Source organism: Sporomusa sp. KB1 (assembly GCF_007830295.1).
Lineage (GTDB): Bacteria > Bacillota > Negativicutes > Sporomusales > Sporomusaceae > Sporomusa.
Genome location: NZ_VLKC01000002.1, coordinates 1459740 through 1575082 on the forward strand (window position 1 = coordinate 1459740; position 115343 = coordinate 1575082).

Here is a 115343-nt window from a genome sequence, read left to right on the forward strand (position 1 = left end):
AGCGTGCCGTTCCGACCAATTACTGCGTAAATTAACGATTGCAAAACGTTCATCCAAAAGGGGGGCCAGCGCATGATGCCCAGCTTTTTAAACCAGTTCGACAATAAACCGGCGTAAAGCCATATTGAGTATCTCCCCTTCCCATCGCCCATAAAGCCATTCTGTAGCCGTTTTTCCTTGAATCCGGTTTGCCTCGCGAATCCTTTGTGTATATGGTAGAAAGTAGACAATAACAGACTTGGCACCTGATAGCCATTCAGTAGGATTCATGTGGTGAAGTCCGATAATATCCGGCTGTTTAAATGTTTCCCATAATGCATCGGTAGCGCTGGCAACCCCGATCAACGGCAACTCCCAGATCTGCATCCTGTCAGAGGAAGTGGGCGGAGTCGAAATCATTTCCGGATTTTCCACTATATTTTTCGGGTTGGTTAAAACGAAATCGTTGACTTTTTCCTGGATATCCTGTAATAGCATAACAGCTCCTCCTTTCCAATTATAGCAACGGTTTATTCCTCCATGCAGCCAATTTTATCTATTATTACTGCATACCTGGCTGCAATCTCCGTAACGTTAATTCCCGGGTTTCTGCCAATCATGTCCACCATGTGAATTTCAGAGGTGTGTAACACCTCTGAAATTCCAAAATCGCGCGGTTCCGTCATAAGAGAAGACACTTTATTAATAATGCGTATCATAATTTCATGAACAGTTTTGCTTTGGCTGTGCATTGTAATTCCTTCTTTCTGTGTAAGGATTGAGACCGTTTTTCGTCATTATCAATCATCCGCTTCTCTCGATCATTTTACCGCATATAACGATTTGGGGACATTTTACAAAATCATTGTTAAGATAAATCATCCTATCTCAGCTCAGCAATGGAAACCAGTTCCTCATAAAGTTCCACTTGGGGTTTTTCACTAATTAAGCCATCCATTTTGCTGAATACATCCTGTAGGTATGGAGTATTCGAGTGCTGGTCTAACGTCTGCCGGTCTCTATATTTTTCATAAAAGAAAAATTTCCCCGGAACGGACTGAGCAGAGTGTAATTTATATTCAATTACTCCAACCTCTTGGCTTACCTTGGGAAACAACGACATGAGAAGATTTTTTAATTCCTGTTCCTTCCCCGGTTTCGCCTGAATCACCGCTGTCAATACGATCATCTTCATCCTCCTTTTTATTCATTTTTAATATAACCCATAATTAAAAACTCTAGGTTTAATTATATTGTATACCAGGTAAACAACATGTGTCAAATAATTATTTTGCCCCGCCACCCCCTGCCGTTTTTTGCCGCCTGGCGCGTTCGCTGTCCACCTTGGTGTCAAGGCTGAGCGGCGCGCCTTTGGCCCGGGGGCAGTCCCGCTGCGCCTCCCTAGCAGACTGCGAACCAGGCTCTTAGCCAGAAAAAAATAGTATTACCATCAGTAACACTTTGCTCTCTTCCCCATATCCTATAGCAGAGGGTTAAAAATTAGATGTTAGCTGACGCTAACCGTTTTTTTCACACTGGATGTTAGCTGCTGCTAACCTTTTCTTATCCACTCGTGTTAGTCGAAACTAACCTATTAAGCACAGTACTTATTTCAGCAAATAGCAAGGAGGTTATTGTATGCATGTCCCTGATAAATTATCTTCTTTGGCAGACCTTACGGTAGGCACTACCGGTAGAATATCGTCAGTAGAACTGGATGGGTTACTCAGAAGACGAGTGCTGGACTTAGGCCTGGTACCAGGAACGCAAGTAGAATGTATCCGCAAAAGTCCGGTTGGTGACCCCATTGCGTTTCGCGTGCGGAATACGACCATTGCACTACGCAGTGATGACGCTAGCTTGATTAAAGTATACCCGATGGAATAGTGGAGGCGAATAACATTGAATATGCAAGTGAAAAACCGCGGCCGAGTACTGCGTGAACATTTTGGTATAGCCGCTGCGCCAGGGCAATATGTAATCGCTCTGGCCGGCAACCCCAATGTTGGCAAAAGCACCGTCTTTAACGCATTAACAGGTCTGCGCCAGCACACCGGCAACTGGCCGGGCAAGACGGTAGATAACGCCCAGGGTACTTTTACTTATCAGAAAAAACCTTTCCTACTGGTTGACCTGCCGGGAACCTATTCAATACTGGCCCACACAGTGGAAGAACAAGTAGCCCGTGATTTTATCTGCTTTGGTCAGCCGGACGTAACCCTTGTAGTGCTGGATGCCACCTGCCTGGAACGTAATTTAAACCTGGCTCTGCAAGTGATGGAAATTACCCCCCATGTTGTGGTCTGTGTCAATCTCATGGATGAAGCCAGAAAGAAGAAGATTGCAATTGACGTTTCATCCTTGGAAAAGGAACTCGGCGTTCCTGTCGTGGCCACGGCTGCACGTAAAGGGGAGGGATTAGCTGCACTCAGGGAAACGCTCAATCAGGTCAGCACCGGGGTACGAAAAAGCAAACCACGGCAACTTGTCTATTCACCAGCCGTAGAAGAAGCCGTTGAGCAGCTGATGCCTACAGTTCAGCGCCTTATTGACCACAAACTCAATCCCCGCTGGGTGGCTCTCCGCTTATTGGATGGAGATAAGGCCTTTATTGAAAGTATCAGCCGTCATTTAGAGCTCCAACTACAACCAAAAACATTGCAGGAGGTAGCAGCTCTATGAGCGGAACAGTCAAACCCATGACAACGCTAGCTAATATCTGTGCTGAGGCGGATAAAATTCGCCTCAGTTCGGATAATACCCTGGGAGACACTATTGTATCTGACATTTACGCCAACGCGGAGCAGATTGCGCGCAAAGTGGTTACTCATAAGAAACAGGAGCAATCCTCCTGGGATACCCGGCTAGATGACATACTCACCTCTCGCCTGTTTGGTTACCCGATTATGCTGGCCCTATTAGGTACCATCTTCTGGCTAACCATCGAAGGAGCCAATGTGCCTTCCGGCATGATCGCCGATGTACTGTTCGTTTTTCAAGATCAGCTCACCGAATGGTTTACACTGGCAGGGGCTCCTGCTTGGCTGCATGGAGTTCTCGTTTTAGGGCTTTATCGGTCTCTGGCCTGGGTTGTATCGGTTATGCTGCCGCCTATGGCCATCTTCTTTCCGCTATTTACCCTGCTGGAAGACCTCGGTTATTTGCCGCGAGTGGCCTTTAACATGGATAGTCTCTTCAAAAGCTGCAGGGCTTGCGGCAAGCAAGCATTGACGATGTGTATGGGGTTTGGCTGCAACGCTGCCGGTATCGTGTCCTGCCGAATTATTGATTCGCCGCGTGAACGGCTCATCGCCATGCTTACCAACAACTTTGTTCCCTGTAATGGGCGTTTTCCCACCCTGATCGCGATTGCTAGCATTTTTGTCGGCGGAGCATTCGCGGCTGAATATGAGACAGTTGTTGCCTCACTGGTCATCACTACCATTGTCTTACTCGGCATCGCCACTACCTTCGCAGTATCCTGGCTGCTATCTCATACCATCTTGAAGGGCGAACCCTCTTCTCTGGTATTAGAACTGCCGCCTTACCGTCCGCCGCAGATTGGCGCAATTATCTATCGCTCGCTGATTGACCGCACGCTCTTTGTATTAAAGCGGGCCGTAATCATGGCAGCTCCCGCTGGTGCCATCACCTGGATACTTGGTAATGTTTACATAGGAGACATGAGTATCCTTGGCCATCTTGCCGGCTGGCTACAGCCGCTTGGCTATGCAATCGGACTGGATGGGTTCATTCTTCTAGCCTTTATTCTCGGCCTGCCCGCTAACGAGATTGTTGTCCCCATCCTGCTTATGAGTTATATGTCCACAGGTCAAATGATTGAGCTTGATAGCTTGGATGAACTCCGGCAAGTGTTACTTGATCACGGCTGGACCTGGCTCACTGCCGTCTGTTCGATGCTCTTTTGCCTGCTGCATTGGCCATGTACGACCACACTGCTTTCCGCATACAAGGAATCAGGAAGCATTAAATGGACTTTCCTCTCTTTCCTCATCCCGACCCTTATCGCTTTTGCTGTCTGTTTTGTCGTAGCGCAAACGGCCAGATGCCTCGGCCTTGCCTAAAAGCTAACAGGGGCTACCCGCCCTTGTTTATCTCTCCTTATCTTTTTTTTTACTTTGCTGTACGTAATCAACAAACTGCTGGTAGGTTGTCGGATGTTCTTTCATGAAGACCATCAAATGTTGTATCGAAACGATGGTGGTTTTTGATAGGTAATGCTCCATAGCTTCAGCTTCTGCATCAACATCACAATCAGCACAGATTGTCCTGAGAAACTCTTGCAAAAGGGTATTTCTCTCTACCAGATATCCCCCTGTCTGTCTGCCCTTATCGGTCAGTCCGATCACGCCATACTTCTGATAGGTAATATAGCCGCCGGCGCGCAGTTTCCCCACCGCTTTTGTTACCGAGGGCAACTTTACATTTAGCTTGTGACTAATGTCCGTAACCCGCACTATATCGTGACTGACTGAAAACCTGTAGATTTCCTCTAAATAATCTTCCAGGCTAGGCGACAGCATAGGTTCACCCCCTAACCATCATTGACGCTTGTGAATATCATTCTCAGTTATTTTTAAAGCCTATTACATTCTATGCGGGCACATCGCGTGTTGTGTCTAGTAAAGGGAAAAAAATGTACGGACGGTCTTTTGGCTTCCCTTCGCTTTCACCTTAAAATAATACTCCCTCCCCCAAAAAACAGTGTCTAAGGGTACCGACGAACGCCCTGCTAAAGTAGTAAAAGTTGTCTGTTTCGCAGACACAATACAGCGCAGACGCATATGAGGCTTTAAAAGACAAATTTTAAAGACCTTCCGCTCTGGAAGGTCTTATTTTTGTTGGCTTTATTGGATTAGAACAAGTATTTCGTCACGGTCGGCTAGCAGTTGGTAATTATAGGTTCTATGTATATTATCTATGTCTCATTTCCATTATTTCATGGATTGCTCTTTTATGGCGCTCATTTTCATTTTTCTGACGTTCACGCCAATGCTTCTTTGACTCAAACGGGTACCGCTTCATTTCTTTTTCATGGCGCTTGTTTTCTTCTTGTATTTTGTGGGCTCTTTCTCTTTCCCTGTCTCGTTGATGTTGGTCATTTCGCTGTTCGAAACGAGGAGGATCCTCATGTCTTGGTGACGCGGCTGCTACCGATGAGAACATTCCAACTTGCATTAAGCCAAGCATGGAGTATATGATTACTTTTTTCGCTGCAATTTTCATATGTACACTTCCTTTACAGTTTGGATGTCTAATCCATAATCTAATAATAGCCGCCATTATTTAGAATTCATTTAGAAACCATTGGATAAAAATAATAAACCGCCTACCCGAAGGTAGACGGCTACCGCACAACAAATTTGAACGGGCCGCACTTTAAATTAGTTGTGGGTTTACTACGAGCAAACTATGTTAGCAAACCGTGCTACATTCATTATTGCAGCAGAAAAATAGTAAAAGTATTATAATGATGATTATAATACAGCTACTACTACCTCCGAAATTACCAAATCCCATAAAGAATGCCTCCTTCATTACATAGTAGGGACATTACATACTATGCTATACAGGATAGGTTTGCTCCGGGAACATTATAATAAAAAAATCGCACCCCGTAGGATGCGGTAATGTATATTCTCGTACTAGCTACTTGACTATCCTTAATATATGTTTTTTGTTTTCTAAGAGATAATCTCGCTCCAAAGCACATAAATCTTTGGACTGGTATGTTATCAGCTAAAACCAAAGAATACACCTCCAATTAAAAAGTCCGTCGGATTAATCGCCCCTACATATACACCAAAGAAGTAGCTGTCGCGTAATACTTTGCACAGCATGTTTGCAGACAAAAAAGACTAGCAGCCATTCAATTGATATATTATTCCGTTGGAAAAGTGATCTGCCATCATCAATGCTTCCTTCTCAATCCGGCCAAAAGTAGAAATACTTTCGTCGTACTCGCTATTAAGTATCTCTACTGCTTCCTGTTTTGTTAGCGCTAGATGCTCATACCACATAGCCCGCATTTTTTTGACTTTCCAGTAAGGATTGACACACCTTAGAAAGCGCACGATCTCATCCGCGTTTTCATACCATCTTTTTTCTGCATTCGCTGCTGCCTTTGCATTACCAGCCTTCGCTGCCTTAACTAGTTCTGCAGCGATAACTAAGTGATCCCTTACTAAATCCTCAAATTCAGTTGCAATTTCTTTACCATAAAATCTGCAAAATTCCTTTCCGAAATCTGTTGCGTTCCGAAGTAGTCTATTCGTGGTCGCATTCAAATCAGGTGAATTGAATGCAATACCCAAGATTACCATCCTCGTCCAATACACGTGCTGTACCCATAGCAGGCGAAAACAATCTCTTATACGCATTTCCTCTTCGCTAGACAGATACCCTTCGCAACAATCTCCGGGACCTTCCCAATAATTCATGAATATATATCCCCCCTTTACTTATATTACATAGTATTCATCTATTTAAGTTGGAGTGACATATCGTACAAAAAAGAGCCTAATCCATAGGCTTCATATCGTCTAAATAAACCCATGCGGCAGGCCCGCCGGAAAAACGCTCAATTTTTACTTAGCGTTGTTATATTAATCACTTACTATCACTAAAAAATCAAGGAGTTTGTTACTTAATTAGCTCTATTCGGTTAGACCTGTACTTGCCGCCACCATCCTTGTGACAATTAGGACTTTCCTTCCCCATTAGCTCCCTGTAGTTCTCTCCCCTCGGTTGCCGCTTAATGTGATGCACCGCCTGCCAACCAGATAGGCTTCCGTCTGGCAGAGCAGCTTTGCTTCATCGCAAAAACGGCAGCCTTTTTGGTTGCAGTGAAGCATGTTGTCACCTCCTGGATTGTGGCATGAAAAAAGAGCCCGAAGGCTCAATCATTTTTACGTTCATCCAAATATATAAGCGCATAACCCGTTATTGTGATTACTGTAAGCAACACTAATGCAACTATTGTAAAATAATACAGCATGTCAGCGCTCCTTGCATATTTTTTATATTAAATATTATCAACTAATTATTAGAATTATATTATAATGTTTCTGGTAATTACCGCCAATGGCTTGGACATAACGCCGTTCGTGCCTTTCTTATACTCTATACATTCATCGCGTCGCCTATATTCAATGAACGTCCTGACCTTTTGAACAAAAATAAAAACAGATCACCCAATTAAGGATGACCGTTTGTGTATGATTTCAACTATTTTCGAAAGAAGAAACGGGACGTTCTTTCTGCTCCCCTTCGCTTACACCTTAAAATAATACTTTGATGAATCCCGATTACTCTGGTTATTTCGTTGTGTTACTCCTACGATTTCTTTGATTTGTTTGATAATTTTATTACGTTATTCAATATCCAGACTTTGCAAAATTCCAATCGGTTGCCATTCAATATCCATGATACTCACCACCCAGTATTATTTCAAAGCCTGTTTTTTTGTTCATCATGCTGCCGCGTCTCCACTCCATAGGAGGGACAGCCGACTTCATACTGTCTCTACTCCAGGCTATACTTTGGCACTTGCCGTCTACAATACTAACCTTGCCAGCATTGCTTAACCCGCCTATTTGATCCAGGCATGACCGGAAGTTACACTTGATTCGCTGCATTTTCTCCCTCCTTTGGGCATAAAGAAACCGCCCTATTCGGACGGTTTCTTTATCTCTTACCTTGTCTTAAACATTTTGTGATACTTATTGAGAACTTCGTCAAGTTGCTTACTAATTTGCATTACTTCTAAATCTGAAATGCCTTTTTCAAGAACTAACTTATTTAGCACTTGGCGAAGATTCTCAATTTGACTTAATACTTCGTCATAATCTCCCATGTTTTTCCCCTCCTTCCCTGATAAAGAATAATTTACCAGGGAAAAATTGATAATTGGTGAAAAATTAATTGGGGGACATGAAAAAAGAGCCCGAAGGCTCTATCACTCCCTTTACCATTTTTATACACACTTTGGCAAAAGGAAATTAGTTCCTGCAAAAAAAGCCGCCCAGTTATGGACGGCTTTAATCAACAACAACTGCAACAACCTTTATTACATTCCGGTGATAATTCTTTTTGATACCCACATTCCTTACATTTCTCAAATGCAATCTGTCCATCACGATATGTAACTAGTGCTGGCTTTTTACATTCTGGGCACTCTTCTGGAATAAGACTATATTTCATATAATCAACCCCTTTAGCGTTTTGATTATATTTTATAATAAATAATAATTATTGTCTAGTAATTATTTTATGTTTATCTGCCAATCTTTCGCGTACTGTATGCGAATAGCCGCTCTATAACCAGAACGGCTAAAGTACATTTACTTTACACTATCATATTACCACGGAAAAACCGCAATGGAGTGCTTCCCTACTTAAATATTTTAAAAACATCCTCTTTTTAGAGCTACTAACCGCACCAAATCTACAACTTCTTTCCACCAGGTAGTGAGCGACCGATCAGATAACCAGAACTTCTCCGGTACCCCATTATACTGCCGCGCCATCTCATCCGCAAACTGCTCCTGCACATAACTACGCCAAACCTCGCACCCGTTCACTGTCTTATTCCGGCTGGCAGCTTAACGCCTAAGGTCTAAGAATAGTCTTTTAATCTTACTCAACCAGGGTTTATACCCTACTTTAGCCTGCTCATTGGTCTCTCTATGGTTTCGCAGGCTATTTGGCTATCGGTTTCTTCATGTTTTTACTCCCTTATTTTCTCATATCAGAAAGAGGATATGAGAAAATCGCAACGACGTTTACATATTATGGTGACAATCACATATAAAAAGGAGTTTTAATCATGTTCAAAAAATTAGTCTTAGCTACGCTTCTAACCATTGTTTCTTTCTTGGGTTTCCCAGCCTCTACTCATGCAAGTAATTTAAGTACGGACTTGGATATCAAACAACTGATAAATATCATCCCTATGTAATTGAGGTTGTACGCCAGTAATTTGACAGCTATTAATGCTAATAACTAGTGTTAATAGCTTTTTTTATATGCCTCTCCGGCCCAGCAAGGGCTCTATTTACAGTACAGTAACTTTCGTACTGATATGGATCAAGGTAATGCCTTTTTTCTATAATACAAACTTGTTACGATAGACATCCTATAATTAGCAAACTCGTAAAGGAGATCTTTATGCAGAACTTAATAGCTATTGTCCAAAACAACCCCGGACTACTTATTTTAATTGTCGCTTGGAGCACAGTCTGGAAGGCTATCGCCACTTGGCATGCCGCCCGGAATAGTCAATTGGGATGGTTTATCGCACTATTCATTATTAACACTGTTGGCGTGCTAGAGATTATCTATCTTTCCTTCTTCGCAAAAAGAAAACCATAAAGCAGGTGTGGGGCAGCTTTCACGGCTCAATACCCCCGCTCGTCCTTAAGCTCGTCGATTAAATCCCGTACCTGCTCAAAAGTCATATTATTGAAGTCGTATTCATCGGGTCATAGCCAAGCTCATCAAGTAACTGCTCTGCATAGCTAATCATCCTGTCTGTCGGCTTACCCATGTAAATCCCTCCTCATTCCACTCCCAAAGTCGCTGTCTTCCTTTCGCTGGTACCGGTTCGATCAGACGAACATTGTCCAATATCCAGGCATAGCGGCCAGGAGTCCAATCACCAAAGGCAATCTCTTGCTCAGATGGTACAATGTACTTACTAAAATCAGGGTGACGCTTATCTAATGTCATTGACTCTGCGCCTACGCTGATATGTTTAGCAATATCAACGTTTGTGCCAGGATTATTGACGATGTAATAGCAGTCAACCAACCCGGCTACGGCAATTACCGAACCTACGGGTAAATCTCGTGTCATAGCAATGCCGGACTTGTGCAATGCTTCCGCTATTGTTCTTCTCTCAGCTGATCTGTTATTAACCTAGCCCAGCATGAATAGCAATTGGCCCCCGGTACTTAGTCGGCCAGCTCCGTGTCTCTATGCACTTAGCGCCGCAGGCAATGAGACTTGCCCACGGCTGCAGGATTGCTATGGCTTTCATTCTAATCTCATCTTTATGAAATAACTCTGTAACTAAAACTATCCTGTTCTCATATTATGTAATATAGTTGCCCTTAAGCTATGTAGGAGGTGTAGTGTGTCACAGAGATATAGTAATATGGATTGGGAAACTCCGGAAATATTTGATTTTGATGATGATTACTCAGAAGAAGTTCCCCGTCAGTTATGCGCTCCAAAGCATTTTTGCAACCCGCAAGTTTCATGTATGCCCCACTGCTTCCCTCGTCGTATATGCGCCCCAAGGCAGTTTTGTAACCCCCGCGTTTCGTGTATGCCTCTCTGCTTCCCTCGTAGAAGGTGTTTCCCTCGACCTTGCTTACCTGTCTAAAACATCCTCATATGAACCTTACCCGGTCATTCTGGCCGGGTATTGATTTTCTCCCCGCTCTGCAAATACTTCAAAGCCGCCTCTGTCGCTTCTTTCAGGACCTTAAAATCCTCTACGCTGCCGCCGGCATCCGGGTGGCGCTGCTTGGCTAAAGACCAGTATCGTTTTTGCACGTCCTCGGCCCCGGCCGGTATCTGATCAAAACCAAGCTCCTTGAAGCATACTGGCACTTCCACCGTTGGCGGAAGAAACCATAATCCTGCTACCCAGGTACTTAGGTCATATATCCCGCGCTCGACCATCCGTGCGAGATCCTCCAGCGCCAGCACAACCTGGGCGAACGCATCGCTGCCATATGGAAGCAACGGGACGTTCTGAAATCACTGAAAAACCCTTGCTTTTACGCAGTAGCTCTCTCTTGAAACCTCACATCTACCCCTTTTGATAAAAACGAACAAAGTTGCATAAATAAAGAGAGAAGTAGGCTTGCTATCTCTTTAGATTTACCGCCAATGCCGTCAACTTTCCTTGCAACATTACGCTTTTTAGACTACCCTCGGGCACGGTCTAATCCATGGAAGCGTTGTCTGGCCACCGCAACGCCATCAGTGCCTGCACGTGCGTCAGCCTACTCAAATATTTTTTTCAACGTATCCAAAGCCCATCGCTTTAAAGAAATACTGGCACTGGACTTGGCGTCCACCGGCGCAGCCTGGTTGAGCGCCTTTTTCACTGCTTCGCTAAACTGCTGATACGAAACGGTAGCCCCTGATACCGCGTCAATAGCCTTCACGTTTTGCGTCTCCACCAGCTTGGTCGGATAGTCCGTCGAAGCTTTCAGTGCGTGTTGTGCTTTTTTGTAAAATTCCTGATTTTCAATTTTACCGTTGGTTTTGCCGTAATCTTCATCCTTGATTGTGCCGTCTTTTTTAATTCCTCTGTAATCAGCCTTGATGATCCGCCCTTTTTCGATGACCAGCGTGATCTCACCCACTGCGCCCCGTTCATCAGGACTGCTCCGGGCCGTGTAGGTGCCATCTTTATAGCTTTTTGCCGCTGGCCCCGTTTCCTTGGCTCCGCCGCAACCGGCCAACAGACTGACCGTCAAAATACACGCCGCTAAACCGGCTAGCCATTTGCGCATGTGCAGGCCACCTCCCCTGTTCGGCAGTCGTTTTGCCGCTGATCGGCAATCCGGCCATGCCCCAGCACGATGCACCGTTCCGCCTGCTCTGCCACTTCCGGGTCATGGGTCACAGTAATAATTGTATGCCCTTCCCGGTGCAGCGCCTGGAAAATTCCCAACACCAGGTCTTGATTGGCTTCGTCGAGATTGCCGGTCGGTTCGTCAGCCAGGATAAGTGCCGGGTAATTGATCAGCGCCCGGGCAATACATACCCGCTGCTGTTCTCCGCCGGAAAGCTGGCTTGGCAAATGCCGGGCCCTTTCTTTGAGGCCCACCCGTTCTAAAGCAGCCAGGGCCTCGGCTTCGTCCGGCATACTGTGATAGTATTGCGCCACCATTACATTCTCCAAAGCGGTCAAATACGGCACCAGATGAAACTGCTGAAACACCAGTCCAATTTTATCCCGGCGAATGGCAGTCAAGCCTTTGGCCGGCAAAGTTGACAAGTCCACTCCGTCTAAAACGACCGCCCCGCCGGAAGGTTTATCCATACAACCAATAATATTCATCAGCGTAGTCTTCCCCGAGCCGGACGGGCCCATAATCGCCAGCCATTCACCCTGCTTGACCGTCAATTGAATGTTGTCCAGGGCCTTGACCGTCCCGTAATCCATGGTAATACCGCGTAATTCCAATATATTCATCATAGCCCTCCTTTACTCGCCCCGGAGTACAATCGCCGGTTCCACATGGGTCGCTATCCTGACCGGAATAAGACAGGCCAGACCAGCCACCGCTACCGCCACAATAAAAGCGGCCAGCGCTACGAGCGGTTGAAACGATATGGACCGGGCAAAAACCTGGATACTGACGGCCTGAGCAAAAAAGAACCCGCAGCCGGTGCCCAGCAGACCGCCCAGCCCGCCGAGCGCTAATCCTTCTCCCAGAAACTCCAGGACAATGCTGCGGTTCTCCGCCCCCAGCGCCTTTTTCAGTCCGATTTCCTTACGCCGCTCGGTCACTACCGCCATCATGGTGGTAGCCACGCAGATCAGGGTTAACAACAGGACAATCAGCGTAACCAGATACACCAGCGCCTGCAATTTACCCAGCACCAGCCCCTCCGACTGGGTCAGTTGTTTGACCAGCCGCGGTGTGACGCCAGGCACTGCGTCGGTCACTTGCTGCAACCAGGCCGTCAATTCGGTTTCGCCAGCTTGCACGCTCACCTGGGCCACACTAACCTGGCCGGGTTTGCTCAGCCACTGCTGCAGCAAGGGCAGTTCCATAAAAATAAAGTCCTCTTCATTGCCCCCGGTGTGGACAATACCCGCCACCGGCAGCTTTTTCTCTTCATCAGACCCCGGCACCGCCACCGTCACCGTCTGGCCAGGTTCCAGGCGCAGCCGTTCCGCCACCTCTGCGCCGACGACTACCCCACCGGAGCCGGGTGCCGGCCACTGGCCTGCAAGCTGCCAGTAGGGGCTGACTTTTTGCACGGCGGCAAAATCCGTGCCCGCTGCCATGACCGGTTGGGCATTGACTTTTACCCGATCATACAAATACGGGGCTAGGCCAATTACTTTCCCCTGCGGCAGCGAATCCACTGCCTGCTGCATGGTCTGTTCCTGTAAGACCTGCTTGTCCCCCGCCGGTAACAATAAGAGATTGGCCCCGTAGGAGCGAAATTCCCGGCCCATTTGCCGGGGCACATCGTAATACAGCGTCACCAGTCCTGACAGTACGGTCGCACCAATCGCTACCGCCAGCAAAGCGACGATCATGCGCGACCGGCGGCGCAACAAGGCATATAACACCATTTTTCCGTATAAAGAGTATTTTGTCATACTATTCTATCACCTGCCATGAAGTACTTCAGCCGGTCGTAGCGTAAGCAGCATCCGCATAGCCGGCAGGCTGCCCGCCAGCGTCACCAGCGCGACCAACACCATGACCAAAGGGACGACCATGCCCTTGGCCGCCACAGCGGACCCAAACACGCTCCAGCCGATAATCTGGGCAAAACCCAAACCGGCGAAATAGCCGACAAGCCCGCCGCCAGCCCCGGCCAACAAGATTTCCACCAGCACTAAAAGTGCCACCGCGCCGTCGGTCGCCCCCAACGCCTTCAGCAGCCCGATTTCCTTACTGCGTTCCATAACACTGGCGCTCAACAAATTGGAAATGCCCAATGCCGACCCAGCCAGACTGAGAACGGTAATCAGCAGCATCAACAACTGTGTTTTCTGCAAGATTGCTCCTTCTGATTCCGCTACCTGCCGCACCGGTTTAGCGCGAGCTCCATTTATCACTTCCTCGATTTGATATGAAATAGAGCTGACATAAGCGGTACAATACCAGGTTTCCCATTCTTTAAGTGATAGGCTCTTCGGGTCCTGAGCCGCCTTGCGGGCCAGCTCGTTTTCCGGGGTAGTGATGGCGCTTACCTCTACTTTGCTGATTTTCCCGTCCAAGTGCAACGCCTGTTGCACCTTGCGGAGAGGCACAAAAATCTGTTCGTCCTCGTTTCCGCCACTGTTAAATACCCCGGTTACATTGAAACGCTCGGCCTGCTGTCCGCCCGCCAACCGGAGGGCGATTGTATCTCCCGGCCGCAGCCCGAGTTTTGCGGCCAGCAGACTTCCCACCATTGCGCCTTGATTATCGGTGTCCGTAACCCAGCTTCCCTGAACGTCCCACCAGGATTTCAATGCCTTAATGCCCGTAGCGGCCGTATCACCGGTCGGCAACGGGAGCTCGTGGTCAAACCAGGTGCCCACGACCGGGATGGTTTGTCCGTCCGGGCCCACGGCATCAGTGAACAGACTGGGCGCAAAAGTCACAATGTTGTTCGCCCAAAAGATCGTCTTAATTTTGCCCAAATCGGCTTCTTGCAGGTACTGGCCACTCCCTTCGGCTGTCTCCACGCCGTAGAGATCTTTCACTACCGACGTCGCACGGGGCGTAACCGTGATATTGGCCCCGTACGCTTTGAGCTCCCGGTTGACCTTGTCACCAACATCCAGCATCACGTTGAGCATGGCTGTCGTCAGGGAAACTCCCAGCGCAATGGTCAGCGCTACCATGAACAGCCGCCGCCGTTGTCTGGCCAACGCGCCTTGCAGCATCCGCCAAAACATAGTCCTTCCTCCCCGCTAAAATCGTTCTTTTTCCTTTTCCAGGGACGCCACCGATACGATCAGGTTGCCTCCGTCCACCTTATGGGCCAGCGGCACCGGATTGCAACCGCCCGTAAACCCGATGGTCGCCGTATTCATCACCACATCGCACAGCTTGCACACCACCTGGCCTTCGCGTTCGTAATACCCGGTCGGTCCGCAAATATCACAGGCGTCCAATCCCACCCCGTAGGCCGAACCACTTTTCTTAATGATGATAAACCGAACTGGCTTTCCATTGGACGCCGTGTAGACAAAACGGTGCAGATGCCCGTCACCCGCTGTTGTCAGCGGCACCCGGACTTCATCCTGCTCGACCGTCACCGGCACAGCCGGCGACAATTCCACCTTCTGATCCACATAGGCCTTACCCACGCTGGTCAACAGCAAAATACACAGCAAGTTTGTACCAACCACCGCCCCCCAGCGCCGCCGATTGCGTTCGGTGGCACGGATTTTGCGCTGCTTGGCCGGATTGAGGTCCGGACCCACCGCCGCTGACCGCCGGAGTAATAGCGCTACTGATAATACCAAAGTGCTAACCAACAGCGCATAAAAAAACCAATCCAGACCATTAATCAGCGGCACCATGGCCGCCAACAACCACTGCTTCATCGGCACCAGTCCGCGAACCAGCATGACCTGCACCACGCTGACCGTCTGTTGGGCCATCACCGTTAAAAAGCCGGCCGTAGCCACACCAAGCACCGTGACGGGCGGTAAGGGGAACGCTACCCTCAGTACAGCCACCGCCGCCAGTACCGCCAGGCCCATGCCTAGCAAATAGCCGGCGATCTGCAGCCACAGTTCGCTGCTGGCCCAGGTGGTGGCCATTACCAATCCATTAGCTGGCACCAGCAATATATCCGGTCCCCGGTAGAATAGCAGTGCCGCCGGCACGAGAAACGCCACGCCGCTTGGCAGCCAGCCGCCCGTTTGCAACTTCCTCCGCCGATAGCCCAGCCAGCCATAGAGCAGCAACAATACTTCGCCGACCAACGCCACTCCTTGTATCCCCAGCTCGTATAATTCACGATTAATCCATACCGTATACCATTCCATCAGCGCCACAGCCAGTGCGCCTGCGCTGCCAAGCACTACGCCCCGCCAAAACCATTTCGTCACCCTTTCCCCTGGTCGCTGGCCGGTCAGAGCCAAGAACAAAGCCAGGGGAATACAGATTGCTCCCAGATTTTGCAGCACCGGTATCAAGTATTGAAGCATACGCTGCCCCCTTTTCACTTAATTCCCACGATGTGAAAAGGTCCGGGAACGGATTCCCGGACCACTTGTTTTTTCTACCCTTGTTCAGGAATACGATTAAGCGCCCCATTTTCTTGGAATGAAATCAAATTCCCATTTAACTTCCAGCGGCTTAGTCCAAAACCGGCCCGGCACCCCGGTTTCCTTGTCGGTATGCAGCATGAAACCCTGTTTTTCCGGACTTTCGATAATAAACACCACTTCATATTTGCCGGCACCCAGCATTTTTACATTAGCGCCATAGTGGGGTCCGTCTGTGGCATTCATCGGCATAAAATTGCCTTCAATGACTTGCCCGTTATCCAGTTTTTTTAGTTTGTATTTTACTGTCAGATTCGGCACCCAATCCCCTACACCGAAGCCGGTTTTGTTGTCCGCGGTTGCGGAAATATCGGCTTCGAGATGCAAGTCGGCTTTATCGGGCGGCAGGCTCATGCCGGCCGGCTCCATTTGCACTGGCTGGAAGTACACGGCAGCAACCTTCAGCCCCTCCATCTCCTTTTCCTCGCCAATCGGGAACTCCTCAAATCCCTTAGCTTCATGCGGCGCGGCCGCTTTATCAGTCTTGGCATCGGTTTTGGTCTCCGTTTTTGGCGTTTCGCTCGGTTTCGTGGTCTGGCTGCTGCCGCAACCGGACGCAAATACTGCCAAAGCACTAACCAGTACAATCGTTAGGACAAAATACATTTTCTTCTTCACCTATGTAACCTCCCTTTTCTCTTCCACCTTATTGTTTGTAGCATTATCCAGTATAAATACACAATAGCATCAATCAGCTTTCCCTATCGCCAATGTCAAATTCCGGCCGAAAGCTGGCTTTTGTTTTTGCGCCGTTGATATAGTACCCCGCCGATTGCCAGGAGCATCAAGACAAACTGGGGCACCAGCGTCTCCCAAGTAGGATAAATGCCCAATAAGTCGATGGTTCCCACGCCCGGAGCCGGCGTTACGCCCACTACACCGGCCTCCTGCAATTCTTTTACGCCACCGCCGGCAAAGCTGATAGACAAAAGGTACATGAGCACACTGGTGCCCAAAAAGAACGGTTTCAACGGAATTCGCACGCTGCCGAAGCGAATAAGAGCAAAAATGACCACCAGCGCCACGCAGCCTACAGCAAATCCGCCCCAGATCATGCCCTGCTGACCGTCGGCATCAGCAAACAATGCCTGATAAAAAAGTACCGTTTCCGCCCCTTCCCGGTAGACCGCCAGAAATGCGGCCGCCCCCAGAGACCAGGTATTACCACCGCTCAAGGACTCCTGCACCTTGCCCTCAATATAGTTTTGCCAGGCCCGTGTTTCGGCCTTGCCCACCATCCAGTGGCTGACGGAAAACAGCACCACTACTGCCAGCAGCATGGTCGCACCTTCCAGAATTTCCTGATTGGCGCCACTAATGCTGAACAGTTGCTGAAACGCGACGGCGGTTGCAAAACTGGCCAAAATCGCAGCCAGGGAGCTATAGTAGACAATACGGGTTTTCGCGGCGTTACCGGATTTGATCAAATAGGCAATAATTGCACCAATAACCAGAATGGCTTCAAACCCTTCGCGTACCAGAATCAGTAAGGATGCCAGGAAGATCTCCGTCGGATTCTGCTGTTTGCCATCCAGTTGGACCGCATCCTCACGTAACATGACAACCAGATCCTTGACTTCCTTTTCCACTTGGGCCACCGGGGCTTGGTTGGCCATCAGCTTGCGAATTGCGCTGATTTTATATTCCTCGATACTGGCCCGCTTGCCGGAAATATTGGACATGACTGCCCGTTCCATGCCGTCTTTTTCAAACACACCGAAGTAGGCATCGTTCACCAGTTCCCTGGCTTTCTCGTCGTCCCCCTGTTTATACACAGTCAGTGACTGATTCAAGACCTTCTCCATATCGCTGACCACATGCCCCCAGGTCTTGGTTGCCAGGACAGTGTTGGTACTAAAGGCGAACAATAGAGGCACCAGCAAAATCAGCAACCATTTACGCATACTTTCACCTCCTTTCACTGTCCTTATCTTCACAAGAACCAATTTTATATTCAAGGGAATAATAATCATTATCAATTGTTAAGGTAAAAAAAATTGCTCTGCCTGCTTCGCGCAGAACCCAAGGCCCAGCATCGCCCGCGTTGTTAGCGGGCGACGCTGGCAGGTCCTAGTCTTTGGCCTGTACGTTAAGCAGCCGAAGACTGTTTAACGTCACCAGAATAGATGCTCCCATATCGGCCAGGATAGCCAGCCATAATGTCAGCCAGCCGGGAAATACGGCCAGCACGGCAACGGCTTTTATGAAAAGAGAAAAACCAATGTTCTGCCGAATGATGGCTAGCGACTGACGGCTAAGCCGGATAGTAAAGGGCAATTTGGCCAAATCGTCCCCCATCAGGGCAATATCTGCCGTTTCCAAGGCTGTATCCGTACCCGCGCCGCCCATAGCGATACCGACGGTCGACAGCGCCAGCGCCGGTGCATCATTAATGCCATCGCCGGTCATTGCCACTTTGCCGTATTGGGTAAGCAGGGATTCCACCGCCGCTACCTTATCCTGAGGCAGAAGGTCGGCCCGGTAATCATCCACCCCGACCTGTGCCGCCATGGCCTTGGCTGTAGCGGCATTATCACCGGTCAGCATGATGGTATGACGGATACCGACTCGCTTCAGGGCGGCCAAGGCGGCAGCACTGGTCGCCCGCACTTCGTCGGCCACGGCGATCAGGCCGAGAAATGCCGTTTTAGTACCCACAATCATGGCTGTCTTGCCTTGTCCTTGGAGCCGCTCTACCTCCTGGGCCACCGGCGTCAAGGCGATATCCAGCTCGGCAAACAAACGCGGATTGCCGATATAGACCATTTGACCGTCCAGCGTACCTTGCGCCCCCCGGCCAGGCAGCGCCATAAAGTCGTCCACCGGCTTGACTGCTTGGCCTCGCTCTTTTGCCGCTTTGACAATGGCCACCGCCAGCGGATGCTCCGAACGAGCCTCCAGGTCAGCCGCCATAGCCAGCAATTTTTCCGAGGCAAGAGACCCAAGTGGCACCACATCAGTCACTACCGGTTCGCCTTTGGTCAGCGTGCCGGTTTTGTCAAAGGCAATTGCCGTTAAAGCTCCCATTTCTTCCAGATAAATGCCGCCTTTAATCAGCACCCCGTTTTTAGCGGCCGTACTGATGGCACTGACAATCGCCACCGGGGTGGACACTACCAACGCACACGGACAAGCTACTACCAGAAGTGCCAGGGCCCGGTAAATCCAAGGTGCCCAGTCATACCCGAGAAATATGGGTGGAATTATGACCAGTCCAGCTGCCAACGCCAGTACAATCGGAGTATATACAGCCGCAAACTTTTCTACAAAGGCTTGGGACGGCGCGCGCTTGCCCTGCGCCTCCTCCACCATATGAATAATTTTAGCAATCGTTGTATCCTGCACCAGCTTGGTTACCCGAACCTCAAGCGAACCGTGGGTATTGAGCGTCCCGGCATATACCTCTGCGCCAGGCCCTTTCTCCGCCGGCACCGATTCACCGGTGATGGCCGCCTGATTGATTGCCGATTCCCCTTTGGCAATGACGCCGTCCATGGCGATCTTTTCCCCCGGCCGAACAATCATAATATCATTCAGGACAATGTCTTCGACCGACACTTCCTCTTCCATGGCTTCGCGCCGTACCCGGGCCGTCTTGGGAGCAATATCCATCAACTGCCGGATCGAACGGCGGGCTTTTTCCATTGTCCACGCTTCCAGCATTTCCGAAATGGCGTACAGGAAAGCAACCGACGCACCTTCTTCGTATTGGCCGATGGCCAAAGCACCGATGACGGCCACGCTCATCAGTACGCTCATATTGAAATTCATCCGCGGCAAAGCATATGCCGCTTTTTTGAAATTGCCCCAGCCGCCCAGTACCATTGCCACAATATACAGAGGCAGAAAGACTAATGCCGGACCGCCGAATTTTTCTACCCCATAGGCTACCGCCAGACTAACCCCGGACAACGCGGCCCGGCGCAGCTCCCAGTTCACCTTGGGTTTAGATTTCGCTTGATCCGTTACTTCCCTAGCCAGCTCTATCGTATAATTCTCTTCCTGGCCCAGCCGCTGGATGGCTGCCAAATCGGCCGCCCCTTCCACCGTCAATTTGCCTGTCATGGTATTGAGCGACGCCGCTGTTACGCCCGACAGTTCACCCACTGCCTGTTCAAACTTCTGCGCACAATCCAGGCAGGTAATGCCCTCCACCTGGTAAACGGCTGTTTTCTTCGGACTGGTCACGACCGGTGCCACTGTATAATTTTCTTCCTGGCCCAGCCGCTGGATGGCTGCCAGATCGGCCGCCCCTTCCACCGTCAGTTTGCCTGTCATGGTATTGAGCGATGCCGCTGTTACGCCCGGCAGTTCACCCACTGCCTTTTCAAACTTTTGCGCACAATCCAGGCAGGTAATGCCCTCTACCTGGTAAACGGCTGTTTTCTTCGGGCTGGTCACGACCGGTGCCACTGTATAATTTTCTTCCTGGCCCAGCCGCTGGATGGCTGCCAAATCGGCCGTCCCTTCCACCGTCAGCTTGCCGGTCATGGTATTGAGCGACGTCGCTGTTACGCCCGGCAGTTCACCCACTGCCTGTTCAAACTTCTGCGCACAATCCAGGCAGGTAATGCCCTCTATTTTGTAAAATGTCTTGCCTATTGCTTTCCGTTCCTCGGTTAATGTCATCAAGCAGACACCACCTCCAACCTTTATTTCTGCCGAATGTGTTCAACCCCATACTGCAGCAAGGTAGCAACGTTCTGGTCATTTAACGAATACCAAGCCATCGTGCCTTCCTTGCGATATTTAACCAGCCGAGCTCCGCGCAGCAAGCGAAGCTGATGGGAAACCGCCGACTGGCCCATTTGTACCACGGCGGCAATATCACAAACACATAACTCCCGCTTGGACAATGCCTGCAGAATTTTAAACCGGGTTGTATCCCCCAGCAGCCTGAACATATCTGTTATCTGCTGCACCTCGATCTCCGGCACCATCTCAGCTCTAGCCAGACATATCGTTTGGGGATGCTCACATAATTCTTCACATACATCGTTATTACAATCGCACTTTTTCATCACACACCACCTAAGAATATGAATATGTATTCATGTAAAATATAGCTTTTCTTGTCTGTAGTGTCAAGAAAACGGTAGGTGGCTGATGAGAAACACATTGCCTATGAGAAAAATATACTGATCTCTCTCGTTATCACTCTGCTTTCCCTTGAAGAATCGAGCGTACATTATTAATATACAATATGTGAATACCTTTTCATATAGACAATATACTCCTTACGGTGATGGTTGTCAAGAAAATAAATGACTATCTGTGGACATTTAGAAACCATATGTAACCATCAAATGATTGCTGGTCGCCGAGCCAGCTCACAACCCGTACCAGAGCCTCCTGCAGCTTCTCGTCATTGAGCGTCGGCATGCTGCAGGCTTTTTTTCCATCCTCGGTTCGAGTCCGGAATATCCAGATCGGCTTCTTATATTTGCCAGTACCCCAGTGTTTTCTGGTAAACTTTCTTGCTGCATTCACTGCAAATTATTTTCCCGGAAAAAGGATACCTGTTTGTATACCGGCTGCGGACTTTATCCCCCTAAGCTGGCTGCGGCGTTCCATCTCCCGCTGAGCCGCCTGATAGGTCTCCTTAAAAATAATGGCCGGGTGGCTGTTCTCGACAAAGAACTGCGGCACCTGGCCTTCATTTTTACTCGCTTATAGGTGAGAAAATCTACTGTAATTTGACCCGTAGACTCGCGGGGACGGTTCTATTGATGCATTTACTATTTACCTTTACGCCCTGGTAATTACACTCTGACTTATCCCCGTAAGTCTAGCTATTTGACGTGTTGTAATACCCTGTATTTTTTTTATTTCTCTTAGTATTGCATTTCTTTCTGACCTTTTCATTGTTTGTAATTCCTGTGATGTACTCACGTTTGCATTTTTCTGAATAAGCACCCTTACTTCTTCATCTTTTAGCGTTACTTGTTCTTTATACTCCAGACAATCATCATTATCTGATGTCTCGTTCATAAACCGCGCATAATCTTCACGTGCCAGTTCGCTATCTAACGAAAACATCCCTAGGATAAAATTAACGTCGACTATTTGATCGGTATTAATAAATTCACAATAACTACTAAATCGAAAATCATATAAACTTTGTACTAAGCCCAGCTTTTAAAGGATTCTGGTGGATATACCGTAGTACAACCAGTAGATATGCGTCATCTTCTATGACCTCACTTTTAAAGCGGTCTTGAAATAGATGTCCACATCGATCATATTTGCGATTATACCACGATACGTAGCATACACCAATTCTTTTCATAATTGATGCAATCTCTTCTTCACTTTCCTTTATCAGTAAATGGACATGGTTATCCATAAGACAATATCCGTAAACCGTATAGTCGCAAACATTCCTGTAATAACACAAGCATTCTAAAAATTTTAATTTATCCTCATCATCCTCAAAAATTACCTGCCTATTGATGCCTCGTAATATTATATGGTATATTCCACTTTTGCTTTTTAGACGGGCCTGTCTTGCCATGTTTGTCACCTCAGATATATTCTAACACTCTCTCATATCTGAATCAATAGAACCGTCCCCTTGAGTCTTCGAACCGTCCCTTTGAGTCTTTCAACAGCTCCCTTTTATTACTGCTATTTAGCTTTGCTCTTGCTACTTCATCTCAAAGCTCAATGATCTTAGTTGCAATGTTGCGGCAGAACTCACTGTCATGCTCGACAAATAAAATGGTAGGATCATATTCGAGCAGCAGTTCTTCGATTTGCAGTCGCGAGATGACATCAATATAATTAAGCGGTTCATCCCACACATGCAAATGGGCTCTTTCGCACAGGCTGCGCGCAATGAGCACCTTCTTCTTTTGTCCGGCGCTGAAATCGGCCATATCCTTCTCAAATTGCAGCCGCGAAAAATCCAGTTTGCGCAGGTTGGCCTTAAAGATACTTTCATCAATGCCATGCTCCTGGGCATAGTCGCTTAAATTGCCTTTCAGATGAGCGGTATTCTGCGGCACATAGGATATGATCAGCTGGCTGGCTTTCCTCAAGGTGCCGGTATAGGACAGCTCCTCACCGGTCAGCAGTTTGAGCAGGCTCGATTTTCCTGACCCGTTTTTGCCGTATAACGCCACCCGATCTCCCTGCTTGATGGTGAAGCTGACATCCTTGCAAGTCTGCTTCTCTCCATAGAAAATCGAAACCTGCTGCAGCTCCACCAGCCGTCCGGTGTAGAAATCCGCTTGAGCGATTTTCAGCTTATCGGCGCTCTCAATATTCTTGAGCAGCTTGGATTTCTCCTCAATCGCCGTCTGCTGCCGCGTCTCGATGGACTTGGAACGCTGCATCATCTTCGCCGCTTTATGGCCGATATATCCCCTGTCCGGCCGTAAGCCCGAATCCCGTGTGCCAAACTTGGTCTTTTCCACTTGCTCGGACCAGGCAGAAGTACGTTTGGCTGCCGCTTGCAAACGGGCAATGTCTTTATGGAGCTTTTCATTTTCCGCCAATTCAAAGTGGTCCTGCATTTGCTTGTTGGCCCACCAGGAGGAAAAGCTGCCTTTTTGAATCTCAATATTGGTTTTATTAATAGAGAGAATGTGATCAATGCAGTTATCTAAAAACGCCCGGTCATGGGAGACCAGAATAAAGCCACGCTTGCTCTTCAGATAATCACTGACCACTTTTCTTGCTTTCATATCGAGATGATTCGTCGGCTCATCAATCAGCAAGAAGCTATTCTCTTTCAGGAACAAGGCAGCCAGCAGCACTTTGGTCTGCTCACCGTTGGACAGTGTCGCGAAGGGACGGTACAGCACATCCTCGTTTACCTGCAGCAGCGACAGCTCACGCATCACCTGCCACAGCTCGTAATCCGGGTAAACGCTTTCGATGATATCAATCGTATGATTCTCCGGCCCGGTTACCGCAAAAGGGAAATACTCAAAGTTGGTTTTCGCGACAATAGAGCCACGGTATTCGTATTTGCCAAGCAGCAGGTTAAGAAAGGTCGTTTTTCCTCTGCCATTTCTGCCTGCAAAGCCCAGCTTCCAGTCTGTATCGATTTGAAAACTCACGTTTTCAAAGATGTTATCATAACTGCCATCATAACCAAAGGTCAGATTTGTAACGTTTATTAAAGACATGATATACCCTCCTGTATAAAAAGAATGAGCTGCAAGAAAGCAATTCTTGCAGCTCATAAATACAGCAAAGCCAAGCCCCTACCGGGCATGACAAGGATATATTCCGTGAGTGAAAAGAATGTGTCTTTCTTGCATAGGCATAATAAAGCAAGAGGGGGTTTGCCACTCTAATCTATTATGCTCCAAAATTAGCAAGAAAGAATAATCATCTTTTCAACTCCAATCGTTTATTTGCAATTATTATATCATTCCTTATTTAAATATTCAATAAACACAACCTGGAAATACAGCAGTACTTTACCTACTGCGGCTCCTTTTTTCCGCTATTCTTTTGCCTCCTGAACAGCCTTATACGCTAAAGCGGCTTCTCTGGCCTGCATCGCCATCCGGCTGTGAGAAGCCAGCGACCAATGTCATAAAGCTTAACTTACATAATTTTACACGGAACGTTTTTTGTCAATCGGATATTTATTTTTTCTTGAAGGTTCTCTTCGAGGAAAGCTCCTGTCCGGTCGTACGGGGACAAGATTCTTGGTTATGTTACTCATTGCTTTATCAAATAAAATTGTTCGTTTTTTGGATCGTCCTCATAGAAACGTACAGTCATTCACCTACCGTTTTATATCATAATAAAATTCATCTGAACACTTTCGATTTCTACCGTTATGATAGGCAAAAAGTATTTGCGGTTTTATTACGAAGACCCAATCACCAAACATATCAAATTTTCTACTGGAAGTTGTGATATGTGCTTTGGTAATTGTACCGTAGGTTTTCCCCAACGCCTTACCATGTTCCTTTAGACGGAGAGCAAAATCAGCATCTTCTGCCATAATCCGATTTTCGTCAAATCCTTGTATAGCGTCAAAATCTTTTTTAAAACACCACAACAGTCCTAAAGAAATAAATCCATGTTTAATAAATGTTGGTATAGCTGTCAGCAACAAGGCTAATGTTGATGCCATTATCCCTAATGACATCCTCTCTGGTTTCATCATAACCCCGCCACCGATATATTCGCCTGACATAAGATGTTTTTCAATTTCTGTCAGCATTGTATCGCTCATCCAGCTATCCGCATCTATGGTAACTAATATCTCTCCTTTTGCTATCTTTGCTCCAGCATTTCTAATCTTCGAAAGATTTTTAGCGTCTTCCCTTACTATAACGCAGCCATACAATAACGCTATTTCTTCAGTTCGGTCAGTGCATCGATTCAACACTACTATTATTTCAACTCGATCTTTATAAGGTACTGACGCCTTGAGAATAGAATCCAAGCATTTTGTTATATATTTTTCTTCATTATAAGCTGGTATTACAACAGAAAGCTTTACTTTTTTCTCTGTTGCCCCTTGAATTGTCATTGTGTTCCGCCTCTTTCCTTTGAGCATTTTGAATATCATGGAGATAAAATGCCCAACGAGGCAGGAAATACCTTGAGTTCCAAGGCTGGTTTAGAATTAGAAGAATTAATAGTATTAGTAAATATACTAAAAATATAGCATCAGATATTATATAATGTCCCGATAATGAAAAAAAATTATCTGTTAGGTGGTGTAAGCTTTTATCAATAGTTTGTCGGATTAATATCGATATTAGTACAATCGGAAAAAATAAACCTAATAGTTTTCGTAGATCACCAATTCTCATAGGGCCTAATTTACATAAGAAAACTCCAAAGACATATCCTGTAATTCTAATTGGTACTATGATATATATTGCCATTAAGAGGCTTAGAACAAACGTCATATAAGTCTCCTTTTCATATAAACTTTAAGTTCCACTTATATTATAACGCTTTTTGCACGCGAATGGATAATTAAAGCCGCTGATCCTAAACCTATAAATTACGCTTTGTTACATATAATTTTTATTACTCCTTCAAGTTATAAAATGATGAAGATACCTTTATACCTAGACCCTATTTAGGCTCATCAATTGATGTATAATATACTTTCTTATATCTGACACCCCAATCGTTACCTTTAATTTCATTTCCTTGTTCATTTCTTCTTATAAGATACATTTTATATTGATTATTCTCCAAGGCAACACGACATACAATATTATTAGTTGTCCAAGATCCATCAGGTTTTTTTAACGAAACAACAATCGATGATTCTCCCATCGGATTAACATTCTCAGCGCGAAGAATTTTAAGGTTATTTTCATTAAACGAATATCTAACCTCAGTGCCAACTAGCGTAGTCCAATTTCCATAAAGTAATTCTTTTGCCATTTGATAATTGCTTTTTTCAGCATACACAGTTGCTCCAGTAAAAAAACTTGAGAAAAATAAGGCTATCATTAAAGCTACAGCAACTCGTTGCCCCTTCGACCAAATTCTAAATTCCTTTTTAATATAATTTCCCCACATTTTCAACACTCCTTGTTTTTTAATTAATACGTCCTTGTTTTAAAATAATGCAGCTCTACATTTGAGTAATTCTATTCTTTACATAATTATCCTTCATCTTCACCTTTATGAATTCGATATTCTAAATTTAATTTCCATCGACAATTTCATAAATAAATAATCTACTTTTTTGTTGTAAGATCATTGCACTACTTATTTTCGAGAAAATACTGTTATATCTAACATCTTCAATTATTGAATTTTGAAGTCATTTAATACCATACTCTACGGGAATAGTGATCAGATTTATTCTTTCATTCTTACAGCACTGAACATAATCACCGAGTGCTTTCTTACTCCCTTGTACCCATGCTTCAGGTTCATCGTCAAGATATGTACCAACAATAAACATATATAGTGGATAGCCCAGTCTGTCGAAAAAAACAGATGGGCTACTCTTTTGTTATCAAAATGCTATCAACTGTATTTTTCACCTAAAATAAAAAAACCAAAAGTCTTAACTGCAGCAGTTACAACTTTTGGTATAATTGACTTCATGGCGGAGAGGGTGGAATTCGAACCCACGGTCCCTTTGACAGGACACTTGATTTCGAGTCTTGTTCGAACCGTATTATGTTATCTTTGCATGTTTATAATGAACTGATGACCTACGCTTTACGAAAGCGTCCGAAAGTGTGTTTCTGTTATTTTCAGTGCTATTAATTTAGGAAAATCAATGGTTTCGGTTTTTAATTATCTTTAAACACCATCGTTTTAGGACAACTTTTAGGACAAAAAAATTCCCGGCACACGCCAGGGGTGTATTCGTTTAGCTCAGTTTTGTGTTGTGGCATTTCATAGCAAATTGAATATAGCCTTCAAGATTCTCGATTATTTCCTGTTTGTCTTTCTGTGAGATAGTTTCTAGTTTAGTCGTACCTGCAATTTCTCTTATCATTTGTTGAACTTGATAAGAGAAATACCCTAAATTCTCAAGTTGGATAACTAGTTCGTTAATTTTGTCATTGTTTCTCAAGTCAATCCCCCCCTCAAAGTTGTCTATATATTAATATGGGCGCTTTTATAAAAAAATAACCAGATTGCTTTTATGCAACCTGGTTATAGTAGATTATCAAATTTTTAGATCCATGGCTTTACAACTCTTCCTTTCAGAGGGTTGCGTGTATTATTTTATAACACTGAAGTATTAGTAATGTGTTAATTTCCAAATTCATTATTACATGTAAAAATATTTCATATCATATTTGTTTTCTTCTCTAAAACCATTTCCCATCCGAATCATCATGAAACAGGTTAACCTGCTTATTACGAATCTTGCAAACATACCGCATACCGTGACCGCCGCCGATCAGCGACGGCATGCGAACGTCCATGATACGGTCGATTTCAAATTTGCGGCCGTCTGGCCAGTGCATTATTAGTGGATGGATGTTGCCGGATTTATCGTGTTGGGCTGTTTCTCGTTTTGCTACTCTTTAATGATTCAATGTGAGGATTATTATCGCAAATTTCTTTATAAGTCCATAGGGGTGAAACTAAAACGATATCAATTTTGCACTGCTCAAGATCGCGAGATTGGCTAAGAGCAATTACATTATATTCCTCAACGTTTGCTTCTATGGTACCTGATATTTTGCTATGAGTCGGAATAATTATTCTTTTAAATTGGTGTCGATATATGGGGGAGTTGTTTTGCAATAAAATCAGATAATCCCCGAATGGCGAATTATTCGCTGTCCGATGGTTATTTCTTAATAACTGTGTTCATCTGCTTCGGCCTCTGCCTTTGTTAGATGTACGGTTCCTTTCGGATGTTGGGGTGGCGCATAAATTGAATATAGTTTCAACGGGATTTCCCCCGTATTAATTAGGTTATGCCAAGTACATGCTGGAATAACAAAGGCATAGCCATCACAGACATCTCTTTGGAAACACAAATCATTTTTGCAAGCACCCATTTTAACAATCCCCAACCCTTTTTCAATATGGATGAACTGGTCAACATGATGGTGAATTTCCAGCCCAATTTCACCGCCAACAGGGATACACATTAGGGTTAGCTGCATAAAATCTCCCGTCCATATAGTGGTGCGGAATGCCTTATTTCGTTTTGTTGCCTGCGCTATATTTATGACAAAAGGGTTTGGACCATGGTCAATTGTCTGATAAGCGCTTGGCGCTTTGTTCATGTAAAATTTAGGGCAGTAGCCATTCATACTATTCTCCTTTTCTGTATGTTTGTTACCATTATATGACGCTATGCAGAATTAGGTGATATGTATATTCGTTATGTCTAACTGTTGCGTGAAATACTCTCTAAGTTAAAAAACCATCCTCCAACAATTGATATACTCCCCTTAAAGTCCCTCAAGGTAGACAGGTTAAATAATAAAAACTGCCCCATCCCGAAGGACAGAGCGACTAAATCAAGAAATTATGGCATCCAATTAAAAGCATAAATCAAAGAGCACAATGTAATAGCCCCAACGGAAACAAATCCGCAAATAAAATCCCAAAACATTACTAATCCCTCCCTTTAAAAACAAGAACATTTACAGTATATGAGGGAGGTTTTATTTTGATTCCTGGAAAACATGCCAAATAGAAATGAAAAAAGCCGCCCACCAGGCGAACCCGGCAGGCGGCGGTGGTCAGTGCGTATTATGCTACTGGAATCACTTCAAAGCTGCTGATTTTATCATATACTAAGTAATCTTTACTATTCGTCATTACCTTATTCAACTGATATACGGAAGTACCTGTGCCAACGGTGCGAGTAAACCAGCCAATAAAGCCATCAATCTCAGTCTTGGGCAGCTTGTATTCCTACTCGCTGGAGTCGATCATGGTTACCCGTAACAAAGCATTCTCTGTAGTAGGCGGCGTTACCACTGCCTTGGGGGTTGCGGAAGCTTCATTGGAATTAGCGCTTTCCCCCTCAGCAGTTACGGCCGTTACCACATAGTAATAGGTAGTGCCATTGACTACGGAATTATCAATATAGCTTGTGCCAAATACGTTAGTAGCAATTGTTTCGTATGGGCCGCCTGCAGTTGCTGAACGTTTTACGTTGTATCCGGTCGCTCCAGTAATAGCAGTCCAAGAGAGAGATACTTTAGTGTCGCCTGCTGTTGCGGTTAGGTTGGTTGGTGATGGTATAGACACCTGGTTTGGATTATATGGTTTAAGTTCTCCGTTTTCATCAATGTCCATAGCATCTAATAAATAATTTGTTGTAAAACTACTGTCATTCACAGCAATTTTGACATGATGATCACTATCGCTTAGATTTTGAATATCCGCATCAAGCCTTTGTTCAATATGAGTTCCAACTTGGCTAAATGATGCAAGTTTTACATCATCAATAAATACATCAATTGATGATGCTCTTGCAGACTCGCAGACCAGCTAAGTGAAGTCAAGCCCTTAACTACAATTTTTGTTTATGGAAAAATAAGTATAGCAAACAAGCCTCTATCAATATCGAACGATATTGATAGAGGTATAATGTAATGTTTTGTTTTTCGTCTTCGTTAAGCCGCCTTTTGCAGGTGTTTTTGATACAGTTCAACCTGCTGATCAGGGGTAATCAAACGAAATGGCTGCTTATTCTTTAATACCGAGAATATGATACGTAGTAGCTTGTTCATAACAGCGCCTAAGGCTTGTTTCTTGGTTTTCGTTTCGATTTTCCGTTGGTAATACTCATAAATCACCGAGTTAACCTGCGAACCTTTAGATTCCTTACGGATAGACGTCGTAGCAGCTATATAGAGTGCATGTCGGAGAAATGGTGATCCCCGTTTGGTTACTTTATTCTTTGTCCCTACAAAATTCCCCGATTGTTTAACCGAAGGGTCGATACCGCTAAAAGCCACTAATTGCTTAGCGTTCGCAAACCGTTCAATATCACCAATTTCGCCCAAAATGATAGCTGCTAATGTATCACCTATGCCCGGAATGCTTTTTAGGAAAGTGATTGCCGGTAACTGTTCAGCAAGTGCTTTAATCTGGTCATCGAGTAAACTAATTTGTGCGTCTAAAGATTGCACAATGCTAGCATAGCATTGTATTGTGGCGGCATAGGCCGACAAGGATATGCCAGTAACTTGGGCATCATCGGCGCAAGATAACAAATCAGCATATTTTTGCTGAGCATATAATCTACCCTTACGGGATACCGTTTGCAGCATGTCCAGTATGACATGCTGATTGGCTTTCTTGCTCCATTCACAAGGTGTGGGAAACTTATTTACTAGAGTCAATGCCGTAAGCGATCCCGGGTTAAGGATAGTAGGAAAAAGAGGAGCAATTTGTTCAATAGCACACTGTAACTTATTGAGCAAATTGGCTCGTTGTTCTACCAACTGCCCCCTTGTTCTTGCTAAGACCTTCAAATTGGCCAGCTGTTCTTTAGGCATAGTTGTAGGATAAAAAGCATGAACAAATAACAGTCTGGCCAATTCAAGTGCATCAACCCGATCTGTCTTAACTTTCCTTACAACAGAATTTTTGATAGAATGGGAGATAAGGGGATTGATGTGGTAGACTTCAAAACCCTGTTTCAAGAAAAAGTGGACGATGCGCTGAGAGTAGTGACCCGTGGATTCTAGGGCGATGAGCGGTTTACTACTAAATGCTTCTTCCACTTTTCTTATTTGCCCTAGAACAAATAAAAGCCCTTGCTTAGTATTTAACGCTTTAAAAGGTTTCAAAAAGGTAGTACAAGTTGGAGATACTGCTGCATAAGAACAAAAATTTTTGGCTACATCAATGCCAATAACCGGACGATTAGTCAACACCGCTGACCTCCTATAAGATAAATTGAAGGGTTATCCATTCCAAGCTCAAAGATTACCGCCTTGCACGTGAAACGGGAATAAGCTCCCAACCAGCTAAAACGTAAATGCTTTGGAAATGGATGAATTGTCTGTAGGCATGGGTATAGAAAAATCTTCCCTGGGACGGGGCCATTCATATCCTTCTTCCTCATTATACCTAGAAACTGATTGTTCGGAGTTTTTCTATCCCAAAATGGATAACCCTTCTGTACTATATCTTACAGGGGACGGTTCTATTGATGCATTTACTATTTACCTTTACGCCCTGGTAATTACACTCTGACTTATCCCCGTAAGTCTAGCTATTTGGCGTGTTGTAATACCCTGTATTTTTTTTATTTCTTTTAGTATTGCATTTCTTTCTGACCTTTTCATTGTTTGTAATTCCTGTGATGTACTCACGTTCGCATTTTTCTGAATAAGCACCTTTACTTCTTCATCTTTTAGCGTTACTTGTTCTTTATACTCCAGACAATCATCATTATCTGATGTCTCGTTCATAAACCGCACATAATCTTCACGTGCCAGTTCGCTATCTAACGAAAACATCCCTAGGATAAAATTAATGTCGACTATTTGATCGGTATTAATAAATTCACAATAACTACTAAATCGAAAATCATATAAACTTTGTACTAAGCCAGCTTTTAAAGGATTCTGATGGATATACCGTAATACAACCAGTAGATATGCGTCATCTTCTATGACCTCACTTTTAAAGCGGTCTTGAAATAGGTGTCCACATCGATCATATTTGCGATTATACCACGATACGTAGCATACACCAATTCTTTTCATAATTGATGCAATCTCTTCTTCACTTTCCTTTATCAGTAAATGGACATGGTTATCCATAAGACAATATCCGTAAACCGTATAGTCGCAAACATTCCTGTAATAACACAAGCATTCTAAAAATTTTAATTTATCCTCATCATCCTCAAAAATTACCTGCCTATTGATGCCTCGTAATATTATATGGTATATTCCACTTTTGCTTTTTAGACGGGCCTGTCTTGCCATGTTTGTCACCTCAGATATATTCTAACACTCTCTCATATCTGAATCAACAGAACCGTCCCTTTGAGTCTAAACTTGATATCGTGCAGATCTTCATTCGCTGCATTCTCTACTACTTCCAAGCAGCGCGGCCCTGAAAGCTGATATATGAAAATCTTTCCAGTCAAGTTTTCACCAATGACATCATACTTGTCACTATATTTTTCATAGAGCAGTCCTATGTAAGGATAAAGCCATGTTGCAAGAATCTCATCCTCATCAATACGTAAGCAAAGGCCATCTTTTACAATATACCCATCATCGTTACACATGATAGCGTGTTTTCCCTTACCAACGGGAAAATTCTGAAAGCTGTTTGTACAAAAATCTGACATGAACTTAATTGCATCAGGTCCCTTTAGACGAAAAGCGGTAACAGGATTTAGGCCGGCATGGATACTGCATCCATCGTGATAAGCCAACATCTCGTTCCACCAGCCGTTATACTCAAAGGGATGCAATCCACAGTATTCCGTTGGTATATTTGCCTGGCCCTCGCTATGGCAAAGGGTGTAAATTCCGGGGTCATAAGGTACGAACAGACTCGGTTTCAAAACTTTTTTCATGGTCATTATCCTTCCTTTAAGTGTTTTTGGGGTTTTCGATGTTTTTCTACGCGTAGAATTGTGATACTTTTAAGATTATTTCTAAAATAATTATAAGCGTGTATATTCAAAAACGGAAATAGAAGAAAAAAATTTGGTAATTACGATATGGAATAATTCGCTAAGATTGACAGATATGTTACTCAATAGGTATTATAATAACGTAATTATAATAAAGAGATAGAGGGATGGTATGAAAATTAGCTACCTGCGGGAATTTATTGTACTAGCCAAGTGCCTTAATTTCACAAAAGCTTCCGATCAGCTCTTTATTGCGCAGCCTACTCTCAGTAAGCATATTGCTTTAATGGAAGAAGAATTAGGTTTCCGATTGCTAACCCGTACAAAACATACTGTGAATTTAACGGTTTCAGGGCATACTTTCCTTGAAGCAAGTCAAAAAATCATTGCCACCTATGATGAAATGCTCTCAGACATTTCGAGATTGTCCACTGGTCAGATTGGGGAAATCAGATTGGGTATGCTTTATTATGGCATCGATGAATTTATTATGCCTGCAGTAGCTAGTCTAGCAAATAAAATACCGAATTTGAAACTTTCTCTTGCTTCCTATCAACCCAAAGCCTTAATGGAAGATTTATGGTCTGATAAGCTTGATGTGGTAGAATATTTTAATATTGACCAACCTGGATATGATCAACTTGAATTTTTTGATATTGGCTGGCAATATTTTTCTGTAGCGCTTCCCAAAAATCATCATTTAGCAGGACGGAGTGAGATAAAGCTATCCGAGCTTGACGGAGAGAATTTTATTTTTCAGGAGCAATGCCCTTCCTTAGGAAATTACATCAAACAAATACTTACAAGAAAAAACGTAAAAATAGGAAAGGTTATCTTGACTGAGCACGTCGACACTGTATCCCTAACTATATGCGCAACGCATGCGGTTTCAATCGTCACACGTCACACAAAAGCTATGCACAGCACCAATATTTCTTTTGTTGATATAATAGACCCTAATGTACGAATCATGATGGCTTTTGCATATAAGAAAAATACGCTCAATCCTTGTATTACCCCATTTCTCGACGTCGTAAAAAACTGTTTTCCTACCATTAATTATGCTCCTGTATAAAATATTACTGATCGAAAACACACCTCCGACTTTTTACAGTGTCATTGAAAAAACTTTCCCTAGATAGAGGTTTAGGCAAATTACTACCAGCCACAGGCTGCTCTCATCGTAAAAATCTATTTTAAGCTCTGTTATCGCCGCAGCCTCCGATATGATATTTATAAATTGCCTTATATCAATGGAGATATAAAGAAGGGGCCGTGTAAGCACGTTCTGGCTGTAGATGAAAATGTTGCCCACAACGTAGTTAGGATATTTGAGATGTTTTTAAGCGGAAAAACCGCGCGGTCTATAGCTGATGTGTTCAACCACGAAAATATACTGACAGCGAATGACTATTTCTACAACACCATCGGCAAGCCTAATCCGTACAAGAATAACAAAAACAAGTGGGGAAGCACAACCATAATACAAATCATTAAAAACCCCGCTTATTATGGAGCTATGGCCAATGGCAAACGCGCAGTTAAATCTTTCAAGAACAAGAGCATTGTTCGGAAGGATGTTGACGAATGGATTATCATCGAGAATACCCATAAACCGCTAATCAGTAAAGAATTGTGGCTCGAAGCGCAACAGATCAGCAAGCGGAACAACAAGCAAACCGTAAGGCGCAGCTCAAACGGAGAAGTATCTATATTTGCAGGAATCATAAAATGCGCTGACTGCGGCGGCAATCTTGTTTTTAACCGGCGAGTCTTGAAATCCGGCACCAAAGAAATTTTCCGTTGCGGTACGTATACCCAAAAAGGGAAAGATGTTTGCCCTATGCATTGTATTGATTATGCCACTTTGTACCAAGCCGTATTAGCAAGTGTTCAAGAGTACGCTGTCTTAGCCGTCGAATACGAAAAGAAACTGATTAACAAGATTCTTAAAACCAACGATGAATTTAAGAATAAAAACATGCAACGGTACGAAAAAAACATCCGTGAATCCAAGAACAGGATTAAGGAGATTGACGGACTTTTGCAAAATTTATATGAAGATAAAATTTCCGGGGAAGTCACCGTTGCTCTCTTCAAACGTATGTCGAAAAAGTATGGTGATGAACAAGAGCGGCTAATTACGGATGTCGAACAGCTTGAAGCCGAATTGAATGAATACAAGCGTGTCGAACAGGATTTAACGGGCTGGGTAAACCGCGTTAAGGAATGTTTAACCATTGATAGTTGACGAGGGCTATTGTAGTCGAACTGATTGACCGCATAGAGGTCTCGGAAACCTACGACATGAACGGAGAGAAATTTCTGGACATAAATATTTCCTATAAATTCAGCCTGAAAAATTCGAACCGTGAGCCGCAAAAAATAAATAGAGCCGTTTGAAGTCATCCCGCAAAGATAAACCTTCAAACAAGCTCTATGGGTAATATTAAAAAGTATATTTTAAAAAAGATATTAGTGAAATGGCGGAGAGGGTGGGATTCGAACCCACGGTCCCTTTGACAGGACACTTGATTTCGAGTCAAGCACCATCGACCACTCGGACACCTCTCCATATTTATTTCCTACGCATACGGAAAAATTCTTTCATAATACGGGAACATTCTTCGGCTCGTACTCCAGCTGTTACTTCCAACTGATGATTGAGTGCAGAATGTTGTACAATATTAAAAAGAGATTCCACTGCCCCCGCCTTGTAATCCGGGCTGCCATATACCAACTTGTCAACCCGACTCATGACCAACGCACCAGCGCACATGGGACACGGTTCTATCGTAACATAAAGTGTTGCTCCCGTCAACCGCCAGCGACTCAGCTTTTGACAAGCTTCCCGGATGACTATTACCTCTGCATGTGCAGTAGAGTCATGCCAATTTTCACGCATATTGTGTCCACTGGCAATAACCTGGTCGTCCATAACCAGAACAGCCCCAATCGGCACTTCTCCAAGATCGAAGGCTTTTTGGGCTTCAGCCAGCGCTAGACCCATATAGTAGTTGTTATCCATTATTCTCACCATCGCAAGAGCCTTTTACACTTACTTTTGCTATTATATCCTGCACACTGAAAAAAATCAATATCCTACACCCGGGATAAGTTTAATTAAGCGTTAGCGGGAATTCCCAGCTAACGCTTACCATATTATTTAAAAATTTTTATACGTTCTGCCAGCGGCTGAAACTCTTTGTCACCCGGTGCTGCCGTAGGTTTACCAAATGGCATCTGCGCGATTAGCTTCCATGCCGCCGGAATACTCCACTCTTGCTTGACGGCTTCGTCAATAAGAGGATTGTAATGCTGCAATGATACACCGAAACCTTCGATCTCCAATGCAACCCAAATAACATGTTGCAGCATGCCGGAAGCTTGATTGGACCAGATGGGGAAATTGTCACTATACGCGGGAAATTGCTTTTGCATATTTTCAACAACTGCCATATCTTCAAAGAAAAGCACCGAACCATATCCATTAGCAAAACCATTAATTTTTTCTTCTGTCGGAGCAAATCGTTCGGCCGGAACTATTTTTTTAAGCTCATTTTTGGTAATGTTCCATAGTTCATCGTGGTGTTTTCCTAAGAGAATAGCCACTCTGGCACTTTGCGAATTAAACGATGAGGGGGTATACTTGACAGCCTCCTGGATAACCTGGTGAATATGTTCATCAGTAGTAATAGTGTCCTTACTAATACTGTAAAAGGTCCTTCTGTCTTTCACTGCCGCCAAATACGTTTTTTCCATGTTCTTAGCCTCCATTCATATTTCCTATTCATTGAAAATTTATATTTATTATTTAATATACTTCGCCATACTATCCTACTTACCTTGTTGCTTGTTGCTTCTGAGGTTAAAATTATTATTGCATTATTCGACATAAATTTTCATCATTATTGTTTTATCGACTTATTACTACTTATGTGAAAATAATAATTATATTCCAATACAGGATTTACCGTATTCAACTAGAATATTATAATTAATTAGAAAATTCGGTACCTTACCAACAACATATAAAGGGGGAATTTACATGAGCCAGCAGGGACCGCAAAACGGAGCTATTAGTTATAAAGTGAATTTAGACACTCTTAAGCTAACCGATGTAATCGATATTGAGTTTCTACAAAAATTTCAGGATGATTTTGCTAAAGGCGTTGGTGTTGCCAGTGTCACAGTTGACCAGGACGGCAAGCCAGTAACAAATCCCAGTATGTATACCAGATTCTGTATAGACTATACCCATTCGACAGAATGTGGTGACAAACGCTGTGCGGAATCACATCGCAAAGGCGGCGAAGAAGCCGTACGCACCGGTAAACCTTTTGTGTTCGAATGCCATGCAGGGTTGATTGACTTTGCTGCACCGATAGTAATCGAAGGAAAGTTGCTGGGAACAATCTTAGGCGGTCAAGTTCTCACGTCAAGTCCTGACGAACAAAAATACAGAAGAATCGCTGGCGAAATTGGCGTTGACGCCGACGGTTATGTCGAAGCTACCAAGGAAGTACGCATTCTGTCAAGAGAGAGTATCGAATCAGCCGCCAATGTACTTTTCACGGTTGCTAACAATATGTCCAAGAGTGCCTTTCAGCATCAAAAACTTAAAGCAGTAGCCATGGTATTAGATGACAGCCTGCATCAAATTTCAGCCACCATGGAAGAATTAGCCGCTTCGGCTGGCACGGTAAGTGACAATCAGGCTAATTTAAATTCTGAAATTGGTAATGTTAGCTCTGTTACCGGTGAAATCAATAGTGTTATGGATCTTATCAAAGAAATCGCCGATGAAACCCGACTGTTAGGTTTAAATGCAGCTATCGAGGCGGCCCGGGCAGGCGAGGCCGGTCTGGGCTTTGGCGTTGTGGCGCAAGAGATTAGAAAGCTATCAGCAGACTCCAAAGCAACGGTTGGTAAAATTAAGGAATTTACAACCCTAATAAGAAATTCTGTTGATCGCACCGTTACTATGGGCAGTGAAACTGCACTAACTGTTGAACAACAAGCAGCAGCTATTCAAGAGGTAACTGCCAGTGTACAAGAAATTACCAGCATCACTGAACAATTAACAGCTTTGGCTAATGAGACCTGATCTAGCAAGAAAGGAGAATTGAGCTTATGGCAAGCATCCAGTTAGTCATCTTTGAGATCGATGGCAGTGAATACGGTATTGATGCCTTAACTGTTAATGGTATTCTACGCGCCCAAAAATATAAAATACAGAAAATACCTGGACTTCCCCGCGAGATTGAGGGCATGATCAATCTCCGCGGACAAGTAAACTATATCTATAACTTACGCAAGAAATTCGGACTAAGCGAAATATCTGACGCAGAAGAAACCAAATTTATCATGCTAAATATTAATGAGCAGGTCGTCGGTTGTATTGTCGACGAAGTAACAGATATTGTCCACTTTAATGAAGAAGATTTACAACCAGCGCCCACCCTGGGTAGTAATCTTACCCTAACCTACATAAAAGGAATCGGCAAAGTGGATGAGCGTATGATTATTATTCTTGATCCTATACAACTGCTATCTACAAAAGAGAGTTTAGATTTAGAAACCCCGTTGGTAAAACTATCTGATTTAGCCATTCCTTCTTAATCCGGAAAATCCAATGGGACTTTCTTACTGCTGCTTAGGCAAGTGTTAATCCGTCAAATAAAATGAGCACCCCTGCGACCGCTAAAGGGATGCTCATTTTTTACTGGCTCAAACCAAAACCTATAGCTCGTTTTCGATCACTGCAGCTTGCTTACTTGCTCACACAATTCCGCCCCTTCTCCTTAGCACGATAAAGGGCGGTATCTGCAGCTTTAATTACTGCTTCGGTTTCTTTATTCTTCTCACTGCGTTCTGCTAACCCGATACTAATGGTTACGGACAGTTTTTTAACAGCTGGTTTTCGCTTGGTCTTTTTCGTTTGTCGCTTCTGGTACGCATAAGGAGTTTTCTCCACTGCCATTCGCAATTTTTCTAGGTGGGGTATAGCGTCTGCGCTGGTAGTGTAAGGGAATAGTATCGTAAACTCCTCACCGCCGTAACGAAATGCCTTACCACCTCCTCCGACCTTTTTGAGCACAGAGGCCACAAGGCGCAGTACCTCATCGCCGGTATCATGTCCATATGTATCATTAAATTTTTTAAAAAAGTCAATATCCACCATTGCAATCGTATATTCGCCCCTCAATTTCATTAGTTCTTCTTTAAGGGCACGCCGGGCAGGCAAACCTGTTAGCTCATCCAGGTAAGCCATTGAATACGAATCCTGGATCACAGCCATAATAAGTAGTATTCCAGCTGTACCAAAGAAAATAGGGATTGCTAACGGTGCGGCTTTTAAATGCAGCGCCAGCATGGAAGCAACCAGCACAACGCTAAAAGTATTATTCATATACGAGTAATGCTGTAACTGCGTTCTTATAACTAATAAGAACGCAACACTATACACCAAAATAGCTGGTTGAGGAATTGTTGTAATAACAAACATATCTACCGTCAACGGAGGCTCTTGGTAAAAGGAATTAAGCAATGTATCATCATTCGATGTAACTGCCAGTGCAATATAAAACATCTGGGAAGCAATAATACCAAAACGCCCTAATCCCCAAAAATTAAATATACCCCGTTCTTTTACTAAAGAAAAGATAAGTATGTTTATCGGCAGTAAAAGACAAATAACAGAATAAATTATTTTTGAAAAAGCGGGGATAGCAATAGCTGCTGCCAAATCACTGAGAGCAACCTGCGAAATTGCAAGCACTGTAATCATGAAAAAGACTCGACTGCGGTTAAACCACCAACTCAACACCAGGCCAATACCATATATGCCATAAGAAAAGGTTTCGATAGTAGCAGGCAACCAGTAGTTATTCATAATTAAGTGCGAATAGGCTATACTCATGACAATGAGTAGCCCCAAAGGAATTGTTGTAAAGAGCGACATTATTTTGTCCATTGGTTTTTATTAAAGTTCCCCTCATGTATTTATTAACTTTCTCATTATACCAATAAAATAGGCATTTGTAGACAAATACGTCTACAAATGCCTATTTTTTTACCTATTCCGCAAGTTCAGAATGTAGCTGAGAGACATTCCATTGTTACCGTTTCCCGCCTAACAGCCTGACGCCTGCGGCGCCAGCTTGATCAGCCTTTTGGCAAGATATTCTCCCAAAGCAATAATGCTTTCGATATGCAAAAAATACTCAATTGAAGGGTCAAAAAGCATAGTAGCATTAGCTGATATTTCCCCGTCGCCCTCCCACAGAGTCACACGCAACGGCGTTTTCGGGAAGACGGGAAAATATGCGGCTGCATCGCCAGCTTTGACCGGATGCCCGCCAAGAATAGCAGCACAATCAAGAAATGCCCCAGTCTGATGTCCAAAGGCCTTAATCAAACCACAAATTGCATCTTTATGAAAAGCGGGATAAAACAACATGCCCCCATTGGGTATCTCTTTCAAACTTACCCATTTACCTGTTACCTCTGCGGCTGATTGAAAGAAGGATAAATAGTGCAATACCAGTATAGCTGCACTAATTTCGGGCATCTCACCATCGTTTTCGCGCACCAATGTTTCCTTCGCCAAATCAACTACATAGTTCTCATTAAGAAAAGGTACGATAAGTTGCTGCTTTTGTGGTAAATATTGTACCTGCATATTTCGGGCAATATCTGCCGGCTCTTTTCGTTTTAGATCCTGCCACCCCTTATCATAGGCCACACGGTAGTTGCTTTTCATCCTACGCCTCCCTCCACATCAACATTGGACGTTTTCTTATTTTTTCAATTGATTCTCCCACAGCCGCGGGTCATCTACCTTTACTTCCAGTGGTACCAACGAGCCCTTGAGGATTATGTAGGCACCTTCGTCAACAAAAGGATTTTTGACAACTTTTGCCGGTGCCCACAAGGCATCCTTCTGCTCAACCGTATCGCCAATCTTCGGAATGGGTTTATTTGTTTTTATATTGTACAAATATTGTACAGCAAGTTCGGCGGAATCCTTAGCAGGCTGCTCTACTATTGCCAGTACTTTTTTATTCTTTATCAAATCTATGCCTTCTGGTCCAATGCAGATACCGGCAATACCAAAGTCCTGGGCCTGAAGGCCAGCAGCTTCAATGGCTGATACGACTCCAATACCCATAATATCTGGTGTTTGTACATAGATTCCCCGAATTTCTTTACCATATCTCGTTAATAAATCACTTGTGCGGTCATTGGAATCAGTATTATTCCATTTACCTTCCCCTTGCACAATTGTTAATTGGGGATATTGATCAATAACTGACTTAAATCCACTGGAGCATTCCTTGGTAAACATATCTCGCAGATCACCAGTTATTTCTACAACAATCCCTTGGGGAACATTGCCGCCATTTCTGTCTTTGATGCCTTGCACAAAGGCTTCGGCCGCTTTTTTACTGGCATCTTTAATATCAAATGATATAAATAAATCTACCTTACCGCCTTCAGGAGAAGTATCAAGCGCCATAACAGGTATCTTAGCCTCATTTAACCGCTTAACCCCTGGAACAATTGCTTTTAAATCGACAGCACCGGCCATGATAAAGCCATCGACATTCTGCGTAATAAAGTTATCCATTATGGACATAATTTTATCACTGTCACCTTGACCGTCTTTAATTACTATTTCAACACCCAACTCTTGTGCCTTTTTCTCAGCACCTTGAATAAAAGCCTGAATGTATGGTGTGCTTATATCCTTAACAATCATACCAAATACCAATTTTTTCTGTCCATCTGCCGGCTTTGTTTGCTGTGAGCCGCAACCTACTAGCAGCAATGACAGCGTAAGTACGGCGATAATTACCTTTACCAACGACATTTTCAATATAATCCACCCCTCATTTCGTTCACTGATCTGACGATAGTATCGTGTTATTTTTATGCTCTAATACCTCCTTCATCTTGGCCTGATGCAGTATGTTGTTTTTAACCCTTACCTTTACTCTGTCTAATAAGATTGCCAGGAAAATTAATGCTCCTTCTGTTGCATAAACAAGGCTTACATTAACGCCCAACAGATTAAGTGAGTTGGTTATCATGGCCAGCAGAATGGCTCCGCCGAACATACCAATAATCGTACCCTTGCCACCATCAAGACTTGTTCCACCTAATATGGCACCAGCAAAGGCCACCATCAGCAAATTTTGCCCCATGGCATTAGAAATAGAGTCCTGCTTGCCTGCAGCCAACAGTCCGGCAAAAGCAGCCAAAACACCGCTTATTATGAAACCCATAATAATGATACGGTTAGTATCGATGCCGGAGATAAAGCTGGCCCGGGGATTGCCGCCTGTTGCCATGAATTGCCTGCCGAAAGTAGTATATTTCATCACAAATTGAAACGCTGCAAAAACCAAAATAACCATAGGAATAGCCACAGGCAGCATACCGTCAAATAGTCTTGCTTTACCGGCAAACGTATAGATTTCGTTTAATGGATGAATTGAAAAGGGTAGTAAAAATAGGACAAAACCCCTGAGCATAATATTAAGCGACAATGTCTGTAAAAATGGATTAATCCCCACTTTGGTTACACAATAGCCGTTGAACAACCCAACCAAGCCGCCAACTGCCAAAGTTAACACAACACACAATACCGGGTTAAGACCACCTGGTATTAGCTTAGTGGCCATAATCATGGTAACGCCTGGCGCAAATACAAGTATTCCTTCCAGAGATAAATCCATCTTGCCGATGATCAAAATAATACCCTCAGCCAATACTAGCATACTCATGATTGCGGAATGGTAAAAAATATTAACAATATTTTTTACCGAAAAAAACTGTGGAGTTATAAACACGTTCAGTAAAAAGAACAGTGCTACAATTACCCAGATTAAATTATCCAACAAAAAAATTTTCCATTTCTGGGGCATCTACGACCTTCCTCTCTCCCTGCTGTGCATGATAGATTACTTTTTCATCAAATTCTTCCGCTGTAAATTCAGCGATTATATTCCCTTGATAAAGTACTAAAATGCGATCACATATTTCGACCAGATCTTCAATCCCAGGCGAGGTTATGATCACACTGGAGTATTTACTCATTCTATTTTTGATAATCGACAAAATACCTTCCTTGGCGGCAATGTCCACGCCGCGAGTTGGCTCATCTAAGATGCATACCAGTGGCTCAGCAGCCATGATTTTGCCGACAATAACCTTTTGTTTGTTACCGCCACTTAGCTCATTAACCTCCTGCTCCGGCGAGAATGTCTTGATATCCAGCATGTCAATAAGCCCGGCTACACAGTCATTTTCACTAGCCGGCTTAATGACTGTATTATGACTAATGCGAGGTAATATATTAAGCGTTAGGTTTTCCCGCACACTTAAGCAATTAATCAGACCCTCTTTATCTCTGTCCTCAGGCAAATATAAGACACGGCTTTTAAAAGCCTCAGCTGGACTTTTAAATCTTCTTGTTTCATTCTTAATGGTTATTGACCCATCATCTGCCGGATCTATCCCCACAATTCCCTTAAAGATTTCGGTCCGGCCACTGCCTCGAAGCCCGGCAAACCCTAAGATTTCGCCTTTTTTTAACGAAAAGCTAATGTCCTGATATTGTCCGTACTTGGTAAGGTTATTGACCTTAAATACAACCTCTTCTGATTTCCCCTGTGCTACCGGCAAATCATTGGTAACCGCAGTACTGGTATAACCATCACCGACAATCAGATGTGATAATTCCTTTTTGCTCAATTGAGCACATTCCTTGGTTGTAACCGCTTTGCCGTCGCGGATAACTGTCACCCTGTCGCAAACGTTTAGCAGTTCGTCTGTCCGGTGAGAAATATAGATAATGGTACAGCCTTCGCTTTTCCTTTTCTGGATAATCTCATACAGCAATTTTTCATCATCCTGGGTAAGGGACGCCGACACCTCATCCAGAATGATAATCTGGGACTTTTCCACATAGCAGGCCTTGACTACTAGCAAAAGCTGCTGCTCGCTTATCGATAAATCGCCGGCATTCATACTGGCATCTATGTTCAGACCCGCTTTACTGATGATGGTCTGCGCCATAGAATTGATCTTGTTCCAATTGATAAAAAAACCTTTACTGGCATAATCAGGCATAAACAGATTTTCAGCTATTGTACAATCCCGAATAACCTGTGGCTCCTGGGTGACAATCGAAATAAGCTGATCTCTGGCATTATTTCTTGACAAGGTTTTGAAGCTCTTGTCACCAATTACGATATCACCTGTTGTCGGTGCTATAATCCCTGCGATTATACTAACAAGTGTTGACTTGCCTGCGCCATTTTTACCGATAATTCCATGGACTTCCCCTTTGCGCACAGCAAGATTTACGCTTTCCAGCGCAATCGTGCCAGGATAAACTTTGGAAATATCTTTTAATTGTAAGATACTGCTTTGCATGCGATCCCTCCTTGAACGGCTGTTATCCAGAGACTTAGCTTCAGACAGGGTTAAAACCCACCTGAAGCTGAGTCTCTCTTTATTCCACTCTGAGGGCCACAGATTTCTGATGAGCGCATAAGCCCTCGACACTGGCTAAATGCATGCAGGCTGCGGAAAGGTTCTTAGCACCCTCTGCTGAGACCTTTTGGTAAAATGATGTTTTGATAAAGGTCCCCACCCATACCCCATTGGAATATTTGGCCGTCCCCGCTGTAGGCAGGATATGATTTGTGCCGGAAACATAATCGCCAAAAGATACTGGTGTATATTTGCCGATAAATAACGAGCCATAGTTTGTTAAGGCCTTGCTTACTTCGTCATCTTTGCTTGTCTGCACTTCAAGATGCTCAGGCGCCAGTTCATTGGCTACTGCAATCGCTTCCTCTAAATCATCGACAAGCAGAATATGACCATTGTCTTCCCAGGCCTTCGCTGCTGTCTGACCTGTTGGCAGCATGTCAACATATTGTTTTAATAAAGCTTCCACTTCAGCCACCAGTTTTTCACTTGTTGTAACAAGTATTCCTCTGGCTGATGGGTCATGCTCACACTGTGCCAGCAAATCGATAGCCACATATTCCGGTACCGCACTCTCATCAGCGATAATCAGCACTTCGCTGGGGCCTGCCAGACTGTCAATGCCAACAGCTCCCATAACCTGACGTTTGGCTTCATTAACAAATTTATTGCCAGGACCGACAATTAAATCCACCTTATCAATAGTTTGCGTACCATACGTATAAGCAGCAATAGCCTGAGCCCCACCCATAAGATACACTTCATCAGCGCCAGCGATATCCATCGCAACCAGCACAGCCGGATGGATAGCCTGGTGCTCCCGTGAAGGTGGGCAACAAGCCGCAACCCGCTTAACGCCGGCAACCTTAGCGGTGATGATTGACATCAGGGCCGAGCTAGGCAAAGGATAACGGCCGCCAGGTATGTACGCGCCACAGGATTTCACCGGAATCAGCCGATGCCCCAGGGTTACTCCGGCCACATTGGATGCTACTTCGACAGATTTAAGACACTCTAACTGTTTTTCGGCAAAGAATTTAATCTGCGCAGCCGCATATTGCAAATGCTCAATAGTTGCTTTTTCTACCAAATTATACGCATTCTTAATCTCTTGACTACTGACCCTAATGCTGCCAGTATCAATACCATCAAATTTCTTCGTAAGCTCCATAACAGCCTGATCGCCTTCAAGCTGCACCTGTTTCACAATGCCTGCTACTGTTTCTATCAACTCGTGATCCTGTTGTATACTGCTGCTTTTCGGTGTTTTAAGTGCTTTCAATTCCAATCATCCTTTTCTTAACTATTTTCGCTGACTAACCCGCGCTAACGACTCCCTTCTTCATAAGTAAGCGGTAACAGCGGCTAAGTCAACTGTATGATATTCCTTTCACTAACTTGCTAACCAGCCACCATCGACATAGATAATCTGGCCTGTAATATAATCGGAAGCTGGACTTGCTAAAAATATGACAGCACCGGCAAGATCGTCAGTGGTGCCGATCCGCCCGGCAGGTATCCTGTTTGCAATCCATTTGTTATGTTCTTCATCCTGGAAAAAGCTCTCTGTCATCTGGGTGCGGAAATAGCCTGGACCAATAGCATTTACTTGAATATTATGTGCTGCCATTTCCACCGCCAGGGCTTTGGTAAACTGCAGTACGCCGCCCTTAGAAGCACTGTATACTGTGGCCTCAGCAAGTCCAATCTGACTGGCCAGGGAACCGGCATTGATAATCTTTCCTTGTCTCGTGGGAATCATATATTTTACAGCCGCTTGCGAAGCAAAATACAAGCCTTTTAAGTTTACCGCCATGATGGTGTCATAATCCTCAGGTGTTACCTCAACAATTCCCTTGGGAATTTCTGTCCCGGCATTATTGACAAGGATGTCCAAACGGCCAAATTCATCAACAACCGCTTGCATTGTTGACTGGATATCATCAAGCCTCGCTATATCTGCGGTTAGTGCTATTGCATTACCGCCGGATTTTTTTATCTGCTCAACTGTCTCACGAAGCTTGTCCGAACTTCGGCCCACACAGGCAACCACTGCTCCGGCTCCGGCCAAAGCAAGCGCATACCCCTTGCCAAGACCATGCCCAGCACCAGTAACCACGGCGACTTTGCCTGACAAGCTAAAAAGCTGTGGATAATCCATTTTAAAATCACCTCATAATTACTTGCATTAAGAAAACAAACGTATATAGATAATTTTATGTTCTGCAAAGTTCGCGGAATTCCTCTAATTCATTCCACTATTTCCGTATTATTGTTTTAACGCGGTAAAGCTTTTAGGTGGAATTATACTCACAATAAAAGATTTTTACAGACACAGGCGGGTGGTGTATTGCCAGTACACCACCCGCCTGCAAAACATTATATTAAAGTAATCTCCAGACTTATTTATTGACGATACTCCCAATTTTCTTCAATGCGATCGACAAAGTACCATCCGGATTATTAATAAACTCGATATATTCATTGTTTTGAAAATAGTCTACAGGAAAAGTAATTTCAATGCCTGTATCGGTTTTAATCTTATGGCTTTTCCCTGCTTTGATGGCCAAATCTTTATCAATTTTCACTGTTGCGGGAATCCCAGCCTTTTCTACTTCCTGAATATACTCTTGCTGCATGAGCGGCGAGGAAGGAAACACGGCCTTGCCTAACTCCACTGGATCCAGGTATTCAGATACCTCTGTGTTCTCAACAATATAACTCTTGCTTTTCAAGGCAGCTGTAACAGTACTTTCTCCATGATTTTCGGCTACTGTCCGGGCAATCGAATTTACCAATTCGAGCGTACTCTTGGGAGAAATGAGGGAACTGCATTCCAGTATGTGGTCAGCAATTATATATGTCTCTATGCCGTTAACTGACCGCTTTTTCTCAATAAACTTAATGTCCAGCGAATCCACATCGATAAAGGCATATTCTTCAATCTTTTGCGAAAGGCTGGGTAAAATCGCATAATGGTTGATAATATCATTTTTGAGCTGGTCATTCTCCTGAACGACTTGATGAATAAAGCCAACCCGATTCGTGCATTTTAAGAGGCCAATTACCCGGTTATCATCGATAGTAAAATCGCAGAGCAGCACATCGGTAGAGTCTAGCGTATCAGACTGAGCGATTGCTGTATACATTAATTCTGCTACATATACCGAGAAACTGATAAAATCTAACGTACCGGCAATATACTCTGACATTTGACTTTTAAACTTGCTATTGGGATAAAACGTACCTGATTTCGCATTTTGCCCGGTATACGATTTTTCAATATGCTTGGTTAAAAAGCTTATAACACTGTTGCTTTCCTTATCTAATTCCTGCTGTGAAAAAACAGTTACCCCGGAATTAAAGTCTAATATGTGCAGTATTGCTCTGTTTATTGTGATCAACATTGGCATCGTCCTCTTCTCTTCATGGTTGCTGACTATATCTTTCTTGCTGCTATAGCAATCCAGTCATTATCACACGCCTAATTTGCTCCTGTCAAGTCGCCCCAGACTTTCACCTTTAGCCAGTGTAAGCCGATCAATCCTGAACAAGCAGCGTTCTCCCACATATTTACCGATTTTTTCTAATTTTAATAACAAAAAAGCCCCTCCTTTTAATAAAGAGGGGCTGATGTACAGACAAAAGAGCACAAAAAACAAACCTACCTCAACCAGGCTGTCTCTCTCCACGCTCTTTTGGGGTTACTAAAGAATGATTAGCGCATGTCCGTTGTACCTTTTTCCCTTTCTGACTTAAATATGCCCTATTATTTTATATTATACCTAACCAGAGCAGTCTTTTTAAGTTGTTGTAAAAAATTACTAATACTTACTCCTTCTTCTGCTGCTTTTCTACAAAGGCAAAGCACTCCTGGCCGGATGATTCCTTAACAACAGTCGACGGCATTCGATAACTCTTAAACCCCATCGCCTTGCAGCCATAAGGGAAAACTTTTTCCCAGGTAATATAATAATACTGGCATTTTATACATCTTGGTTTAACACTCATTTTTAATACCCATACAAATTATTATTGAGAATCTGAATTGCCTAGCAACTTCCTATTTTACATTTTACCCTATAGAAAATCATTGTGCAATTCCTATTCAAACTAAGCAGACATAGCAATCATGCCTGCTTGCTGAATGCGGGCATAGTACCAGACTCGTTTTAGCTTGAATTAACTAAGGCCCCGTAGACCAGCTTGTCTACGGAGCCTTTTTTACGTACGCCCTACGATTTTGATTTCAATTTGTAGGCAATATACAAACACAGCAGCCAAACTGGTGCAACATACAGCGAATAACGCATATCTGGCATAAACGCCATAATAATGACAACCAACACTAAAAAAGCCAAACAAAAATAAGACCCCAGTGGATAAAATGGCATTTTAAACACCAGCGGTTCCTTGGCCTGCACCCGCTGGTTGCGGAACTTCAACTGGACAATTAAAATGATCGCCCAATTGATGATAACAGATATCGTTGCCAGAGCCATAAAATATAAGAAAACCTTTTCCGGGTCTAAATAGCTTACCAACACAGTGATTAAGGTAAACGCCGATGAAACCAGCACTGCATTTACCGGCGCGCCAGCCGAATTGAGCTTACCAAAAAACTTCGGAGCATTTTTTTGCTGGGCCAGGCCAAACAACATTCTGCCATTGCTATATAAGGCACTATTATACGCCGATAGGGCGGCCGTCAGAACTACAAAATTCAACAGATTAGCCGCAGCGGAGATACCTACATGGGAAAATATCTGGACAAACGGGCTGCCTGTTGTCTCCATTTCATTCCAAGGGAATATTGCCAGAATAACCGTCATTGCACCTACATAAAATAGCAATATTCTCCAAACCACCTGATTAATGGCGTGCGGAATGGTTTTCTTAGGATTTTCCGCCTCACCGGCAGTAATACCCACAAGCTCGACACCGCCAAAGGAAAACATAACTAAAACCAATGACATAACAACACCATGTAGTCCCATAGGAAAAAAACCGCCATGGCTCCACAAATTACTAAGGCCAACAGGCTGGCCGCCATTGCCAATCCCGAAAACAATCATAGCAATACCAAAAACAATCATCCCAATAATTGCCAATACCTTGATAATAGCAAACCAAAATTCAAACTCGCCATAGGCTTTTACATTAATCACATTAATCAAAGTAACAAGCACCAGGCACACCAGTGCCGAAACCCAGGTGGGGATATCAGGCAGCCAATAATTAATATATGTGCCGATAACCGATAATTCGGCCATCCCAACAACGACATAATTGAACCAATAGTTCCAGCCGGCAACAAAACCTGGCAGTTCTCCCCAGTATTGATAGGCATACTGGCTAAAAGAACCAGATACCGGATGGGCTACGGCCATTTCACCTAGCGCCCGCATAATAAAAAAGATAACAATACCGCCAATCAAATACGATAACGTAATGGCCGGTCCGGCCATCTTTACCACAGTAGCCGAACCGTAAAACAATCCTGTACCAATAGCGCCCCCTAGTGCAATCATCTGGATATGACGATTTTTGAGGCCACGTCGGATGTGTTGCTCCGTATTTCTCGTTTTCAAGTTGCTCCCCCTTTTTACTTACCTGTCTCCCTCTGCTTTGCCTGGCGGTTGTACCTTAAACCATACCGCATACATTGTCGGCAATGCAAGTAGTGTCAGCACCGTTGCGCCAAGCAAGCCGCCGCTGATAGCCACTGCCATCGGCCCCCAAAAGGTGCTGGGGACCAACGGCAGCATGCCAAGTATGGCCGCCGCTGCTGTTAACATAATGGGACGAAACCGCAGCACAGCTGAATCGATGATCGCATCCCATGGTGTCTCCCCTGCTTTAATATGTTGTTCAATTTGGTCAATGAGAATAACCGAGTTACGGATAATCATGCCGCTAAGGGCTAAGATACCAAGTTCGGCAACAAATCCCATTGGCCGCAGGGTTACTAACATGGCGAGACTAACTCCAATAATCCCGAGTGGTGCCGTAAGAATGGTCAGAATCATTAAGGATACCTTTTGCAGCTGCAGCATCAGCAGTATCATAATAACCAGGAGCATTATCGGCACTGTTTTAAGCAAAAAGCCCATAGAAGTATTGCTTTTTTCTGACGCCCCGGCAACCTCAATACTATAACCGGCCGGCAGGCTGTCCCGCAACTGCTTCAGATTCTCATAAACCTTCTTGGTGGCATCATTACCAGTTACCCCGTCAATAACCTTTGCTTGTACAGTAATTGTTGGCTTTAGGTCATAACGCCAGATTAATCCCTCCTCACCCTCATAGCTTATTTTGGCGATTTGTTCTAAAGGTACAAATTTGCCATTACCAATATGTACTGGCAAATCTTTAATACTAACTAAATTTTTCCGGTTTTGAGCATCAATGCGAAATACAATCCCCACAGTTTTGTCTTGTTCATAATATTCGGCGATAGCTGCCCCCGATAATTGGTTCTGTAAATCCTGAGCCAAACCTTGGCTGCTGATTCCTAGCATTCTAGCCTTATCCTGGTCAATTGCCAAATGCATGACTTTACTTTTTTCATTCCAGTCAAAGTTAATATCCTTCACAGTCGGATTGCCTGCCATACTATCGCTAACCTGTTTCGCAAACTCGCGTACCTGCTCATGGTCATAGCCGGAAACGCGCAGCATCACAGGATACGGCGAAGGCGGGCCTGTCTGAATTAAAGTAACATTTCCCCGCACATTCTCAAAATTGTCGGTAAATAGCTGCGTGACTTTTTTCTGCAAGGCTTCCCGGGCTTTCAAATCTTTAGCAACAATAATAAACTGCGCATAATTATTTGCCGGCAGCTTGGGCTCGATCGTAAGGATAAAGCGTGGTGATCCCTTGCCAACATAATAGCTGTAAGCCTCAATATCCGGATCATCAGTAAGATTTGCTGCCAATTTTTGTGCTTCTAGCTCAGTAGCCGCTATGGCGGCGCCTTCCGGCAAGGTCATCTCAACAATAAGCTCAGGCCGAACTGAGGGTGGAAAAAACTCCTGTTGTACATATTTTAACAAAAATATCGAACCAATAAAACAGCCTATTGTTATGCCCAGCACTAGCTTCTTGTTATCCAAGCACCAAGTGAGTGTCTGCCGAAACAATCGGTAAAATCTGGTATCATATAGATCATGACCTTCAGCCGTTATTTGTTTGGGGTGAATTAATTTATAGCCTAAGAGTGGGGTCACCATAACCGATACCAACCAGGAAATCAACAGCGCAATAGTCATAACTGGAAACAAACTACTGGTAAATTCAGCTGCCGACCCTTTGGAAAAACCGATGGGTATAAAACCGGCGCAAGTGATCAGGGTGCCTGTAAGCATGGGGAAGGCGGTAGCCTTATAGGCATAGCAAGCGGCCTCAAAGCGACCCCACCCCTGCTCTAATTTTACTGTCATCATCTCAATAGAAATAATAGCATCATCGACTAATAAGCCCAACGCCATGATTAGCGCTCCCAGCGATACCTTATGCAAATCTATTCCGCCCATCTTCATACAGGCAAAAATACCGGCAATGACCAGGGGAATACATAAAGCAACAACTATACCGGAGCGAAAACCAAGGCTGAGAAAACTAACTACTAATACAATAATAATAGCTTCCCATAGCGATTTAACAAAATCGGCAATTGATTCTTTAACCACTTTGGGTTGATTGGATACTTGACCGATTTCCATGCCCAGCGGCAAATCTTTTTTGATTAAGGAAATCGTTTTCTCCAGGTCTGTTCCCAGGGTAAGAATATTGCCCCCCTTTTCCATCGAAAGCGCCATACCGATGGCCGGCAGCCCATTAAAATACATTTTAGGCTCCATGGGGTCAACATAACTGCGCTCTATCTTGGCAATATCGCCCAAACGGAAGGTGCGCTCATTGACGCGAATAGGCAGGTTGCGCAGGCCTTCTACATTTTCAAACAACCCAGACACCCGCAAATATACATTATCGGAAACTGTTTCAACCATACCGGAAGCAGTCATCGCGTTTTGCGCTTTTACGGCAGCAATAATAATAGCAGGATCGATTCCCAGACTGGCCAGTTTACTGCTTTCCATCTCAACATAAATTTTTTCCGGTTGAACACCGATAAGCTCAACCTTGCTCACATTGCTTACCCCGAGTAAGCTTCTACGAATTTTCTCGGCTTTTTCCCGCATCTCTTCATAGCTATAACCATCTGCTGTGAGGGCATAAATATTGCCAAAAACATCATCAAACCGGTCATTGAACGCAGGTCCAACTACCCCTTGGGGCAAGGTGCTTTTGATATCATTGACCATATTACGCACTTCCACCCAAGTAGGCCGGACATCTTTTTCATTTACCGTATCTTTTAGATTCACATAGATCACAGCCTGGCCTGGCCGTGAATAACTTTTTAGATAATCCAGCCCCGGTGTATCCTGCAGCTTCTTTTCAATTTTGTCGGTTACCTGTTCTTCCACCTGCCTGGCACTTGCCCCCGGCCAGGAGACAGACACGATCATCTGGCGGATTACAAAATCGGGGTCTTCCATTCTCCCTAACTGCTGGTAAGACAATATTCCTGACAGGAATGTCAGAAACACAAAAAAATACACAAGTTGCTTATGGTTAAGAGCCCATTCGGTCAAATTAAGTTTATTCATAGCCGTACCTTCTGCCCTTCCCGCAGTTTCTGTACTCCGCCGGTAGCAATGACTTCACCATCCTGAAGTCCTTCCAGAACTTGCACCTTGCCATCACCAAAAGCCCCGACTTTTATGGGACGCAAATTGACTATGCCATCTTGAATAACCCATACATTCGGGGTATCGCCAGTCTGGTAAATGGCTGCCAGCGGAATATACACTGTTTGCCGGCTAGTAGAACTCCCCACAGTGACACTGGCAGTCATGCCTAAGTTCACGGCTGCCGGTGGGTTGATTAAACTAATTCTGACTTTATAAGTTCGGGCGACTTTATCAGCCACCGGGGAAATTTCCCGGACTTTTCCCGCTGTGGTAACGTCAGGCAGAGCCCAAAAGCTAATATTGACTTGCTGGGCATTACGCATTTCGTCAATACGATTTTCCGGAACATTAATTTCAATTTCCCGTTCGCTGCCCTTTACCAGGGTCATAACCGCCTGGCCGGCACTGACTACTTGTCCGGCTTCGACATTGACACTGGAAATGACGCCATCACTATCTGCCACCAGCGAGGTATAGCCTAGCTGGTTAGCACCTTGCGCATACTGGGCTGTTGACTGGTTGACGGTGGCCAGCGCGACTTCATACGTGTTCTCATATTGATCTAGCTGGGCACGGCTAATCGCATTTTGCTCATACAACTTACGATAGCGATCCAGATTACTCCGAGCTAAACCCAATTGCGACTGAGCTGAAGCTACCTGAGCTGAGGAAATGTTTACCGTTTGCTGAACATCCTTGGCATCGATTTCCATAAGGACATCCCCGGAATTAACTACGCTGCCAAGCTCAATGTTACGTCTGATAACTTTGCCGCTAACCTGAAATGCCAGTTGAGTCTCATACCGCCCCCGTACTTCTCCGGAATAGCTTGCCGTTTGCCCCATAGCATCCATTTTTATTGCTTGAGAACGAACAAGCGGCGCTTCTTCCTGGACTGTTTCGGTCTTTGAGCAGCCGGCAAAACTCAAAGACAGAATCATAATAGTCAGTGCCATGCAACCAGCAATAGCCTTTTGCATAAGAAAGACCTCCCTCACATTCATTTCTTCACAAGCGCGTTAACGATGAAATCAACAAGCACCTCTGTATAATCCTCTTCTTCGTGCAGCGGCCTTGTACGTGCATAGCTGAAGGCTTGGAATAACTTAAACCCAGCATAAGCTACGACTTTTTCATCAACCTCCCGAAACTTCCCCTGCTGTTTACCTTCGCGAATAATCCCGGCAATAATTGCGATAATCTCTTCATCAATAATTTCATGATATTTTCTGGTTGCCAAAGCCACAAATAGATCATCGTCTTTTAGTATTCTTGTAATAAAGTGGTCCTGGTTAAAATACGCGATTGCATTCCTAATGAGGAGAACTAGCCTTTCAAGCGGGTCAGATACCTCACCCATCTGTGAAAATAGTATCTCGATCGTTTTATGACATTCCCGTAAGAGAAGACATCTGAACATATCATCTTTATCTATGAAGTGTTCATAGATTGTCTTTTTTGAAATTTTACAGTCTTTACTAATTTCATCCATCGTTGTCTTTTTAAAACCAAAGCGATCCATTCGTTCAGTTGCTTTGTCGAGAATAAGGCTTTTTACATCATCCATTGTATCTCCCTCTTCTATAAAGCCAATCATTGAGTGGTGTAAATTTCCCCACCCATAAACTATTATAGTATTTTAGTTTCCGAAAATCAACAGAAAACCCGCCCGTTATTTGCCTGCTTCTTGTCCCCAACAAAACCTTATTTTAAGCGGTTATCCTTAGTGAAAAAGGTCTTATAACCAAGCATTACAAACAAAATAGTAGTTAATGCTGTGCTGCCTAAAATCGCCAGCATAATGCCAAGCTGATATTTAATGGCAGTAAGCGGAAATGTACCCGAAAGAATCTGGCCAGTCATCATACCTGGAATAGAAACAATGCCCATGGTAAGCATATTGTTCATTGTCGGCAAAAGAGCGCTGTCAAAGGCGTCATTGACAATTTCTTTAGTAGCGTGGGCCGGTGTTGCCCCCAGCATAAGTGAATTTTCAATAATAACCCGCTTTTCTTCCATGTCACTGCACAGTTTATTGGCACCTAAGGCAATACCTGTCATACAATTGCCCACAATCATTCCGGTAATCGGAATAATGTATTGCGGATTAAACCACGGCTCAACTTGTAATACAACCATGACAAAAAATGCGGCGGTAACTAAAGCTCCGCCTACCATAGATACCGCAACCATTCGCTGCAGCTCTGTTGACATGGTGTTTTTTACCCGTTTAACAGCATTGAAAATAGCAAACGCCAGCATGATGACAATCATTATTGCAGTTAGCCACCAACTAGCATTGTCAAATACAAACATCAGCACATACCCCATAAGGGTAAGCTGCACGGTCATCCGTACTGACGCAATCAAAATTTGCCTTTCGCGCTTAATTCCTCTGGCTTTAAAGATCACCAATAAAACAAGAATAAAGATATAGGCAATCGATAGCTGTAAAACAGATAGGTTCATAATGGAACTATTCATGATCGGCCTCCACGACACGCCCATTTTCCATACGGATAATCGCATTATTAAAGGTTTGAGCGATTTGTTCCGAGTGGGTAATCATCACAAGTTGCTTGTTTTCCTCCAGCACAAACTTTGCCAGATTATCAATGATAAAGCGCTCGGTATTTTTATCTAAGGCCGCTGAGGGCTCATCCAAAAGATAAACTTCTGCACCCATGAGCATTACCCGGGCAAGACACAAACGTTGCTTTTCGCCGCCGGATAAAGTATGACAGCTGCTAGTTAGCTCTTTGTCCAATTCCACTCTTGCAAGGCTTTTCTTCATAGCTGCGGCAGTCGCCGGCGGCTTTTGTGAAAACTGCAGCCCAATTTGCAAATTATCCTCCACTGTACCGCTGTAAATCACGGGAGTCTGGCCCAGCATAACCACCTCACGACGCAATTGCACCGTATCCATGCAAGCAATATCCTGCCCCTGATAAAAAATCTGCCCCTCATCAGGTGTGTTCAGACAGTTCAACATTCGTAACAGAGTGGTCTTACCACTGCCTGAGGGGCCTACAATACAACTAATAGAGTTACTGATACGCAAGAACGGAATATCCAGTATTCCTTTAAATTTTAAATTCTTCACCTCAAACATGGCAGCTCTCCTTCCTTTTCTACTTATTGGAAATATCTCATCTTCCCAGCGGTCTTTTATTTGCTCCCGATATTGCGGATTATTGCGGCAGATAAGGACGCCACATTCAAAAATATCAGCATGTACCGACTGTGACTTTTTTAATAGTTACTCAGTACCTCTTTATAATTACTGCACTTTAGCTTTTTTCCAAACGAATATACTCATTAGGATTGCAGCAAGCAACGCCGTGGCTGAACCGAAGTAAAAGGGTGCTTGATTGTCAATCTTGTCATATAATACACCCGCAATAACACTTGCCGGCAATAAAGTGATACCGATGAGGCAATTGTATAGACCAAGTCCTGTCCCGCGCTTGTCCCGGTCAATAAGATCAGCAACCAATGCCTTCTGCACACCATCTGTTGCTGCACTATAAAGTCCGTATAATGCAAATAACAAAATCACGATGACTTTATCGTTTGCGCTGCCAAAGCCTAAGTATATGATAGAATAGAGTAAATATCCGAAGATGATAAGTCTCTCCCTGCCAAACTTATCGGAAAGCATACCCATAGGAACCGCGAAAATTACCGAAACCGAATTGAATATTAAGTAAACAAGCGGTATGAACACCGCTTTTATCCCAATATCGTTTGCCTTTATCAGCAACAAGGCATCTGTTGAATTACCCAAGGCAAATAAGAAAGCGATCCCCAAAAACAGATAGTATCTACTAGAAAAATCGTTCAATGAAATTTTCCTAACCAGTTCTGCTTTATGCCTTTTCGCTTCTTTGACAAAGAAAACAATTGTCAGCACGCCTAGTATACCCGGTACTACGGAAAACAAGAATACCTTGCGATAATCACCTGGAAACACTGACAAAATGGCGAAAGCCAGCAGCGGTCCCACTATGGCACCGCTATTATCCATCGCTTTATGGAAGCCAAACCCTTTCCCTCTTTCACCTTCACCTGCCGTTCCGGCGATCAGGCTGTCTCTGGGTGCAGTTCTTATTCCCTTACCAATCCTTTCACTAAAGCGTAATGCCAGCACCTGCAGCGGCGAAGTTACTACAGAAAATAGCGGAGATATAACTGCCGTAAAAGCATAGCCTACAACCATAAAAGGTTTATTTTTGCCAATCTTATCACTCCAAAAGCCAGATAATGCTTTAATAATTGATGCCGTACTTTCGGCAATTCCTTCAATGAGCGACAATTCGGTCTTTGTTGCGCCTAGCGATAGTAAAAAGAGCGGCATAACAGCATAGATCATTTTGGTTGTCGTATCAGTAAAAAAACTAGTTATCCCGGTAAAAAATATATTTCGTTCAAGTCCTAAAACCTTTTTCTCCATCTTGTTCTCAATACTCATACCTGCCTCCTGCTGCCTGCCCATTGCTAGTAGTGTTATGCTTATCCTTTTCGCTAACATAGTATTTATTGTACTACAACAGCCTTCTTACTGCGATAGAGGTATCTGCATTTATCTCCTGCCCTATAGAAACCGCTTCGCAGTTTCCCGCGCAAGGGAAAAAAAAAGCCGCGAAATTCGCGGCTTTTAAAAAACTAATCGTCCTCTTCTTCTTCATTCTCAACAATATCAATCGTATCCTCAAAAGTATCAAGAATGTTTTCATGATGCTCTTCCACTGCATCATTAATCAGTCTTAGCGCCGCATTGGTCTGCTCTTCCGGCAAGCCCATTGCAATTATAATGTCCATCAAACGGTCTCCAAGGAGTTCAACATCATCGGTAAAGAGTACCGGGATTTCATCCGTCATTTCAGGCTCTAGCTCATCGCACATAATATACACTCCTCGTCACTGTTTATTTTTTCTGGCGAACAACCTCGATATGTAATCCAACTATGATACTGCTTGATACACTATTATTGTAACACACATTTGCGCAAATAATTATTAAATCTATAATAATTTATGGACAAGCTATTTTTTTGTAATTTTCCATCAATTAATAGTATACGACAAAATATAAGCCCGACAGCTGAAGCCGCCGGACTTTTCCTATGGATTATCTACTAAGCTGAATCTGAGCCACTTCGTATCTTGTAACTTCAATCTCCTTATTTCTACAGGAAATGTTATAGATACGGCGAAGATATGCTGAAATATTTATCACATATCGTATGGATTTCACGGCATTTTCCCTTTCCAGTAATAATTAATATTACTATTATAAAAGAAATAGACCATTTAGTCGACTGGAATATCTAGGGAAAAATTTGCCGTCCAAAGGCAGCAGACGACTACGTTGTTTTTAATCATTTGACGCGCTGCCAACTGCAATCCCAATCAAAAAGGCTGCAATATCACGCAAATGACGGTCATGACGGTCATTTTCACGCCTTTGCCGCTCACGCCACGCTCGTTCGCTCTCGTGATGGCGCCGCCTCATTTCTCTTTCGTGCCGCTCATTTTCTCGGCGCATCCGCTCGTCATGCTGCCGTCGCCGGGCATCGTCCCGGTTGTAACGACGATCATGACGATCAAAACGATCCAGCTGCACTATTTGTTGCGAGTCACCGTTAAGCAGGGGACCTGGTGCTGCGGCAGCTACCGATGATACCATGCCAACTTGCATTATACCAAGCATTGAATATATAACTATTTTTTTGGATACGATTTTCATAGGAACACTTCCTTTACTTTTGATCCCGAATCCATACTTTAATAATAATCGCCAATTTTTAGAATTTGTTTAGAATTTATTGGATATCTTCAACAACTCCCAATTTTAGCTCTTAAGACTATAGGTAAAGGGCTGTAGATTACTTATCTCTAAGTTTTACACAGCCCCTTTGTTCAATATATCACTAGCCTGTTGGCAAATAGATCTTACCCTTCATCATTACTTTTTATAATCAGGGTTGGGCAAGACGCGTGATGAAGAACATGATTACTGACGCTACCAAGCAATAACCCTTTGACATCACTTAAACCCCTGCGTCCCATGACGATTAAGGAATAGTCTCTTTCTTCTGTGACATCAACAATTCTTATACCAGGATGTCCGTACTCCACCAACGTATTAACCCTACCGTCAAAATCATCAAAAACTTCCAAAGCCTTATCCAAAATACGTTTGCCACTTGCCTCTAAATCCTTTAAGAGCAACGAAGGGATTATGGTATCTGGCATGATGTAGGCCGGGTTTTGGATAATATGTATCAAGGTGACCGAGCTGTCAAACTTTTCGGCTAAAATTCGCGCATATTTAGCAGCCAATAGTGCTCTATTCGAACCATCAATAGGAACCAAAATTTTTTTGAACATATCCGTCGCCTCCGATAATAATAATTTAGAATCTTGTATGATAGACTAGCTTTCTATTCTAGTTTATTCTTTTTTTCTTTATGTTGCAATAAACTTTGCATGTTGCACTATTGTTTCAGCTTATTTTCTGACTGGGCAGCTCATCCAGGATACTACATCTGCCGACAACAAAAGAAAAACAGAGGCTTACACCCTGCTGCTATTATGTCGTACTCTTTGACGTGCTTATAGAATATCGCAAATAATCTAGTTAATTAACTTATATTTTACCAACTCAGCAAAATTCCATATTGACACATCTTCCCAATAATAGCATAGTAGTACTAAGAATATGATCTACGAGGTAAAGTCATATGTCAATTGATATTATTGCTCCTAATAATGCCTTATCCCAACTTAATCAAGTGAATAATAAGCGAGAGTTATCAAATTATATCGTTCAAGATACCATCGATAATGAAGCTGACTTTAGTCCTGCCTACATTGTCGAACTATCAGATAAGGGTAAACAATTACAACGGGATCATCCAGTAAAAATAGTTCGATTATAAATTCTGGATTGTCAACGCTTACTCTAGAATTGCAAACCAGTTTTATATTCGGCATAAGAAACCACCACTACTAATGTTTAATCCAGATTACAACCTTTAATCGTAGCAAATATTCGTACTAATGCGGGATCAAATTGAGTGCCAGCACACCGCTTCAACTCTTCACTGGCGGCTTCATGGCTTATGCCTTTTCGATAAGGCCGGTCACTAACCATCGCATCATAGGCATCGGCTATGGCCACAATACGGCATTCTAGGGGAATTGTCTCACCCTTGATCCCTAGTGGGTAGCCCTCACCATTCCACCACTCGTGATGTTTTAATATCCAATCTGCAATCGGCAGGAGATCACTGGATGCCTGAGCAATGCGATAACCAATTTCACAGTGCCGTTGAATCTGCGCTCTCTCTTCTTGGGCTAACGGTCCGGGCTTATGAAGAATGCGGTCAGGAATACCAATTTCCCCAACGTCATGAAACTCGGCAAATAGTTGAATATCAGCAATCGCCGATCCGGGTATACCTGCAGCGATTGCAAAACTTGCTATTAAGTTTTGCAATCTATTGCCATGAACCCCGGTGTCATAGTCTCGCGCCGATAACATATTTTTAACAGTTTGTATTATCGAACCCTCCGTGCCGGCCTTACGGTAAAGTTTTTCCCGATACATTTTATTATCGGCTTCACGTAACAGATCGCGTTTTGACTTATCAATACCTATAGAATATGCGTAACCAATCGACATTGCTAAAGGAATAGCAATCTCAACAGATTTTTTATTTTCAGTCTGAAGGTTATCGTGAATACGTTTATACATAGCCTCCATACCATTCCTAGTGACCCCTCGAACTATAATAGCGAATTCGTCTCCGCCAATTCTTGCAATAGTACTATTTTCATCAAATGACGCTCGAAGGACTTTTGCCGCATAAACCAGTGTTGCATCACCTTGCTCATGGCCTAATGTATCATTAATGAACTTTAATCTGTCTATATCTATCGCAAATACGCCAATGCCACTTTCTCTCTGATGCCCAAAATCGGTTACTTCTTTTTCAAAATACGTTCGATTATAAAGTCCAGTCAAGGCATCATGGTAGCTAAAATACAATAAGCTTTCCTGTGCTTCCTGGCTTTGAGCTAAATATTTTTTGGCTCTTTCATGTTCTTTGTTGTAATGCTTTAGAATGATCACAAATACTACGGTATTGGCAATTAAAATAGTTGCTAATCCAATAAAAATGTCAATATATCTTTCGACATTACTGGAATAGCCAACAATTATAAATGGATATTTATATTCCAAAAATAGAAGCACGCTCGATATGATTACAAAATAAGCGATTACCACAATTCTTTTAAAACCGGAAAATACAGTCGCCGCCACCGAGGAAAACAATATTATGTAAAATGGGATACTCCCTGACACTCCCCCATTTAAAATCCATGAAACCGGGGTAATAATAAAGACTGCACTTATCAAAAGAAAAACAGAAACTGCATACTTTTTTCGCACAAAAGATAAATAGTAAAGGCCTGCCATAATAACACCACTAATTATGCAGGTCAACACTAATACGGAATCTAAGTCAAGCAAATAATTAGTGACACCACTCCACACGGCTATAATAAAGCCAAAAATTAGTACTATATTAAGCAACCTATGCTCAATTGAGAATTGAGCTTCATCGCCGATGAGCTTATGCCATTCAACTCCCACCTTGTAAGCAACACCTTCCTGCTATTTACTTTTTCGCCTGAGCTAGAGACAATTACGAGAACTGCCTCTACTTACGCCATACATATGACTGAGGGGATGCTCCCAATAGGCGTCATTCGACAAGCCTATACTTTTTCCTGCTGCTTAGCCTTCTCGTCGATAATAGCATTATTTAAGCTAAGCCCCTTTAACATGCAAAAAAATCCATAGACGAAATCATCTACGGATGCATATTCCAGTTTACTATTTTTGATTTTTTCATAAATTCTACAGCATTTTATATAATTCTTCCTATCTTTATAATTTGCCAGGTACCGCCAGAGCAAGCTGTGGATGGAAAAAGCAGAGTGCTGTCACTGAGTTTGCAGTTTGATTTCACGACGAAAAAAATTTCTCAAACACCTGAAAATATAGAAAAAGAAACTCTGCTATCCTACGCTGCTCTGCCTATCTCAAGTTCGACAGTAATTATTTGCTTAATTGGCTGGCAAATTGTATCATACAATTACTTGATGCGTCGTGCTGCCAGATAAACCAGATTCTTAAAAAAGAGGTTTTGCTATGCGGTTAACCCCGTCTCCTTGACACTTTATGTTCATTTTAGGGTTCTACATTGGACACATCTCGTTCTAATTCTTCGATAATATTGGGCAATTGAGCCAACAGTTCCTCTATTTCTTTTAGTTCTTCTTTACTTAATTCCTTATTTTCGCTGACGAATACACTGTCCAATACAAACACCCCACTTGTCATTATGAAATAGAAAAATTGCCAAATTACACTTTAAGTGCAACCTGGCAATCATAGATTTAACCCTCTTTAGACCCATGGCTTTGCGTCCCTTCCTTTCAGAAGGTTTGCTTATATTTATTATTCATTTTGATAGTATTAATTTGGATATCAGACATACAAAGTCCTGCATAAGTAATCTAAAAATTTTAACATTTCCCATAACCTTTGCACCACCATTTCCATAGGCTGCTTAATTCCAGTCCTGAAAAGATGCTTTATGTTGTCTCATCGCTCAGTTCCTTAATGGCTTCTTTAATATCATCGACCGTAACATCATCAACCGTACTATCAAAACCAGCTTCCTTCGCGAACGTCATCCAAGCCTTTGCGTCTCTGCACTCAGTAGCTTTTTGGGCAAATTCTTCATCAGTTTTCATTCTTCTAATAAATGCCTTGGCTGACTCAATGCTCATAGGGACACCTCCTAAATTTGGATTGTTGCATTCATTATAGCATATTTGTCCAGGAAAAAAGTTAAAGATTGCTAAAGAAGCGGGAATCATAACAACCGTTACAGTGACCTGCCGATGATTGAAAAATTGTATGAATTTCCAGTAAGCAATGATTTTTACAAGCAGTTGCAAAACAAAAAAGCCCACCAGGACAAACCCGGTAAGCGGCTAACTAATGACCATTACTCCTGTTTTCTTTCCAAAGCGCTCGCAATCCGTTGCAGCGCTTTATTTATACCGGTCAGTTGCATCAGTGCATAGACAACTACAACACCGTATAAAATCACAAATATCATCCCGAACGGGGAAAAACCGCCATATCCATAACCCATCATGTCCAACCACTCCTTTTAAGATAGCTTTAACTATAAGTAGTTGATGTATGCATAAAAAAGGTCCACTCTCAACTGTCATGCTAAGAATGGACCTCGAAAATTCATTCCGAGCAACGGAGCTCCTCCAAATCAATAAGGCCTTCCACAAACCTTATTAACCCCCACCACTCCGTTGCAACGGTTTAATTATACCACAAATCAGGGCAAAAAGAACAGCTTATTAATTTTGGGGTATATTTAACTTCAAGGCCAGCTTCCCAAATTCTGCATAACTGCAAATGCTGACCGGCTTATTCAATATTATCCGTCGCTTTTTTGCACAGTAAAATTATCATTAGGAGGCTAATGATTCACTATTTTCCATATCACGTTCTTTTTCAAGTTCCTGCAAAAGCTTCGGTAGCTCATCAAGCAGTTTCTGAAATTCTTTCTCAGTCATATCAAATTCAATTTTATCAGCACTTTTCATGATTACACCTACCTAAAATAAAATTAGCGAGGTGCATTTTCTGCAACCTCGCATTTATTAACTTCATTATATAACAACAGCATAAACTTGTCTATATTAATTATTATTTAACAATTTTATTTTTCTTCTATAAATCACGAAATCCGGCTTTTTTGCCTGCAGCGAATTTTTGCGTGTTACGATATAGGTAAACTAATACAGAGGCCTAAAGAAAAAAACATAATCATTGATGCTAAAAGACAGAGACAGAAGCAAGTGGGGATAATTTTCCTGTTTTACTGGGTTTCCTCCAAAGCGTTCACTTTTCAATTCCAGTTTTGTTATAAGTTATTTATAAATTTCATTTATCTCTAAATTAACAATTAAACGTCTTGCAAACAATGATGGCTGGATTCTTTTCAACGAAATTATATCGGTCAATACTTTCCATTAAGTAAGGTATTTTAATCATCGCTGGCTTGTTCTCCGTGATCTGATATTGCTTTTCCGATCTCTTCATTAATAGTATGTGTTACCACTGTTCCAACGGCAGATGTAGCAGTTCCATAAACTCCTTTAATTATCTTTTCACCGTCAGCTTCAATTACCCCTTCAACAGCCTTTAATATGCCTTTTCCCATTCCTATAATGCTCACATTATTTCTCCCCTTTCAAATCAGAAATTTAACTTATTGATTGCGAAAGGAATCATTTATTAAACTCACCACCCCCTAAAACAAAACCGACCACAAAGCTATAACAGCCTCATGGTCGGTTGCGTCACATGCTCATTTTGGGATTCGACGCCCAATTTTATCCCAAAACTCATAGCATCCTTGAGTTGCTTTAATTGTAGACCGCAAACCCATTTTTGTCAATGTTTGGGATATGTTTTCCCATTTATTAGTATATTTTTTCCGGCCAGTGCCGGGGTCTTTTTAATGCTCCAAAAAAAATCATCATGAAACAAATTAACCGGCTTATTCCTGATCCGACAGCTATACTCATACCATGCCCGCCGCCGATCTGCGACGGTGCCATGCGAACGTCTAGTATTTTGTCGATCTCGAATTTGCGGCCATCTGGCCAGTGCATAATTGAAGGGTTGATGTAAAGAAGGGATGAATGCTATAAATCGCCCATCCCTAAGGATAGGCGATATTTATAGCACAACCGATATCTAAGCGGGCCGCACTTTAGATTTAGTTGTGGATTTGGCTACGATCAAACTATGTTAGCAAACCGTGCTGCAGTCATCATTGCAGCAGAAAAATAGTAAAAGTATTATAATGATGATTATAATACAACTACTACCACTACCTCCGAAATTACCAAATCCCATAAAGACTGCCTCCTTCATTACATATTCGGGACATTACATACTATGCTATACAGGATGAGTTTGCTCCAGGAACATTATAATAAAATAGCCACACCCCGAAGGATGCGGATAGGTTCTTAATAAAACAGTACTTATTAACCAGATTTCTTAATTTAGCGCGAATATTGATTTTTACGTACATGCTCTTCATTAAGTTTTTCAGCTTCGACTTGTGCTTCTTCTAAAGTGGAGCATGTTTTATATACTTTGCCCGTTATGCTGCGCACAACATATTTATTATCACTTATCTTCCTTACTGCATATTTCATCTGATCCTCTCCTATCCCGACTACTTATTAACCTTCTTCTCTTTCTAGTTTAATACAAAAAATAATTCCAATTATTTGCGTTCCCTAAGAATGCGACACGGAAATACTGTTTTTAGTTGCTATAAACTAAAAGAAGCCGCCTACCAATACCCGGCAGGCGGCGTAAACCTCAAATATCATCCTTGTTTTATTATAACGCTTGAATGAGTAGTCTAAAACTGGGGTATCCCACTGCATTCGGATCTTCTTTCCGGGTATTATTGTTATATTTAAACATACCTAAACGATATATATACTTTTGCGTTTCATAAAATTTGACACCTTTATAGCGATTATCAAAGTATACCGTATCTACATTTTCAGTTGGTTCACCGTATCGACCAGCAAGTGCGGTAAGTACATCATCAAAATCTCTGTTATAGAAGTCTATATCCCTATAAATACCATTGCCAAAAGGTTTTAATAAAGAGCCTACAATTTCAATTTGTACAATCTTTTTAGTTTTTGCATCGATTAATATACCCGTTGGGAGACTATCCATCTTATATGGTTCTGGAGAAACAGAATAATAAATAATGCCTTTATTTAAATCAGAAGTTGAAAGGTTGTATTCATTACCATTGGAGCTTGTAAATTTTGTTTTGTAGGTGTAATGTCCCCACCCATCATCACTTCTTTCAAACTGTGTCGTGTCTAGATCAAAAGCTGTTTTTAAAGGAAAATCGTCCAATATAGTGGCTACCTGATTACCTAACTCTCTTCCCGAAGCAAAACTAGCCCCACTCATTACCGTGAGTAATAAAAACAACGAAATTATCAATACCTTTCTCACTAACACAACTCCTCTCCAGAGTTTAAATATTGGCTTTAGTATACTTTCCTGTTTTTGGAGTGTCAATAATAAAGTTGGTATCACGATGATTCGCATCTATCTGCCCAAAATAAAAAAGCCTATCTCCCAGCCAATGGCTGAGAGATAGGCTTCGCTTTCAAAGCACATCATGAAAGTAAAATGACACTTTTGCTTAAAAACGCAAGTAAACAAAAAAATCCGCCCACCAGGCAACTGGCAGGCGGCAAATAAAAACTACTTAAATTGTACCGCTTCCCACCGGAGGCGGTATTCTCTGTGTCTTTGCTTTTATAAATTTTTCCTCTATCCAAGCCTATCCATTCATGCGGATACCTACACCAGCGTCCTTGTTCCCGGCGTAAAAATCAATGATAATTTCAAAATACATCAATATAATTTACCTCTATCAATAGTTTTTGAAAAGAACAATATAACGTGGCATGTTCCAACCGATGTGTTAAAATAATGGATACAAGTAGCTACCATGTAAGATTTAGAGTAATAGTAATGTTCAAAAGCAATACGTTGTGATTGGCTTTATGACAATATAGGAGTGTGCATTATGCGGAAAATAGATTGGCGTGCCGATCTGAATCAACTCGCTGACGAGTTGCCGAAGTTACATAAAAACCTATTTTTCAATCAGGAAGCAGACCAATTTTATTCAAGAATAAGAAACCTAAAAAACCGTGTAGATTATATGAATATCTACACAATCGTTATGGAAATTGCCAAAATTGTTGCCGCCATCGGGGATGCGCATACCGCTGTGGCACTGCCACGCCACAGTCGGCTGCCTTTTGAATGCTATTGGTTTCAAGAGGGAATTTATATTACACTTACCACGCCAGAATTCGAAGATTTACTTTTTCATAAAGTAGTTAATGTTGATGGAAATCCAATTGAAGACGTGATTAAGCGTTTATCTAAAATCGTATCTCATGAAAACCAAAGCTTCTTAAAGTCCCAAATTCCGGATCATCTTATCTGTGCAGACATGCTTTTCGGCCTGAATATATCGAACAAGATCGAAAATGTGAGGATCACAATAGAAGACCAGTATCATGAGCAATGGGATGTCATCCTACCAATAATAAAATACGATGAATGGAAACCTGACGCTTTATATGATAGGGCGACGGCGTATGAGGAACTACCACTCTATAGAAAAAACAAAGGTAACTATTTCTGGAGTGAATTCGAACGTGAGAAAAAGTTATTATATATCAACTACAATAAGTGTAAAGACATGCCAACGCTCATGGTCAGAGACTTTTCAAATCAGCTCATAAATGATATTAAAAGCAATGCCGATATACAAAGGTTAGTCATCGATCTCAGGAATAATGGCGGGGGAAATTCCGAACTTTTTAAAGATTTTATGAAGTGGCTCAGCACCTTTGACAGGCTAAATCGCCGGGACAAGCTATTTGTAATTGTGGGAAGAGACACGTTTTCTTCTGCTTTGCTAAATACCTACTATTTAAAAATGAATACACATGCGTTCTTCTTGGGTGAGCCAACTGGCGGCATGCCCAATCATTATGGCGAAGTGAAATATTTATCCCTTAGCAGTTCCGGACTTTATATAAGATATTCTACTAAGTATTATGCACTTGATGATGATAAAACTCTTCCTTCGTTTATACCGGATGTTGAATTTCCCGTGAAGTTTAAGGATTATATTCAAAATATAGATCCCTGCTTGGCTTGGATCATTGAGGAAGACTAATTAGTAAGCATCCTTACCGCAAGCTATGGACATTCATATGAAAACTCAGGGAAAACTAAAGGGACGAGTCGGATAAAAACGACTCAATAGTACCGTCCCTTTGATGCATTCCAAAGTTTGTTCAAAAAACAACTCAGGTTTTTCATCTGAGTTGTTTAACATTTCGTATAGAATTTCTTTTCCACAAAATAGCTGTGATAATCATTAATAAAACTACAATAATACTAATCTGATGTCCGTACGTATTGATTAGTTTCCAGTTTTCTCCCAGAATTACTCCCAAGTATGTCAATGCAATTGTCCATGGAATAGAGCCCAGAATTGTATATATCACAAATTTAGTGAAATCAACCTGTGCAAAACCTGCTGGTAATGATATAAATGTACGAATAACGGGTAGTAGTCTACCAATAAAGACCGCCATCAATCCATAACGGTCAAACCACCGTTGAGCTAATCCCACTTTATCGCGTGTTACAAAAAAGTATTTACCATACTCTAACACAAAAGGGCGACCGCCATAATAACCAATTGCATAAGATACGATTGAACCAATAAGTCCACCTAATACACCATAGGTCGTTACTAACCAAAAGTTTAGTTTTCCTAGATATACGAGATAACCTGCAAATCCAAAAATCAGTTCACTTGGTATAGGAATATTAGCACTCTCTAACGCCATACCTACTGAGATAGCCCAATATCCCCATACCTCTATATAATGTGTTACAGACGCGAATAGATTTTCCATTTGTATCCTCTCCTAACTATTATCTGCCGTCACCTTTTTTGTGAATAATTTCAGTAGTACACCGCCAAATCCAACTGACACAACTAAACAAAGTACTAATAAACCAATTAAAGGGATATTGAACAACAAAGCAATAAGTAGGCTCCCGCTGAGAATACCCAAGTATTTTTTTTGTCCTTTCACATTAAGGTAGCTTGAAATATTATCTCCGATACTGGAGCAAATCGCACCAAGCCCCAAAGCCATCACTACCAGCATCAGGAAAACTAATACCAATGCCATAGGTATGCCTATTACGCTTAGTGAAAAAATTGCTATGATAACTAACCCAGCTATGATACCCAATATTCCTAAAAATAGAGTTTTAATTTTATGGTCTTTTACTATTTGGCTAATTTCCCCAATGAGACTTTGCCGTAACCATATTGTTAAAATCGGAACAATCAGCAAAGCCACCGTAACTATAAATTGAGCAAACCATATTATTGTTACGATTAACCCCGCTGTTAACAAGCTACTGATAGCGAAGAAACCTCCTCCGTATTGGAAATAACCTTCACGTACAACTGCACCATCTTCCGCCGATATTTTACCACCTAATACAATAACATGGCCTTTTATATTAGCGGTGGAGGAAAGAAACACATTCCCGTTAATTACTACAACTTCATCCCCTACATAGCCTGCTATATTGGCATTTCCTCCAACAACGAGAATTGATTTAACGTGTTCATCTGGTTTAACATTAACATCAGAAAAACTGATTATGTTTCCTTCAGTTAAGGGCGAAGCAACGGCTGGTACTGAAATACAAAGGATAAAAAGTATTGCCAGTACCAATTTATATCTTCTCAAGTAGCTCATACCTGACCCTCCTCCATAGTGATAACGCTCCTCATTGCCATTGCGATAAATAATAGTACTATTGAAAATACGATTAACAATATATTATTGAATGGTAAGACGGAAACAACCCCATACCACAGCGTAAAAAATTGGACAGTATATTTCATGACAATTTGCAACACGGGATACAGGAGAACAATGGAGACTGTTAAACCCGCCGCAATACTTCCTAAAATCCCAACAATTGCATACGATAAAAAATTTGATGCTTCTTGTTTTTCTATCTCTAATATAACCTTTTGAGAAAAGTCGTCGCTTACTTTAACAGTAGTCAGGTCTGTTTTAAAAACCGACAAAGCTTGCTGTATATCAAGATATTTACTATTGCAACTTGAACATTTACTAAAATGAGCTTTTATCTGTTCGGCTGTGTTGAAATCTAATTCATTATCAAGGTAATCATAAATAAGGTCTTCACATTCAGAGCATTTCATCTTTATCACCTCTTACTTAATTCTTCCCGAAGTTTTTCCCTTGCGTGGTTAATTCTTGACTTCACCGTTCCTAATGGGATTTCAAATAAATTAGCTATTTCATCATAAGCTAAACCTTCTATTTCGCGTAGAACAAGAATTGCTCTATGCTCCGGGGTTAGTTCCGCTAAAACCAACCCCAGAGTTTTAATATTTTCCTTTTTATCTACATATTCTTCGGGAGTTTCCCCTTGGTAAGCGGGTTCAGCAACGTCATCAATCGGAACACACTTTACATTTGTAAGACTTTTTTTATAGCTAATACTTGTATTTATAGCTATTCGTAAAAGCCACTTATAAAAACCCTCAGTATTATTTAGTTTAATAATGCCTTTATAGGCTTTAATAAATGTCTCTTGGGCTATATCTTCAGCATCCTGCTGATTTCCTATAACACCGTAAGCAACGGAAAACACGCGATTTTGGAACCTTTGCACTAAGGATGCAAAGGCGTTTTTATCTCCTAATCGTGATTTTTCTATCAATTCAAGTAAACTTTCATCCACATCGTCTCACCATATCCTTATATTGAAGAGTTAGGCTTTTTTCTCAATAGCTAAAACTGGGATTGCCTTCTCTAATTTTACCCATATTGAAAAAATCCAGGCGATTGGTTTATCCATCACGTCTTTATAACGTTCCACCAACCAGCTACTCATTATTCCTACCAACATACCACCGATTACGTCAGTTGGATAGTGAATACCGACATAAATTCTAGAAAAAGCGACTAAAGTAGCAAATCCTAACATTAATTTCCCGCCGAAAGTATTATTAATTACTAAACTGCTTGCAAGTGAGAAGCTTCCCGTCGCGTGGTCGCTCGGGAAAGAAGCATCAGGATTAACTGGGAGTAATAAATGAACGGGATGGTCTACATATGGACGGTTGCGGAACCAGGCAAACCCAACAATTTGACTAATCCCTAACCCAATCAACGCAGAGGTGAAGGCGTATAGTGCATATCTTCGATTATTCTCTAATTGCGTTTTATTGGTTCCTGAAAACCATAAAGCTACTAAATACAATCCGAATATAGCTGGACCATATTCAGAAACGTACATCATCAGCTTATCCAACCAAACAAGATGTCCAGAAAGATTATTGATTGAAGTCAACAGCATCATATCGTAATTCATTTTTATTTCCTCCTTAACTATGTCCCATTTATAAAAGACACGCAAACAACAAAAAAGTTCACTACTTTTTACTGGAAAATTGCATAAGAAAATCTCCCTTATTGGGGAGATAACAATATACGCTATTGCTGCTAACCAAATTGAAATAGAGAAATCTCGTAGGTACGCCCTGCTATGTCTTGAATTTTAAATTGAGATAACTTTTTCATACTACCTGTTTATCCGTTCATACATTACTAACCAATAAAATTTTGGCTGCCATTTCCAACTAGAATGTTGTAACCCTTTATAAATTATTCCACCAACAGCCAATATCTCGCCCGTAACTATATTACAGGTAAGACACATAAGCTTCCTCCAAAATAGTCTTCTTACTAGTCATGACCACCACTTCAAGTGGTGCTTTGTTGTTAGCCCTGTAAGGGCTGATTACTTGCTACGCCTAAAAGGCGGGTATCGCAAGCACTGTTACCATCGGCCTCTGAAAGAGGCTCTTTAGTTCATTTCTTCTTTCTTAGCTTCTTCCTGTTGTTCTTGTATATATCTCTTAATTGCTTCCTCCGTGATATTTCCCACTGTTGCTACATAATAGCCTCGTGCCCAAAATGCTCTGTTCCACTTACTCCCCTGATCTGGATGTACATCGTATATCATTAACGCACTCTTCCCTTTTAAATATCCCATAAATTCTGCTACACTCAATTTTGACGGAATACTTACGCATAAATGTACATGATCAGCACATACTGCTCCTTCAATTCTGTTCAAGCAATGATGATAACTGATCTCGAATCGCCAATTTTCCTCTTCCTACTCTCGCAAGAAAGCGCCGTTACATACAAATTGCATATAAACCACAAAAAAAGCACACAAAAAAGCAAGGCTCAGAACTCCTAAAGCCTTGCTATCATTGTATTTAGATGGTGCGCCCGGAGGGACTCGAACCCCCGCAAGACGCGGTTTAGGAAACCACCGCTCTATCCACCTGAGCTACGGGCGCGCATGTTACAAGCTATTGATTTACCTGTATTTTAGCTACTTTTCCACCTGCATATTATACCATATTTTCTACCGAAAAATCACCTTTTTAATACCAACGGCATCAGAATGGAATCCAAATGGCATTTTCAAAAGCAACGTCAAATCGGCATAATTGGCAGGTTCGGCAGTTATGGCACTAGTTAAGATAACGATAATTAGTATAGCATTTCGAGTGCAAGGTGTCAATTGTGACTAAGTGGAAAACGCCAATACTACAACAGTTCAATTCTTATAGTGGTCAGCTTGCTTCTACCTTCTTTTCTTTTGCTTATCTTCGTACATGAGCTTATCGCTATGACGAATAAACTCATATACATTATCAAATGAATCATCAAATATTGCTCTACCGCAACTAAATTGGATGCGGTAAGGCATATCACTACTTTCATTATATGCATCAATCTTATCATTTAGTGTTTTAATATACTGCTCTAGTCTTCTTTCGCTTCTCTCATTCAGCATAATAATAAACTCATCACCACCCAAACGAATGGCAACCCCTATCCCTTCAAACACCTCTTCCAATTGTCTGGCAAAGAATTTCAATACTCTGTCGCCTTCCTGATGACCAAAAGCATCATTAATACTTTTAAAGCTATCCATATCGATATTAACCACCGATAAAACGTTATTGCCTTTTCTGTTCCAACTTGCAAGGTATTCATCATAAGCCATGCGATTACCTAATCCCGTTAGTGGGTCACGCTTCGCTTGTTCGTGCATAATAGAAATATAGTTAATAACGACAGCAATCCCTACACTATTCCAAATTGTTAAATAAATGAAGTAATACAATTGAAAAATTGACAGCATAGCGGGAATTAGCGAAAGAGAACTAATCACGATTAGTTCTTCTTTATTGACATTCTTACGATTATCATATAAAACCAGTAAGTGTATTATGTAATAAAAAAAGCTTATCATCGGCGAAACAAAAAACAGCGGACCCCTTACATATAGATTCTCATCGGTTATACTAAAAATCCAATTAAAATGATAGCTACCAAACGATAAAATACCATTAACAATAAATGGTACTACTAACCAGCTAAACTTACTTATAGATATTTTTTTATATTTGTTTGTTCTTTTATAAGCATATAGCGTTGCAACAATTGGCACTGCTGGCGTTAAGGCGAATCCTAATGTGTCAACCACCTTCTGTGTAGCAATGAAATCAATATAATCACTGGAATTTAATACCACACTGAAGATTTCCAATATCAATATAATTATCGTTAAACATATTAATGTTAGAAACAACCTGTGAACTTCTTCTTTTATATTTAGCCTAAATCTAGCATGCACAGCAACACTGAGCAATAATATCACCATAAAAATATTCATCTGAATTGCAAGCATTGTATTAATCTTCATCACTTCTTTCAGCAAATACAACTATACGCATATCAACAAAGTACTATTAAAATAGCGTCATCTGGTTTGTATGGGGCAAAATGGTTCATCATCACTCTCTTATATATTTTCTGGATTTGCCTTGTTACAATATATTTCCTTTATAATTAGAAAAACAGCACAACTCTATCAATTGTACCGTTTGGATTAGGTGCTAGTCTTCCTGACAGGTGCCAAAACTGATATGGTAATTTTATGTCTGTTTCTAATCTGGTGCAATTGGCACTTCCTGTAGTAATTCAGATTTAATAATATCTCCCTTATAGATATGTTGTGCAGAAATCCAAGGGACAGTCCACCGGTTACCACTATGACGAAATACTAATCGGCTGTCTAATGATAGTTTTCCAGTTTTGCGGATCGCCACGTCTGGTATCACTAAGGTAAATTTCATGGTGCGTTCCGTTCATTTGATAGCCATTGTCTGTAATAAAAGTATGTAGCCTCTCAACCGTTGGACCTTCTTCCGAAAAAGGTCCGATATGTAAGATCTGAGCTACCATCCCCTCATCATAGGTATTAAAACGTATTTTATCTAAGGTAGATAAACCTTTGTCTTGACGAACTTTTTCTATCGCAGTAGTTACTAGTGCTGAAGTGATATATTGGGGTTGCATAATCATAAGCGTCCATTTCCAATTATCTTTATTCTCACTGCTAAAATTGTTCATATCATCACTCCACCATAGCCCTTCCAGTGGCATCACTCCATAATCAATTTCTAATGTTTTCTTAACCATGAACTTTAATGTATAAGATACGCTAAACAATGCTTCGACAGCGTTTTGAAATTCAATGGAATTGTTGGGATTTCCGCTCCCATCAATCATTAAATGCTGCAGAGGTGGAACTGTTACTATTGAAAGCTTTTTTGCTGACGCTTTATACAACTCTTTCAATTCTTTTTTATAGTCAACCTTATCCATAAATACATTTCTCCTTCAAAACCATAACACATCTACAATTTAATTTTTTAAACCTTTTGTGCTTTTACGATAAGAAAAGGGGGTCTTCTTCGTTCCTCTTTCAAAACTTCATTTAATAATTCTGCTTCTTCTGTTGCTATTGGCTCTAAAACCCTGACAATATTAAACCCTGTTTCAATCAATGTATTAATAATGCTTGACGTTGTTCGATGATATTTAATTACACCATCAATGAACCATTTTTGTTTTCTAATACCTTCATCATTATAATTATCTAATTTCCAATACAATTTTTCGCCATTTTCTCCTTTCGCCCATCCATTAGAAGCTTTTTTAGCAGTCACAATTGGATGTTCTTGTGAGAAAATCAGTAATCCATTGTTTTTTAAGCAGTGATAAATTTCTTGCAAAACATTTTTAAAATCAGCAATATAATGGAATGCTAACGAACTGAGAACTAAGTCAAACTGGTCTTTATGGAAGCTTATGTCTTCGATGGGAAGGCATCTATATTCTATTTTATCATGTTGATAGAGTTGCTTTGCCCTAGAAATCATTTTTTCCGAAATGTCTATACCTATAACCCGCTCAGCGCCCTGGGACACATACCAGTTGCTAGATTCTCCAAAACCACACCCTAAATCCAATATCTTCTTATGAGTCAAATCATCAGGCAAGAGTGTTCTAAACGCAGGAATTTCAAGAACATCATTAAGACCAGTAGAATCTACCCTTAGTTTAATATAAGAATTATAAAAAATCTCATTGTCGTAGATGTTCTGTTTCAATTTAAATACCTTCTTACAACTTTAATATAATATTGATTTAAAAACTTAGTCCAAATTATTCAAAAGATTTGTCTAAAATTTGTATTGCTGTTTTAAGCAAATCATCTTTCGTTAAATCATTTGTTATTTTTATGTACTCTCCTGTGGTTCTAACATCATTAAATATCTTCTCATTCTGCCACATACTCCTCTGTAGATATTTGGGTATCATCAATTTTTCGTTAGATGCACCTTGATAAAATGCTGTTTCATTAATTAACCTCCGCCTCAATACATCCAAGTCGCCAATTAGCCATATTTTCCTTAATATCTTGATGCTAATGTAGTTGCTAAAGTAGTTTTGCCACTCATAGGGCTACCGCCAATTAGAATTACTTTTATGTTACTGTACAGTTACATCGCCCCTTTCCTTCATCCACATTTCAGCCTTCTCTAGCACCTCATTAATAAACGGTCCTTTACCTTTAGTATATTTTCCCCTATCATCTGAATATTTTAGAACAAGCCTTTTCTTAAGTCTTCCATATTCTTCTGCTACTTTGGGAAAAGCTCTTAGATAGTTCCGAAAAAGTAGATGTTCTAACCAAAAATCACTTTTATATTTGACAACATGCAAATGATGGGTACGTGGCATCCCTTTACGGAAAAACTGCCTATTTGGTATTCCTGCTTCCCCTCTATATTTATAACCATTTAGCTCTAACATGTTTATTTGTTTTTTATCTACTAATGTACGTTCAGAGACACCAAGCATTATATCAATTATTGGTTTTGCCTCTAATCCGTATATTGAAGTACTACCTATATGTTGAATGTCAATAAAATCTTCAAAAATTGTCTTAAGCAAGATACGTTCTTTCTCAAAAAGAATTACCCAGTCGGGATTATAATCAACAATTGTGATGGTATCGTCCATAAAACCTCCAAAACATATAACGGTTAGTTTATCCATTTATAATAATTAACAAACTCGTCATCCGAACATTTACTTCCCTTAAAAGATTGATCGACATTCAAAACTAGCTAATGTAATGTTATTGGTTCGCCTCATTACCATAAAATTCCTATGTAATTAGCAAAAATTCAACTTCGGTGATATAAAACTTTAATAGATACTATCACACCAATATTGCAAAGAAACTGGCACTCTGAAAATGGCATATTCAACACCAATGAAATTCAAACGGAAATAAAAAAAGCTCCGAGGAAAATCCCCAGAACAATTTGATTTATATGTATTTATTGATACAATTATTAGTTGATGTCCCTTAAGGAACCACCGCTCTATCTACCTGAGCTACGGGCGCACATGTTAAAAAGGCAATAGGGTTATTGTTTCGGTCTTCCCCTCTAACTTCATTCCTTCCAATTCCACCATTTTAATAGTTTGGCATCGTATTCATCATTAGACGCATAGTACACCGCACACCTAATTAGCTAATTGCTCATCACTATTCATTATTTCATCACTCGTCATCAAATGCGTTTAATGCTATAGGTAATGCTTGAATTACTATATTTCCCACAGCAGGTAACCCCACCAGAACGGCACTAATGATTTCATCTCTTGTAGCTCCAAGAGACTTGGCATGTTTTACATGAAAGGGCAGTCCACCTTCAAGTCTGGCTGAAGCTAAAACAGCTATGTACGCTAATTCTTCGGTTTTAGCGTCCAGTCTACTGGCTGTTCCTAACTTTTGCACTGTGTCCAACCATATCTCCTGATGCTCAGGAGCTTCTTTTATAAATGTTTGAAATGCATTACTAACCGAAAAATTTTCGTCCATTGTGACCTCCATTTTTATCAACTTATTTTATATCAGGGTATCAACATAATTTTGCAATTTTGAAAAATAAATACCGATATGTATACCATCCACAAATGCATGATGTACTTGTACGGAAAACGGCAATAAGACTTTATTATTGTCTGAAAAATATTTACCCCAAGAAATTCTTGGTACAGAATCATTTTTGTTTAATGAAATAGTATGTGACAGATGCGTAAAAGATACCCAGGGAATACAAGTTATATATATTAAGTCATCTCTTCCGGCAACATCCGTTAAGTTGAAATAATTGTTTTGATTTTCCGCCTTTCTCTTAGCATATTCAGTAAATGCAAAAATATCATTGCTCATTTCTGCTGTAACAAATTTGAATAAATCATCTTCGCCAGCTTTTAAATAAGTAAATGAAGGATGAAGTCTATCATGTAAAATTACTTGATTCTCTCTTATTCTATATCGAAAATTAATTACTTCATTTGCAATATGAGTAGAAGCATAAATCATTGCAAAGTTAAACGAAATCTCCTTTGCTCTTACAAAGCTTAGAAATTTGGTAATATCAATATTTGCACAAATATTATATTGAGGATAATCCATCCTGCGGAAAAAGTTAAAATGTTCTTTTCGTTTCCAGTTATCTAAATCTATATATTTCAAAATTCTCCCTCCAATCTATAATAATACTCTCTAATTCCGATAAAATTTATGGATATTAAACATACTTAATCTGCATTCGCCAATATTCCATTAAATTCCTCTAAAATACAATAATAACGGCACACTCCATCATTGCACCGTTTTTTTGCTAAACCCCTATTTTTTCTTAAAGTTCTTACGAAACAGATGCAATTCTATACTTTATTATCATATTTTTAATAGCCTCGAGATATTCCCTCCTAGCACTTGCTCCATAACATGACGGTCTTTTACTAATTGTTCAATAATAGTTCTTGCTGTTAATGGAGAGCAGTAGGGTGCATCCGAACTGAAAAATGTGCGTTCAGGATATTCCTTTATCGCAAAAGAGGGTGCCATAGTAGTGAAGATTGCTGACAAATCTAAATACGCATTAGGTATATCCTTAACTGCCTTCAAAGTATTTAGCCAATTTACTCCGCCAAGATGTCCTAGTATTAAGGGAACAGTAGGATACATTTTAGCTAGCAGTAGTAGCTCTTTAATATCCTCATAGTTCAAAGGCATGAACGTATGCACCCACAACGGTAGATTGCCAAATTCCTGCGAGGCACGAAACAGCGGTTCAATTTCAGCTATCTTCCCCGAACCTGGAGTCAACTCTCCAATTCCCCGAAAGCCGTTCGCTACTATATATTTATCGATCCACTCAAGATTGTTCATTATAAGATAAACCGAATGGAATTGAACCAAAACCAATATATTTTTCTGGATTTCCCTCAATTACTGTTGTTAGTTCTTTGATAGCACGTATTCGTTCATTAAGCGGGTTTGTTACACCATTCAAGATATCATACAACTTATTAAGTTCTGCTTCAAAACTTTCTAAACTAGTTGCTGCTTCTGGGTGTATAGTTGAAGTAAAAAGGATAGTACAATCAACTTCTGCCTCTGCCATTAATTGAATTTGTCGCTCTGGCGGAAATATTACATGGGCATGACTATCAATAACCATAATGTCTCCTCTTCTCCACAATTATTTATGTTTACTAATAATCCTGCCTTTCAAATTCCCTAATTCGTTCTCTTAATCGCAATTGCACTGTCTGCAATATAGCAAGCTGTTTGTTTACTTCATTTAACTTTGTTTTATATAACTCATAAGCAGCCTTGCATAATGGTCGGTCTTTTTGTATTGAAATCGGGCACTCAATAATTTTAGCAATATCGTCCGTATTGATCCCTAAGCTTAAATAAAATTGTATTGTATTAATTCTTTCAATGGCGTCATCATCATAATCCCGATACCCGTTTTCCATACGCCTGGAATTTATGATATTCTTTGTTTCATAATATCTTATTGACCGTACACTCACACCTGTCCTACGCGACAATTCTTTAATTAGCATTATAATCGCCTCTCAGCTTTCATTTGACTATATTATAAAGTATGACATTGATGTTAAGGTCAAGGATAAATTATTTTATAGTTGTTATCGCACAGTTAAGATTCTGCTTCCAATTACTTTATTTAGCCCGATTCATTATTTCCAAAAAAGGAAGTGTTCTTCATCATCAAATCCCTGCTGCCTGAATAAAAAAAATTCTTCCAATACCTCCTCAAATCTTTGGATAGTATCGGTTGTATCTTTTCCCTCTTTATACAGCCGATCAAGCTCTTCAGATAGTTCCCAAATTTCATCATATAACTCCGTCTCTTGTTTCTTAAAATCCAGGTATCTGCTATTCATAAGTCAGTTAAACCCACCCCTCCTTATTTTATCTGGAGGCTTCTATGCCCTCCTGTAATCACCCATGAATGGGAATTTTACAGGAGGAAATTAAAAAGGATCACATATGCAGGATTATTTCTACCCTACACATGCGATCCAAATCGATCTTTGCAACAGTATCAAGACACAGGAAGCAACCCAAATAACAGAACCCGTCAGCGTGTCCTGCCAAACCTGTATCAAGATATGATACCATCGAATATTACATGCAGTCGCACAGCCATCTGCCTTGCGCGCCAATCATTACACCCCGATTGTCAAAACTTGTAATTCAGCTAGCAACCGGGTATAATAAGATTGTCGTCGTTGGACAGTTCGCTGTTACGTGTAGGTGTCTGTGCACCTGCTCGTGCCTATAGGTGCTCTAACACCTATAGGACACGGCGACTTTACTTTTTAATTTCCACCTATTACTAATATTAGTACTCTTTTACATGAATTGCAAGTGTATGAAGATAAAAAGATTGGTTTCCTATCAAAAAACTTACACCCGTCCCTTGTAAGTAAAAAAGCAGCCGGTTAGACGGAATTAATTCCCGTAACCGGCTGCTTCCAAGAAAAGACGGGATGGTGGTTGTATCTTTATTAATTCTGTCAATCTAACGCACTCTCCTAAGAATTGCCCCTGAAGAATATTTTGTTTTCTGCTATATTACAATATATTATTTTTGTATAAATAAATTTCGAATAGACTCAATTACAGCTAAAATATTAATCTGCTTCATACGGTCTGGCACCGTTTTATAATGTTTTCTACAAAAGCTAAATAATTTTGCTCCATCTACTTTATTGTCAGTATATATATTTTCGGATAAATCATTTAGCATCCATTTATATCTCGGAAAGATATGCATATGAAAGTGCGTTGTTTCCTCCCCAAAATTAGCTATATATACCTTCTCAACATCGTCCATCTTTTCCAAAGCCGTTACTCCAAACTTCATAATAATTCCCATACGTTGTATTTCCAGTTGATTCAAATCACTATATGACTCGACATGCCTCAACGGTGAAATAATCAAATATCCTGGGATATTTATATCAATACAATGATGTAAAACAACATGCTCATCTTTAAAAATTATTCCGCCAACTGGCAATATATCAGCCTTAACTATACTACAGGTGAGACACATATGGTTCCTCCAAATTATATTATCTTATTTAGCAAGCCTTCCCCTGATTGAGAGTATGTTCAAACTCTTTTGTACAATATTGTTAGATTTGCTATATTGCCATTAATTTCCTGCAAAAAAAACAGCACAAATCGGCACATTGGCAGCAAACACGGCAGCATACCAAAAAACTGTATACTTTCTATTTCGGCACAACAACATAAAAAATCTTCCCTCTGACTTGAATAGTTTTATTCCTATTCTGGCCATTTAGGAAGATTTTTCATTATTTACACAAATTTTGCATCATCTGATTTTTTTAAAAAACTCAAACCTTAGTATCCCAATTAGATATCAAGTGCGGCATGATATCCCTGATAAATTGCTGTCGTTATGGTAGAGGCAGATACACAATCACCGATCGTTATAACATACGGTGCACAATCAATTAACTCATCTACTACATTTCTTCTTGCTCGCTGTCCAAGTGCACAGATTACTGTAGTACCTGGAACAAGATGTTCCCCATAAGCGTCAGCACAGACAACACCTTCTTCTGTTACCCGCAAGCCCTTATATCCTGTGTGAACATGAATCTTATTCATTTCGATTTCCTTTAACAAAATCGGACGGTGTCTGATATTCGCATCCGGAGCCAGTTCCGATCTCATCTCTACCAGTTGTACCACTTTGCCTTCCTTAGCAAGATGGATGGCTATTTCACAGCCTGCCAATCCGCCTCCCAAAACTACAACTTTGTCGCTGACCTTATCTTGCTTGAGATAATAGTCGTTAACGACAACTACATGTTCTCCATCAAGTCCATAAATTGGTGGTACCAATGGTTCAGAACCAACGGCAATAATTAAAGCATCCACGTTTTCTTTCTCTACATAATCTTTAGTGACGGTCGTATTTAAGCGAATCTCCACACCGGCGTCCTCGGCCAGCTTGCCAAGTGTAACACCTAGTTGATACATTTCATACTTAAAGGGTATTGCCTGTTCTCCCTTTAAGATACCACCTAACTCGTCAGTTTTCTCGCAGAGAATGACCTTATGCCCGCGTTTGGCCGCGGTAATGGCAGCTTCCAAACCTCCAGGGCCGCCGCCTGCTACCAGAACTTTGCAGGGATGAGCAGAAGGAATCACTTCTGTTCCATCCAGTTCACGGCCGATGAGAGGATTAACCGTACAGCGTCTTGTGGAGGTAACAGCACGTTCCGCCATGCAGGTAAAGCATCGTAAGCATTTTACAATATCCTCATCACGGTTGCTCATAACCTTTCTCGGAAGTTCATGATCAGCAAGCAACGCGCGAGCCATTTCAACTATATCTGCCTGCCCACTGGCAATAATTTCTTCCATCATAGCCGGGTCATTTAAACCGCCGAGTGTTGCCACAGGAATGCTTACATGTTTTTTTATTTCAGCTGCAAGGTAGACATTGCAGCCATGAGGTACAAACATAGAGGGATGTGTAATACTAAATCCTCTCTGATAAGTGCCTGCCGATACATGTAATAAATCGATCCTTGATTCCAGCAGTTTGGCAATTTCGACACCCTCGGCAAGATCATAGCCGCCCTCAAGCAATTCGGAACCGCTCATTCTAAACTCAATTGGAAAACCAGGGCCAACTGCCTCACGGACACTGTCAATAACTTCCTGAGCAAGCCGCACTCTGTTTTCCAAACTACCGCCGTATTTATCGGTTCTATGATTGAAATAAGGAGATAAGAACTGATTAATCAGCCAGCCATGGCCGCCATGAATCATAATCATCTCAAAACCGGCTCTCTTGGCGATTCCAGCACATTTACCATATGCGGCTACGATATCAGCAATCAATTCTTCGGTAAGTTCCTTTACCCTAAGACCATCCGGACGGACTCCGTCACTTGGCCCCCACTGGGAAAGTCCGCCTTTCTTATCCTTATCTGTAAGATAAGTTCCGGCATACTGCCCGGAGTGAGACAATTCGACACTGGGGATTGCACCATGACGACGAATAGCATCTGCCGTGTAAGTAAAGCTGGCTAGAGATCCTACGGTCTTCAGATCCAGATGAAACATATGCGAACCTTCTGTTTCTGGATGAACCACCACTTCACTGACGGTAACTGCGGCAGCGCCGCCTTTGGCCCTTAACTCGTAAAAAGCAGTAGATGCGCGACCAATAGTACAGTCAGCAGTAATATCTGTTCCTCCCATAGGGGCGGAAAACATGCGATTGCGGAAATGGACATTTCCAATTTTAATGGATTTACATAGGTTTGGATATTTTCTTTGCATAGTTTCATTCTCCTTTCTATGTTTGGATTTAATAAATCTCTAATATATTCAATTTTGTATAATGCTCCTTTCTTGTGAATTTATATACACATTACTATATAGCAAACTTCATGCCAATGTTTTACTATCAGCAAATACACTATCAGCAATCAATACCATCATTTTGATGTACCTTTTTGTTCACTTTTTTCTCCAACACAAAAGCGGCGATGTACCATTTTAGGTACATCGCCGCTATCTTACAGCTTTGTCATCACTTTATTATTCCCCATCCTGTTGACGTTCTATTTCTTTTAATTTGCGGTAAAGAACCGTACGGTAAATTCCGAGACGTTCGGCTGCCTTACCAATTTTTCCACCACACTCTTTTACTATATGCTGGATATATTTTCGTTCCACCGTTTTGACAACCTCACGTAAGGTGCCATTTAGCCCTAATAAGCTAAAAATATTGTGCTTGTATTCATTTTCTTGAGAAATTGCATCAAAGGCCAGTAAATCAGGTTGACCGGCCTGCATACTACTAATGACTTTGCGTTCGACAGTACTGCGCAATTCACGTACATTGCCCGGCCACTTATAACTTTGCAAAGCCGTAAAGGTCTCGGCATCAAATTCAACTTCCAATCCATATTTCTTATTAAAGTAATCCAAGAAGCGTAAGGCCAGAGTCGCAACATCTTCCGGCCGCTCTCTTAGTGGCGGTATCACTATGGGTATAACGTTGAGACGATAATATAAGTCACTGCGGAACTTCCCCTCCGCAACCATCTTTCCCAGATCCTTATTTGTAGCGGCAATAAGCCTAAAATCCATCTTCCGGTCCATATTGCTGCCGATACGCCGAACTTCGTAAGTTTCTAACACTCTCAACAATTTTGCCTGCAACAAAAAAGGAAGCTCGGCAATCTCATCTAAAAACAATGTACCCTGATGAGCAGCCTCAAACAATCCCACTTTTCCTTCTGCACGTGCTCCTGTGAAAGCTCCTTTTTCATAGCCGAACAGCTCAGATTCAACCAGATTTTCTGGCAGGTTGGCACAATTCACCGCAATAAAGGCTTTCTCGGATCTTTTACTATGCCGATGTATATATTTAGCTAATATCTCTTTGCCTGTTCCCGATTCACCTAATAGCAAGACTGTACTATCAACCTGCGCCACGTTATGAGTCTCCAGTAATACTTGCTTCATTTCCTTACTTTCCGCCACAATTGTTTCGGTTTCTAAAACATACCTTCTTAAATACTCAATTTCTCGCGTACGCCGGCTATTTTGTTCTTGTTCCTCGTGGCTAACAGGTAATGCCTGCGCAGCAGGAGGTATACCGTACGTTACGACTAAAATAACTTCACCTTTATCGTCAAATACCGGCGTACTTCTCGAATAATGGACAATGCCAAGTTTAGTTCTTAACATGCCGCTCTGTTCACACTTTTTTTCTACAGCCTCAAGCGCGTAGGATTTATTATAAAATTCGTTGTTTACTAAATCCCTAACATTGGATGTAAGCAATCGATCAATTGACATATCAAGTGTCAGGGCTGTCGTTGTATTCGAAAGCAATATATTACCGTACTTATCAGTTACAAAAATTGTATGGGGCAGATTATTAAATATCTGTTTCAAATTTTCTTGAGCAAGTTCATAGCTTGCGCTCACTTTTTTTGCACCTTTCACTAATCCGTCACCCCTAATTCAAAAATTATAAATCAGCTGAATAAGTTCGACAAAATTTCTTTTAAACAAAATGAGAATACTAATGCAGTTTAAAAGTACTAAAGAGTACACCTGAAATCATTGGTATTAACCATATTAGCCATACGAAAATACTTAACTTATGAAAATTAACTTTTAAATAGTTATTCTCTGAGTATAATACCCATGTTGCCCATATGGTATGAATAAACATAAGAAGTATAGCAAACATCCCTGTCAAGCCATGAAAATCAGCCTGAAATCTCCCTGCAATTTGGCTCATTGCAGTAGTACCGATACTATCAAATACTAGTCCTAACCAAAAAACTACTACGTGCCACCAATTCAAATTGTTTTGAGCCTTTTCTGCTAATACAGCCAGAGTATAAAAAAGGCCAGCCAAGCTAATGAAACCAATGGCGATAATCATCATATATACTGCATCCTCCAATTAACCCGTGTCTTGCTATATCATATCAAATCATCCGCATCACCACAATAAACTCTAGCTAGTTGGTTTCTGTTAACAAAATATGAACCTTTAGAAAGACAGAGGGAATTAACGCTTTATGGAGAAATTAGCAAATGGAAAGAGATCTCACGCCAAGGTCTATGCCTTAAAATGATTTGAAACGACGGGAGGAATTACATTTGAAAGTATTAGCATTTCTCGGTAGTCCACGAAATGGCAATACAACCGCCATGGTCAATGCCGTCTGTAAAGGAGCTGCTAGCGCAGGCCACGAGACAGAGGTAATCAACCTCGCTAGCCTAAAAATTTCCGATTGTACTGCTTGCTGCGCTTGTAAAAGCGGCAAGGTCGAGTACTGTGCTGTCAAAGATGACATGCAAAAACTATATACCAAAATTATCGAAGCTGACTGCCTTGTGTTTGGAACGCCGGTATATATGGGACAAATGACCGGGCAAATGAAAAACTTTTTTGACCGGTGGTACCCATTCCTAAGTGAGAATTACCACATTTATCATTTGCCAGGGAAAAAATATATCACTGTAACCGCCAGTGGCGCACCGGCGGCAGTATTTCAATCATTAACAGATTACTTCAATCATTGGCTTGGCAGCTTTTTCAAGATGGAGCTAGTCCAAAATATAGTAGGCGGTGAATTGGGACCAGCAGATGCTATAAACAGCCAACCTCAACTCCTGACTATGGCCGAGAATGCCGGTCGTACCTTGAAGTAACGTACTCTCGTATAAGAAGCAGGCTAACGTAAAAGACAAAGTACCTAATTCGACTTATACTGAAATTAGGTACTTTGTCTTTTTATATACAGCCTGTTACTTTGGCGCGTTCCCTACCTCTTAAGCCAAAACATCTTTGCCTTATCCGCAATAGTAGTAACACTTTTGGCATTTACTGCCCCCCGCCATTCTGGTGGAAATAGGCGTCTATACCTCGGCTGCGAAAACCTGGCATCAATTAAGAGTATCAGTCCCCGGTCTTGTTCGGTACGAATTACCCGTCCGGCTGCTTGCAAGACCTTGTTCATTCCCGGATAAACATAGGCGTACTCAAACCCCTGGCGGTTTGTCTTATCAAACCATTGCCTGACGATTTCCCGTTCCAGACAAATCTTAGGCAGACCGACGCCAACGATAATGGCCCCAACAAGACGTTCGCCAGTCAGATCAATTCCCTCACCGAATATCCCGCCCAAAACAGCGAAGCCCACAAGGGTAGCCGCGTTGTCATCAGAAAAATGTTGTAAAAACTCCGCTCGCTCCGCTTCCGTCATCTCACCCATTTGTCGAATCACCCTTGTTGACGGGTTTTTCGAGGAAAAGCGCTGACATACTTCCTCCATATAACGGTAAGATGGTAAAAACACCAGGTAATTTCCCTTTTTTACCCCAATTGCTGCTGTTATACTATCGACAATAGCTTCATAGGTTTGTTGCCGCATTTTATAGGTTGTACTAATCGTATCAGCAACTAAGAGTCCTAGATTATCATGAGAAAAAGGGGAAGGAACAGCTATTTTGCCATCTTCCTCCTCACCGCCTAGAATCTCTGAAAAATAGGCAAGCGGCGTTAATGTAGCAGAGAAAAAGATAGCGGCCCGCCCCCGTTTAACCGCCTGCCGCAGCAATTCTGAGGGATTAACGCAAAACAGCTTGAGTTTTACATCCTTTTCCAGCTTCTCACAGTAGGTCACATACCGCTCATCATACAGCTCCGAAGTCCGCAGAAAAGCATTGACCTTGAAGTACAGTTCTAATAACTCTTCACGAAAACTGGTCTGTTCATTCTTGGCCAACCATTTTTCAGCCAACTCCATAAACTTTCTGAGTTGTGGCAAAACCTCAGCCGGCAGTACTGCTGCCACGTAATAATCGGCTTCACCCACTGCGGATTTTTCCACACACAGCTTTCCAGCCTTTAACATATATGAGTTTATCTTGTCCGCAGCTTTAGCCAGCCGGGGAAGTTCGTGCTTTATGCTTTTCTTTAGATCCAGAAAACTCTGTTTGGTTATTTCTGCTGAAAACATGTCCCTGGCCCGGTCAACAAGATTATGGGCCTCATCCACCAAAAAACAATACTGGTCATTATTCTCGCAAAAGAAGCGTTTCAAATATACCCTGGGATCAAAAACATAGTTATAGTCACATATAACTATGTCTGCCCACAAAGCTAAATCCAGCGACAATTCAAAAGGGCAAAGCCTGTGATCCCGGGCAACTTGTTCAATTGTCTCCCGCGTGAAGGCTTCCAGATGCCAGCAATCGTTCAGCGCCAAGTTAATGCGATCATAATAACCCTTAGCATACTGGCATTCTTCCGGGGTACAGGCTGCCCCCGGCATAAAACAAGTTTTGTCTTTGGCCGTCAGGGTCAGCGTTTTACATTGCAGCCCTCCTTGCCGCAGCCTGGCAAAGGCCTCTTCTGCTAACTCCCGGGTTACCGTTTTGGCTGTAAGAAAAAATAGTTTCTCCACCTGCCCCAGGCCTAATGCCTTGACGGCTGGAAATATGGTTGCCATCGTCTTGCCGGTACCTGTTGGTGCCTGTGCAAACAGCTTACGCCCCTTAGTCAATGTTGTATATACGGCCACAGCCAATTGCCTCTGGCTATGACGAAACTCCGGAAAAGGGAATTGCAGCAATTGAGCTGAGACATTCCGAACCTCTATCCAATCGCCAAGCCGTTTAGCCCATAGTGCATACTGTGTTATCAGGGATTCAAAAAAGTCTGATAGCTCGCCAACAGAATAAACTTTTTCAAAAATCTTCATTTCTAAGCTAGCGACCTGGCAATAAGAAATCCGGACACTTATTTTTGGTAAACCCTGCTGGATGGCATACATATAAGCATAACACTTGGCCTGCGCCCAGTGCAGCGGATTATAGTCTTCCTGTATTTCATCAAGCTCATCGGTAACTGACTTGATCTCATCAATAGTTACCTGTTTATTGCCTGTCCCGTCTTTTGTAGTAATAATACCATCGGCCCGCCCGCTGATCTGTAAGTTCACATCAGGCCGCTCAACCACTATTGCCAAACTTACCTCTGGTTCATACTCCGACCCTTGCGCTTGCTGGATTTTACGATGAATTTTACTTCCTTCGACCATGCGGGAACTGCCGGTAAATGCTGCTGATAAATCCCCTGACCGGAGTACAAATTCAACTAAATTCCGTACTGAAGTTTTTACCACTTTGTTTAAAGACATATGTATTACCCTTCGTCCTGGAGTATTGCTTTTACATCCTGCTTCTAGGTTACCACCCCACACGATTGTACTCAAGTCAAACTAGGAAAAAGAGGCCACAGAAAAAACCTGCCTATGGCCTCCCTGGCAAACGCTATGTCATTACTTTTATGTCGAAAAAACTATAATAAAGTCAACTTTGTTAGCAGGAATACAATATACTGACTGGAATATTAAACAAATATGGTCGACAATACAGAATTCAGTAAAGGAGCTGATTAGGTTCATGAAGAGCCAAGAGCCATTAGATTCAAGTGTAAAAGAAATGTTAGATGTAGCCAAAACAAGTAATGTTTCAACTGTGTGGGACCGCTATCAAAGTCAACTGCCGCAATGCGGCTTTGGTGAAAGCGGTATCTGCTGTCGCAATTGTCTACAAGGCCCTTGTCGGATTAACCCCTTTGGTGACGGACCAGACGTCGGTGTTTGTGGTGCCAACGCCGATACCATAGTTGCCCGTAACCTCATCCGCGGAATCGCAGGCGGAGCAGCCAGCCATTCCGGCCATGGTAAGCATTTGGCTCATGTTCTAAAAAAGGTGGCAAAAGGTGAGGCTCTTGCTTACGAGGTCAAAGAAGCAGCCAAGCTAAACGCCGTGGCCGCACGCTTAGGCATTCCAACGGAAAATCGCAGCACCAAGGAAATAGCTGGCGATGTCGCCCAAGCCGCACTGGACGAGTTTTCCGAACGTGAAACTCCCAACGCCTGGGCAGCAACCACCTTGACTGCTGGACGGATAGCCAAACTAAACGAGCTGAAGGTAATACCTTATGGTATTGACAGCATTATTGCTGAGATCATGCATCGTACTACCCTAGGGGTAGACGCTGACCCAGTAAACTTACTGTTAGGCGGTATTAAAGGTGCAATAGCAGATTTTGCTGGTTGCCACTTAGGTACTGACTTAGCCGATATTCTTTTTGGTATTCCAGCACCAACAGTGAGTGAGGCCAACATGGGCGTGATTAGGGAAAAGGCTGTAAACATCGCTCTTCATGGACACAATCCCCTTCTTTCCGACATGATCGTCGCAACCTCCCGCGAGCCTGAGATCTTAGCCGAGGCCAAGGCAGCCGGCGCCGAACAAGGCATCCAGCTAATGGGAATCTGCTGCACCGGCAACGAAGTTCTCATGCGCCATGGCGTACCAACTGTCACCACTGCTGTTTCGCAGGAACTGCCTATTCTTACAGGTGCCCTTGATGCCATGATCGTCGATTATCAGTGTGTCTATCCTTCGTTGCCTACTGTTGCTGCCTGTTTTGGCACCCCGCTGATTACTACCATGGATATCGCAAAAATACCGGGGGCAACCCATATTGAATTTGATGAAGACCATGCTAGCGAAAAGGCTCGCGAAATAATCAGGATAGCAATTACCGCCTTTAAACGCCGCCTAAATAAGCCTGTTCATATCCCTCCCAAAACCAGCAAGGTGGTTGCAGGCTTCTCGACTGAGACTATTGTGGGCGCCTTAGCCAAACTAAATGCCGACGACCCGTTGCAACCGCTTGTCGACAATATCGTCAACGGCAATATTCAAGGTGTCGTATTATTTGCTGGTTGCAGCAATATCAAAGTTGGTCATGACCAAAATTTTGTTGCTATTGCCAAAGAACTGATTGCCCGCAATATTCTGGTATTGGCTACCGGGTGCGGCGCTGGCGCCTTTGCCCGCAATGGCCTATTAGATCCACAGGCAACACTCAACTATGCTGGTGACGGACTAAAAGCCGTACTCACAGCGATTGGCGAAGCCAATGGACTAAACGGTCCGTTGCCTCCGGTCTTACATATGGGCTCCTGTGTTGATAACTCCCGCCCTGTTGATATTGCCGTGGCACTTGCTAACAAGCTAAAAGTGGACATTCCTCAGCTCCCTGTTGTTGCCAGTGCACCTGAATACAAGACAGAAAAAGCCTTAGCCATCGGCACCTGGGCTGCCACCCTTGGCTTGCCTACCCATCTGGGATTGGTGCCGCCAGTCGTTGGCAGCAAACTGGTCACAAGGATTCTTACCCAGGACATTAAAGAACTAACAGGCGGTTACTTCATCGTCGAGCCAGACCCAATACTAGCAGCCGAGAAGATTTTCAGCGCAATACAGGAACGGCGCCAAAAATTAAATATTAGCACCCGTAGTTGGTAAGGAGGATTACCATGCAAAAAGAAATCCTTATCCGGTATGAACGCTGTATGGGCTGCCATTCCTGTGAAGTAGCCTGTGCCGTAGCCCATTCACCCTCGAAAACGCTAGTTGGCGCGATAGTAAGCGATAAGCCACCACTTAAACAAATTTATGTCGAACAAATTGACAACCTAAAAGCCCCTATTGCCTGCCGTCACTGCGAAGAAGCTCCCTGTGTGGAACTCTGTACAACCCATTCGCTCCACCATACCCCTGATGGCCTGGTTACCAACAGTGATCGTCAGGACAAATGTATAGGTTGCTGGATGTGCATTATGGCCTGTCCATTTGGTGTAATCCGCCAGGACGGCGATAAGCGCCGGGCGGTAAAATGTGACAGAGAATGCCTGGACGAAGCGGGTATTCCAGCCTGCGTCAAAGCGTGCCCAACCAGTGCGCTGGTATTTAGCACCGTAGCTGATTTCCAAGCAGGCAAGAGGCGCGGGCAGGTTGCCGTGCTGGAAGACTGCGCAAGCAGCAGCCAGGACTGAGTTATTTAGCAACTAGTCGAAAAAGATCCTACAGCACCGTATCGCTGTAGGATCTTTCTTTATTTCGTTACTTCGCAGCAACGCCATATAAGTCTTTAAATTTTTTAAAAATATGCGTTCGCTTACAGCTTTCACATAAGATTTCATCGTCTGTAGAGCCCAGCTTGTTACGCATATATTCAATTTGTTCTTGGGTTATGAAGTGCTTGCCACACGACTTGCAGCTTAGCAATGCAAACTTTTTGTTCCATATCGTTCTGTGCTGTTTTTCTTCACGAATAGGTATGGCTCCGGTAGGACATACTTGGGCGCATGCACCACAACCCATGCACGCCTCCGAGGGTTCATCATATGGAGTAGCTACTTTTTTCGTAATTCCTCTGCTTATTGTGGATATTGCAGCTAAACCCACTGTTTCACAGGCTTTTACACACAATCCGCATAGAATACACTGCTCATCAGTTGCTGAAGTAAATCTTGCAGGTTTAGAAACTGAATATTCTTCTCTAAGCTTATTTATTTGCTGATTGTTGGGAACCCTTGCTGAGAGTAGCATGATAATAGTCTTTCTCATCCCGAGTATTTTGGCGGAATTAGTAATTACTTCCACTTCCTTGGTAACCGGGTAAACACAGGAAGTAACAACCTTATGCCAGCCGTTTTCAACTACTTCAACAATACATAGCCGGCAGCTTGCCTGACCAGGCAGGGCGTCACTGTGGCACAGGGTAGGAATATAAATATTGTTACGCTGTGCTACAGCCAAGAGAAATTCTCCTGCTTCTGCCTGGCATATCTTACCGTCGATGGTTATATTCATCAAATAGCCTCCTCTCCGACCTTCACTGCATTAAATTTGCAGGAATCAACGCAATTTCCGCACTTAATGCATTTTTGCATATCTAGTGTATGGGAAGCCTTAGCCTCGCCCTCAATAGCCATCGCCGGACAATTTCTTTTGCACTTTCCGCAACCTATGCACAACTCCTGATCAATGTAGAACGTAGTTAGCTCCTTGCATATTCCAGCCGGACATTTTTTATCAACAATATGCGCTATGTACTCGTCCCTAAAGTATTTGAGGGTCGACACAACCGGATTGGGCGCACTCTTTCCCAGTCCGCATAGTGCAGCTTCGCTGGTCATGCTGCAAATTTCTTCCAAAGTTTCGATATCGCCTAACTGACCTTTTCCATTACAAATATCATTTAGGATGTCGAGCATTCTCTTTAGACCCTCCCGGCAAGGAACACATTTGCCGCAAGATTCCTCTGCCAGAAAGTTGACATAGTACCTGGCCACATCGACCATGCAGGTTCGCTCATCCATGATAATCATGCCACCTGATCCCATCATTGAGCCAGCCTCTGCAAGGGTGTCAAAATCAACCTTAAGATCCAGTAGACTTTCCGGAATACAGCCGCCTGACGGCCCACCGCTTTGAACAGCTTTGAATTTCTTGTTGCCAATCACGCCGCCGCCAATGCCAAATATCAGTTCCCGTAAGGGTATACCCATTGGTACTTCCACCAAGCCGGTATTCTTGACCTTGCCAACAAGGGAAAATACCTTGGTACCTGTACTCCCTTTTGCACCAATGCCCCTAAACCATTCACTGCCGTTGTTGATAATTAGCGGGATATTGGCCCAGGTTTCAACATTGTTGAGAATGGTCGGTTGTCCCCAAAGGCCTTTCTCTACAGAGCGGACATATTTAGCCCTCGGCTCGCCAACATTGCCTTCAATAGAAGCCATAAGAGCAGTAGACTCGCCGCAAACAAAGGCACCGCCGCCTCGTACAATTTGGATGTCAAAATTGAAGCCGCTTCCTAAAATGTTCTGCCCGAGGAAACCACGCTCTTTGGCTTTGGCGATAGCGATATCCAAATTCTTGATTGCTAACGAATATTCATCTCTGATGTAGATATAGCCCATTTCGGACTGTATCGCATAGCCGGCAATCAGCATTCCTTCAATGATACTATTGGGGTCACCCTCCATAATACTTCTATCCATAAAGGCGCCAGGGTCACCCTCATCACCGTTGCATACCACATACTTGGGAAAATTGTCATAGCCCGCACATTGCTTCCATTTACGACCTGTAGGAAAACCAGCACCGCCCCGGCCCCGCAAGCCGGAGTCCGCTACTTCTGAGATAACCTGAGCCGGAGTCATGGCAAACAGCACCTTGTTCAATGCTTGATAACCGAGCCTCTCGATATAGTCATCGATATCAGCAGGATCAATCTCGCCGATATTCCGCAACGCCAGCTTCATCTGCTTTTTATAGAAATCGTTATCGTTTTGCGATTGCACCTTTTTGCCTGTGGCAGCATCCACATATAGAAGTCTGTCGATGACCTCGTCGGCCATAATAGACTTTTCAAATATTTCGTCAACATCTGCCTGCTTAACTTTATAATAAGAAATATCATCAGGCATGATTTTCACAATTGGACCTTTTTCACAAAATCCATTGCAACCGGTAGCTTTTATGATCGGTTCGACGCTAACTGCTACGCTTGCTGCCAACACTTTATTTTTTAACCCTGTATAGATTTCCAGACTATTATTAGCAAGGCAGCCGGTGCCACAGCAAACCAGTACCTTTTTTTGGCTATTCGCACCCATTTAGTTCTCCCCCATATTCGCCCAGGATTTCTCTAATTCTAGCTGCCGTAACTTTTCCATAGTAGGTTTCATTCACAACAATAACAGGAGCAATCGCACAGGACCCGAGACAATTTACTGTTTCCAGAGAAAAACGCCCATCTGCGCTAGTTTCACCCGGTTTAATATGAAGGGATTTCTCGATTTCATCAATGATAATCATCGACGACCTAATGTGACAGGCTGTACCATCGCAAACCTTAATAATATTGTCACCTTTTGGCGTCAGGCTTAAGGCCTTATAAAATGTTGCCATGCTATATAACTTGCTTAGCGGAGTATCGAGATATTTAGCCAATATAAGCAGCGCTTCCCTGGGGATGTAATTATACTCACGTTGGATATCTTGAAGAATCGCCAGGGTGTAACGCTTCTCCTGCGGGTACTTTTGGATCACTTTGTGGGTGGATGAAAAATCAATTGACGTTTTTTCCATTGACATATTGTCTCACCTTCTGATTATAATTTTGCCAGTTGCAGACTGTCCCATATTGTTACTTTTTTTATATATTATAGCTTCGAAGACAAAACCCTTTTTCCATGTCCTAAATAACCGAAATTTACTGACAAAAAAGTCTATATTCCTCTCTTTCAAGTCACAAAACGACCCGAGTTAACCCAAAAAATCCGTAGATAACATTTATCTACGGATTCTTGCTAAGCCTGATTAGATTTCAATAAGCTCATAACCCTTTGTGCCGATACCAATTTTTTCGGCATGATCAAGGCACACCCGCCAATTGGTTTCCGGATGAGTGGCATGAAAATGATCCTGTTTTCCACCGTCACTCCCTTGGTTTGCTAGCTGTTCAGCCAAGTAGCTGCCTGAGATAACCGGAGCCTGGTTAGCCATATCGGCACAAGCCATATCAAGTGCTACCGGGTCAAACGAGGCGAACATCCCGATATCGGGAATTATGGGTACGTCATTTTCGGCATGACAATCACAAAATGGTGCTACATCAACAACTAAGCTGATATGAAAGTGTGGTCTGTCATGTAATACAGCCCACGAATACTCGGCAATTTTCTTGTTTAGAATATCATTGGACTCATCCCATGCCGCAGCAATCGCATTAACATGACAAACGCCGATACATCTTCCGCAGCCGACACATCTGGCATGGTCAATCTGTGCCTGTTTATCAGTAACCGTTATCGCCTTATGAGCACAAATTTTTCCGCAGGCGCCACAACCTACACAAGTTTTGCTTTTTACCTTAGGTTTACCATCACTATGCATCTCCATCTTACCGGCTCTTGAACCACAGCCCATGCCGATGTTTTTTAATGCACCGCCGAATCCGGTAAGCTCGTGGCCTTTAAAATGGTTCAAACTGATCACAATATCGGCATCCATTATGGCCCGCCCAATTTTGGCTTCTTTAACATATTCGCCGCTAGGAACAGGAACATAGGCCTCATCAGTTCCCTTTAACCCATCACCGATAATAATCTGACAGCCGGTTGTAAACGGATTATACCCATTTTCGTAAGCAGCATCCAAATGCTCCAGGGCATCTTTACGCCTGCCTACATACAATGTGTTGCAATCGGTAAGAAACACTTTGCCACCCTGGTCTTTGATTACATCAGCAATAACCTTGGAATAATTCGGTCTGAGAAAAGCAAGATTGCCAGGCTCACCAAAATGTATTTTTATTGCAGCAAACTTACCCTTGAAATCAATTTCTTTAATTCCAGCTTTTTTTACAAGCTTCTCCAACTTTCGCAGCAAATTCATCTTGGGGGTTGCGCGCAAATTGGTAAAGAAAACTTTTGACTGCTTCATAACATTCACCCCTTACTGTGTTTATGAAATTTCTGGAAATTCCATGCATCTGTTCACTATTATAATAGTAGCGGACAGCATACTCTTTTACAAGTACTTACTTGGGGGTTCCCTAGTATCTATTTATATACTTCAGGTTTGCATTCCAGCTTATTGACTGCTGCTCATTTACTAACAGCTTGACTAATTTATATCCACATTGTACTATTTATATATCTTGTCAAAGTGGACAATCTCTATGCAATGTGTGTAGAGATTGTCCACTTTGTGTTTTAAACGGCAGCGAAGGATTGAGGAACCTTAATGTTAACTAGTGAGAACATAAATTTAGAATGGATACTGAAACACAGAGCCATCCAAACCTACTTTCAACCGATCGTCTCTATCAGGCAGCAAGCGGTTATCGGGTTGGAAGCTTTATCTCGCGGCTTAAATGCTAACAATGATTTAATTTTGCCGCAACCCTTGTTCGCAGCGGCGGCCGCTAAGGGAAAAAGCGTTGAACTTGATCGATTGTGCCGCGAAAAAGCGCTTGAAAATTATAAACGGATTCCCGACAACGATAGCTTTTTATTTCTCAATCTTACTACTTCTATCCTTGATGAAGGAGTTGTCGGTTCCGGTCATCTAATAACAGCGGTTAATCAGCTAGGCTTAAAGCCGTCATCAATCGTTATTGAGGTTATTGAGTCTAAAGTCCGTAACATTGAAAATTTAACTAAGTTTATCAAGCTTTATAAACAATACGGATTTTTAATTGCTTTGGATGACGTGGGCACTGATTCATCTAATATGGATAGAATCCTACAAGTTCACCCTGATATTATTAAAATTGACCGCGTGCTTATTTGCGATATCAATACCGATTACTATAAACAGGAATTATTTAAGGCTTTGGTTTTTGTCGCTAAAAAAACAGGCGCTCTTATCATTGCCGAGGGGGTTGAAACTCATAGCGAAGCCACAACCAGCCTTGAACTCGGCGCTGACTTTCTGCAAGGCTATTACACTGCTTATCCAGCACCCTTTCCCAAGCACATAAACAGTGTGAGCGCAAAAACTATGCGTCTTCTGAGTTCAGCATTTCGCAGTTCCATAGTAGAAAACATCCGGAATATGTCCTTAAAGAGAAAGTTTTACGAGAAGATTTTAGAAGGGCTTATTGAAAAACTTGCTTGTATCTGCCCTGAACACTTTGAAATGAAACTAAATGAAATCGCAAAAGATCAAACCAGCGTTCAGTGTTACTATATATTAGATATCACTGGTATCCAGATAACCGAAACCGTCAAAGCGTATTTAGATAACACTGAGAATTGTCACGGAATGTTTCGTCCAGATTGCAAGGGATCTGACCAGTCATTGAAAGATTACTACCTCTATATTCATTCAGGCTTCGAGAGGTACATAAGTGAACCCTATATATCCCTCGCTAACGGTCAGCCATGTCTTACCGGGTCTATACTTTTTCAAACTTATAGTGGCAACCCTTATATATTATGCATCGACTTTACTTGCTAATATCGCAGCATAATGAAGATTTACGAAGCGATGTCCGAAGATATCGCGTCTATTTCGAGCTATCTTAGACGCACATATACAAACAAAAAGCTCCAAGAGTATTTACGCTCTTGAAGCTTTTTGTTTTTCAGGTACAGCAGCTTTCCTGCCGCTGTGGTGAATGCACTTTTAGACCAGTCAGCACCATGCCAAGCACAACCAGCAGCCCTCCCAGCCATTGCTGCCAGCCAGGCTGCTCGTTTAATAATAGCACCGACAAAATCATCGCTGTGAACGGCATCATACCAGAAAAAGCTGCTGCCACTGCGGCATCACAGCGTTTGATACCAGCATACCAGAGAATGAAGGCTAGAGCAGTGACAAATAGACCATACCAGACTAATGCTGCCCACCCAACTATACTGAGGGATAGCAGGGCAGCGGCTGGATGTTCGGTCAGTGCAGGGCCAAGACAAAGCAGCAAGGCAATGATTACTACCAGCGTAGTCTGAACAATCGGGTGCAAAATCTGAGCTGAACGCAAAGCAGCTTTTACACTACCGCTGCGTGAAAGTACGTTAAATACCGACTCACACATTGCTGCACAAAGCACCAATACATTGCCGATTAGATGTTCTGTGGAAAATACAATGTCAGGCGAAAAAAAGCCCTGGAGAACTACGATACCAGTAACCGTGCTGATTATGCCAAGAAAGCGTATCCTAGCCAACGGTTCCTTCAAAAGCGTCCAGGCAAGCAGCACCGTAGTTGCCGGCGTTGCGCCGGTGAGTATCCCCGCTTCTCCTGCGCTAGTACGCAATAGCCCCTGTAGTAAAAACATCCGGAACAAAAAGATACCGAACAAGGCTTGGATAAACAAACCAGCCCAATCCCGCCGGGCCATTTGCGAAATACTTGGCCCAAGTTTCCTCCCGCAAAGCGGCAGCAAACCCAGCAAAGCAAAAAATAAACTCCCGACCGTTATCGTGAAAGTCCCTAGCGTTGCCACAACAAAACGACCGGCTATCACGGAAGTTCCTGCTAAGGTAAAGGCCCCCAATAAAAAAAGCACACCTGCAAACCGTTCCATCCACATCCTCCAATTCATTTACACAAATTACAATAATTAACTACTATGGTATAATGGTAACAGATAAACCGGTCTAGTATTAGAGCCAGTTTAAGGCTGTTTTTATAGGGCCAGTTGGAGGATCTATGTGGATAATGAACTTGCGCCGCCACAGTGAAGTTTCTTTGGCGCGCCAGATTTACCAAGTGTTGCGCGAGCAGATGACAGCAGGCCAGCTACATCCAGGTGAACTACTGCCATCCACACGTGAGCTGGCAAAACTACTATCTGTATCGCGTAATACTACCTATGAAGCCTATGAGATGTTGTCTGCCGAGGGCTACATTGTAAGCCGTCAGGGTGCCCAAACCCGGGTAGCTGCTGGTCTTCTCCTGGAAAAGCCTGCACCCGCCCTGGAGGATTTGCACAAAACGGTACAACCTGCCGCTACGTATTTGGCTGATTTTCGGACAGGCCGGCCTGATCTACAACGCTTTCCCCGCAATATGTGGCTCCAGCTGCTGCGCCGGGCTACCGAAAATCTATCTGCGCTGCAATGGGGTTACACAGGTCCAGAGGGCTTACCGGTGTTACGGGAGGAAATTGCGTCCTGGCTACTTAGGAGTAGAGGGCTTACCGTTCATTCCCGTGATATTTTCATTACTGCCGGAGCTACCCAGGCACTGCATTTGCTTGCAGGCTTATTAGCGGGAGAAGAACGAGAGATTTTAGTTGAGGATCCCTGTCATGTTGGAATGCTGCAGGTATTATACGGAAAAGGGTTCAAAATCCGTCCTGTACCTGTAGATAACCAGGGTATTCAGACCGAATTTCTAACAGGTGATAGGGCCTGTGCAGTATATGTAACCCCGTCACATCAATTTCCGCTTGGCGGAATTCTACCAGCAGGTCGCCGCGCCGACTTGATACGGTTTGCCCGCAATAAAGATCTTTATGTAATAGAAGATGACTATGATAGCGAGTTCCGCTATTGTGGCACACCTGTAGCACCGCTCTATTCAATGGATGCACAGCGGGTTATTTATGTAGGCACTTTCAGTAAAATCCTGTTTCCTGCACTGCGAATCGGCTATGTGGTACTCCCCCCAGAGCTGCACAAACGTTGGTGCCGCTTGCGTACCTACGCCGATGTCCAGAATCCTCCGTTCGAACAGGCTGCACTTGCGGAGTATTTACGCACCCGCAAGCTGGATCGGCATATACAGCAGATGCGCCGACTCTATGGACAGCGCCGTCAGCTACTGCTCCAAACACTTGAAAAACTCTTTGGCAAAACCTGGTTCCCTTGGGGAGATGCTGCCGGCTTACATCTGGTACTGGAGTTTCCCGGCATGCACTTTGATCATGAATTTGCCCAGCGCTGCAAAAAATGCGGGATTTATGTTACTCCGGTTGACGATCACAGTATCTGTAAAGGCATCCACTTGGATAAACTAATCTTGGGTTACGGCCACCTGGAGCCAGCTGAAATCAGGCAAGGGCTTTTATTGCTGCAAGAACAGTTTCAAAAGAACAGCAGTGATTGAATCCAACCGCAATTGATATGGAGGTAAAAATGAAAAATATAGAATTAACTAAAGAGGAACAACAACTTGCAATTGAAAATATAAAAAGCTACTTCTTTACTGAGAAAGAGGAGGTAATTACAGATCTCTCAGCAATACTGCTTCTGGATTTTATACTAGAAAACATTGGTCCTCTTATTTACAATCAGGCGATAAAAGACGCCCACTTTTTCATGGGCGAAAAACTTGATGACCTATTTGGCCTAGAAAAATCAACTAGGCAAAGTACAATAAGACAACCACAGAACTCCGGCCATAATCGTTAATAAAACAGCCGGTACGTTATTTTTATTTTCTCCTCTCATATTTATATTTTTTTACATTTATGGGATATTTTAAAAGGGGTTCTAGTGTTTATGTAGAAATTAATGATAGATTTATATGTGAGGATTAAATTATGAGATTAATAAAAAATGAGTTATTTTTAAAAGTTTTTATGTCTAACCCCTGTCCTATGGCGATTAGTGAAATAAGTGACGGCACATATATTGAGGTAAATGGTGCGCTGCTTGATACCCTAAGCTACTGTAAAGAAGAGGTTATTGGAAAAACGCCCCAGGAATTAGGCATATTTTGGGATAGTATTGATCGCCAAAAAATGTTGCAGCTACTTAATGTGCATGGATATTTTAAGAGTTTTGAAACTCTCATTAGTTGTAAAAATGGCAGCATTTTAAACGCCGTCTTCAATGGGGAATTTATTATGCTTGAAGGCAGACCTTATCTATTGACTGTAATGAATAATATCACAGTCAAAAGACAGTATGAACAAGAATTTATTCATTTGGAAAACCTAAATTTAATCAGCCAGATGTCAGCAGGAATAAGCCATGAAATTAGAAATCCCATAACAACGGTGCGAGGCTTTTTGCAGTTTTTCATGAAAAAACCAGCATATGCTCATCATCAAGATTATTTCGAGCTAATGATAAGTGAATTAGATAAAGTCAATTCAATCATAACAAATTTTTTGTCCATAACTGAAAGTGATCCGTTACATTCCCAATATATTGTACAAGATTTAAAGAAACTGCTTGAACGAATACAACCTTTACTAGAGACCAATGCACTAGAAAAACGTAATCAACTGCACTATTGCATTGCAGACACGCCGGTAATACTTATCAATGAAATGGAAATTCGTCAAATGGTTTTCAATCTTGTCCAAAATGGGTTTGAGGCAATGCCTATAGGGGGTACTCTTACCCTTAAAACCTTTCGCCAGGATCGTCATGTTGTTTTAGTCGTTCAAGACCACGGGACAGGTATTGATGAAACGATCTTGGATAAGCTTGGCACGCCCTTTCTAACTACCAAGGACAACGGTACTGGTTTGGGGTTGGCAGTGTGTTATGGGATAGCCCATCGCCACAACGCTAAAATCAACGTAACCACAAGCTCGCATGGTACAAGCTTCGAAGTCCACTTCCCCATATATCAGACTGACTCATAAAGCTACTATTTCACATAAACACAAATTGTACCAAAGCCATATAAATTATCGTGCCGCCGCCAATGCTGAGGAGGGTATTATTTTTTGTAAGATGCAATAGTACAATACAGGCAATGGCCAAAGCTTCCGGAATACCATAGGGAGCCGATAATGCCGAAACATTTTTTAAGCAATACACAATTAACAGACCAATAGCTGCGAAAGGCAGTACTTTGCCCAAATAAAGAATATATTGGGGAGTTTCTTTATTGTCCGGAAACAATAGGAACGGCAAAAATCTTGTCAGGATGGTTCCCAGAGTAACTGCCACAATAATAATCAGGGACTGCTGAATTGTTAGTGTCACTGTGCCGTTCTCCTTTCCAGCGTCTTTTTACACAGGATCAATACTAAGACAATGGCTAACATGGCCGGAATAATAAAGTTATTCGAGCCAAAGAGCAGCAAACATACTGCCGAGGTGGCGACACCAATGATAGCCGGGCCATGATATTGTTGTGATTTCCATTGTTCGATAAAAATAACAACAAATAAGGCGGTCATAACAAAGTCAATGCCTTTCGGATTAAAGTCCACCATTGCGCCTAAAACAACCCCTAACACTGAACCGGCTATCCAATACCCATGATCCAGCAGGGTTATAAAAAACATGAACCAACTTCGGTCTACCCCGTCAGGCGCCTCTGTCGAACAGAGTATGGAGAAGGTTTCGTCTGTAAGCCCGAAAGCCACATAAGACTTTTTTCTGCCTATTCCATTGACTCGATTCAGCAAAGAGATGCCATAAAACAGATGCCGGGCATTGACCACCAGTGTTATTATAAAGGCATACAGCGGATTGAAGGCGGTTGTAAGCAGCCCAATGGCCACAAATTGCCCTGCACCCGCATAGATGATGGTACTCATTAAAACAGCCCATCCCAGAGAATACCCTTTACTGCCCAATAGTACGCCAAAAGCAGTACCCAAAAACAGGTAACCTGTCAAAACTGGCAGGGTGTGTGGAAAAGCCGCTTTTAGGGCTGTCATTTTTACTCCTGCGCCCATTGTTATACCCCCGCTATTATTGTTCAATTGGTAGTGATAAGGTTCTTTTTTCCGTACTCATTACAATACTGGTTTCTACCCGGTTAACTCCCGGTATAGCCATCAGGGAATCAATGACAAAGTCCCGGTAAGCCTGCATATCTTTGGCAACAATTTTCAATAGATAGTCGCGATTGCCTGTAACGGTATAGCATTCCAGCACCTGGGGCAGTCGATTGATTTCTTCAACAAAAAAATTGGCCGTTTCGCGGTTAAGCGGCGATAAATTTACCAGAATAAACGCCAGAGTTTCCATGCCCAGCTTTTTTTCATCAATAACGGTTGTGAATTGTTTAATAACACCTAGTTCTTTCAAATTTTTTGTTCTTGCCAAACACGCCGAAGGCGATAACCCAATCATTTTGGATAAATCTAAATTAGATATTGAGGAATCCTTTTGTAAAGCACTCAAAATGGCTTTATCATGGCTATCCAATGTCATCATAATATAATTCTCCATTTTTATAAAATAACCAAATATTACACTAATATAATTATATAATGCTATATTTTATATAGCCTTGTCAAGTGAACTTGTTTCAGCAATGCTGAACATTGAATCTTCAGACACTCATCGACTACGATAAAATAAAATTGGAAAAAGCCACAGGCTAATCACTAAACCTGTGACTTTTGGTTAATTTTATATTTATCCGAGGACCAAACCGCTCTTAGACTGCCGGGGTTAAAACCCCAGCTGAAGCTTAGATAAACTTTATCCACATACCTGCCATTAGCAGTTATCCACAGACAAAAAGCTCATATTTGTAGTTTCATTAACCCGACCAAACTCTTTTTCCACAATAGTTCCCCAAGTTATCCACATTTCAAGGCATTTTGTTGATAACTTTGTTGATAACTTTGCTGCTGTGGATGAATAAAAAAAGCGTGACATTACGTCACGCTACCGGGCGGCTCCAATCTACATGCACGCCTGTTTTTTCCCACATCCGGGTAAGTACTGTTTTCATATTATCCACACTCTCTGCCGGCCTGATGGTTACCTCTTTGAAATCAAGCAGCCCTTCGCCAGGTACCCTGATAAGATGTTCGGCTGCCAGATACGATTCAATGATTTGGTGGGTAGCCGCATTATCAAAAACCACCTTAATTGTTTTGCTTGCTTGTTCGTATTCCACATAACCGATTTCATCATTATATTGAACTGCTACTTTAAAGTTTTCCCGCAAGAATATCGCTCCTTTTCTAGAAACAAATTATTTCCACTGCCGCCAATATTATACGACGATTTGCCAAATCCCGCTACACAAGTTTTACTCAACTCGCCGGTAAAGTGGTGTAAAACGCTGTTCAATACTGATATCAGGCTCCTGCCCGTTCTTCTGGGCCTGAGCAAAAAATTCCATCTGACAGGTAATCGCTTTACCCCGTTTGTCAACCCGGCGATAGGTACCATCTTTTCTCATACTATACGCTTTTTGGTTGTCACTGAGTGTCATATCTAATATCCTCTTAATCCGCACGATATGACCAGAATCTTCGATCGGGAAAAAGAGTTCAACACGTTCATTGAGGTTACGTGGCATCCAATCGGCACTTGATAAAAAAATCCGTTCGTCGCCGCCGTTGCCAAAATAAAAGATACGATGGTGCTCAAGAAACCTCCCGACAATGCTGCGTACAGAAATATTCTCGCTTACTTCTGGCACACCTGGCCGGAGCACACAGATGCCGCGAACGATAAGATCAATTTTAACACCATGGCAAGAAGCCTCATACAGTTTGAGAACAATGTCTTTATCCACAAGTGAGTTCATCTTGGCAATAATTCGGCCGCTTTTACCGGCGTTGACAAATGCAATCTCACGGTCAATAAGTTCTTTGATTTTTTCCCGCAGTCCGAGTGGTGCCACAACAATTTTATTCCATACCGGTGGATCTGAGTAGCCTGACAGCAAATTAAAGAAGGCGGAAGCATCAGCGCCAAACTGGTCGTTAGCCGTAAACAGACCCATATCTGTGTATATTTTGGCAGTAGTATCATTATAGTTACCGGTACCCATATGAACATAGCGTTTAATACCGGCTTGCTCCTGCCGTACCACTAATATCATTTTAGCATGCGTTTTTAGCCCAACCAAGCCATAGATAACGTGACAACCCGCTTCCTCCAGGCGTTTGGCCCATATAATATTATTTTCCTCATCAAAACGGGCTTTTAATTCTACCAGCACTGTAACCTGCTTGCCATTTTCAGCGGCTTGCGCCAAGGCTCTTACAATCGGCGAGTTGCCACTGACCCGGTATAGTGTTTGCTTGATGGCCAGTACCTGGGGATCATCCGCAGCCTGAAGCACAAAATCTGTCACTGGCTGAAAGGATTCATAGGGATGATGCAAGAGGATATCGCGCTCCCTGATCGCATCAAACAAATCAGTTACGCCTATCAGCTCCTGCGGTGTTTGGGGCGACACCGGCGTATGTTTTAGGTGTCCAAGGCCGGAGAAATCACTGAACTTAAAAAAGCAGGTAATATCCAGTGGCCCGGGTATTTCGTAGATATCCTGCTCGTCAATATTTAAGTTGCATACTAGTAGCTCACGCAACGGTCTGTTACTGGATTTGCCGATCTCCAGGCGCACGGCTTGACCACGTTTCCGCTGACGCAGCGACTTTTCAATCTCCGCCAAAAGGTCTTCGGCATCCTCTTCGTCAATGGAAAGGTCGGCATTTCTCGTTATGCGAAAAGGCACAACATCTTTTATCGTGTAGCCGTGAAACATATGGCCGCAATAGTGTTTGATAATATCTTCAAGAAAAACAAACTGCCGTTTAACACCGTTGCCAGGTGCCTCTACAATCCGCGGCAATACTGCCGGAACCGGAATAACAGCAGCACAATCATCGCCCTTCTCCCGGCACAAAAGAACAGCAAGATTTAGACTGCGATTGGCCAAAAAGGGGAACGGATGCCCGGCATCCACTGCCATAGGGGTAATGACCGGAAAGATGGTATTTTTGAAAAAATTCTCAATCCACTCTTGCATCCCCTCATCCAGGCCAGCAATATCACAAAAACAGATATCGACTTTTTCCATTTCAGCCTTGATATTTTTTAAATACCGATATTCCAGTTTAACCAGTTCATGAGCATCCTCTGTAATGCAGACTAATTGCTGTCGCACTGACAAACCGGCAGCATCTACTTTATTAACTCCGCTTTCCAGCTGGTGCTTGAGGCCTGCTACCCGAATCATAAAAAACTCATCCAGATTAGAGCTAGTAATAGCAAGAAAGGTAAGCCGTTCTAATAGTGGCTTATGCTTAACATCGGCTTCTCCCAATACACGCCGGTTGAACTTAAGCCAGCTTAATTCTCTGTTAAAGAAATAATCAGCATCATCATGTATCTCACAGCTTTTAACGTTTGCCATTGTTATCACCCCGCTCGTCTGATTAATATCGCCTTTATCCCAAAAACATCCTCAAAAAAGCCAGCCTTATCAGCAAAGTTCCAACCTTCTAAGGACATATCTTCCCTGCTGGTTACGGTAATGATTAACTCATCCCCGCGCAAGGCAACTTCTGCCTGACTTACTTTTTGGCGATGGCTGCGGTCAATCGCATCAGCCAGCCGAATAATAGCTGAAAGCTTGGATACAGCAACCTTTTGATTAGGTGTCAAGTAAGCAAAGTTGGCATCTGCGTCAGAGGGTACACCTTTGGAATGATAATAAGCGATATTGGCTATTACATGTCTTTCCGCTTTAGAAAAGCCCAAAATGTCTGAGGATATGATTAATCGGTAAGAATAGAAATAGTGCCGCCGTAAATTTACATGTTTGCCAATGTCATGGAGAATTGCAGCTACTTTCAATAATTGCCGATGGCGCTCACTCAAACCATAAATCCGTGCCAGTTTATCAAATAGCAGCATAGACCACGTTTCCACAGCAGCCGCATGAGTCGGGTCATAGTAGTATTTTTTGCTTATCTCCCAACATAGACTTATGATCTGGCTCTCGATAAGCTTCTGATGTGCATGTGATGTTTTTTCAGAAATATGTTTAATGATAACACCGTCAGCAAATTGATCACTTAAGACAACAATCTCTTCAGGGCCTGTCAGCGATACGATCTTCTTATACAGCACGATGGTCGGCAATACGATCTCAGCCTTATTTTCTGTCAATTGATAGGTTGTTATTAGCTGCGGCAGGTTGAGCGAGCTTATTTGTTTATACAAATTGTTAAACTCAGATAAGCTGACAAAGTTAATCCGCCCCGATTCTTTGCCTAGCATTTTTAGCAGCAGTTTAGTTTCCGGGCCTGATAATACCAGACGCTTGACATTATGTTGACTCATTTCCGTTTCTACCGGTTCGATTGTACTGCCAATATATTCCGACAACGCTTGCTGGAAATGGGCAGAGTCACGTTGGTTTTTATCAAAGCTTTCTTTGATGCGGAGTGCTCCAATATGCATATTTTGCTGGTATCTGAGATTGCCATCTTTGTATAGCGTAAACCCAAGACCACCTGAAGAAATATCAACAAACAGCATGCCATCCTGGGAATTGAGCAAGCCACGATCATTAACTGTCTTAACCAATGACACATATTTGTAAAATATCTCCTGCGGCATATCAACAACCTCAACAGTTAGACCAGTCTTTACCTTGATCTGATCAATAATATAAGGCTGATTTTGTGCTTCCCGAATAGCCGTAGTAGCTACTAGGCGGTAATCGCGCACTCCGTATTCGCCAAGCAGGCGGCGGTACCCTTTCAAAAGTTCGCAAATCTCGCTTACGGCACCAAAACTAATACGCCCGGTTTTAAATGTCTCTTCACCCAGCATTACCTGGCGATAACTCTGTTCTATAATTTTGACGTCATCCATGTTGGTATATTCTACTATCTGTATACCGATTTGTTCTGAGCCGACATGAATGGCGGCAAACCTGTCAGGTGCATGTCTGCCCATATAGAACCCCCTATCGCACCTTGATTATAGTATGATATTGTATTCCTATCTTCGACGACTAGAACAAAAAATCCTGTGTTTCGCTTATGACTTAATACTAAATTAACTGCAAATTAACACAATCTTAGTAAAGACCCGGCAAAACTGGCCTATTTGTTACTAATATGTCACTAGCTTGTCACTAGCTTGTTACTAGCTTAAAAATATTTAAACATTCTATGCTGGTTTTATAAGTAAAATATTCTGGGACATGTGTGCAATGAAATAATAAAACAAGCCCCCGGCACACGCCAGGGGCTTACTCATGATCCACCCATCCAAATCGTCATGGAACAAATTAACCTGCTTACCTCATGTCATGCCCGCCGCCGATCAGTGACGATGCCATGCGAACGTCCATTATACGGTCGATCTCGAATTTGCGGCCGTCAGGCCACAGAGCATTATGAGTGGTTTGATGTTGCCGGATTTATCGGATAAGGTACAATAAGTTTCGCAAATTGAAATACGGCTAAAAAAGAGGACAAGTTTGCAGTTCCCCGGTAAAATGAAGTCACCACACACCATTTACCGAAAGGGGAAGAGCAAACATGTCCAAAGAAATTATACAGTTGAATGAAGAAATCATCAAGGTAGAACTGAAGGAACTGGTGCGTAGCAGCGTGGAGGAAACGCTCAATAACTTGCTGGATCAGGAAGCCAAAGACCTAACCCAGGCGGCCCGATATGAGCGTACTGAAACCCGTCAAGGTTACCGCTCCGGTCACTACGACAGGCGGTTGACTACTACCTCCGGCGATGTCACGCTGAAAGTTCCCAAGCTCAAGGGCATTCCTTTTGAAACCGCCATTATCGAACGCTATCGCCGGCGGGAAAGTTCCGTAGAAGAAGCGCTCATCGAAATGTATCTAGCTGGCGTATCCGTCCGGCGAGTGGAAGACATCACCGAGGCTCTGTGGGGCAGCAAGGTATCGCCGTCCACCATCAGTGAGTTGAATAAGAAGGCCTATGTCCACATTGAAGAGTGGCGCAGTCGGCCGCTGCAAAGTGGTAAGTATCCCTATGTTTACGTCGACGGCATTTACTTACGCCGCAACTGGGGCGGTGAATATGAGAATGTGAGCGTATTGGTGGCGATTGCCGTCAACGAAGACGGCTACCGTGAAGTGCTGGGAGCGGCCGAAGGCATGAAAGAAGACAAAGTCAGTTGGCTGGAATTCTTCAAATGGCTGAAAAGCCGCGGTTTAACAGGCGTCCAACTGATCATTGGTGATAAATGCCAAGGGATGCTGGCAGCGGCAAATGAGGTCTTCCCCCAGGCCAAATACCAGCGCTGCACTGTTCACTTTTACCGCAATGTCTTTTCAGTTGTTCCCCGCTCCAAGGTCAAAACGGTTGCGAAAATGCTCAAAGCGATTCATGCGCAGGAAAGCAAGTCCGCTGCCCGGGAAAAGGCGGCACAGGTAGCAAAAAGCTTGCGCGACATGAAACTCAAAGAAGCGGCGGCCAAAATCGAGGAAAGCATCGAGGAAACGCTTGCTTATGCCGACTTTCCCGGCGAGCACTGGACAAGAATCCGGACTAACAATGTGATTGAGAGACTCAACCGGGAGATCAGGCGGCGAACCAGGGTCGTGGGTGCTTTCCCGGATGGGCAGTCCGCTCTGATGCTGGTCTGCGCCCGCCTTCGCCACGTTGCTGGAACCCAGTGGGGCAGTAAAAAGTATATGAATATGAAACATCTAGAAAATACCGACCCTGAGTCGGATTTTAGTGATGACTGATTTTACTACCTAGGACTGCAAACCTTTTTGCGAAACTTTCTTGACACTACCATTTATCGTGCTGGGCTGTGATAGCTACATAGGTTTTTATGGTGTTATTATGGAACATTCGTTATGTAGTGTAAAGTGGGGGGGGGGGGGGGATGAAAAAAACCGCACATATAATTAAAAAAAACCACTAGTCAGCAGATAACTAGTGGTAGCTTTCTCTTATTTATAATACTGTCGATGCCCGTCGTGCTATCCGCATCTCCAGTTCCTCAAATTTATCGTCTAAAAAATTCAATATGTTACACTGATTGTTATGTACTAAATCAAAATCAGTTTTCGGAAAATTTAATATATATTTATTTAATCTGGCATGCTCAATTTGGCTAGCCTTTGCGTGCTTCAAATCATCACCTGAAAACTTATGCCGAGAGAAAATTATTCCAACTTTACAATTATCTACTTTATCTATTCCAGCTGCAAGCTTATCTACCCAAATACTAGGGACATTCTCATCTTCATTTTTACATTCGCACAATAAGCGACGCTTAATAACCCTTAGCAACGGTATTTCGATATATTTAAAATATGGTCTTACAGTAACCGTAACGTCAATTTGATTTGTTAATGTGTGTACGGTTGAATCTACTCGAAAGAATGTAATAAATGATAATATTAAACAACTAATTGCTTCTAATGCTTTTCCCTTTTCTTCGGTAGAAACTCCATCAGCTAAGCTTAAAATAAAACGGTTGTATGCTACATTATAAGCTTGCCAGTCCGGGATAAATAGTTTTGCCTCAATTTCTTCTTTTCCCAAGGGACTAATTAGCAATTCTTGCACACTAAAAGAAGATCGTTTGCTCGAACTTTTAATAGACGATATACTTCCAAAAACATTTGTTTTAAGCTTATTTTTAATTTTGGGAAATCCATCTGGATCGGGTTGAACTAGTAAATCAAAAGTTATCTCAATATACTCGTCAAATTCATATGGATTAAAAAACTTTCCGCATTCATTGCACTTCAGCTTCTCGGGAATCTCGTCTATGTCTGAAAATACCTTCACCAATTCATGCGTACAATATGGGCAATAAACTTCATAATTTGCATGCAATAATTTAATTTTAAAAGCCGCCAATGCAAATAACTCATTAGCAATATTATAATCAATTCTTTCGTCAGAAGCAAACCGTGCAGGACGAATACCTTTGCGTTGTGAACCACTAAGCTTTGATAGCCATAGGTCAAACCTTACAATTAATTCATATTCAACTTCATAATCCTTTAAACGAGTCAATGAGGGAAAGTACATGATTGTACTCCTCCTTTAATAAATACCTTTTAAATTCAATCTTGTAAAATCCTCTAAACGCAATCATTTTAGTTTTAATTCGTAATACTTTCTTATCTCCTTGATCTACAACATCATCAGTATCACTATCGCATTCATCGTCATCGAATTCATCAATTAAGCCTAATGAATATTCGTCATTTTCTTGAATACCACTAGCATCAACCGGTTTAAACCATACAGCAGATAAAATATCAATCAATTTAACATCATTGATCGTCTCACGTGTATCGAAGAAAATATCAGATGCTTGAATTGGAGTACTATTATGTTTTGACCTAGCACTAATTCTACCACCTCGATCATCACGAAAGTCAAACATATTAATATATCCTTTTTTACCATCTACATAACTTTCAATTACTTCTGCATTTTGAATTATTAAAGCTCTCTCTAATAGACCTGCTATTCTATCATATAAATTAATCGGTGTTTTAACATCGACAATCTCTAATCGCGCAGCAACTTCATCAATAAAGGAATTAATAAACTCATGATTTTCAGAAACCTTTGGTTGAAATTGAAGTTCAATAAAAGATGTAAGCGCTTTCTCTATATTGTACATAGTGTTTTTTATTTCTTCCGAAGCGCCATCTAAATAGGTAAATCCAAAATCCTCGCGTAGTCGATCTAGATATTTTTTTGCAAGTGAATTCGTATTTATATTTTGCGCATTTACATCTTGAGTAGGCTTAACCCCTGACCTAGATCGAACACGAAGAACCAATAAATTTCGTTTAAGATCAACTTCTATACAAATATATGTATTAACAGGCGAAAATACTATGACTTGACCCTCGTATCTATATGTATAATTTGTCTCTATGTAGCCCAAATATACTTTATTTACGATAGAATCGTCTAAAGGATTACTCTCGTACCAAAAACAAGCAAGCGGAACTCCCGCAGGATTGTTGATTCGGTCAAGATTGTTGAATGGCTGAATACCCCTATTCCGGAAAAATTCCAAAAGGGTATCTCTATCTTTAAATCGACTAACTAATTCACTAGAAATCTCAATAAAGTAAGTGTGTTTGTTTTTTCCGTACCATAATTGTTCTTGAATAAACAACCTTACTTTTTCTTCCTCCAGGGTTCCATTCCGAACAGCAAGCACTATATTATCAATAATTGTATTCTTATTTCCCTGATAATCAACGTTATTTAATTTCGCATACTGTCTTAGTATACCAAAATTAATTATTTCTTGTATATCCGGTCGCATACTAAACTGGGACAAAATTTGTCACCCCTTTAGATATTCATTTTTTCTGTAATAAATTCGCCATAAAATTATAAATACCTTTATTAACCATATATTTTTAACTTTTATATTCCCATTATTTATTTCTTTTAAAACAAAATGCTTAACTTTTACTGCTGATTTCAATAATATAAAAACTACTGACATTCATAGAAAGCAAAAAAGCCGCCCACCAGGACGAACCCGACAGGCGGCGGTGGTCAGTGCGTATTATGCTACTGGAATCACTTCAAAGCTAATGATTTTGTCAAAGGCCAAATAATCCTTGCTATTCTGTGTGCCAATCTTTTTATTAAGCATATAGCTTGCAGCAGAAGTACTTGTGTGCTGATTAAACCAGTTAATAAAGCCTTCAATATCAATAGTAGGTAATTGATATTCACGCTCACTTGAGTCGGTCATTGTTACACGCAATAGAGCGTTTTCGAGATTTGGGTTATAAGGATTCAGTTCCCCGTTTTCATCAATGTCGATTGCATCTAAAGATATATGCTTACCGGATTCGCGATTAATTACACTTATTGAATGGTTACCAAGACTCAAATCCTGTTTTTCAAAGACTAGGACTGATCTCGATACACTCGTTGCATATTGATTGTAATTATAAGTTGTCCCATCAATAACCACATCAACTAATGTTGAATAATTATCAGCATAGGTTCCAATTATTCTTATTTTTGATCCGTAAAAATTGAAAGAACAATTGTTACCTAAAGCATTAGTATAATGAAGGCTTCCATCTGAATTACCAGTTATACCTGTTTCAGCAGTCCAAGAACCTGAATAAGAAAATTGACTGTTTGAATCTTCATATCTACGCCATCCTGCCTCTGGTGCTATCAAAATATCTCCCACTGTTGCCATTATACATTCCTCCAATTAATTTATTTTTAAAGCCAACATGCCAAGTGTATCCTGTATAACATACCTTCATTTAAATGTGGATTTTAAACTTACTTAGCGCTAAACAGAACACATGTTCCGCAATTATTTTAGCAAACATATGTTCTGTTGTCAAGGTAATTTATTACTTATAGTAAATATCTACCCTCAATAAAGAAAGTAAGCTCAATTTAAAACGAATAGCTTATCCCCGCTGCAGCGTATTTTTATTGGCTGAAATAATCGGTCACGCCTCTGGCCACAGCGCGGGCAAATTCGTCTTGCCAAACAGGATTGCCCAGTTTAGCAGCGTCTTTAGGGTTTGATATAAACGCCAGCTCAGTGAGGCATGCCGGTGCATCGGTATGTTTTGTCACATACAGGGGATTGGTTTTTAAGCCTCGGTCGGTAAGATCGCCAAGGCCAATAAGCTGCTTTTGTATAAACCCAGCCAGCAACTTGCCTTTTACGCTACCATCACAATACAAGGTCTCGGTACCGTTTGACACCTCGTTGAACGCATTACAATGGATAGACACAAAAACGTCAGCGCCGGCATTATTCGATATGTCGCACCTGGCCCCTAGTTCCTGCGAGGCGGTTGCATCTGGGCCAAATACATCAACATCAGTTTCGCGAGTCATAATGACCTGGTAGCCGACAGCCTGCAGGCATCCCTTCACTTTAAGAGCGACAATCAGGTTAATGTCACATTCGCGCAACCCGTTACCGCAGGCCCCCGGATCGGAGCCACCATGACCGGGGTCGAGACATACAATAGGCATATTAGTTACCTCCCAATAAAATGTTAACTAAATTAACAATGGCGCTGACATCTAAGTCAACGCCATTCACTGCTTTTTGATAGGCAGCATAGCCTGCAACCAGGGCTGCAACTATTGCCGCTATCTGTTTTTTGTTTAAGTTCATTTTCCTTTGTCCTCCTTTTCAATTCCTATCATATCTTCAATATCTTCTACACGGCCCTTCACATCGCAAAGCGCGTCTTTCATTGATATAAGGGACGCATTGATATTGCCAAGTGTTTTTGTCTGCTCGGTCAGCGTGCCGTCTATAATGCCGGTCAGGCGTTCCTCTCGCTTCCCACTGTCCCGCATGACGTAGATAACCAGTACTATAGCCAGCAGCGCCCACGCACTATTAGGGCTGGCTAATATCTCCTTTAATGGTATAAATTGCTCCAATTCCTCACCCCCATAAATTACAGCCCACCAACAAGAATAAATGATTGAAACATAAATGTTGATCCGGCTTCCCGTTTGTATACCGTTATATAAGGAGAACCAGCGCTAGCAATGGCTAGGTAAATCCCATCAGGGGAGAAGGATGCTTCATATCCAAGAACCGTAGGCAACGTAGCAGGATCTGCCAGCTTTGTGAAAAAGTCTCCATCTCGTTTGTATACCGTTATGAAAGGAGAACCAGCGTGAGCAACGGCTAGGTAAATCCCATCAGGGGAAAAGTCTACAGAGTTTGCTGCACCCGGAGGCAACGTAGCAGGATCTGCCAGCTTTGTGAAAACGTCTCCATCTCGTTTGTATATCGTTATGAAAGGAGAAGCAGTGTAACCAACGACTAGGTAAATCCCATCTGAAGAAAAGCCTACTCCACGTCCAGTACTTGCAGGCAACACGGATGGATTTGCCAGCTTTGTAAACACGTCTCCATTCCGTTTGTATATTGTAACGTAAGGAGAACTATCGTGAGCAACGGCTAGGTAAATCCCATCTGAAGAAAAGTCTACTTCACGTCCAGTACTTGCAGGCAACACGGATGGATTTGCCAGTTTAGTGAAAATATCACCGTCTCGTTTATAAATCATGAGGTAGGGACTGTTACTGTGGCCCACCGCTAAGTAAGCCCCGTCTGAGGAGAAAGCTATACTTTGGGCATTACCCGTAGGCAAAGTGGCCGGATTCGGTAGTTTAGTGAAAGTATCACTATCCCGCTTATAAATTGTAACGAAAGGGCTGCCACCATGGCTCACCGCTAAATAAAACCCATCTGGCGAAAAAACTACCCCCGTGGCAACACCCGTAGGCGCAGTAGCGGGATTTGGCAGTTTAGTGAAAATATCACCGTCTCGTTTATAAATCATGAGGTAGGGACTGTTACTGTAGCCCACCGCTAAGTAAGCCCCGTCTGAGGAGAAGGATACAGAGTTTGCTGCATTGGAGGGTATAGTAGATGGATCTGCCAGCTTTGTAAAAATATCACTCATCTAATAATCCACCACCTTAGCAATTACGCTGACCATCGTAGCAGAGACACCGGCACCGTTAATTTGAGCGTAAAACTGCAGCCCTTCCGCAACAAGCGTGTTGGTCGGTGCCGCCCAGTTTGTCAATTTCGTTGAGATGCTAACTTCTGCCAACAGCGTCCCATTGTGAAAAATCTGAACACCAGTAGCGGCTGTCGGCGTATCTGTTGTCATTATGGTATAGCCGACTAGTTTCCCGGCGCGTGGGAACATGTTCAGTACAGATTTTTGAC

The 115343-nt window shown here is 42.4% G+C and carries 127 protein-coding genes, 2 tRNA genes and 2 riboswitches (1 of these 131 only partly in view); of the genes, 20 read left to right on the forward strand and 109 right to left on the reverse strand.

Features of this window, described 5'->3' with window-relative positions:
* Positions 1-87: 87 nt before the first annotated feature.
* From SALPA_RS10425 to SALPA_RS10435, 3 genes are all read right to left on the reverse strand, one after another.
* On the reverse strand, positions 88-477 hold the full coding sequence (locus tag SALPA_RS10425) for a hypothetical protein (protein WP_145093283.1): 390 nt from the start codon (positions 475-477) through the stop codon (positions 88-90).
* 32 nt (positions 478-509) lie between these two features.
* Complete coding sequence (locus SALPA_RS10430) at positions 510-731, reverse strand: hypothetical protein (RefSeq protein ID WP_145093286.1); 222 nt, start codon at positions 729-731, stop codon at positions 510-512.
* Between the two features lie 131 nt (positions 732-862).
* Positions 863-1168: a putative quinol monooxygenase gene (locus SALPA_RS10435; protein ID WP_145093289.1), complete on the reverse strand. Its 306-nt coding sequence runs from the start codon at positions 1166-1168 to the stop codon at positions 863-865.
* Positions 1169-1617: 449 nt separating this feature from the next.
* Here SALPA_RS10435 and SALPA_RS10440 point away from each other — a divergent pair, with 449 nt between their 5' ends.
* From SALPA_RS10440 to SALPA_RS10450, 3 genes are read left to right on the forward strand one after another with little or no spacing between them, the layout of a single operon-like run.
* On the forward strand, positions 1618-1866 hold the full coding sequence (locus SALPA_RS10440) for a FeoA family protein (RefSeq protein ID WP_145093292.1): 249 nt from the start codon (positions 1618-1620) through the stop codon (positions 1864-1866).
* Positions 1867-1887: 21 nt separating this feature from the next.
* On the forward strand, positions 1888-2661 hold the full coding sequence (locus SALPA_RS10445) for a FeoB small GTPase domain-containing protein (RefSeq protein ID WP_145101878.1): 774 nt from the start codon (positions 1888-1890) through the stop codon (positions 2659-2661).
* On the forward strand, positions 2658-4064 hold the full coding sequence (locus SALPA_RS10450) for a nucleoside recognition domain-containing protein (RefSeq protein ID WP_145093294.1): 1407 nt from the start codon (positions 2658-2660) through the stop codon (positions 4062-4064). The genes SALPA_RS10445 and SALPA_RS10450 overlap by 4 nt, the downstream gene beginning before the upstream one ends.
* A 27-nt stretch (positions 4065-4091) precedes the next feature.
* Here the strand turns inward: SALPA_RS10450 and SALPA_RS10455 are convergent, their stop codons facing one another.
* The 7 genes from SALPA_RS10455 to SALPA_RS30295 form a co-directional block, all read right to left on the reverse strand.
* Positions 4092-4523, reverse strand: a complete 432-nt coding sequence (locus SALPA_RS10455) for a metal-dependent transcriptional regulator (protein WP_145093297.1) — start codon at positions 4521-4523, stop codon at positions 4092-4094.
* A 391-nt stretch (positions 4524-4914) separates the two neighbouring features.
* On the reverse strand, positions 4915-5226 hold the full coding sequence (locus SALPA_RS10460) for a hypothetical protein (protein ID WP_145093300.1): 312 nt from the start codon (positions 5224-5226) through the stop codon (positions 4915-4917).
* A gap of 632 nt (positions 5227-5858) precedes the next feature.
* Positions 5859-6440: a hypothetical protein gene (locus SALPA_RS10465; RefSeq protein ID WP_255451135.1), complete on the reverse strand. Its 582-nt coding sequence runs from the start codon at positions 6438-6440 to the stop codon at positions 5859-5861.
* 279 nt (positions 6441-6719) lie between these two features.
* Entirely contained in the window at positions 6720-6854 is a 135-nt protein-coding gene (locus tag SALPA_RS31470; protein WP_255451136.1) for a hypothetical protein, read from the reverse strand.
* 561 nt (positions 6855-7415) lie between these two features.
* On the reverse strand, positions 7416-7637 hold the full coding sequence (locus tag SALPA_RS10470) for a hypothetical protein (RefSeq protein WP_145093303.1): 222 nt from the start codon (positions 7635-7637) through the stop codon (positions 7416-7418).
* 56 nt (positions 7638-7693) lie between these two features.
* Positions 7694-7855 carry a Spo0E family sporulation regulatory protein-aspartic acid phosphatase gene (locus SALPA_RS10475; protein WP_021170163.1) on the reverse strand — a complete coding sequence of 54 codons (162 nt, stop codon included), beginning with the start codon at positions 7853-7855 and terminating at the stop codon, positions 7694-7696.
* Between the two features lie 550 nt (positions 7856-8405).
* On the reverse strand, positions 8406-8552 hold the full coding sequence (locus SALPA_RS30295; protein WP_222427944.1) for a hypothetical protein: 147 nt from the start codon (positions 8550-8552) through the stop codon (positions 8406-8408).
* A 616-nt stretch (positions 8553-9168) separates the two neighbouring features.
* On the opposite strand from SALPA_RS30295, the gene SALPA_RS10480 reads away from it, so the two are divergent.
* Positions 9169-9372 carry a DUF5652 family protein gene (locus tag SALPA_RS10480; RefSeq protein ID WP_145093306.1) on the forward strand — a complete coding sequence of 68 codons (204 nt, stop codon included), beginning with the start codon at positions 9169-9171 and terminating at the stop codon, positions 9370-9372.
* A gap of 150 nt (positions 9373-9522) precedes the next feature.
* On the opposite strand, the gene SALPA_RS30300 is transcribed toward SALPA_RS10480, so the two are convergent.
* The 25 genes from SALPA_RS30300 to SALPA_RS10590 all read right to left on the reverse strand — a co-directional run bounded on the left by SALPA_RS30300 (position 9523) and on the right by SALPA_RS10590 (position 33017).
* Positions 9523-9855: a hypothetical protein gene (locus tag SALPA_RS30300; protein WP_222427945.1), complete on the reverse strand. Its 333-nt coding sequence runs from the start codon at positions 9853-9855 to the stop codon at positions 9523-9525.
* 558 nt (positions 9856-10413) lie between these two features.
* Complete coding sequence (locus SALPA_RS10490; RefSeq protein ID WP_145093309.1) at positions 10414-10689, reverse strand: hypothetical protein; 276 nt, start codon at positions 10687-10689, stop codon at positions 10414-10416.
* Between the two features lie 326 nt (positions 10690-11015).
* Positions 11016-11531: an FMN-binding protein gene (locus SALPA_RS10495; RefSeq protein ID WP_145093312.1), complete on the reverse strand. Its 516-nt coding sequence runs from the start codon at positions 11529-11531 to the stop codon at positions 11016-11018.
* On the reverse strand, positions 11516-12217 hold the full coding sequence (locus SALPA_RS10500) for an ABC transporter ATP-binding protein (protein WP_145101882.1): 702 nt from the start codon (positions 12215-12217) through the stop codon (positions 11516-11518). The genes SALPA_RS10495 and SALPA_RS10500 overlap by 16 nt, the downstream gene beginning before the upstream one ends.
* A gap of 12 nt (positions 12218-12229) precedes the next feature.
* Positions 12230-13360 (reverse strand): ABC transporter permease, encoded by a 1131-nt coding sequence (locus tag SALPA_RS10505; RefSeq protein ID WP_145093315.1) that lies wholly within the window; start codon positions 13358-13360, stop codon positions 12230-12232.
* A gap of 9 nt (positions 13361-13369) precedes the next feature.
* Positions 13370-14653, reverse strand: a complete 1284-nt coding sequence (locus SALPA_RS10510; RefSeq protein ID WP_145093317.1) for an ABC transporter permease — start codon at positions 14651-14653, stop codon at positions 13370-13372.
* A 15-nt stretch (positions 14654-14668) separates the two neighbouring features.
* The gene (locus SALPA_RS10515; protein WP_145093320.1) at positions 14669-15916 is read right to left on the reverse strand and encodes a DUF2318 domain-containing protein; all 1248 of its coding nucleotides are present in this window, start codon (positions 15914-15916) and stop codon (positions 14669-14671) included.
* Between the two features lie 96 nt (positions 15917-16012).
* Positions 16013-16654 (reverse strand): iron transporter, encoded by a 642-nt coding sequence (locus tag SALPA_RS10520; protein ID WP_255451137.1) that lies wholly within the window; start codon positions 16652-16654, stop codon positions 16013-16015.
* A 95-nt stretch (positions 16655-16749) separates the two neighbouring features.
* Entirely contained in the window at positions 16750-17940 is a 1191-nt protein-coding gene (locus SALPA_RS10525; protein ID WP_145093323.1) for an FTR1 family protein, read from the reverse strand.
* 166 nt (positions 17941-18106) lie between these two features.
* Positions 18107-20668 (reverse strand): heavy metal translocating P-type ATPase, encoded by a 2562-nt coding sequence (locus tag SALPA_RS10530; protein WP_222427947.1) that lies wholly within the window; start codon positions 20666-20668, stop codon positions 18107-18109.
* Between the two features lie 20 nt (positions 20669-20688).
* Complete coding sequence (locus SALPA_RS10535; RefSeq protein ID WP_145093326.1) at positions 20689-21057, reverse strand: helix-turn-helix transcriptional regulator; 369 nt, start codon at positions 21055-21057, stop codon at positions 20689-20691.
* 247 nt (positions 21058-21304) lie between these two features.
* Positions 21305-21526 (reverse strand): recombinase zinc beta ribbon domain-containing protein, encoded by a 222-nt coding sequence (locus SALPA_RS30310; RefSeq protein ID WP_145093329.1) that lies wholly within the window; start codon positions 21524-21526, stop codon positions 21305-21307.
* 6 nt (positions 21527-21532) lie between these two features.
* The gene (locus SALPA_RS28930; RefSeq protein ID WP_186451017.1) at positions 21533-21685 is read right to left on the reverse strand and encodes a hypothetical protein; all 153 of its coding nucleotides are present in this window, start codon (positions 21683-21685) and stop codon (positions 21533-21535) included.
* 99 nt (positions 21686-21784) lie between these two features.
* Complete coding sequence (locus SALPA_RS31475; RefSeq protein ID WP_255451138.1) at positions 21785-22027, reverse strand: hypothetical protein; 243 nt, start codon at positions 22025-22027, stop codon at positions 21785-21787.
* A 118-nt stretch (positions 22028-22145) separates the two neighbouring features.
* Positions 22146-22550, reverse strand: a complete 405-nt coding sequence (locus SALPA_RS31480; RefSeq protein ID WP_255451139.1) for a transposase — start codon at positions 22548-22550, stop codon at positions 22146-22148.
* Between the two features lie 142 nt (positions 22551-22692).
* Positions 22693-24171 carry an Lsa family ABC-F type ribosomal protection protein gene (locus tag SALPA_RS10550; protein ID WP_145093332.1) on the reverse strand — a complete coding sequence of 493 codons (1479 nt, stop codon included), beginning with the start codon at positions 24169-24171 and terminating at the stop codon, positions 22693-22695.
* Between the two features lie 611 nt (positions 24172-24782).
* Positions 24783-25538 (reverse strand): glycosyltransferase family 2 protein, encoded by a 756-nt coding sequence (locus tag SALPA_RS10555; RefSeq protein ID WP_145093335.1) that lies wholly within the window; start codon positions 25536-25538, stop codon positions 24783-24785.
* A gap of 557 nt (positions 25539-26095) precedes the next feature.
* Positions 26096-26551: a hypothetical protein gene (locus tag SALPA_RS10560; protein WP_145093338.1), complete on the reverse strand. Its 456-nt coding sequence runs from the start codon at positions 26549-26551 to the stop codon at positions 26096-26098.
* An 808-nt stretch (positions 26552-27359) separates the two neighbouring features.
* Complete coding sequence (locus tag SALPA_RS10565; RefSeq protein ID WP_145093341.1) at positions 27360-27566, reverse strand: hypothetical protein; 207 nt, start codon at positions 27564-27566, stop codon at positions 27360-27362.
* A gap of 241 nt (positions 27567-27807) precedes the next feature.
* Positions 27808-27966, reverse strand: a complete 159-nt coding sequence (locus SALPA_RS30315) for a hypothetical protein (protein ID WP_222427948.1) — start codon at positions 27964-27966, stop codon at positions 27808-27810.
* Between the two features lie 336 nt (positions 27967-28302).
* Entirely contained in the window at positions 28303-28740 is a 438-nt protein-coding gene (locus SALPA_RS10570; protein ID WP_255451140.1) for a cupin domain-containing protein, read from the reverse strand.
* Between the two features lie 637 nt (positions 28741-29377).
* Positions 29378-29806: a fibronectin type III domain-containing protein gene (locus SALPA_RS10575; RefSeq protein WP_145093347.1), complete on the reverse strand. Its 429-nt coding sequence runs from the start codon at positions 29804-29806 to the stop codon at positions 29378-29380.
* Between the two features lie 278 nt (positions 29807-30084).
* Entirely contained in the window at positions 30085-31353 is a 1269-nt protein-coding gene (locus SALPA_RS10580; RefSeq protein ID WP_145093350.1) for an IS110 family transposase, read from the reverse strand.
* Between the two features lie 297 nt (positions 31354-31650).
* Positions 31651-32415, reverse strand: coding sequence for a transposase (locus SALPA_RS10585; RefSeq protein ID WP_145093353.1), 765 nt, complete (start codon positions 32413-32415; stop codon positions 31651-31653).
* 32 nt (positions 32416-32447) lie between these two features.
* The gene (locus tag SALPA_RS10590) at positions 32448-33017 is read right to left on the reverse strand and encodes a hypothetical protein (RefSeq protein ID WP_186451018.1); all 570 of its coding nucleotides are present in this window, start codon (positions 33015-33017) and stop codon (positions 32448-32450) included.
* A gap of 232 nt (positions 33018-33249) precedes the next feature.
* Between SALPA_RS10590 and SALPA_RS10595 the strand changes: the two genes are divergently transcribed.
* The 3 genes from SALPA_RS10595 to SALPA_RS33230 all read left to right on the forward strand — a co-directional run bounded on the left by SALPA_RS10595 (position 33250) and on the right by SALPA_RS33230 (position 35480).
* Positions 33250-34152 (forward strand): LysR family transcriptional regulator, encoded by a 903-nt coding sequence (locus SALPA_RS10595; protein ID WP_145093359.1) that lies wholly within the window; start codon positions 33250-33252, stop codon positions 34150-34152.
* A 165-nt stretch (positions 34153-34317) separates the two neighbouring features.
* On the forward strand, positions 34318-35328 hold the full coding sequence (locus SALPA_RS10600; RefSeq protein WP_255451141.1) for a recombinase family protein: 1011 nt from the start codon (positions 34318-34320) through the stop codon (positions 35326-35328).
* Positions 35325-35480 carry a DUF4368 domain-containing protein gene (locus SALPA_RS33230; RefSeq protein ID WP_145093365.1) on the forward strand — a complete coding sequence of 52 codons (156 nt, stop codon included), beginning with the start codon at positions 35325-35327 and terminating at the stop codon, positions 35478-35480. The genes SALPA_RS10600 and SALPA_RS33230 overlap by 4 nt, the downstream gene beginning before the upstream one ends.
* 81 nt (positions 35481-35561) lie before the next feature.
* Here SALPA_RS33230 and SALPA_RS10610 read toward each other — a convergent pair.
* The 3 genes from SALPA_RS10610 to SALPA_RS10620 form a co-directional block, all read right to left on the reverse strand.
* Positions 35562-35651: transfer RNA gene (locus SALPA_RS10610), tRNA-Ser, on the reverse strand.
* 4 nt (positions 35652-35655) lie between these two features.
* Positions 35656-36117: a tRNA adenosine(34) deaminase TadA gene (gene tadA, locus SALPA_RS10615; RefSeq protein WP_145093368.1), complete on the reverse strand. Its 462-nt coding sequence runs from the start codon at positions 36115-36117 to the stop codon at positions 35656-35658.
* Positions 36118-36239: 122 nt separating this feature from the next.
* Positions 36240-36839, reverse strand: coding sequence for a nitroreductase family protein (locus tag SALPA_RS10620; protein WP_145093371.1), 600 nt, complete (start codon positions 36837-36839; stop codon positions 36240-36242).
* A gap of 286 nt (positions 36840-37125) precedes the next feature.
* On the opposite strand from SALPA_RS10620, the gene SALPA_RS10625 reads away from it, so the two are divergent.
* Together SALPA_RS10625 and SALPA_RS10630 are read left to right on the forward strand one after the other, a co-directional pair.
* A complete protein-coding gene (locus tag SALPA_RS10625) occupies positions 37126-38184 on the forward strand; it encodes a PocR ligand-binding domain-containing protein (RefSeq protein WP_145093374.1) in 1059 nt (352 codons plus the stop codon).
* Between the two features lie 26 nt (positions 38185-38210).
* Entirely contained in the window at positions 38211-38699 is a 489-nt protein-coding gene (locus SALPA_RS10630) for a chemotaxis protein CheW (RefSeq protein WP_145093377.1), read from the forward strand.
* 151 nt (positions 38700-38850) lie between these two features.
* Here the strand turns inward: SALPA_RS10630 and SALPA_RS10635 are convergent, their stop codons facing one another.
* From SALPA_RS10635 to SALPA_RS10725, 20 genes are all read right to left on the reverse strand, one after another.
* Complete coding sequence (locus SALPA_RS10635; RefSeq protein ID WP_145093380.1) at positions 38851-40053, reverse strand: GGDEF domain-containing protein; 1203 nt, start codon at positions 40051-40053, stop codon at positions 38851-38853.
* Between the two features lie 159 nt (positions 40054-40212).
* On the reverse strand, positions 40213-40842 hold the full coding sequence (locus tag SALPA_RS10640) for a DUF3786 domain-containing protein (protein WP_145093383.1): 630 nt from the start codon (positions 40840-40842) through the stop codon (positions 40213-40215).
* Positions 40843-40878: 36 nt separating this feature from the next.
* Entirely contained in the window at positions 40879-41952 is a 1074-nt protein-coding gene (locus SALPA_RS10645) for a sugar ABC transporter substrate-binding protein (RefSeq protein ID WP_145093385.1), read from the reverse strand.
* 28 nt (positions 41953-41980) lie between these two features.
* On the reverse strand, positions 41981-43009 hold the full coding sequence (locus tag SALPA_RS10650; protein ID WP_145093388.1) for an ABC transporter permease: 1029 nt from the start codon (positions 43007-43009) through the stop codon (positions 41981-41983).
* Positions 42975-44522: a sugar ABC transporter ATP-binding protein gene (locus tag SALPA_RS10655; protein ID WP_145093391.1), complete on the reverse strand. Its 1548-nt coding sequence runs from the start codon at positions 44520-44522 to the stop codon at positions 42975-42977. The genes SALPA_RS10650 and SALPA_RS10655 overlap by 35 nt, the downstream gene beginning before the upstream one ends.
* Positions 44523-44601: 79 nt before the next feature.
* Positions 44602-45864 carry a histidinol dehydrogenase gene (gene hisD, locus SALPA_RS10660; protein WP_145093394.1) on the reverse strand — a complete coding sequence of 421 codons (1263 nt, stop codon included), beginning with the start codon at positions 45862-45864 and terminating at the stop codon, positions 44602-44604.
* 111 nt (positions 45865-45975) lie between these two features.
* On the reverse strand, positions 45976-46743 hold the full coding sequence (locus SALPA_RS10665; RefSeq protein WP_145093397.1) for an SDR family NAD(P)-dependent oxidoreductase: 768 nt from the start codon (positions 46741-46743) through the stop codon (positions 45976-45978).
* A 241-nt stretch (positions 46744-46984) separates the two neighbouring features.
* Positions 46985-47989, reverse strand: coding sequence for a nucleoid-associated protein (locus tag SALPA_RS10670; protein ID WP_145093399.1), 1005 nt, complete (start codon positions 47987-47989; stop codon positions 46985-46987).
* A 69-nt stretch (positions 47990-48058) separates the two neighbouring features.
* Positions 48059-48184 carry a hypothetical protein gene (locus SALPA_RS31485; protein ID WP_255451142.1) on the reverse strand — a complete coding sequence of 42 codons (126 nt, stop codon included), beginning with the start codon at positions 48182-48184 and terminating at the stop codon, positions 48059-48061.
* A 229-nt stretch (positions 48185-48413) separates the two neighbouring features.
* Positions 48414-48593: a uracil-DNA glycosylase gene (locus SALPA_RS10675; RefSeq protein ID WP_145093402.1), complete on the reverse strand. Its 180-nt coding sequence runs from the start codon at positions 48591-48593 to the stop codon at positions 48414-48416.
* Between the two features lie 224 nt (positions 48594-48817).
* Positions 48818-50113, reverse strand: a complete 1296-nt coding sequence (locus SALPA_RS10680) for an amino acid permease (RefSeq protein ID WP_145101888.1) — start codon at positions 50111-50113, stop codon at positions 48818-48820.
* Positions 50114-50191: 78 nt separating this feature from the next.
* Complete coding sequence (locus tag SALPA_RS10685; RefSeq protein ID WP_145093405.1) at positions 50192-53257, reverse strand: efflux RND transporter permease subunit; 3066 nt, start codon at positions 53255-53257, stop codon at positions 50192-50194.
* Positions 53254-54321: an efflux RND transporter periplasmic adaptor subunit gene (locus SALPA_RS10690; RefSeq protein WP_145093408.1), complete on the reverse strand. Its 1068-nt coding sequence runs from the start codon at positions 54319-54321 to the stop codon at positions 53254-53256. The genes SALPA_RS10685 and SALPA_RS10690 overlap by 4 nt, the downstream gene beginning before the upstream one ends.
* Before the next feature lie 20 nt (positions 54322-54341).
* The gene (locus SALPA_RS10695) at positions 54342-54908 is read right to left on the reverse strand and encodes a TetR/AcrR family transcriptional regulator (RefSeq protein ID WP_145093411.1); all 567 of its coding nucleotides are present in this window, start codon (positions 54906-54908) and stop codon (positions 54342-54344) included.
* A gap of 137 nt (positions 54909-55045) precedes the next feature.
* Entirely contained in the window at positions 55046-55825 is a 780-nt protein-coding gene (fetB, locus tag SALPA_RS10700; protein ID WP_145093414.1) for an iron export ABC transporter permease subunit FetB, read from the reverse strand.
* Complete coding sequence (locus SALPA_RS10705) at positions 55818-56453, reverse strand: ATP-binding cassette domain-containing protein (RefSeq protein ID WP_145093418.1); 636 nt, start codon at positions 56451-56453, stop codon at positions 55818-55820. Before SALPA_RS10705 ends, fetB begins: the two co-directional genes overlap by 8 nt.
* A 168-nt stretch (positions 56454-56621) precedes the next feature.
* Positions 56622-57812: an MFS transporter gene (locus tag SALPA_RS10710; RefSeq protein ID WP_145093420.1), complete on the reverse strand. Its 1191-nt coding sequence runs from the start codon at positions 57810-57812 to the stop codon at positions 56622-56624.
* A 194-nt stretch (positions 57813-58006) separates the two neighbouring features.
* Positions 58007-58246 (reverse strand): hypothetical protein, encoded by a 240-nt coding sequence (locus tag SALPA_RS10715; protein ID WP_145093423.1) that lies wholly within the window; start codon positions 58244-58246, stop codon positions 58007-58009.
* Between the two features lie 472 nt (positions 58247-58718).
* Complete coding sequence (locus SALPA_RS10720; protein WP_145093426.1) at positions 58719-59090, reverse strand: hypothetical protein; 372 nt, start codon at positions 59088-59090, stop codon at positions 58719-58721.
* A gap of 206 nt (positions 59091-59296) precedes the next feature.
* Positions 59297-59734, reverse strand: coding sequence for a universal stress protein (locus tag SALPA_RS10725; RefSeq protein ID WP_145093429.1), 438 nt, complete (start codon positions 59732-59734; stop codon positions 59297-59299).
* Positions 59735-60087: 353 nt separating this feature from the next.
* On the opposite strand from SALPA_RS10725, the gene SALPA_RS10730 reads away from it, so the two are divergent.
* Positions 60088-60285, forward strand: a complete 198-nt coding sequence (locus tag SALPA_RS10730) for a hypothetical protein (RefSeq protein WP_145093432.1) — start codon at positions 60088-60090, stop codon at positions 60283-60285.
* Between the two features lie 77 nt (positions 60286-60362).
* Here the strand turns inward: SALPA_RS10730 and SALPA_RS10735 are convergent, their stop codons facing one another.
* From SALPA_RS10735 to SALPA_RS10750, 9 genes are all read right to left on the reverse strand, one after another.
* A complete protein-coding gene (locus tag SALPA_RS10735) occupies positions 60363-62006 on the reverse strand; it encodes an HD domain-containing phosphohydrolase (RefSeq protein ID WP_145093435.1) in 1644 nt (547 codons plus the stop codon).
* A gap of 600 nt (positions 62007-62606) precedes the next feature.
* Positions 62607-62759, reverse strand: a complete 153-nt coding sequence (locus SALPA_RS30320; protein ID WP_222427950.1) for a hypothetical protein — start codon at positions 62757-62759, stop codon at positions 62607-62609.
* Between the two features lie 32 nt (positions 62760-62791).
* Positions 62792-62878: riboswitch (cyclic di-GMP riboswitch) on the reverse strand.
* A 135-nt stretch (positions 62879-63013) separates the two neighbouring features.
* Positions 63014-63211 carry a Nif11-like leader peptide family RiPP precursor gene (locus tag SALPA_RS28935; RefSeq protein WP_186451019.1) on the reverse strand — a complete coding sequence of 66 codons (198 nt, stop codon included), beginning with the start codon at positions 63209-63211 and terminating at the stop codon, positions 63014-63016.
* 221 nt (positions 63212-63432) lie between these two features.
* Complete coding sequence (locus tag SALPA_RS28940; protein WP_186451020.1) at positions 63433-63585, reverse strand: hypothetical protein; 153 nt, start codon at positions 63583-63585, stop codon at positions 63433-63435.
* Positions 63586-63919: 334 nt separating this feature from the next.
* Positions 63920-64054: a hypothetical protein gene (locus SALPA_RS31490; protein ID WP_255451143.1), complete on the reverse strand. Its 135-nt coding sequence runs from the start codon at positions 64052-64054 to the stop codon at positions 63920-63922.
* Positions 64055-64497: 443 nt separating this feature from the next.
* Complete coding sequence (locus tag SALPA_RS10745; RefSeq protein WP_145093441.1) at positions 64498-64689, reverse strand: hypothetical protein; 192 nt, start codon at positions 64687-64689, stop codon at positions 64498-64500.
* A 106-nt stretch (positions 64690-64795) separates the two neighbouring features.
* Positions 64796-64878, reverse strand: a riboswitch (cyclic di-GMP riboswitch).
* Between the two features lie 58 nt (positions 64879-64936).
* On the reverse strand, positions 64937-65128 hold the full coding sequence (locus SALPA_RS30325; protein ID WP_222427951.1) for a hypothetical protein: 192 nt from the start codon (positions 65126-65128) through the stop codon (positions 64937-64939).
* 399 nt (positions 65129-65527) lie between these two features.
* Positions 65528-65683, reverse strand: a complete 156-nt coding sequence (locus SALPA_RS28945) for a hypothetical protein (protein ID WP_186451021.1) — start codon at positions 65681-65683, stop codon at positions 65528-65530.
* Positions 65684-65873: 190 nt separating this feature from the next.
* Complete coding sequence (locus tag SALPA_RS10750; RefSeq protein ID WP_145093444.1) at positions 65874-66515, reverse strand: hypothetical protein; 642 nt, start codon at positions 66513-66515, stop codon at positions 65874-65876.
* A gap of 583 nt (positions 66516-67098) precedes the next feature.
* On the opposite strand from SALPA_RS10750, the gene SALPA_RS10755 reads away from it, so the two are divergent.
* Complete coding sequence (locus SALPA_RS10755; RefSeq protein WP_145093447.1) at positions 67099-68268, forward strand: S41 family peptidase; 1170 nt, start codon at positions 67099-67101, stop codon at positions 68266-68268.
* A 142-nt stretch (positions 68269-68410) separates the two neighbouring features.
* Here SALPA_RS10755 and SALPA_RS10760 read toward each other — a convergent pair whose 3' ends face one another.
* From SALPA_RS10760 to SALPA_RS10855, 22 genes are all read right to left on the reverse strand, one after another.
* Positions 68411-69019 carry a DedA family protein gene (locus SALPA_RS10760; protein WP_145093450.1) on the reverse strand — a complete coding sequence of 203 codons (609 nt, stop codon included), beginning with the start codon at positions 69017-69019 and terminating at the stop codon, positions 68411-68413.
* 12 nt (positions 69020-69031) lie between these two features.
* Positions 69032-69883: a hypothetical protein gene (locus SALPA_RS10765; protein WP_145093453.1), complete on the reverse strand. Its 852-nt coding sequence runs from the start codon at positions 69881-69883 to the stop codon at positions 69032-69034.
* Entirely contained in the window at positions 69880-70359 is a 480-nt protein-coding gene (locus tag SALPA_RS10770) for a zf-HC2 domain-containing protein (protein ID WP_145093455.1), read from the reverse strand. Before SALPA_RS10770 ends, SALPA_RS10765 begins: the two co-directional genes overlap by 4 nt.
* 5 nt (positions 70360-70364) lie before the next feature.
* A complete protein-coding gene (locus SALPA_RS10775) occupies positions 70365-70904 on the reverse strand; it encodes an RNA polymerase sigma factor (RefSeq protein WP_145093458.1) in 540 nt (179 codons plus the stop codon).
* Positions 70905-70934: 30 nt separating this feature from the next.
* On the reverse strand, positions 70935-71537 hold the full coding sequence (locus SALPA_RS10780) for an undecaprenyl-diphosphatase (RefSeq protein ID WP_145093461.1): 603 nt from the start codon (positions 71535-71537) through the stop codon (positions 70935-70937).
* Positions 71538-72032: 495 nt separating this feature from the next.
* On the reverse strand, positions 72033-72323 hold the full coding sequence (tnpA, locus tag SALPA_RS10785; RefSeq protein WP_255451413.1) for an IS200/IS605 family transposase: 291 nt from the start codon (positions 72321-72323) through the stop codon (positions 72033-72035).
* A 135-nt stretch (positions 72324-72458) separates the two neighbouring features.
* Positions 72459-72537, reverse strand: a tRNA-Arg gene (locus SALPA_RS10790).
* A 290-nt stretch (positions 72538-72827) separates the two neighbouring features.
* Positions 72828-73955: a GGDEF domain-containing protein gene (locus tag SALPA_RS10795; RefSeq protein WP_255451144.1), complete on the reverse strand. Its 1128-nt coding sequence runs from the start codon at positions 73953-73955 to the stop codon at positions 72828-72830.
* Between the two features lie 347 nt (positions 73956-74302).
* Positions 74303-74920 carry a GyrI-like domain-containing protein gene (locus SALPA_RS10800; RefSeq protein ID WP_145093464.1) on the reverse strand — a complete coding sequence of 206 codons (618 nt, stop codon included), beginning with the start codon at positions 74918-74920 and terminating at the stop codon, positions 74303-74305.
* Positions 74921-74967: 47 nt separating this feature from the next.
* A complete protein-coding gene (locus tag SALPA_RS10805; protein WP_145093467.1) occupies positions 74968-75708 on the reverse strand; it encodes a bifunctional 2-polyprenyl-6-hydroxyphenol methylase/3-demethylubiquinol 3-O-methyltransferase UbiG in 741 nt (246 codons plus the stop codon).
* A gap of 55 nt (positions 75709-75763) precedes the next feature.
* Positions 75764-75988 (reverse strand): hypothetical protein, encoded by a 225-nt coding sequence (locus SALPA_RS30330; RefSeq protein WP_222427953.1) that lies wholly within the window; start codon positions 75986-75988, stop codon positions 75764-75766.
* Between the two features lie 102 nt (positions 75989-76090).
* Positions 76091-76660, reverse strand: coding sequence for a GrpB family protein (locus SALPA_RS10810; RefSeq protein ID WP_222427954.1), 570 nt, complete (start codon positions 76658-76660; stop codon positions 76091-76093).
* A gap of 514 nt (positions 76661-77174) precedes the next feature.
* On the reverse strand, positions 77175-77495 hold the full coding sequence (locus tag SALPA_RS10815) for a carboxymuconolactone decarboxylase family protein (RefSeq protein ID WP_145093473.1): 321 nt from the start codon (positions 77493-77495) through the stop codon (positions 77175-77177).
* Between the two features lie 27 nt (positions 77496-77522).
* Positions 77523-78155, reverse strand: coding sequence for a chloramphenicol acetyltransferase (locus SALPA_RS10820; RefSeq protein WP_145093476.1), 633 nt, complete (start codon positions 78153-78155; stop codon positions 77523-77525).
* A 207-nt stretch (positions 78156-78362) separates the two neighbouring features.
* Entirely contained in the window at positions 78363-78857 is a 495-nt protein-coding gene (locus SALPA_RS31495; protein WP_255451145.1) for an amidohydrolase family protein, read from the reverse strand.
* The gene (locus tag SALPA_RS31500; RefSeq protein WP_255451146.1) at positions 78844-79149 is read right to left on the reverse strand and encodes a hypothetical protein; all 306 of its coding nucleotides are present in this window, start codon (positions 79147-79149) and stop codon (positions 78844-78846) included. Before SALPA_RS31500 ends, SALPA_RS31495 begins: the two co-directional genes overlap by 14 nt.
* 34 nt (positions 79150-79183) lie before the next feature.
* Positions 79184-79543, reverse strand: coding sequence for a MerR family transcriptional regulator (locus SALPA_RS10830; protein ID WP_145093479.1), 360 nt, complete (start codon positions 79541-79543; stop codon positions 79184-79186).
* 135 nt (positions 79544-79678) lie between these two features.
* Positions 79679-79885 (reverse strand): hypothetical protein, encoded by a 207-nt coding sequence (locus tag SALPA_RS10835; RefSeq protein WP_145093482.1) that lies wholly within the window; start codon positions 79883-79885, stop codon positions 79679-79681.
* A gap of 704 nt (positions 79886-80589) precedes the next feature.
* Positions 80590-81027, reverse strand: a complete 438-nt coding sequence (locus SALPA_RS10840; RefSeq protein ID WP_255451147.1) for an HIT family protein — start codon at positions 81025-81027, stop codon at positions 80590-80592.
* A 362-nt stretch (positions 81028-81389) separates the two neighbouring features.
* The gene (locus tag SALPA_RS10845) at positions 81390-83336 is read right to left on the reverse strand and encodes an FAD-dependent oxidoreductase (protein ID WP_145093487.1); all 1947 of its coding nucleotides are present in this window, start codon (positions 83334-83336) and stop codon (positions 81390-81392) included.
* A 261-nt stretch (positions 83337-83597) separates the two neighbouring features.
* Positions 83598-85016, reverse strand: a complete 1419-nt coding sequence (locus tag SALPA_RS10850) for a sigma-54-dependent Fis family transcriptional regulator (RefSeq protein ID WP_145093489.1) — start codon at positions 85014-85016, stop codon at positions 83598-83600.
* A gap of 79 nt (positions 85017-85095) precedes the next feature.
* Positions 85096-85467: an HsmA family protein gene (locus SALPA_RS10855; RefSeq protein ID WP_145093492.1), complete on the reverse strand. Its 372-nt coding sequence runs from the start codon at positions 85465-85467 to the stop codon at positions 85096-85098.
* Between the two features lie 218 nt (positions 85468-85685).
* Here SALPA_RS10855 and SALPA_RS10860 point away from each other — a divergent pair, with 218 nt between their 5' ends.
* The gene (locus tag SALPA_RS10860; protein WP_145093495.1) at positions 85686-86240 is read left to right on the forward strand and encodes a flavodoxin family protein; all 555 of its coding nucleotides are present in this window, start codon (positions 85686-85688) and stop codon (positions 86238-86240) included.
* Between the two features lie 113 nt (positions 86241-86353).
* On the opposite strand, the gene SALPA_RS10865 is transcribed toward SALPA_RS10860, so the two are convergent.
* Complete coding sequence (locus tag SALPA_RS10865) at positions 86354-88807, reverse strand: ATP-dependent DNA helicase (protein WP_222427955.1); 2454 nt, start codon at positions 88805-88807, stop codon at positions 86354-86356.
* A 190-nt stretch (positions 88808-88997) separates the two neighbouring features.
* Here SALPA_RS10865 and cooS point away from each other — a divergent pair, with 190 nt between their 5' ends.
* Both cooS and SALPA_RS10875 read left to right on the forward strand, forming a co-directional pair.
* Positions 88998-90920 carry an anaerobic carbon-monoxide dehydrogenase catalytic subunit gene (cooS, locus tag SALPA_RS10870; RefSeq protein WP_145093501.1) on the forward strand — a complete coding sequence of 641 codons (1923 nt, stop codon included), beginning with the start codon at positions 88998-89000 and terminating at the stop codon, positions 90918-90920.
* Between the two features lie 11 nt (positions 90921-90931).
* Complete coding sequence (locus tag SALPA_RS10875) at positions 90932-91450, forward strand: 4Fe-4S dicluster domain-containing protein (protein ID WP_145093504.1); 519 nt, start codon at positions 90932-90934, stop codon at positions 91448-91450.
* Positions 91451-91517: 67 nt separating this feature from the next.
* On the opposite strand, the gene SALPA_RS10880 is transcribed toward SALPA_RS10875, so the two are convergent.
* From SALPA_RS10880 to SALPA_RS10895, 4 genes are all read right to left on the reverse strand, one after another.
* A complete protein-coding gene (locus SALPA_RS10880; protein WP_145093507.1) occupies positions 91518-92270 on the reverse strand; it encodes a 4Fe-4S dicluster domain-containing protein in 753 nt (250 codons plus the stop codon).
* Positions 92270-94084 carry an NADH-quinone oxidoreductase subunit NuoF gene (locus tag SALPA_RS10885; RefSeq protein ID WP_145093510.1) on the reverse strand — a complete coding sequence of 605 codons (1815 nt, stop codon included), beginning with the start codon at positions 94082-94084 and terminating at the stop codon, positions 92270-92272. Before SALPA_RS10885 ends, SALPA_RS10880 begins: the two co-directional genes overlap by 1 nt.
* Entirely contained in the window at positions 94071-94565 is a 495-nt protein-coding gene (locus SALPA_RS10890) for an NAD(P)H-dependent oxidoreductase subunit E (protein ID WP_222427956.1), read from the reverse strand. The genes SALPA_RS10885 and SALPA_RS10890 overlap by 14 nt, the downstream gene beginning before the upstream one ends.
* A gap of 225 nt (positions 94566-94790) precedes the next feature.
* Entirely contained in the window at positions 94791-95915 is a 1125-nt protein-coding gene (locus SALPA_RS10895; protein ID WP_145093513.1) for a DUF362 domain-containing protein, read from the reverse strand.
* Between the two features lie 303 nt (positions 95916-96218).
* Here SALPA_RS10895 and SALPA_RS10900 point away from each other — a divergent pair, with 303 nt between their 5' ends.
* Entirely contained in the window at positions 96219-97436 is a 1218-nt protein-coding gene (locus tag SALPA_RS10900) for an EAL domain-containing protein (protein WP_145093515.1), read from the forward strand.
* A gap of 127 nt (positions 97437-97563) precedes the next feature.
* Here the strand turns inward: SALPA_RS10900 and SALPA_RS10905 are convergent, their stop codons facing one another.
* On the reverse strand, positions 97564-98505 hold the full coding sequence (locus SALPA_RS10905) for a DMT family transporter (RefSeq protein ID WP_145093518.1): 942 nt from the start codon (positions 98503-98505) through the stop codon (positions 97564-97566).
* Between the two features lie 125 nt (positions 98506-98630).
* Here SALPA_RS10905 and SALPA_RS10910 point away from each other — a divergent pair, with 125 nt between their 5' ends.
* The 3 genes from SALPA_RS10910 to SALPA_RS10920 all read left to right on the forward strand — a co-directional run bounded on the left by SALPA_RS10910 (position 98631) and on the right by SALPA_RS10920 (position 101523).
* The gene (locus SALPA_RS10910) at positions 98631-100031 is read left to right on the forward strand and encodes a PLP-dependent aminotransferase family protein (protein ID WP_145093521.1); all 1401 of its coding nucleotides are present in this window, start codon (positions 98631-98633) and stop codon (positions 100029-100031) included.
* 29 nt (positions 100032-100060) lie between these two features.
* Positions 100061-100336 (forward strand): DUF2164 domain-containing protein, encoded by a 276-nt coding sequence (locus SALPA_RS10915; protein WP_145093524.1) that lies wholly within the window; start codon positions 100061-100063, stop codon positions 100334-100336.
* A gap of 131 nt (positions 100337-100467) precedes the next feature.
* The gene (locus SALPA_RS10920) at positions 100468-101523 is read left to right on the forward strand and encodes a PAS domain-containing sensor histidine kinase (protein WP_145093528.1); all 1056 of its coding nucleotides are present in this window, start codon (positions 100468-100470) and stop codon (positions 101521-101523) included.
* Positions 101524-101533: 10 nt separating this feature from the next.
* Here SALPA_RS10920 and SALPA_RS10925 read toward each other — a convergent pair whose 3' ends face one another.
* The 6 genes from SALPA_RS10925 to SALPA_RS10950 form a co-directional block, all read right to left on the reverse strand.
* Complete coding sequence (locus SALPA_RS10925) at positions 101534-101869, reverse strand: branched-chain amino acid transporter permease (RefSeq protein ID WP_145093531.1); 336 nt, start codon at positions 101867-101869, stop codon at positions 101534-101536.
* Positions 101866-102570, reverse strand: a complete 705-nt coding sequence (locus SALPA_RS10930; RefSeq protein WP_145093534.1) for an AzlC family ABC transporter permease — start codon at positions 102568-102570, stop codon at positions 101866-101868. Before SALPA_RS10930 ends, SALPA_RS10925 begins: the two co-directional genes overlap by 4 nt.
* A gap of 16 nt (positions 102571-102586) precedes the next feature.
* A complete protein-coding gene (locus SALPA_RS10935; RefSeq protein ID WP_304624549.1) occupies positions 102587-103054 on the reverse strand; it encodes an Lrp/AsnC family transcriptional regulator in 468 nt (155 codons plus the stop codon).
* A 454-nt stretch (positions 103055-103508) separates the two neighbouring features.
* Positions 103509-103799, reverse strand: a complete 291-nt coding sequence (locus tag SALPA_RS10940; RefSeq protein WP_145093537.1) for a hypothetical protein — start codon at positions 103797-103799, stop codon at positions 103509-103511.
* A gap of 84 nt (positions 103800-103883) precedes the next feature.
* Entirely contained in the window at positions 103884-106004 is a 2121-nt protein-coding gene (locus SALPA_RS10945) for an RNA degradosome polyphosphate kinase (RefSeq protein ID WP_255451148.1), read from the reverse strand.
* A gap of 5 nt (positions 106005-106009) precedes the next feature.
* Positions 106010-107557: an HD domain-containing protein gene (locus SALPA_RS10950; RefSeq protein ID WP_145093540.1), complete on the reverse strand. Its 1548-nt coding sequence runs from the start codon at positions 107555-107557 to the stop codon at positions 106010-106012.
* Between the two features lie 252 nt (positions 107558-107809).
* Between SALPA_RS10950 and SALPA_RS10955 the strand changes: the two genes are divergently transcribed.
* Together SALPA_RS10955 and SALPA_RS10960 are read left to right on the forward strand one after the other, a co-directional pair.
* Positions 107810-108037: a hypothetical protein gene (locus tag SALPA_RS10955; protein ID WP_145093543.1), complete on the forward strand. Its 228-nt coding sequence runs from the start codon at positions 107810-107812 to the stop codon at positions 108035-108037.
* Positions 108038-108147: 110 nt separating this feature from the next.
* Entirely contained in the window at positions 108148-109341 is a 1194-nt protein-coding gene (locus SALPA_RS10960; protein WP_145088854.1) for an IS256 family transposase, read from the forward strand.
* Positions 109342-109555: 214 nt separating this feature from the next.
* On the opposite strand, the gene SALPA_RS10965 is transcribed toward SALPA_RS10960, so the two are convergent.
* The 8 genes from SALPA_RS10965 to SALPA_RS10995 all read right to left on the reverse strand — a co-directional run.
* Entirely contained in the window at positions 109556-110644 is a 1089-nt protein-coding gene (locus SALPA_RS10965) for a hypothetical protein (protein WP_145093546.1), read from the reverse strand.
* Positions 110607-111923, reverse strand: a complete 1317-nt coding sequence (locus SALPA_RS10970; RefSeq protein ID WP_145093549.1) for a hypothetical protein — start codon at positions 111921-111923, stop codon at positions 110607-110609. Before SALPA_RS10970 ends, SALPA_RS10965 begins: the two co-directional genes overlap by 38 nt.
* A 234-nt stretch (positions 111924-112157) precedes the next feature.
* A complete protein-coding gene (locus SALPA_RS10975; RefSeq protein ID WP_145093552.1) occupies positions 112158-112811 on the reverse strand; it encodes a hypothetical protein in 654 nt (217 codons plus the stop codon).
* 245 nt (positions 112812-113056) lie between these two features.
* Positions 113057-113614, reverse strand: coding sequence for an N-acetylmuramoyl-L-alanine amidase (locus tag SALPA_RS10980; protein WP_145093555.1), 558 nt, complete (start codon positions 113612-113614; stop codon positions 113057-113059).
* A 1-nt stretch (position 113615) separates the two neighbouring features.
* Entirely contained in the window at positions 113616-113759 is a 144-nt protein-coding gene (locus SALPA_RS28950; RefSeq protein ID WP_186451022.1) for a hypothetical protein, read from the reverse strand.
* Positions 113756-114034, reverse strand: a complete 279-nt coding sequence (locus SALPA_RS10985) for a BhlA/UviB family holin-like peptide (RefSeq protein ID WP_145093558.1) — start codon at positions 114032-114034, stop codon at positions 113756-113758. The genes SALPA_RS28950 and SALPA_RS10985 overlap by 4 nt, the downstream gene beginning before the upstream one ends.
* 17 nt (positions 114035-114051) lie before the next feature.
* Positions 114052-115071 carry a WD40 repeat domain-containing protein gene (locus SALPA_RS10990; protein WP_145093561.1) on the reverse strand — a complete coding sequence of 340 codons (1020 nt, stop codon included), beginning with the start codon at positions 115069-115071 and terminating at the stop codon, positions 114052-114054.
* Positions 115072-115343, reverse strand: partial view of a hypothetical protein gene (locus SALPA_RS10995; RefSeq protein ID WP_145093564.1) — the 3' end only. 796 nt of this gene lie beyond the right edge of the window; only the last 272 of its 1068 coding nucleotides appear in the window; its start codon lies beyond the right edge, outside the window; its stop codon occupies positions 115072-115074. It abuts the gene before it with no gap.

What these genes read in the sequence shown, in the direction of transcription:
- SALPA_RS10630 (WP_145093377.1), top strand. Translation starts at nt 38,211, where the DNA reads ATGGCAAGCATCCAGTTAGTCATCTTTGAGATCGATGGCAGTGAATAC.
- SALPA_RS10555 (WP_145093335.1), bottom strand. Translation starts at nt 25,538, where the DNA reads ATGACAATTCAAGGGGCAACAGAGAAAAAAGTAAAGCTTTCTGTTGTA.
- SALPA_RS10890 (WP_222427956.1), bottom strand. Translation starts at nt 94,565, where the DNA reads ATGTCAATGGAAAAAACGTCAATTGATTTTTCATCCACCCACAAAGTG.
- SALPA_RS30315 (WP_222427948.1), bottom strand. Translation starts at nt 27,966, where the DNA reads ATGCACTGGCCAGACGGCCGCAAATTTGAAATCGACCGTATCATGGAC.
- SALPA_RS10475 (WP_021170163.1), bottom strand. Translation starts at nt 7,855, where the DNA reads ATGGGAGATTATGACGAAGTATTAAGTCAAATTGAGAATCTTCGCCAA.
- SALPA_RS10425 (WP_145093283.1), bottom strand. Translation starts at nt 477, where the DNA reads ATGCTATTACAGGATATCCAGGAAAAAGTCAACGATTTCGTTTTAACC.
- SALPA_RS10905 (WP_145093518.1), bottom strand. Translation starts at nt 98,505, where the DNA reads ATGGAACGGTTTGCAGGTGTGCTTTTTTTATTGGGGGCCTTTACCTTA.
- SALPA_RS10675 (WP_145093402.1), bottom strand. Translation starts at nt 48,593, where the DNA reads ATGAGTGTTAAACCAAGATGTATAAAATGCCAGTATTATTATATTACC.
- SALPA_RS10500 (WP_145101882.1), bottom strand. Translation starts at nt 12,217, where the DNA reads ATGAATATATTGGAATTACGCGGTATTACCATGGATTACGGGACGGTC.
- SALPA_RS10440 (WP_145093292.1), top strand. Translation starts at nt 1,618, where the DNA reads ATGCATGTCCCTGATAAATTATCTTCTTTGGCAGACCTTACGGTAGGC.
- SALPA_RS10950 (WP_145093540.1), bottom strand. Translation starts at nt 107,557, where the DNA reads ATGGGCAGACATGCACCTGACAGGTTTGCCGCCATTCATGTCGGCTCA.
- SALPA_RS10725 (WP_145093429.1), bottom strand. Translation starts at nt 59,734, where the DNA reads ATGTTCAAAAAAATTTTGGTTCCTATTGATGGTTCGAATAGAGCACTA.
- SALPA_RS30300 (WP_222427945.1), bottom strand. Translation starts at nt 9,855, where the DNA reads ATGACACGAGATTTACCCGTAGGTTCGGTAATTGCCGTAGCCGGGTTG.
- SALPA_RS10990 (WP_145093561.1), bottom strand. Translation starts at nt 115,071, where the DNA reads ATGAGTGATATTTTTACAAAGCTGGCAGATCCATCTACTATACCCTCC.
- SALPA_RS10755 (WP_145093447.1), top strand. Translation starts at nt 67,099, where the DNA reads ATGCGGAAAATAGATTGGCGTGCCGATCTGAATCAACTCGCTGACGAG.
- SALPA_RS10595 (WP_145093359.1), top strand. Translation starts at nt 33,250, where the DNA reads ATGAAAATTAGCTACCTGCGGGAATTTATTGTACTAGCCAAGTGCCTT.
- SALPA_RS10730 (WP_145093432.1), top strand. Translation starts at nt 60,088, where the DNA reads ATGTCAATTGATATTATTGCTCCTAATAATGCCTTATCCCAACTTAAT.
- SALPA_RS10505 (WP_145093315.1), bottom strand. Translation starts at nt 13,360, where the DNA reads ATGACAAAATACTCTTTATACGGAAAAATGGTGTTATATGCCTTGTTG.
- SALPA_RS10625 (WP_145093374.1), top strand. Translation starts at nt 37,126, where the DNA reads ATGAGCCAGCAGGGACCGCAAAACGGAGCTATTAGTTATAAAGTGAAT.
- SALPA_RS10650 (WP_145093388.1), bottom strand. Translation starts at nt 43,009, where the DNA reads ATGCCCCAGAAATGGAAAATTTTTTTGTTGGATAATTTAATCTGGGTA.
- SALPA_RS10455 (WP_145093297.1), bottom strand. Translation starts at nt 4,523, where the DNA reads ATGCTGTCGCCTAGCCTGGAAGATTATTTAGAGGAAATCTACAGGTTT.
- SALPA_RS10920 (WP_145093528.1), top strand. Translation starts at nt 100,468, where the DNA reads ATGAGATTAATAAAAAATGAGTTATTTTTAAAAGTTTTTATGTCTAAC.
- SALPA_RS31495 (WP_255451145.1), bottom strand. Translation starts at nt 78,857, where the DNA reads ATGAACAATCTTGAGTGGATCGATAAATATATAGTAGCGAACGGCTTT.
- SALPA_RS10760 (WP_145093450.1), bottom strand. Translation starts at nt 69,019, where the DNA reads ATGGAAAATCTATTCGCGTCTGTAACACATTATATAGAGGTATGGGGA.
- SALPA_RS10560 (WP_145093338.1), bottom strand. Translation starts at nt 26,551, where the DNA reads ATGTGGGGAAATTATATTAAAAAGGAATTTAGAATTTGGTCGAAGGGG.
- SALPA_RS10980 (WP_145093555.1), bottom strand. Translation starts at nt 113,614, where the DNA reads ATGCCTATTGTATGTCTCGACCCCGGTCATGGTGGCTCCGATCCGGGG.
- SALPA_RS10465 (WP_255451135.1), bottom strand. Translation starts at nt 6,440, where the DNA reads ATGAATTATTGGGAAGGTCCCGGAGATTGTTGCGAAGGGTATCTGTCT.
- SALPA_RS10470 (WP_145093303.1), bottom strand. Translation starts at nt 7,637, where the DNA reads ATGCAGCGAATCAAGTGTAACTTCCGGTCATGCCTGGATCAAATAGGC.
- SALPA_RS10510 (WP_145093317.1), bottom strand. Translation starts at nt 14,653, where the DNA reads ATGTTTTGGCGGATGCTGCAAGGCGCGTTGGCCAGACAACGGCGGCGG.
- SALPA_RS10570 (WP_255451140.1), bottom strand. Translation starts at nt 28,740, where the DNA reads ATGAACAAAGCGCCAAGCGCTTATCAGACAATTGACCATGGTCCAAAC.
- SALPA_RS10460 (WP_145093300.1), bottom strand. Translation starts at nt 5,226, where the DNA reads ATGAAAATTGCAGCGAAAAAAGTAATCATATACTCCATGCTTGGCTTA.
- SALPA_RS10645 (WP_145093385.1), bottom strand. Translation starts at nt 41,952, where the DNA reads ATGTCGTTGGTAAAGGTAATTATCGCCGTACTTACGCTGTCATTGCTG.
- SALPA_RS28940 (WP_186451020.1), bottom strand. Translation starts at nt 63,585, where the DNA reads ATGATGGGTTATGGATATGGCGGTTTTTCCCCGTTCGGGATGATATTT.
- SALPA_RS10895 (WP_145093513.1), bottom strand. Translation starts at nt 95,915, where the DNA reads ATGAAGCAGTCAAAAGTTTTCTTTACCAATTTGCGCGCAACCCCCAAG.
- SALPA_RS10710 (WP_145093420.1), bottom strand. Translation starts at nt 57,812, where the DNA reads ATGAGTATTGAGAACAAGATGGAGAAAAAGGTTTTAGGACTTGAACGA.
- SALPA_RS10960 (WP_145088854.1), top strand. Translation starts at nt 108,148, where the DNA reads ATGTCCAAAGAAATTATACAGTTGAATGAAGAAATCATCAAGGTAGAA.
- SALPA_RS10885 (WP_145093510.1), bottom strand. Translation starts at nt 94,084, where the DNA reads ATGGGTGCGAATAGCCAAAAAAAGGTACTGGTTTGCTGTGGCACCGGC.
- SALPA_RS30320 (WP_222427950.1), bottom strand. Translation starts at nt 62,759, where the DNA reads ATGACAAGTGGGGTGTTTGTATTGGACAGTGTATTCGTCAGCGAAAAT.
- SALPA_RS10810 (WP_222427954.1), bottom strand. Translation starts at nt 76,660, where the DNA reads ATGGATAAACTAACCGTTATATGTTTTGGAGGTTTTATGGACGATACC.
- SALPA_RS10655 (WP_145093391.1), bottom strand. Translation starts at nt 44,522, where the DNA reads ATGCAAAGCAGTATCTTACAATTAAAAGATATTTCCAAAGTTTATCCT.
- SALPA_RS30325 (WP_222427951.1), bottom strand. Translation starts at nt 65,128, where the DNA reads ATGCACTGGCCAGATGGCCGCAAATTCGAGATCGACAAAATACTAGAC.
- SALPA_RS10635 (WP_145093380.1), bottom strand. Translation starts at nt 40,053, where the DNA reads ATGGACAAAATAATGTCGCTCTTTACAACAATTCCTTTGGGGCTACTC.
- SALPA_RS10550 (WP_145093332.1), bottom strand. Translation starts at nt 24,171, where the DNA reads ATGTCTTTAATAAACGTTACAAATCTGACCTTTGGTTATGATGGCAGT.
- SALPA_RS10585 (WP_145093353.1), bottom strand. Translation starts at nt 32,415, where the DNA reads ATGGCAAGACAGGCCCGTCTAAAAAGCAAAAGTGGAATATACCATATA.
- SALPA_RS10910 (WP_145093521.1), top strand. Translation starts at nt 98,631, where the DNA reads ATGTGGATAATGAACTTGCGCCGCCACAGTGAAGTTTCTTTGGCGCGC.
- SALPA_RS31490 (WP_255451143.1), bottom strand. Translation starts at nt 64,054, where the DNA reads ATGAAAAGTGCTGATAAAATTGAATTTGATATGACTGAGAAAGAATTT.
- SALPA_RS10640 (WP_145093383.1), bottom strand. Translation starts at nt 40,842, where the DNA reads ATGAAAAGCAACTACCGTGTGGCCTATGATAAGGGGTGGCAGGATCTA.
- SALPA_RS10845 (WP_145093487.1), bottom strand. Translation starts at nt 83,336, where the DNA reads ATGCAAAGAAAATATCCAAACCTATGTAAATCCATTAAAATTGGAAAT.
- SALPA_RS10915 (WP_145093524.1), top strand. Translation starts at nt 100,061, where the DNA reads ATGAAAAATATAGAATTAACTAAAGAGGAACAACAACTTGCAATTGAA.
- SALPA_RS10690 (WP_145093408.1), bottom strand. Translation starts at nt 54,321, where the DNA reads ATGCAAAAGGCTATTGCTGGTTGCATGGCACTGACTATTATGATTCTG.
- SALPA_RS31475 (WP_255451138.1), bottom strand. Translation starts at nt 22,027, where the DNA reads ATGAACGAGACATCAGATAATGATGATTGTCTGGAGTATAAAGAACAA.
- SALPA_RS28935 (WP_186451019.1), bottom strand. Translation starts at nt 63,211, where the DNA reads ATGAGCATTGAGTCAGCCAAGGCATTTATTAGAAGAATGAAAACTGAT.
- SALPA_RS10715 (WP_145093423.1), bottom strand. Translation starts at nt 58,246, where the DNA reads ATGTGCGATGAGCTAGAGCCTGAAATGACGGATGAAATCCCGGTACTC.
- SALPA_RS10965 (WP_145093546.1), bottom strand. Translation starts at nt 110,644, where the DNA reads ATGTACTTTCCCTCATTGACTCGTTTAAAGGATTATGAAGTTGAATAT.
- SALPA_RS10930 (WP_145093534.1), bottom strand. Translation starts at nt 102,570, where the DNA reads ATGGGCGCAGGAGTAAAAATGACAGCCCTAAAAGCGGCTTTTCCACAC.
- SALPA_RS10815 (WP_145093473.1), bottom strand. Translation starts at nt 77,495, where the DNA reads ATGGACGAAAATTTTTCGGTTAGTAATGCATTTCAAACATTTATAAAA.
- SALPA_RS10880 (WP_145093507.1), bottom strand. Translation starts at nt 92,270, where the DNA reads ATGAATATAACCATCGACGGTAAGATATGCCAGGCAGAAGCAGGAGAA.
- SALPA_RS10495 (WP_145093312.1), bottom strand. Translation starts at nt 11,531, where the DNA reads ATGCGCAAATGGCTAGCCGGTTTAGCGGCGTGTATTTTGACGGTCAGT.
- SALPA_RS10770 (WP_145093455.1), bottom strand. Translation starts at nt 70,359, where the DNA reads ATGAAATGCTCTGAATGTGAAGACCTTATTTATGATTACCTTGATAAT.
- SALPA_RS10685 (WP_145093405.1), bottom strand. Translation starts at nt 53,257, where the DNA reads ATGAATAAACTTAATTTGACCGAATGGGCTCTTAACCATAAGCAACTT.
- SALPA_RS10795 (WP_255451144.1), bottom strand. Translation starts at nt 73,955, where the DNA reads ATGAAGATTAATACAATGCTTGCAATTCAGATGAATATTTTTATGGTG.
- SALPA_RS10945 (WP_255451148.1), bottom strand. Translation starts at nt 106,004, where the DNA reads ATGGCAAACGTTAAAAGCTGTGAGATACATGATGATGCTGATTATTTC.
- SALPA_RS10705 (WP_145093418.1), bottom strand. Translation starts at nt 56,453, where the DNA reads ATGTTTGAGGTGAAGAATTTAAAATTTAAAGGAATACTGGATATTCCG.
- tadA (WP_145093368.1), bottom strand. Translation starts at nt 36,117, where the DNA reads ATGGTGAGAATAATGGATAACAACTACTATATGGGTCTAGCGCTGGCT.
- SALPA_RS10800 (WP_145093464.1), bottom strand. Translation starts at nt 74,920, where the DNA reads ATGGATAAGGTTGACTATAAAAAAGAATTGAAAGAGTTGTATAAAGCG.
- SALPA_RS10835 (WP_145093482.1), bottom strand. Translation starts at nt 79,885, where the DNA reads ATGAATAGCAGATACCTGGATTTTAAGAAACAAGAGACGGAGTTATAT.
- SALPA_RS28950 (WP_186451022.1), bottom strand. Translation starts at nt 113,759, where the DNA reads ATGAACTTAAACAAAAAACAGATAGCGGCAATAGTTGCAGCCCTGGTT.
- SALPA_RS10590 (WP_186451018.1), bottom strand. Translation starts at nt 33,017, where the DNA reads ATGAAAAAAGTTTTGAAACCGAGTCTGTTCGTACCTTATGACCCCGGA.
- SALPA_RS10765 (WP_145093453.1), bottom strand. Translation starts at nt 69,883, where the DNA reads ATGAGCTACTTGAGAAGATATAAATTGGTACTGGCAATACTTTTTATC.
- SALPA_RS31500 (WP_255451146.1), bottom strand. Translation starts at nt 79,149, where the DNA reads ATGGTTATTGATAGTCATGCCCATGTAATATTTCCGCCAGAGCGACAA.
- SALPA_RS31470 (WP_255451136.1), bottom strand. Translation starts at nt 6,854, where the DNA reads ATGCTTCACTGCAACCAAAAAGGCTGCCGTTTTTGCGATGAAGCAAAG.
- SALPA_RS10620 (WP_145093371.1), bottom strand. Translation starts at nt 36,839, where the DNA reads ATGGAAAAAACGTATTTGGCGGCAGTGAAAGACAGAAGGACCTTTTAC.
- SALPA_RS10490 (WP_145093309.1), bottom strand. Translation starts at nt 10,689, where the DNA reads ATGGTCGAGCGCGGGATATATGACCTAAGTACCTGGGTAGCAGGATTA.
- cooS (WP_145093501.1), top strand. Translation starts at nt 88,998, where the DNA reads ATGAAGAGCCAAGAGCCATTAGATTCAAGTGTAAAAGAAATGTTAGAT.
- SALPA_RS10935 (WP_304624549.1), bottom strand. Translation starts at nt 103,054, where the DNA reads ATGATGACATTGGATAGCCATGATAAAGCCATTTTGAGTGCTTTACAA.
- SALPA_RS10975 (WP_145093552.1), bottom strand. Translation starts at nt 112,811, where the DNA reads ATGGCAACAGTGGGAGATATTTTGATAGCACCAGAGGCAGGATGGCGT.
- SALPA_RS10525 (WP_145093323.1), bottom strand. Translation starts at nt 17,940, where the DNA reads ATGCGTAAATGGTTGCTGATTTTGCTGGTGCCTCTATTGTTCGCCTTT.
- SALPA_RS10720 (WP_145093426.1), bottom strand. Translation starts at nt 59,090, where the DNA reads ATGAAAATCGTATCCAAAAAAATAGTTATATATTCAATGCTTGGTATA.
- SALPA_RS10875 (WP_145093504.1), top strand. Translation starts at nt 90,932, where the DNA reads ATGCAAAAAGAAATCCTTATCCGGTATGAACGCTGTATGGGCTGCCAT.
- SALPA_RS10695 (WP_145093411.1), bottom strand. Translation starts at nt 54,908, where the DNA reads ATGGATGATGTAAAAAGCCTTATTCTCGACAAAGCAACTGAACGAATG.
- SALPA_RS10780 (WP_145093461.1), bottom strand. Translation starts at nt 71,537, where the DNA reads ATGAATTACGATATGATGCTGTTGACTTCAATCAATAATCTTTCTGGA.
- SALPA_RS10855 (WP_145093492.1), bottom strand. Translation starts at nt 85,467, where the DNA reads ATGATGATTATCGCCATTGGTTTCATTAGCTTGGCTGGCCTTTTTTAT.
- SALPA_RS10670 (WP_145093399.1), bottom strand. Translation starts at nt 47,989, where the DNA reads ATGTTGATCACAATAAACAGAGCAATACTGCACATATTAGACTTTAAT.
- SALPA_RS10480 (WP_145093306.1), top strand. Translation starts at nt 9,169, where the DNA reads ATGCAGAACTTAATAGCTATTGTCCAAAACAACCCCGGACTACTTATT.
- SALPA_RS28945 (WP_186451021.1), bottom strand. Translation starts at nt 65,683, where the DNA reads ATGAAATATGCAGTAAGGAAGATAAGTGATAATAAATATGTTGTGCGC.
- SALPA_RS31480 (WP_255451139.1), bottom strand. Translation starts at nt 22,550, where the DNA reads ATGGCAAGACAGGCCCGTCTAAAAAGCAAAAGTGGAATATACCATATA.
- SALPA_RS10435 (WP_145093289.1), bottom strand. Translation starts at nt 1,168, where the DNA reads ATGATCGTATTGACAGCGGTGATTCAGGCGAAACCGGGGAAGGAACAG.
- SALPA_RS10445 (WP_145101878.1), top strand. Translation starts at nt 1,888, where the DNA reads ATGCAAGTGAAAAACCGCGGCCGAGTACTGCGTGAACATTTTGGTATA.
- SALPA_RS10430 (WP_145093286.1), bottom strand. Translation starts at nt 731, where the DNA reads ATGCACAGCCAAAGCAAAACTGTTCATGAAATTATGATACGCATTATT.
- SALPA_RS10665 (WP_145093397.1), bottom strand. Translation starts at nt 46,743, where the DNA reads ATGGATTATCCACAGCTTTTTAGCTTGTCAGGCAAAGTCGCCGTGGTT.
- SALPA_RS10680 (WP_145101888.1), bottom strand. Translation starts at nt 50,113, where the DNA reads ATGATTGCACTAGGGGGCGCTATTGGTACAGGATTGTTTTACGGTTCG.
- SALPA_RS10450 (WP_145093294.1), top strand. Translation starts at nt 2,658, where the DNA reads ATGAGCGGAACAGTCAAACCCATGACAACGCTAGCTAATATCTGTGCT.
- fetB (WP_145093414.1), bottom strand. Translation starts at nt 55,825, where the DNA reads ATGAATAGTTCCATTATGAACCTATCTGTTTTACAGCTATCGATTGCC.
- SALPA_RS10515 (WP_145093320.1), bottom strand. Translation starts at nt 15,916, where the DNA reads ATGCTTCAATACTTGATACCGGTGCTGCAAAATCTGGGAGCAATCTGT.
- SALPA_RS10830 (WP_145093479.1), bottom strand. Translation starts at nt 79,543, where the DNA reads ATGCTAATTAAAGAATTGTCGCGTAGGACAGGTGTGAGTGTACGGTCA.
- SALPA_RS10535 (WP_145093326.1), bottom strand. Translation starts at nt 21,057, where the DNA reads ATGAAAAAGTGCGATTGTAATAACGATGTATGTGAAGAATTATGTGAG.
- SALPA_RS10900 (WP_145093515.1), top strand. Translation starts at nt 96,219, where the DNA reads ATGTTAACTAGTGAGAACATAAATTTAGAATGGATACTGAAACACAGA.